Annotated in this window: 115 protein-coding genes, 1 tRNA gene and 2 pseudogenes (2 of these 118 running past the window's edge); 37 read left to right on the forward strand and 81 right to left on the reverse strand. The window is 64.3% G+C overall.

Annotated elements, in window-relative coordinates:
• The 4 genes from FJ949_RS02845 to FJ949_RS02860 form a co-directional block, all read right to left on the reverse strand.
• Positions 1-44: the 5' portion of a M81 family metallopeptidase gene (locus FJ949_RS02845; protein ID WP_140492494.1), read on the reverse strand. Its footprint begins 1,483 nt before the window's first position; 44 of the gene's 1,527 nt are visible here — the first part of the coding sequence; its start codon is at positions 42-44; its stop codon lies off the left edge, out of view.
• A gap of 78 nt (positions 45-122) precedes the next feature.
• A complete protein-coding gene (locus tag FJ949_RS02850; RefSeq protein ID WP_140492497.1) occupies positions 123-947 on the reverse strand; it encodes a carbohydrate ABC transporter permease in 825 nt (274 codons plus the stop codon).
• Positions 944-1,813: a sugar ABC transporter permease gene (locus FJ949_RS02855; RefSeq protein WP_140492500.1), complete on the reverse strand. Its 870-nt coding sequence runs from the start codon at positions 1,811-1,813 to the stop codon at positions 944-946. Before FJ949_RS02855 ends, FJ949_RS02850 begins: the two co-directional genes overlap by 4 nt.
• 126 nt (positions 1,814-1,939) lie before the next feature.
• Positions 1,940-3,172 carry a sugar ABC transporter substrate-binding protein gene (locus FJ949_RS02860; RefSeq protein ID WP_140492503.1) on the reverse strand — a complete coding sequence of 411 codons (1,233 nt, stop codon included), beginning with the start codon at positions 3,170-3,172 and terminating at the stop codon, positions 1,940-1,942.
• A 280-nt stretch (positions 3,173-3,452) separates the two neighbouring features.
• Here FJ949_RS02860 and FJ949_RS02865 point away from each other — a divergent pair, with 280 nt between their 5' ends.
• Genes FJ949_RS02865 through FJ949_RS02875 form a run of 3 tightly spaced genes read left to right on the forward strand, consistent with a single transcriptional unit; the run spans position 3,453 to position 6,199 of the window.
• Positions 3,453-4,223, forward strand: a complete 771-nt coding sequence (locus tag FJ949_RS02865; protein ID WP_140492506.1) for an SDR family oxidoreductase — start codon at positions 3,453-3,455, stop codon at positions 4,221-4,223.
• A 2-nt stretch (positions 4,224-4,225) separates the two neighbouring features.
• Entirely contained in the window at positions 4,226-5,293 is a 1,068-nt protein-coding gene (gene ugpC, locus FJ949_RS02870) for a sn-glycerol-3-phosphate ABC transporter ATP-binding protein UgpC (RefSeq protein WP_140492509.1), read from the forward strand.
• A gap of 24 nt (positions 5,294-5,317) precedes the next feature.
• Positions 5,318-6,199, forward strand: coding sequence for a MurR/RpiR family transcriptional regulator (locus FJ949_RS02875; protein ID WP_140492512.1), 882 nt, complete (start codon positions 5,318-5,320; stop codon positions 6,197-6,199).
• A gap of 3 nt (positions 6,200-6,202) precedes the next feature.
• On the opposite strand, the gene FJ949_RS02880 is transcribed toward FJ949_RS02875, so the two are convergent.
• Positions 6,203-6,520, reverse strand: a complete 318-nt coding sequence (locus FJ949_RS02880; RefSeq protein WP_140492515.1) for a DUF167 family protein — start codon at positions 6,518-6,520, stop codon at positions 6,203-6,205.
• A gap of 13 nt (positions 6,521-6,533) precedes the next feature.
• Positions 6,534-6,824: a YggT family protein gene (locus tag FJ949_RS02885; protein WP_140492518.1), complete on the reverse strand. Its 291-nt coding sequence runs from the start codon at positions 6,822-6,824 to the stop codon at positions 6,534-6,536.
• Between the two features lie 136 nt (positions 6,825-6,960).
• Between FJ949_RS02885 and FJ949_RS02890 the strand changes: the two genes are divergently transcribed.
• The 5 genes from FJ949_RS02890 (at position 6,961) to FJ949_RS02915 (ending at position 10,496) form a co-directional block, all read left to right on the forward strand.
• Positions 6,961-7,036, forward strand: a tRNA-Ala gene (locus FJ949_RS02890).
• Positions 7,037-7,361: 325 nt separating this feature from the next.
• Positions 7,362-8,108 carry a helix-turn-helix transcriptional regulator gene (locus FJ949_RS02895; protein WP_140492521.1) on the forward strand — a complete coding sequence of 249 codons (747 nt, stop codon included), beginning with the start codon at positions 7,362-7,364 and terminating at the stop codon, positions 8,106-8,108.
• A gap of 400 nt (positions 8,109-8,508) precedes the next feature.
• The gene (locus FJ949_RS02905) at positions 8,509-9,603 is read left to right on the forward strand and encodes a SagB/ThcOx family dehydrogenase (protein ID WP_224646549.1); all 1,095 of its coding nucleotides are present in this window, start codon (positions 8,509-8,511) and stop codon (positions 9,601-9,603) included.
• A gap of 69 nt (positions 9,604-9,672) precedes the next feature.
• Positions 9,673-9,924 (forward strand): hypothetical protein, encoded by a 252-nt coding sequence (locus tag FJ949_RS02910; RefSeq protein ID WP_140492525.1) that lies wholly within the window; start codon positions 9,673-9,675, stop codon positions 9,922-9,924.
• Positions 9,925-10,172: 248 nt separating this feature from the next.
• Positions 10,173-10,496, forward strand: coding sequence for a hypothetical protein (locus FJ949_RS02915; protein WP_140492528.1), 324 nt, complete (start codon positions 10,173-10,175; stop codon positions 10,494-10,496).
• A gap of 74 nt (positions 10,497-10,570) precedes the next feature.
• On the opposite strand, the gene FJ949_RS02920 is transcribed toward FJ949_RS02915, so the two are convergent.
• The 4 genes from FJ949_RS02920 to FJ949_RS02935 are packed head-to-tail and all read right to left on the reverse strand — an operon-like array spanning position 10,571 to position 13,759.
• The gene (locus FJ949_RS02920) at positions 10,571-11,515 is read right to left on the reverse strand and encodes an energy transducer TonB (protein WP_140492531.1); all 945 of its coding nucleotides are present in this window, start codon (positions 11,513-11,515) and stop codon (positions 10,571-10,573) included.
• Positions 11,512-11,979 carry a TonB system transport protein ExbD gene (gene exbD, locus FJ949_RS02925; RefSeq protein WP_140492534.1) on the reverse strand — a complete coding sequence of 156 codons (468 nt, stop codon included), beginning with the start codon at positions 11,977-11,979 and terminating at the stop codon, positions 11,512-11,514. The genes FJ949_RS02920 and exbD overlap by 4 nt, the downstream gene beginning before the upstream one ends.
• A 12-nt stretch (positions 11,980-11,991) precedes the next feature.
• Entirely contained in the window at positions 11,992-12,912 is a 921-nt protein-coding gene (gene exbB / locus FJ949_RS02930; RefSeq protein ID WP_140492536.1) for a tonB-system energizer ExbB, read from the reverse strand.
• A gap of 55 nt (positions 12,913-12,967) precedes the next feature.
• Positions 12,968-13,759: an ATP-binding cassette domain-containing protein gene (locus tag FJ949_RS02935; RefSeq protein ID WP_181172077.1), complete on the reverse strand. Its 792-nt coding sequence runs from the start codon at positions 13,757-13,759 to the stop codon at positions 12,968-12,970.
• A 219-nt stretch (positions 13,760-13,978) separates the two neighbouring features.
• Between FJ949_RS02935 and FJ949_RS02940 the strand changes: the two genes are divergently transcribed.
• Entirely contained in the window at positions 13,979-14,653 is a 675-nt protein-coding gene (locus tag FJ949_RS02940) for an isochorismatase family cysteine hydrolase (protein WP_140492542.1), read from the forward strand.
• Between the two features lie 98 nt (positions 14,654-14,751).
• Here FJ949_RS02940 and FJ949_RS02945 read toward each other — a convergent pair whose 3' ends face one another.
• Both FJ949_RS02945 and FJ949_RS02950 read right to left on the reverse strand, forming a co-directional pair.
• Entirely contained in the window at positions 14,752-15,699 is a 948-nt protein-coding gene (locus FJ949_RS02945) for an LLM class flavin-dependent oxidoreductase (RefSeq protein WP_140492544.1), read from the reverse strand.
• A 137-nt stretch (positions 15,700-15,836) separates the two neighbouring features.
• The gene (locus tag FJ949_RS02950) at positions 15,837-15,992 is read right to left on the reverse strand and encodes a hypothetical protein (RefSeq protein WP_140492547.1); all 156 of its coding nucleotides are present in this window, start codon (positions 15,990-15,992) and stop codon (positions 15,837-15,839) included.
• A 292-nt stretch (positions 15,993-16,284) separates the two neighbouring features.
• Between FJ949_RS02950 and FJ949_RS02955 the strand changes: the two genes are divergently transcribed.
• Entirely contained in the window at positions 16,285-17,052 is a 768-nt protein-coding gene (locus FJ949_RS02955) for an SDR family oxidoreductase (protein ID WP_140492551.1), read from the forward strand.
• Positions 17,053-17,128: 76 nt separating this feature from the next.
• Here the strand turns inward: FJ949_RS02955 and FJ949_RS02960 are convergent, their stop codons facing one another.
• The 8 genes and pseudogenes from FJ949_RS02960 to FJ949_RS31055 form a co-directional block, all read right to left on the reverse strand.
• On the reverse strand, positions 17,129-18,073 hold the full coding sequence (locus tag FJ949_RS02960) for an ABC transporter permease (RefSeq protein ID WP_140492554.1): 945 nt from the start codon (positions 18,071-18,073) through the stop codon (positions 17,129-17,131).
• Positions 18,070-19,125, reverse strand: coding sequence for an ABC transporter permease (locus tag FJ949_RS02965; protein ID WP_140492557.1), 1,056 nt, complete (start codon positions 19,123-19,125; stop codon positions 18,070-18,072). Before FJ949_RS02965 ends, FJ949_RS02960 begins: the two co-directional genes overlap by 4 nt.
• Entirely contained in the window at positions 19,125-20,615 is a 1,491-nt protein-coding gene (locus FJ949_RS02970; protein WP_140493482.1) for an ABC transporter ATP-binding protein, read from the reverse strand. The genes FJ949_RS02965 and FJ949_RS02970 overlap by 1 nt, the downstream gene beginning before the upstream one ends.
• Before the next feature lie 259 nt (positions 20,616-20,874).
• Complete coding sequence (locus tag FJ949_RS02980) at positions 20,875-21,906, reverse strand: BMP family protein (RefSeq protein ID WP_140492560.1); 1,032 nt, start codon at positions 21,904-21,906, stop codon at positions 20,875-20,877.
• A gap of 150 nt (positions 21,907-22,056) precedes the next feature.
• Positions 22,057-23,262, reverse strand: coding sequence for a 3-oxoadipyl-CoA thiolase (gene pcaF / locus FJ949_RS02985; protein ID WP_140492563.1), 1,206 nt, complete (start codon positions 23,260-23,262; stop codon positions 22,057-22,059).
• A gap of 199 nt (positions 23,263-23,461) precedes the next feature.
• Entirely contained in the window at positions 23,462-24,760 is a 1,299-nt protein-coding gene (locus FJ949_RS02990; RefSeq protein ID WP_181165198.1) for an FAD-binding oxidoreductase, read from the reverse strand.
• A 2-nt stretch (positions 24,761-24,762) separates the two neighbouring features.
• Positions 24,763-26,136 (reverse strand): glutamine synthetase family protein, encoded by a 1,374-nt coding sequence (locus FJ949_RS02995; RefSeq protein WP_140492566.1) that lies wholly within the window; start codon positions 26,134-26,136, stop codon positions 24,763-24,765.
• A 54-nt stretch (positions 26,137-26,190) separates the two neighbouring features.
• Positions 26,191-26,576: pseudogene (locus tag FJ949_RS31055) on the reverse strand (nucleotide disphospho-sugar-binding domain-containing protein); the annotation flags it as partial.
• 218 nt (positions 26,577-26,794) lie between these two features.
• Here FJ949_RS31055 and FJ949_RS30195 point away from each other — a divergent pair.
• Positions 26,795-26,989 carry a hypothetical protein gene (locus FJ949_RS30195; RefSeq protein WP_181172076.1) on the forward strand — a complete coding sequence of 65 codons (195 nt, stop codon included), beginning with the start codon at positions 26,795-26,797 and terminating at the stop codon, positions 26,987-26,989.
• 29 nt (positions 26,990-27,018) lie between these two features.
• Here FJ949_RS30195 and FJ949_RS03010 read toward each other — a convergent pair whose 3' ends face one another.
• From FJ949_RS03010 to FJ949_RS03035, 6 genes are all read right to left on the reverse strand, one after another.
• On the reverse strand, positions 27,019-27,723 hold the full coding sequence (locus FJ949_RS03010; protein WP_140492569.1) for a hypothetical protein: 705 nt from the start codon (positions 27,721-27,723) through the stop codon (positions 27,019-27,021).
• Positions 27,724-28,046: 323 nt separating this feature from the next.
• Entirely contained in the window at positions 28,047-28,808 is a 762-nt protein-coding gene (locus tag FJ949_RS03015) for a glucose 1-dehydrogenase (protein ID WP_140492572.1), read from the reverse strand.
• A 10-nt stretch (positions 28,809-28,818) separates the two neighbouring features.
• A complete protein-coding gene (locus tag FJ949_RS03020; RefSeq protein ID WP_140492575.1) occupies positions 28,819-29,631 on the reverse strand; it encodes an ABC transporter permease in 813 nt (270 codons plus the stop codon).
• Positions 29,631-30,488 (reverse strand): ABC transporter permease, encoded by an 858-nt coding sequence (locus FJ949_RS03025; RefSeq protein WP_140492578.1) that lies wholly within the window; start codon positions 30,486-30,488, stop codon positions 29,631-29,633. Before FJ949_RS03025 ends, FJ949_RS03020 begins: the two co-directional genes overlap by 1 nt.
• A 79-nt stretch (positions 30,489-30,567) precedes the next feature.
• Positions 30,568-31,731 (reverse strand): spermidine/putrescine ABC transporter substrate-binding protein, encoded by a 1,164-nt coding sequence (locus FJ949_RS03030; protein ID WP_140492580.1) that lies wholly within the window; start codon positions 31,729-31,731, stop codon positions 30,568-30,570.
• Entirely contained in the window at positions 31,712-32,848 is a 1,137-nt protein-coding gene (locus FJ949_RS03035; protein ID WP_140492582.1) for an ABC transporter ATP-binding protein, read from the reverse strand. Before FJ949_RS03035 ends, FJ949_RS03030 begins: the two co-directional genes overlap by 20 nt.
• A gap of 119 nt (positions 32,849-32,967) precedes the next feature.
• Here FJ949_RS03035 and FJ949_RS03040 point away from each other — a divergent pair, with 119 nt between their 5' ends.
• Positions 32,968-33,774: a LuxR C-terminal-related transcriptional regulator gene (locus FJ949_RS03040; protein ID WP_140492585.1), complete on the forward strand. Its 807-nt coding sequence runs from the start codon at positions 32,968-32,970 to the stop codon at positions 33,772-33,774.
• A gap of 27 nt (positions 33,775-33,801) precedes the next feature.
• Here FJ949_RS03040 and FJ949_RS03045 read toward each other — a convergent pair whose 3' ends face one another.
• The 5 genes from FJ949_RS03045 to FJ949_RS03065 all read right to left on the reverse strand — a co-directional run bounded on the left by FJ949_RS03045 (position 33,802) and on the right by FJ949_RS03065 (position 40,467).
• On the reverse strand, positions 33,802-35,868 hold the full coding sequence (locus FJ949_RS03045) for a 3-hydroxyacyl-CoA dehydrogenase NAD-binding domain-containing protein (RefSeq protein WP_140492588.1): 2,067 nt from the start codon (positions 35,866-35,868) through the stop codon (positions 33,802-33,804).
• A 145-nt stretch (positions 35,869-36,013) separates the two neighbouring features.
• The gene (locus FJ949_RS03050) at positions 36,014-36,961 is read right to left on the reverse strand and encodes an ABC transporter permease (RefSeq protein WP_140492591.1); all 948 of its coding nucleotides are present in this window, start codon (positions 36,959-36,961) and stop codon (positions 36,014-36,016) included.
• A 3-nt stretch (positions 36,962-36,964) separates the two neighbouring features.
• The gene (locus FJ949_RS03055; protein WP_140492594.1) at positions 36,965-37,939 is read right to left on the reverse strand and encodes an ABC transporter permease; all 975 of its coding nucleotides are present in this window, start codon (positions 37,937-37,939) and stop codon (positions 36,965-36,967) included.
• 1 nt (position 37,940) lies between these two features.
• Complete coding sequence (locus FJ949_RS03060; RefSeq protein WP_140492597.1) at positions 37,941-39,404, reverse strand: sugar ABC transporter ATP-binding protein; 1,464 nt, start codon at positions 39,402-39,404, stop codon at positions 37,941-37,943.
• Positions 39,405-39,453: 49 nt separating this feature from the next.
• Positions 39,454-40,467, reverse strand: a complete 1,014-nt coding sequence (locus FJ949_RS03065; protein ID WP_140492600.1) for an ABC transporter substrate-binding protein — start codon at positions 40,465-40,467, stop codon at positions 39,454-39,456.
• 208 nt (positions 40,468-40,675) lie between these two features.
• On the opposite strand from FJ949_RS03065, the gene FJ949_RS03070 reads away from it, so the two are divergent.
• From FJ949_RS03070 to FJ949_RS03090, 5 genes are all read left to right on the forward strand, one after another.
• Complete coding sequence (locus FJ949_RS03070; protein WP_140492603.1) at positions 40,676-43,093, forward strand: glucan 1,4-alpha-glucosidase; 2,418 nt, start codon at positions 40,676-40,678, stop codon at positions 43,091-43,093.
• Positions 43,094-43,135: 42 nt separating this feature from the next.
• On the forward strand, positions 43,136-44,152 hold the full coding sequence (gnd, locus tag FJ949_RS03075) for a phosphogluconate dehydrogenase (NAD(+)-dependent, decarboxylating) (protein ID WP_140492606.1): 1,017 nt from the start codon (positions 43,136-43,138) through the stop codon (positions 44,150-44,152).
• Between the two features lie 22 nt (positions 44,153-44,174).
• Entirely contained in the window at positions 44,175-45,551 is a 1,377-nt protein-coding gene (gene zwf, locus FJ949_RS03080; RefSeq protein WP_140492609.1) for a glucose-6-phosphate dehydrogenase, read from the forward strand.
• Between the two features lie 16 nt (positions 45,552-45,567).
• A complete protein-coding gene (locus FJ949_RS03085; RefSeq protein WP_140492612.1) occupies positions 45,568-46,272 on the forward strand; it encodes an ROK family protein in 705 nt (234 codons plus the stop codon).
• Positions 46,273-46,488: 216 nt separating this feature from the next.
• Positions 46,489-46,950 (forward strand): MucR family transcriptional regulator, encoded by a 462-nt coding sequence (locus tag FJ949_RS03090; protein ID WP_140492615.1) that lies wholly within the window; start codon positions 46,489-46,491, stop codon positions 46,948-46,950.
• A 178-nt stretch (positions 46,951-47,128) separates the two neighbouring features.
• Here FJ949_RS03090 and FJ949_RS03095 read toward each other — a convergent pair whose 3' ends face one another.
• Together FJ949_RS03095 and FJ949_RS03100 are read right to left on the reverse strand one after the other, a co-directional pair.
• A complete protein-coding gene (locus FJ949_RS03095; protein WP_140492618.1) occupies positions 47,129-47,536 on the reverse strand; it encodes a lysozyme inhibitor LprI family protein in 408 nt (135 codons plus the stop codon).
• A gap of 33 nt (positions 47,537-47,569) precedes the next feature.
• Entirely contained in the window at positions 47,570-47,995 is a 426-nt protein-coding gene (locus tag FJ949_RS03100) for a hypothetical protein (protein ID WP_140492621.1), read from the reverse strand.
• Between the two features lie 896 nt (positions 47,996-48,891).
• On the opposite strand from FJ949_RS03100, the gene FJ949_RS03105 reads away from it, so the two are divergent.
• A complete protein-coding gene (locus FJ949_RS03105; protein WP_140492624.1) occupies positions 48,892-50,130 on the forward strand; it encodes an MFS transporter in 1,239 nt (412 codons plus the stop codon).
• 85 nt (positions 50,131-50,215) lie between these two features.
• Entirely contained in the window at positions 50,216-50,446 is a 231-nt protein-coding gene (locus tag FJ949_RS03110; protein ID WP_140492627.1) for a hypothetical protein, read from the forward strand.
• A 21-nt stretch (positions 50,447-50,467) separates the two neighbouring features.
• Here FJ949_RS03110 and FJ949_RS03115 read toward each other — a convergent pair whose 3' ends face one another.
• The 6 genes from FJ949_RS03115 to hemC form a co-directional block, all read right to left on the reverse strand.
• Positions 50,468-51,196 (reverse strand): glutamine amidotransferase, encoded by a 729-nt coding sequence (locus FJ949_RS03115; RefSeq protein WP_140492630.1) that lies wholly within the window; start codon positions 51,194-51,196, stop codon positions 50,468-50,470.
• Positions 51,197-51,218: 22 nt separating this feature from the next.
• Positions 51,219-51,698 carry a TerB family tellurite resistance protein gene (locus FJ949_RS03120; protein ID WP_140492633.1) on the reverse strand — a complete coding sequence of 160 codons (480 nt, stop codon included), beginning with the start codon at positions 51,696-51,698 and terminating at the stop codon, positions 51,219-51,221.
• A gap of 36 nt (positions 51,699-51,734) precedes the next feature.
• Entirely contained in the window at positions 51,735-53,336 is a 1,602-nt protein-coding gene (locus FJ949_RS03125) for a heme biosynthesis protein HemY (RefSeq protein WP_140492636.1), read from the reverse strand.
• Positions 53,337-53,346: 10 nt separating this feature from the next.
• A complete protein-coding gene (locus tag FJ949_RS03130) occupies positions 53,347-54,828 on the reverse strand; it encodes a mitofilin family membrane protein (protein ID WP_140492639.1) in 1,482 nt (493 codons plus the stop codon).
• Positions 54,829-54,917: 89 nt separating this feature from the next.
• Positions 54,918-55,634: a uroporphyrinogen-III synthase gene (locus tag FJ949_RS03135; protein WP_140492642.1), complete on the reverse strand. Its 717-nt coding sequence runs from the start codon at positions 55,632-55,634 to the stop codon at positions 54,918-54,920.
• 2 nt (positions 55,635-55,636) lie between these two features.
• Complete coding sequence (gene hemC / locus FJ949_RS03140) at positions 55,637-56,563, reverse strand: hydroxymethylbilane synthase (protein ID WP_140492645.1); 927 nt, start codon at positions 56,561-56,563, stop codon at positions 55,637-55,639.
• 104 nt (positions 56,564-56,667) lie between these two features.
• Here hemC and tsaD point away from each other — a divergent pair, with 104 nt between their 5' ends.
• The 6 genes and pseudogenes from tsaD (at position 56,668) to FJ949_RS03170 (ending at position 60,696) form a co-directional block, all read left to right on the forward strand.
• Positions 56,668-57,753: a tRNA (adenosine(37)-N6)-threonylcarbamoyltransferase complex transferase subunit TsaD gene (tsaD, locus tag FJ949_RS03145; RefSeq protein ID WP_181172086.1), complete on the forward strand. Its 1,086-nt coding sequence runs from the start codon at positions 56,668-56,670 to the stop codon at positions 57,751-57,753.
• Positions 57,750-58,787 (forward strand): NAD(P)H-dependent glycerol-3-phosphate dehydrogenase, encoded by a 1,038-nt coding sequence (locus tag FJ949_RS03150; RefSeq protein WP_224646542.1) that lies wholly within the window; start codon positions 57,750-57,752, stop codon positions 58,785-58,787. Before tsaD ends, FJ949_RS03150 begins: the two co-directional genes overlap by 4 nt.
• Positions 58,788-58,810: 23 nt before the next feature.
• Positions 58,811-59,107 (forward strand): YciI-like protein, encoded by a 297-nt coding sequence (locus tag FJ949_RS03155; protein ID WP_140492651.1) that lies wholly within the window; start codon positions 58,811-58,813, stop codon positions 59,105-59,107.
• A 28-nt stretch (positions 59,108-59,135) separates the two neighbouring features.
• A complete protein-coding gene (locus FJ949_RS03160; RefSeq protein WP_140492656.1) occupies positions 59,136-59,561 on the forward strand; it encodes an EVE domain-containing protein in 426 nt (141 codons plus the stop codon).
• Entirely contained in the window at positions 59,516-60,229 is a 714-nt protein-coding gene (locus tag FJ949_RS03165) for a methyltransferase (RefSeq protein ID WP_181172075.1), read from the forward strand. Before FJ949_RS03160 ends, FJ949_RS03165 begins: the two co-directional genes overlap by 46 nt.
• Positions 60,230-60,280: 51 nt before the next feature.
• Positions 60,281-60,696, forward strand: a pseudogene (locus tag FJ949_RS03170) (DUF1761 domain-containing protein).
• Positions 60,697-60,705: 9 nt separating this feature from the next.
• Here FJ949_RS03170 and gcvA read toward each other — a convergent pair.
• On the reverse strand, positions 60,706-61,638 hold the full coding sequence (gene gcvA, locus FJ949_RS03175; RefSeq protein WP_140492662.1) for a transcriptional regulator GcvA: 933 nt from the start codon (positions 61,636-61,638) through the stop codon (positions 60,706-60,708).
• Positions 61,639-61,803: 165 nt separating this feature from the next.
• Between gcvA and FJ949_RS03180 the strand changes: the two genes are divergently transcribed.
• On the forward strand, positions 61,804-62,040 hold the full coding sequence (locus FJ949_RS03180; RefSeq protein WP_140492665.1) for a hypothetical protein: 237 nt from the start codon (positions 61,804-61,806) through the stop codon (positions 62,038-62,040).
• Between the two features lie 73 nt (positions 62,041-62,113).
• Here FJ949_RS03180 and FJ949_RS03185 read toward each other — a convergent pair whose 3' ends face one another.
• Positions 62,114-62,629 carry a L,D-transpeptidase gene (locus FJ949_RS03185; protein WP_224656206.1) on the reverse strand — a complete coding sequence of 172 codons (516 nt, stop codon included), beginning with the start codon at positions 62,627-62,629 and terminating at the stop codon, positions 62,114-62,116.
• Positions 62,630-62,794: 165 nt separating this feature from the next.
• Here FJ949_RS03185 and FJ949_RS03190 point away from each other — a divergent pair, with 165 nt between their 5' ends.
• Together FJ949_RS03190 and FJ949_RS03195 are read left to right on the forward strand one after the other, a co-directional pair.
• Positions 62,795-63,478 carry a response regulator transcription factor gene (locus FJ949_RS03190; protein ID WP_140492669.1) on the forward strand — a complete coding sequence of 228 codons (684 nt, stop codon included), beginning with the start codon at positions 62,795-62,797 and terminating at the stop codon, positions 63,476-63,478.
• Positions 63,479-63,599: 121 nt separating this feature from the next.
• Positions 63,600-64,055 (forward strand): cyclic nucleotide-binding domain-containing protein, encoded by a 456-nt coding sequence (locus tag FJ949_RS03195; RefSeq protein ID WP_140492671.1) that lies wholly within the window; start codon positions 63,600-63,602, stop codon positions 64,053-64,055.
• A gap of 122 nt (positions 64,056-64,177) precedes the next feature.
• On the opposite strand, the gene FJ949_RS03205 is transcribed toward FJ949_RS03195, so the two are convergent.
• From FJ949_RS03205 to tesB, 7 genes are all read right to left on the reverse strand, one after another.
• Entirely contained in the window at positions 64,178-64,984 is an 807-nt protein-coding gene (locus FJ949_RS03205; protein WP_140492674.1) for an exodeoxyribonuclease III, read from the reverse strand.
• A 130-nt stretch (positions 64,985-65,114) separates the two neighbouring features.
• Entirely contained in the window at positions 65,115-65,795 is a 681-nt protein-coding gene (locus FJ949_RS03210; RefSeq protein WP_140493491.1) for an outer membrane lipoprotein carrier protein LolA, read from the reverse strand.
• A 137-nt stretch (positions 65,796-65,932) separates the two neighbouring features.
• Positions 65,933-68,599, reverse strand: coding sequence for a DNA translocase FtsK (locus tag FJ949_RS03215; RefSeq protein ID WP_140492677.1), 2,667 nt, complete (start codon positions 68,597-68,599; stop codon positions 65,933-65,935).
• Between the two features lie 213 nt (positions 68,600-68,812).
• The gene (locus FJ949_RS03220; protein ID WP_140492681.1) at positions 68,813-69,088 is read right to left on the reverse strand and encodes a hypothetical protein; all 276 of its coding nucleotides are present in this window, start codon (positions 69,086-69,088) and stop codon (positions 68,813-68,815) included.
• 304 nt (positions 69,089-69,392) lie between these two features.
• Positions 69,393-70,745 carry an ammonium transporter gene (locus FJ949_RS03225; RefSeq protein ID WP_140492683.1) on the reverse strand — a complete coding sequence of 451 codons (1,353 nt, stop codon included), beginning with the start codon at positions 70,743-70,745 and terminating at the stop codon, positions 69,393-69,395.
• Positions 70,746-70,777: 32 nt separating this feature from the next.
• Entirely contained in the window at positions 70,778-71,116 is a 339-nt protein-coding gene (locus FJ949_RS03230; protein ID WP_013528889.1) for a P-II family nitrogen regulator, read from the reverse strand.
• Between the two features lie 249 nt (positions 71,117-71,365).
• Entirely contained in the window at positions 71,366-72,226 is an 861-nt protein-coding gene (gene tesB / locus FJ949_RS03235; RefSeq protein ID WP_140492686.1) for an acyl-CoA thioesterase II, read from the reverse strand.
• A gap of 99 nt (positions 72,227-72,325) precedes the next feature.
• Between tesB and FJ949_RS03240 the strand changes: the two genes are divergently transcribed.
• On the forward strand, positions 72,326-73,585 hold the full coding sequence (locus FJ949_RS03240) for a ubiquinone biosynthesis hydroxylase (RefSeq protein ID WP_140492688.1): 1,260 nt from the start codon (positions 72,326-72,328) through the stop codon (positions 73,583-73,585).
• A gap of 13 nt (positions 73,586-73,598) precedes the next feature.
• Here FJ949_RS03240 and FJ949_RS03245 read toward each other — a convergent pair whose 3' ends face one another.
• A complete protein-coding gene (locus tag FJ949_RS03245) occupies positions 73,599-73,955 on the reverse strand; it encodes a YciI family protein (protein WP_140492691.1) in 357 nt (118 codons plus the stop codon).
• Positions 73,952-74,179, reverse strand: a complete 228-nt coding sequence (locus FJ949_RS03250) for a hypothetical protein (RefSeq protein WP_140492694.1) — start codon at positions 74,177-74,179, stop codon at positions 73,952-73,954. The genes FJ949_RS03245 and FJ949_RS03250 overlap by 4 nt, the downstream gene beginning before the upstream one ends.
• Positions 74,180-74,392: 213 nt before the next feature.
• Between FJ949_RS03250 and FJ949_RS03255 the strand changes: the two genes are divergently transcribed.
• Positions 74,393-74,818 carry an OsmC family protein gene (locus tag FJ949_RS03255; RefSeq protein ID WP_140492697.1) on the forward strand — a complete coding sequence of 142 codons (426 nt, stop codon included), beginning with the start codon at positions 74,393-74,395 and terminating at the stop codon, positions 74,816-74,818.
• Positions 74,819-74,866: 48 nt separating this feature from the next.
• Here FJ949_RS03255 and FJ949_RS03260 read toward each other — a convergent pair whose 3' ends face one another.
• The 5 genes from FJ949_RS03260 to sdhC all read right to left on the reverse strand — a co-directional run bounded on the left by FJ949_RS03260 (position 74,867) and on the right by sdhC (position 79,075).
• Entirely contained in the window at positions 74,867-75,493 is a 627-nt protein-coding gene (locus FJ949_RS03260) for a DUF480 domain-containing protein (RefSeq protein WP_140492700.1), read from the reverse strand.
• A 105-nt stretch (positions 75,494-75,598) separates the two neighbouring features.
• The gene (locus FJ949_RS03265) at positions 75,599-76,378 is read right to left on the reverse strand and encodes a succinate dehydrogenase iron-sulfur subunit (protein ID WP_140492703.1); all 780 of its coding nucleotides are present in this window, start codon (positions 76,376-76,378) and stop codon (positions 75,599-75,601) included.
• A gap of 39 nt (positions 76,379-76,417) precedes the next feature.
• The gene (sdhA, locus tag FJ949_RS03270) at positions 76,418-78,253 is read right to left on the reverse strand and encodes a succinate dehydrogenase flavoprotein subunit (RefSeq protein WP_140492706.1); all 1,836 of its coding nucleotides are present in this window, start codon (positions 78,251-78,253) and stop codon (positions 76,418-76,420) included.
• Positions 78,254-78,257: 4 nt separating this feature from the next.
• Positions 78,258-78,653 (reverse strand): succinate dehydrogenase, hydrophobic membrane anchor protein, encoded by a 396-nt coding sequence (gene sdhD / locus FJ949_RS03275; RefSeq protein ID WP_140492709.1) that lies wholly within the window; start codon positions 78,651-78,653, stop codon positions 78,258-78,260.
• 2 nt (positions 78,654-78,655) lie between these two features.
• Positions 78,656-79,075: a succinate dehydrogenase, cytochrome b556 subunit gene (gene sdhC / locus FJ949_RS03280; RefSeq protein WP_140492712.1), complete on the reverse strand. Its 420-nt coding sequence runs from the start codon at positions 79,073-79,075 to the stop codon at positions 78,656-78,658.
• Between the two features lie 444 nt (positions 79,076-79,519).
• Here sdhC and FJ949_RS03285 point away from each other — a divergent pair, with 444 nt between their 5' ends.
• Positions 79,520-79,882 (forward strand): hypothetical protein, encoded by a 363-nt coding sequence (locus tag FJ949_RS03285; protein WP_140492715.1) that lies wholly within the window; start codon positions 79,520-79,522, stop codon positions 79,880-79,882.
• Here FJ949_RS03285 and FJ949_RS03290 read toward each other — a convergent pair.
• Both FJ949_RS03290 and FJ949_RS03295 read right to left on the reverse strand, forming a co-directional pair.
• Positions 79,866-81,068: a GGDEF domain-containing protein gene (locus FJ949_RS03290; RefSeq protein ID WP_140492718.1), complete on the reverse strand. Its 1,203-nt coding sequence runs from the start codon at positions 81,066-81,068 to the stop codon at positions 79,866-79,868. The genes FJ949_RS03285 and FJ949_RS03290 overlap by 17 nt on opposite strands.
• Before the next feature lie 188 nt (positions 81,069-81,256).
• Positions 81,257-82,453, reverse strand: a complete 1,197-nt coding sequence (locus FJ949_RS03295; protein WP_140492721.1) for a GGDEF domain-containing protein — start codon at positions 82,451-82,453, stop codon at positions 81,257-81,259.
• 160 nt (positions 82,454-82,613) lie between these two features.
• On the opposite strand from FJ949_RS03295, the gene FJ949_RS03300 reads away from it, so the two are divergent.
• Positions 82,614-82,928: a hypothetical protein gene (locus FJ949_RS03300; RefSeq protein WP_140492726.1), complete on the forward strand. Its 315-nt coding sequence runs from the start codon at positions 82,614-82,616 to the stop codon at positions 82,926-82,928.
• An 88-nt stretch (positions 82,929-83,016) separates the two neighbouring features.
• Here FJ949_RS03300 and leuC read toward each other — a convergent pair whose 3' ends face one another.
• The 7 genes from leuC to rplS all read right to left on the reverse strand — a co-directional run bounded on the left by leuC (position 83,017) and on the right by rplS (position 89,101).
• Positions 83,017-84,426 carry a 3-isopropylmalate dehydratase large subunit gene (gene leuC / locus FJ949_RS03305; RefSeq protein ID WP_140492729.1) on the reverse strand — a complete coding sequence of 470 codons (1,410 nt, stop codon included), beginning with the start codon at positions 84,424-84,426 and terminating at the stop codon, positions 83,017-83,019.
• A gap of 314 nt (positions 84,427-84,740) precedes the next feature.
• Positions 84,741-85,376, reverse strand: a complete 636-nt coding sequence (locus FJ949_RS03315) for a class I SAM-dependent methyltransferase (protein ID WP_140492735.1) — start codon at positions 85,374-85,376, stop codon at positions 84,741-84,743.
• Between the two features lie 56 nt (positions 85,377-85,432).
• A complete protein-coding gene (locus tag FJ949_RS03320; protein ID WP_140492737.1) occupies positions 85,433-86,245 on the reverse strand; it encodes an amino acid ABC transporter permease in 813 nt (270 codons plus the stop codon).
• Positions 86,246-86,505: 260 nt separating this feature from the next.
• The gene (locus tag FJ949_RS03330; protein ID WP_140492740.1) at positions 86,506-87,303 is read right to left on the reverse strand and encodes a transporter substrate-binding domain-containing protein; all 798 of its coding nucleotides are present in this window, start codon (positions 87,301-87,303) and stop codon (positions 86,506-86,508) included.
• A gap of 178 nt (positions 87,304-87,481) precedes the next feature.
• On the reverse strand, positions 87,482-87,991 hold the full coding sequence (locus FJ949_RS03335) for a MarR family transcriptional regulator (RefSeq protein ID WP_140492743.1): 510 nt from the start codon (positions 87,989-87,991) through the stop codon (positions 87,482-87,484).
• The gene (locus FJ949_RS03340) at positions 87,988-88,407 is read right to left on the reverse strand and encodes an organic hydroperoxide resistance protein (RefSeq protein ID WP_140492746.1); all 420 of its coding nucleotides are present in this window, start codon (positions 88,405-88,407) and stop codon (positions 87,988-87,990) included. Before FJ949_RS03340 ends, FJ949_RS03335 begins: the two co-directional genes overlap by 4 nt.
• Positions 88,408-88,561: 154 nt before the next feature.
• Positions 88,562-89,101 carry a 50S ribosomal protein L19 gene (gene rplS, locus FJ949_RS03345; RefSeq protein ID WP_140492749.1) on the reverse strand — a complete coding sequence of 180 codons (540 nt, stop codon included), beginning with the start codon at positions 89,099-89,101 and terminating at the stop codon, positions 88,562-88,564.
• 305 nt (positions 89,102-89,406) lie between these two features.
• On the opposite strand from rplS, the gene FJ949_RS03350 reads away from it, so the two are divergent.
• The gene (locus FJ949_RS03350) at positions 89,407-90,159 is read left to right on the forward strand and encodes a sulfite exporter TauE/SafE family protein (protein WP_140492752.1); all 753 of its coding nucleotides are present in this window, start codon (positions 89,407-89,409) and stop codon (positions 90,157-90,159) included.
• Here FJ949_RS03350 and trmD read toward each other — a convergent pair.
• Together trmD and rimM are read right to left on the reverse strand one after the other, a co-directional pair.
• Positions 90,141-90,842, reverse strand: coding sequence for a tRNA (guanosine(37)-N1)-methyltransferase TrmD (trmD, locus tag FJ949_RS03355; RefSeq protein WP_140492755.1), 702 nt, complete (start codon positions 90,840-90,842; stop codon positions 90,141-90,143). The two genes, FJ949_RS03350 and trmD, sit on opposite strands and share 19 nt — an antisense overlap.
• On the reverse strand, positions 90,839-91,438 hold the full coding sequence (gene rimM, locus FJ949_RS03360; protein ID WP_140492758.1) for a ribosome maturation factor RimM: 600 nt from the start codon (positions 91,436-91,438) through the stop codon (positions 90,839-90,841). Before rimM ends, trmD begins: the two co-directional genes overlap by 4 nt.
• 282 nt (positions 91,439-91,720) lie before the next feature.
• On the opposite strand from rimM, the gene FJ949_RS03365 reads away from it, so the two are divergent.
• Together FJ949_RS03365 and FJ949_RS03370 are read left to right on the forward strand one after the other, a co-directional pair.
• Entirely contained in the window at positions 91,721-92,659 is a 939-nt protein-coding gene (locus FJ949_RS03365; protein ID WP_140492761.1) for a tyrosine recombinase XerC, read from the forward strand.
• A gap of 174 nt (positions 92,660-92,833) precedes the next feature.
• The gene (locus FJ949_RS03370) at positions 92,834-93,901 is read left to right on the forward strand and encodes a TraB/GumN family protein (RefSeq protein ID WP_140492766.1); all 1,068 of its coding nucleotides are present in this window, start codon (positions 92,834-92,836) and stop codon (positions 93,899-93,901) included.
• A gap of 562 nt (positions 93,902-94,463) precedes the next feature.
• On the opposite strand, the gene lpdA is transcribed toward FJ949_RS03370, so the two are convergent.
• From lpdA to mdh, 12 genes are all read right to left on the reverse strand, one after another.
• Positions 94,464-95,867 (reverse strand): dihydrolipoyl dehydrogenase, encoded by a 1,404-nt coding sequence (gene lpdA, locus FJ949_RS03380; RefSeq protein WP_140492772.1) that lies wholly within the window; start codon positions 95,865-95,867, stop codon positions 94,464-94,466.
• A gap of 26 nt (positions 95,868-95,893) precedes the next feature.
• The gene (locus tag FJ949_RS03385) at positions 95,894-96,649 is read right to left on the reverse strand and encodes an SDR family oxidoreductase (RefSeq protein ID WP_140492777.1); all 756 of its coding nucleotides are present in this window, start codon (positions 96,647-96,649) and stop codon (positions 95,894-95,896) included.
• Positions 96,646-97,104, reverse strand: coding sequence for a hypothetical protein (locus FJ949_RS03390; protein WP_181172074.1), 459 nt, complete (start codon positions 97,102-97,104; stop codon positions 96,646-96,648). Before FJ949_RS03390 ends, FJ949_RS03385 begins: the two co-directional genes overlap by 4 nt.
• Positions 97,105-97,190: 86 nt before the next feature.
• Entirely contained in the window at positions 97,191-98,477 is a 1,287-nt protein-coding gene (gene odhB, locus FJ949_RS03395; RefSeq protein WP_140492783.1) for a 2-oxoglutarate dehydrogenase complex dihydrolipoyllysine-residue succinyltransferase, read from the reverse strand.
• A gap of 46 nt (positions 98,478-98,523) precedes the next feature.
• On the reverse strand, positions 98,524-101,508 hold the full coding sequence (locus tag FJ949_RS03400; RefSeq protein WP_140492786.1) for a 2-oxoglutarate dehydrogenase E1 component: 2,985 nt from the start codon (positions 101,506-101,508) through the stop codon (positions 98,524-98,526).
• Positions 101,509-101,646: 138 nt separating this feature from the next.
• Complete coding sequence (gene sucD / locus FJ949_RS03405; RefSeq protein ID WP_140492789.1) at positions 101,647-102,549, reverse strand: succinate--CoA ligase subunit alpha; 903 nt, start codon at positions 102,547-102,549, stop codon at positions 101,647-101,649.
• 26 nt (positions 102,550-102,575) lie between these two features.
• A complete protein-coding gene (locus FJ949_RS03410) occupies positions 102,576-102,992 on the reverse strand; it encodes a PIN domain-containing protein (protein ID WP_033838548.1) in 417 nt (138 codons plus the stop codon).
• A complete protein-coding gene (locus FJ949_RS03415) occupies positions 102,919-103,224 on the reverse strand; it encodes a hypothetical protein (RefSeq protein ID WP_140492797.1) in 306 nt (101 codons plus the stop codon). Before FJ949_RS03415 ends, FJ949_RS03410 begins: the two co-directional genes overlap by 74 nt.
• A gap of 84 nt (positions 103,225-103,308) precedes the next feature.
• On the reverse strand, positions 103,309-103,806 hold the full coding sequence (locus tag FJ949_RS03420) for a DUF1579 family protein (protein ID WP_140492799.1): 498 nt from the start codon (positions 103,804-103,806) through the stop codon (positions 103,309-103,311).
• A gap of 3 nt (positions 103,807-103,809) precedes the next feature.
• Positions 103,810-104,181, reverse strand: a complete 372-nt coding sequence (locus FJ949_RS03425) for a cupin domain-containing protein (protein WP_140492802.1) — start codon at positions 104,179-104,181, stop codon at positions 103,810-103,812.
• Positions 104,182-104,185: 4 nt separating this feature from the next.
• On the reverse strand, positions 104,186-105,379 hold the full coding sequence (gene sucC, locus FJ949_RS03430) for an ADP-forming succinate--CoA ligase subunit beta (protein ID WP_140492804.1): 1,194 nt from the start codon (positions 105,377-105,379) through the stop codon (positions 104,186-104,188).
• A gap of 30 nt (positions 105,380-105,409) precedes the next feature.
• Positions 105,410-106,378 carry a malate dehydrogenase gene (mdh, locus tag FJ949_RS03435; protein WP_140492808.1) on the reverse strand — a complete coding sequence of 323 codons (969 nt, stop codon included), beginning with the start codon at positions 106,376-106,378 and terminating at the stop codon, positions 105,410-105,412.
• 236 nt (positions 106,379-106,614) lie between these two features.
• Between mdh and FJ949_RS03440 the strand changes: the two genes are divergently transcribed.
• On the forward strand, positions 106,615-107,043 hold the full coding sequence (locus tag FJ949_RS03440; RefSeq protein ID WP_140492811.1) for a GNAT family N-acetyltransferase: 429 nt from the start codon (positions 106,615-106,617) through the stop codon (positions 107,041-107,043).
• Between the two features lie 21 nt (positions 107,044-107,064).
• Here FJ949_RS03440 and zapE read toward each other — a convergent pair whose 3' ends face one another.
• The 3 genes from zapE to FJ949_RS03455 form a co-directional block, all read right to left on the reverse strand.
• Positions 107,065-108,324, reverse strand: coding sequence for a cell division protein ZapE (gene zapE, locus FJ949_RS03445; protein ID WP_140492814.1), 1,260 nt, complete (start codon positions 108,322-108,324; stop codon positions 107,065-107,067).
• Between the two features lie 27 nt (positions 108,325-108,351).
• Complete coding sequence (locus tag FJ949_RS03450; RefSeq protein WP_140492818.1) at positions 108,352-108,891, reverse strand: protease inhibitor Inh/omp19 family protein; 540 nt, start codon at positions 108,889-108,891, stop codon at positions 108,352-108,354.
• A 136-nt stretch (positions 108,892-109,027) separates the two neighbouring features.
• The gene (locus FJ949_RS03455; RefSeq protein WP_140492821.1) at positions 109,028-109,471 is read right to left on the reverse strand and encodes a hypothetical protein; all 444 of its coding nucleotides are present in this window, start codon (positions 109,469-109,471) and stop codon (positions 109,028-109,030) included.
• Between the two features lie 129 nt (positions 109,472-109,600).
• Here FJ949_RS03455 and FJ949_RS03460 point away from each other — a divergent pair, with 129 nt between their 5' ends.
• Positions 109,601-110,392, forward strand: the 5' portion of a protein-coding gene (locus FJ949_RS03460; RefSeq protein WP_140492824.1) for an MBL fold metallo-hydrolase. Its footprint extends 228 nt past the window's final position; only the first 792 of its 1,020 coding nucleotides appear in the window; it begins with the start codon at positions 109,601-109,603; the stop codon falls past the right edge of the window.

Raw genomic sequence — 110,392 nt, forward strand, 5'->3', positions numbered from 1 at the left:
AAGGTGTTGGTTTCCGTCGCCAGCGAGGCGGTGAAGATGCGCATGAAAGCTCCGTGGACAGGTTACTCTTCGTTCTCGCAATTCCGGACGGAAAACCGCCACACACTTTTTCAATGGAATTGCTATTTGACGGCCCCGAGCGCCAGCCCCCGCACGAGGTAGCGCTGCAGCCAGATGAACAGGATCGCCACTGGCAACGTCGCCAGCAGCGTGGCGGCCATGACGTGATGCCATTCGATGGTGTAGCGCCCGGCGACCAGCGAGAACACCTGGATCGGCAGCGTATAGCTCTCCTGGCTGCGCAGCATGGTGAGCGCCACGACGAATTCGTTCCAGGCGTTGATGAAGGTGAAGATGGCGGTGACGGCAATGGCCGGCAGGCAGAGCGGCAGAAACACTTTGCGCAGCGTCAGCCAGCGGCCGGCGCCTTCCATCCAGGCCGCCTCCTCGAGATCGCGCGGGATGGTGTCGAAATAGCTCTGCAGCATCCACACGGTGAAGGCGACGTTGAAGGCCATGTAGATGAAGCCGAGCGCGGTCGTCGATTCGACCAGCCCCCAGGCGGCCATCAACCGGAACAGGCCGAGCACCAGCACGATCGGCGAGATCATCTGCGAGATCAGCAGGAACTGGCGGAAGGCGCTGTAGCCGGCAAAACGAAAGCGCGACATGGCATAGGCCGCCGGCACGGAGATCAGGATAGCCCCGACGGTGGCGATCACCGAGACATAGAGCGAATTGGCGAGCGCCCGGCCGAAGCCGGTCGCCACCCACATGTCGGCAAAATTCGACCAGCGGAATTCGCTCGGCCACCATGTCGGCGACAGCACCTCCTGCCGCGGCTTGACCGCGGTCAGGAACATCACCGCGAAGGGAAAGATCGTCACCACGATCAAAGGCGCCAGCAGCAGCCAGGCGATGACGGTACGCTTCAGCTTGCTCCTCATGCGCGCTGCTCCCGCATGGCGAGGCGCACATAGATCATGGTGAAGACCAGCAATATGGCGAACATCACCAGCGACACGGCGGAAGCCTCCCCCAGTTTGCCGATGCGGAAGGCGAGCTTGTAGAGGTGGGTGACCAGGATGTCGGTCGAATTGGCCGGCCCGCCCTGCGTCATTACCCAGATGATCGGGAAGGAATTGAAGACATAGATGGTGTTGAGCACGATGGCGATGTTGATGAACGGCTTCAGGAGCGGAAAGGTGATTTCGCGGAACTGCTGTGCCGGCGTCGCTCCTTCGAGCGCGGCGGCCTCGTAGAGATCGTCCGGAATCGAAGACAGGCCGCCGAGGAAGATCGTCGTGGTGAACGGCACCGTCACCAATATGCCGATCAGCACCTGCATCGGGAACGCCGTCTCGGCGCTGGCCAGCCATTGGACATTGTGATCGATCAGGCCGAGGCCGAGCAGCGCCGAATTCAGCATGCCGCTTTCGCCGCTCAGCGCCCAGCGCCAGACCACCGCCGTCATGGTCAGCGACACCGCCCAGGGCAGCATGATGATGACGCGGGCAAGGCCGCGGCCGTAAAAATCGGTGTTGAGGATGATCGCGACCGGGATCGACAGAAGCAGCGCGCCGCCAACCACCAGCACGGTCCATATCCCCGTGCGCCACAGTGCCGCGACGAAATCGGGATCGGTGGTGAGGGCGGCGAAATTGGCAAGGCCGCTGAATTCGCGCAGCTGGCCGAAGCGGTTGACGTCATGCGTGGCGATCTGGATCAGGTCCCAGACCGGCCAGAAGATCACGATTGCCGCCAGGAACAGGCTGGGCAAGGTCAGCAGATAGGGCAAGAAGCGATTTTGCATCGGCTGGCCTGCAACCTCGGCGCACGGGATCGGAAGGTTCTGCTTATGCGGATTTCGGATCGGGAGACCAAAGATGTGGCGCGCCCCGCCTGAGTGGGGCGCGCCACGGGCGCAGGGAGATACGCCCTATTTCTTCAGCACGGCGTTGGCCTTCGCCGCCGCATCCTTCAAACCCGCCTCCGGGTCGCCGCCGAGGTATATCTTCTGGATCGCATCCGACGTGATCTGGGCGATCTCCTCCCAGCCCGGAATGACCGGCGCGAAGCGCGCATCGGGCAACAGCGCGGTGAAGGCGGCGAGGTCGGCATTGTTGACGTAATAGTCCATCTTGGCCTCTTCCTTGTTCACCGGCAGGAAGCCTTCGCCTTGCGTGAACTTGGCGCGCTGTTCCGTGGTGAACAGGAAGTCGAGCAGTTTCCAGGCCTCGTCCTTGTTCTTGGAGTTCTTGAACATGATGATGGAATCGGTGACGCCATAGGTGCCGCGCGCGCCGGTCGGGCCGGCGGGTATAGCCGCCACGCCGTATTTCAGGCTCGGCGCCTCTTCCTTGATCTGGTTGGACAGGAAGGGTGCGGTGATCATCATGCCGACCTTGCCCTGCTTGAACAGGTTCTGAACGTCCTCACGGTTGTTGGAGGTGACGCCGGGCTCCGTCAGGCCCTCGTCGATCATCGACTTGTAGAGCTTGGCGGCTTCGAGCGCGCCAGGCGTGCTCAAGCCCGATGTGCCGTCCTTGTTGAGGATCTCGGTGCCGTATGACCACATCGCATAGTAATAGTAGACGTCGGTCTCGATCTCCTTGCCCTGCAGGCCGAAGCCGAATGTGCCGGACCCCAGCGCCTTGATCTTGCGGGCGTCCTCCTGCAGCTCGGTCCAATTGGCCGGAGGCTTGGCGATGCCTGCTTTCTCGAACAGCTCCTTGTTGTAATACATGGCGCGCGCCGAAGCGGCGATCGGCAGGCCGTAGGTCTTGCCGTCCATGATCGAAGGCGACAGGAACGTGTCGATGAAACGGCCCTTGAAGTCTGGCGTGATGTAGCTGTCGAGCGGCTCGGCGACGTCCTGCTGCACGAAGTCGATCAGCCAGCGCGTGCCGATGATCGAGAGATCCGCATTGGTGCCGGCGGTGATGTCGGTGGTCAGCTTCTGCAAGAGCACATCCCACGGCACCACTTCGAACTTGACCGTGATGCCGGGGTTCTTTGCCTCGAACTCCTTCTTGACCTCCTCGAAGTAGGGGCCGGTCTTGGCGCTGTATTCGGCGACGGTGACGCGCACCTCGCCGGCTTGCGCCTGTGCCGCGAAGGCCAGCATGCTCATTCCGGCCATCAAGCCGACAGTCCATTTCGCAATGCTCATCCGATCTCTCCCATTTTGTTCCGCGCTTTTGCGCTCCTCACGCCGATGTTGGCGCAGGATTATGTGACTTTCCTACATTATCGAGGATCTGGCCGCACGCAAGCAGATTATCGTGTTGCTTAATTACATTCCATTCACTAGCCTGCCGACATCTGCCTAGAGCAGTTCACCGTTTCAAGGAAACGGAGAACCACTCTAACTCTTTGTTTTGACGCAATTCCGGACGGAAAACCGTATACACTTTCCTGGAATTGCTCGAACTGCCGGAGGAGCAAGCGCCGTGGTTTCGAAAGCCGAGTTCGAAGGCCGCACTGTCGTTGTCACGGGCGCCGGCGGTGGCCTCGGCTCGGCGATCGTCGCGTTGCTGGCCGGAAGAGGCGCGCGGGTGATCGGCTGCGATCAATCGGAGGAGGCGCTGGCAAGCCCGCACCTCGCCTCGCGTCATGTCTTCAACCTTCTCGACCGGGTTTCAGTCGAGGCAGCCATCGCGGCCGTGCTCGACAAGGACGGCGTGCCCGACATCCTGATCAACAATGCCGGCTGGACGCGCGCGGAGACGCTCGGCGCATTGACGACCGACAGGATAGGGCAAGAAGTCGATCTCAACCTGACCGGCGTGATGACTTTTGCCGACCCGCTGGTCAAGGCGATGGCGGCGCGCGGTTCGGGCAGCGTCGTCTTCATTTCTTCCGTCAACGCCATCGCCCATTTCGGCAACCCCGCCTATGCCGCCGCCAAAGCCGGTATCAACGCCTATGCCAAGGCGATCGCCGTCGAGCTCGGCCGCAGCGGCGTTCGCGCCAATGTCGTCTGTCCGGGATCGATCCGTACCGCCGCCTGGGACCATCGCCTGGCCAAGAACCCGGATATTCTCGGCAAGCTCCAGCGGCTCTATCCGCTCGGCCGCATCGTCAATGCCTCGGAGGTGGCGGAAGCCGTGGCGTTTCTTGCCTCCGACCGGGCGTCCGGCGTAACGGGCGTGGTGATGCCGGTGGATGCCGGCCTGACCGCCGGCTGCCTGCCGTTCATCGACGACATATTGGGAGCGTGACCATGACCGACGTCCAGTTCCGCGACCTTTCGAAATCCTTCGGCCAGCACAGCATCCTCGAGAACATCGACCTCGACATCGAGAGCGGCGAATTCGTCGTGCTGGTCGGCCCGTCCGGGTGCGGCAAGTCGACCTTGCTGCGCATGCTGGCTGGACTGGAAACGATAAGCTCGGGCGATCTCGTCATTGGCGGCGTGCGCGCCAACGACCTGCCGCCGCAGCAGCGCAACATCGCCATGGTCTTCCAGTCGTATGCGCTGTTTCCGCATCTCAAGGCCTCCGACAATATCGGCTTCGGACCGAAAATCCGCGGCGAGAGCCGCGCCGCGGTCGAGGACAAGGTCAAGAAGGCATCCGGCGTCCTCAACCTGTTCTCCTATCTCGACCGTTACCCCCGGCAATTGTCGGGCGGTCAGCGCCAGCGCGTCGCCATGGGCCGCGCCATCGTGCGCGAACCCTCGGTCTTCCTGTTCGACGAACCGCTATCCAACCTCGACGCGCAATTGCGGGTGCAGATGCGCACCGAGATCAAGGCGCTGCACCAGAGACTGAGATCGACGGTCGTCTATGTCACCCACGATCAGATCGAGGCCATGACAATGGCCGACCGCATCGTGGTGATGGATCGCGGCCGGATCCAGCAGGTCGGGCCGCCACTGGAGCTCTATGACCGGCCGGCCAACAAGTTCGTTGCCGGCTTTCTCGGCTCGCCCTCGATGAGTTTCGTTTCCGGGTCCCTCAAGACGACGGCCACGAACAGCTGGTTCGAATCGACCGGCGGCGGAAAGCTTGCGCTTGCCGGCAAAGAGGTGCGGACAGGCGGCGCGGTGGAGGCCGGCATCCGGCCCGAACATTTTGTCATCGGCGAAGCTGCCGACGCCATGACCATCAAGGTGGACGTCGTCGAGCCGACGGGCTCCGAAACGCATGTCTACGGCGCTATCGGCAACGATACGGTGCGCGTCGTCTTCCGAGACCGGATGCAGGTGAAGCCCGGCGACCGCCTGCCGGTCTCGGTCGAGCCGCGCAACGTCCATCTTTTCGACAAGGCGACGGGCCTGCCTCTATGAAAGCACAAGCGTGAAGACACCGGCATGAAGACACCGGCCGACATCATCACCCGGTTGCAGCTGATGTCGCAGGACGGCACCAAGTCGGATCGCCGGCTGGCGGGCCTGGTCCTGTCCGATCTCGATTTCGCCTCCAAGGCGGCGATCTCGGAGATCGCCGCGCGCGTCGGCGTCAGCGAGCCGACGGTGACCCGCTTCTGCCGCAATCTCGGCTGCGAAGGCCTGCGCGACTTCAAGTTCTATCTGGCGCAGGCGATCGCCATTGGCGGCCAGTATCTGTCGCCCGAGCCGCTGAGCCGCGACGCCCGCGAGCAGCGCATCGCATCGGCCATCACCGAGGCGGCGATATCGGCCATCCAGCGCGCCAGCGAAAACCTCGACATGACGACGCTGGTCGATGTCGCCGCGCGCATTGCCACGTCAGGCAACGTGCTGTGTGTCGGCTCCGGCGGCATTTCCTCGATGATGGCGACCGAGATGCAGAACCGGCTGTTCAGGCTGGGCCTGCCGGTGCTGGCGCAGATCGACGGGCAATTGCAGCGCATGTACGCCGCCGTGGCCACGCCCGACACCACGCTGGTCGCCTTCTCGGTTTCCGGCTATGCACGGTCGGTCATCGAGGCGGTGCAGGTCGCGCAGCAATATGGCGCCACAACGGTCGCCGTCACCGCGCCGGACTCGGCATTGGCCAGGGCCGCCGACACCGTCATCCATTTGCAGCCGCTCGAGGACGGCAACATCTACAAGCCGACATCGTCGCGCTATGCGCTGCTGGCGATCGTCGACATGATCGTCACGTCGGTGGCCGAGACGCGCGGCCCGAAGGTGCTGGAGAATTTGCGCCGCATCAAGCAGAGCGTGAACACGCTGAAGGTCGACGATCCGCGTTTGCCGCTGGGCGATTGAACTTCAGGCCGAAGCACTGAGCGCCTCGATGCGCTGCATCAGCACCTGGGGTTCACCCGTCACGCGCAGCGTCTTGAGCCGTGCCGTGCCGCCGACGACAACCGAAACGGCCGAGGCCGGCACTCCAAGCGTCTTGGCGGCCAGCTTCTCCAGCGCTCGATTGGCGGCGCCGTTTTCGGGCACGGCGCGGACCCGTGCCTTCAAATGGCTTCGCCCATCAGCCGATGTCTCTATGCTTTCGAACCTGTCCATGGAAGACTTCGGTGTCAGCCGGACGAACAATTCGATGCCGTTCTCGCGGATGCGGAACGGGGCACTCATGCGAGCATCGGGTTCACAGCACCAGCGGTGCCACGGTGGTGAGCAGGAACTGCCTGAGGAAGAACAGGATCAGCAGCAGGATGATCGGCGAGATGTCGATACCGCCAAGGTCCGGCATGAAACGTCGGATCGGCCTGAGCGCCGGTTCGGTCAGCCGGTAGAGCATATTGCCGATGCTGCCGACAAACTGGTTGCGCGAGTTGACGACGTTGAAGGCATAGAGCCAGGAAAAGATCGCCGAGATGATGATGACCCACCAATAGAGGTCGAGCGCCATGACGATTGTTTGAATGAGGGCGAGCATGCCGGTCTCCAATTGTTGCCGACATGTAGCCATTGCGCGCGAAACCGGCAAGGGCAGGCTTCGGCCGCCAGGATTTCGGCAAAACGTCGCCTTGACAGAAAACTGCCGTGCCCGATAAATGCGCCATCCGCTGGACGGGGCTGTAGCTCAGCTGGGAGAGCGCGTCGTTCGCAATGACGAGGTCAGGGGTTCGATCCCCCTCAGCTCCACCAGCGGGATAGTCGTTTTCTTCTCTTCGATGCATTGCAACAGCCGAACCCACGTCGGTGGCTACGGTGCGAAATGTCACGACACCGGCGCCCTTTTCCGTCCATCATGAAGGATTGCGAGAGCCTTCCGGGGCAAACGCCTGTCAATTGGACTTATGGCGGTGATCGCTATGGAATCGCGCTATTTTTTTTGGAATCCACCCCATTAGAGTGACATTACCAAATCAGTTTTTTCTGTGTGTTGTAGCAAGGCGTTTCGGTGGGGGCGGCTGACGGCGCTATACGGATTTGGAAGTCGATATGAAGAACCCGCCCGCGGAAGCAAAACGTGTCAATTCGCGAGTATCTCGCTGCAAATCTCAGACGGCTCTGTAAGGAGCATGCCTCGGTAAGCGCGGTATGCCGGGAACTGGGCATCAATCGCACGCAGTTCGAACGCTACCTTCAGGGACAGACTGTTCCGAACAAAGCGACAGCCAAGCTGATCTGCGACTATTTCCGCATCGACGAAGCCGAATTGTACCGGGAACCGGGCGCGCCGAAGCCTGCGGTTCGCGGCCTGCCACCGATTTCCGAAAGCCTGTTCAACCAAATGATCCGGCCGCCCGCCCCGTCGATCGCGGGCGGCACCTACTTCACCTATTTTTCGATCCCGGCTCGCCCCGACCTGTTGATGCGGTCGGTGACCTTCGTGCGGCGCGACGCCGAGCTGGTGACGTTCCGAAGGGTTACCGGATGGTCGGAGCGCCGGGGAACGACATGGGCGCGGGCGCGCGGCAATCATTACGGCGTGGCGATCTCGCGCCTGAACTGGATCTACTTCAGCGGCGTCAATCGCCGCCAGACCGGTGAACCATCGCTGATCTCGGTGCAGTGGGCTCCCATCTCGGAACCGGTACTGATTGGCAAGGCCATGCTTCTAACGGAAGCCGGGCCGGCCTTCGTGTCGGTCATCATGCGGCAGGACGTATCCATCGGCCCGCGGCAGGCGATCCGCATGGCGCACGTCGTCAAGCTCGACGACCCGAGCCTCGACCACCTCGTGGTCAGCCTCGCTCGGGACGGGCTGGACTGATCGCGTCAGAATCTTCCCTTTTTACGCTAAATAAGAATAACTCTATCCGGAAATAGCGTATGCCGGCAGTCATCTACTCCGTATGTGAGTAAAATCGATTTTTTGTACTTTAGGGCTAAGAAAGATAATTTAGATTAATGCAGTTTTACTACCATTTTAACAAACCATTAACTCTTTCGATCTTACCTTCCGCCCGTGGATCCCGTTTTGGGGATTTTTTCAACAGATCCCATTTGGGGTCAGGAAGGGATGAAAATGGCGAAGAAAGTGAACACTGCTCCGAAGCTGACGATTGCCGCAGGCACCCAGACCGTCTTCTTTTCGCAGGGCATGCACTACAACAAGCGCTGAGTTGCCCGAGGCGCCGGCGACGGTTGTTCGTCGGCGCCTCGCCTTCGCAATGACATTTCTGCATTCGGCTTTCGGCATCATGAAAATGCGCTCCGCAAAAACGCTTGTCTTCTACCCCGGCGCCAACAAGGTCACGGCGTGCAATTTCCTGACCAGAAGCGTCTTCGAATGCAGTTCCGAGGTGATCGGTCTTCTCGCATCCTGGGACAAATGGGCATCCGCCGCGGAGATCGCGCGGGACCACGGATGGTCGCGATCAGAGCTGGATGCCGTCATCCCCCAATTGCTCGATTTTTCCGCACTGGTGACCGCCGGGTCGCAACTGGCCGAACAGGAGAGCCAATTCTCGGGACAATGGAACTGGGGCATTCCGACCGCGCTGATGCATTTCTGCGTCCAGGACAGCGAGTTCATGACCATCGAACAGGCGGAGGCACGGCAGATCGAACGCGCCGGTCACACCGTGCAGCCCGACCTCGTGCTCAGGAATTCCGCGGCGGCCATCCGGCTGCCGGACGCGCTGGACGACAATGAACTCATTGCCCTGATGGCGCAGCGTCGCACGAACCGAACAGCGGCGGCGCCCACCATCACCGCGAAACAGCTTTCCGACTGTCTGTTCGCGGGCATGGGCATCACCGGCGAGACCAGCAACTACGTTGGCGCCCTGCCGCTGGGCATGACCCCTTCCGGCGGCGCGAGAAACCCCTACGAAGCCTATGTGGTCGCGCCGGCGGTGGAAGGGCTGGAGCCCGGCGTCTATCACTACTCGGCTGTCGGACACGATCTTGAAAGGATTTCGGCGAACCACCTGCCGAAAGTCTCCGAGCTGGTCGGCGGACAGGAATGGGCCGACCCCATGCCCTGCCTGGTCCTGCTCTGCGCAAGGCTCGACCGCACCATGTGGAAGTATGAGGACGCCAATGCCTATCGTGTCGTGCTGATCGAAGCTGGCCATATCGGCCAGAACATGATGCTTGCAGCGACCAGGCACGGCCTGTCGGCCTGCCCGACCGCGGCGCTCAGCCACTCGGCGATCAAGCGCCTGCTCGGCCTCGACCGGCTCACCGACGCGCCCATCTACGCCTTGACACTGTCTATCCCGGAAACCGATCCGCGCCCGGCAGCGGGGTCGATCAATTAGCCGATTGATTATGTTCAGAGTGCCCGGTGAGGGGGTCCCCTGAATTCCACCACATCACAGGAGCAGCACGTGGCCAACCAATCCCTACGCCAGTCCGAGATCGACAGTCTCCAATATATCGCGTCGATGGCCAATGAGCTGGTGCAGATGGCCGAAGCAAGCCGTTTCCCCATGATCTCCTATCTGCTGGGCATGGCTTATGCCGAGGCTTTCGACGTCCTTCGCGGCGCCCGGCCGGCGAGGCATCCGCAGCTCAGCGGCAATTCGATGCACCCCAGGACGCAGGCGAAAGACAATCGCGTCCAGCCGAGGAGAGCATAGCCAGATGCGGCCATCATCTCGGTGCGCAATGGCGTGCCCCGGGACGTGCGCGGTAAGGCCTGCTGCCGTCCTTGAGGAAGGCCGCCGTCGGCTTGACCGCATCGAGATGGCCTATTGGTTTGGTTGGAACACGCGGGCGCAGAGGCAACATCATCCAAGGCCGGCCGATGTCGCCGCGATCCCTGCAATGATCGCCCGCAGCCCGCCGAACCGGCCTTTATGCACCACGACCTGAGGGGAACCCACAAATGAACATGATCGCAGCCATCAAAAGCGCCGATGCCGGTGAAAGTGTCTTCAGCCGCCTCCATGCCCTGATCGCCAGCCGGCCGGCATCGCCGGATGCGGCGCGCCTTCAAGCGCGCCAACTGGTTTCCACGGCGATAGCCGACACCTGGCACGCCGACAGTCTCTGGGGCGCGGTGGATGCCTTCCATGCCCATTTCGACTTCATGATGCAGACCATCGAGATCAACGGCGCCGGCGATCCGAACCTCAGGATCCTGCGCATGAGATGCCGCTTCTACCTCGAGCAGGTCGAGGCCCTGTGTCTGTCGATGAGCTATCGGTAGGCCGACCGTTCGACCTTGCTTTGATCCGTGGACGTCGTTTCTCCCGAACCGGGTTCAGTCTTGGGCGGCATGCGTCAATTCCGAAGGCTGAATACGAATGGCGCCGTGCGGCTGACGCGCGAACCCAGCTCCGGCGGCGGCGGCGGCACGGTGGCGCCCTGCAGCACGGCGAGCGCGGCGCGGTCGAGGTCGGGATCGCCCGAGGAGCGGACGACGCGCGCCGACGTCACCCGGCCTGAGGCGTCCACCGTGAAGGTGACGTTCGCATTGCCTTGCGAGCGTCGCGATTTCGCGGCGCTCGGATAGCGCGTATGCCGCTTGATCCATGACAGCAGCCGCGATTCCCACTTGGCCGGGCTGACGCCGGACGCCCCGGACGCCGATTTCGGCGCCGCTGTCCTGGGGGCGGGCTTTGCTTCCGCGCTCGCGGCGGTTATCGTCTTCGGCGGCGCCTTATCCTTTTTCGGCTTGGGCTTCTCGACCGGCTTTTTCACCTTGGCCTGGACGGGTTTCTTTTCCCTGGGCGTCTCGACCGGCTTCGGCTGCGGCAGCGGCACGACGACGTCAGGCGCGACCGTCTCGACCATGTCAGGGACGATCTCTTCAAGCGGGGGTTGGTCGGCCGGCTCAGCCCGCGTCGTTTCAGTCGGTTCGGTCGTGTCAGGCGGCGTTGCATCCGGCTCGGCAACGGGCTCCGCTTGCTCGGCCATTTTCTCGGGCTCGGCTTCGGCGGCCTTTTCGGTGTCCTCGACCGGCTCGGCCTGGTCGGGCACAGCGGCGTCCAACATCGCGGCTTGTTCGGGCACGGCCGGCGTCGCGACCATCGGCGCCATCTCGATGGCCAGCGCCGGCGGCGGCCCGCCATCCGCCGGGTCGACCGGAGTGAAGCTCTGTACCGCATAGGCGACCGCAACATGCGCCCCAAGCACCAGCGCGGCCGCAACCGCCCACAGGCCGAGGTCGCGCCAGCCGAGGCGCGACAGCTCCACCGTGGGCGAGGCGGCCGCTTGCCCGGTCATGGACCAGCGGCTCCGCCTGGATCCGCTGCGGGAGCACCGCCGGCGGGCGCAGCCTCCAGGCCGACCAGGGCGATCTTCAGGTAGCCGGCGCCGCGCAGCAGGTTCATCGCCTCCATAAGGTCGCCATAGGCAACCGCCTTGTCGGCGCGAAGGAAGATGCGCGCCTGCTTGTCGCCTTTGGTCCTGCCGTCAAGCGTGGCGGCGAAAACCTGGCGCGGCACGGTGTCGTTGCCGATCGCTAGCGAGAGGTCATCCTTCAACGTCAGGAACAGCGGCGTCTCCGGCCGCGGCGCCGGCGTCGCGGTCGAGCCCGGCAGGTCGACATTGACATCCACCGTCGCCAAGGGCGCTGCGACCATGAAGATGATCAGCAGCACCAGGATGACGTCGATGAAGGGCGTGACATTGATCTCGTGGCTTTCCTCGAGATCGTCGTCCATGGTCTGACGGATGCGGCTGCCCATGGTCTTGCCCCGCTACTGCGCCGCCAGCGCCGTTGCCGGCGCCACCGTGCGGAAATCGAGGTCGCGGCTGACCAGCCGCTCGACGCCAGCCGAGGCGTCGGCGAGGATCTGCCGGTAGCCGGCTATCGAGCGCGCAAAGACGTTGTAGATGACGACGGCCGGTATCGCGGCGACGAGCCCCATTGCGGTGGCGAGAAGGGCTTCGGCAATGCCCGGCGCCACCACCGCCAGATTGGTGGTCTGCGCCTGCGAAATGCCGATGAAGGCGTTCATGATGCCCCATACCGTGCCGAACAGACCGACGAAAGGCGCGGTCGAGCCGATCGTCGCCAGCAGGCCGGTGCCGCGCGACATGCGTCGCGCCGCCGCCGCCTCGATGCGTGTCAGGCGCGAGGCGACCCGTTCCTTTAGCCCGTCGCCGCCGGCATGGTCGAGCGCGCCGGCCGAAAGTGCCGCTTCTTCCTCCGCCGCCCGCACCAGCAGGGCGCCGGTGCCGCCGTTGCGGCCGAGCGCGCGGCTCGCCTGCTTCAGCGTCGCGGCATTGCCGATGGCCCGCGCGGCGCGACGGGCGCCAAGCTTGCCGGCAAGCACTTCCAGCGACTTGGCCAGCCATATCGTCCAGGTGACGAGCGAGGCGAAGGCCAGCCCGATCATCACCGCCTTGACGATGATGTCGGCAGCCATGAACATGCCCCATGGCGACAGATCGTGCGGCAAGCTCAGCGCCGGCGAGGGCTCGGCCGCCGTACCGGCCCCGGCTTGCGGCTGTGCAGGCGCTGGGGCTCCCACGGGAGCGGCGGGCGCGGCCGGCGATGGTGCTGGCGCCGTAATGGTGGCGGGCGTGCCGCTTGCCGGCTGCTCCTGCGCCGGCGCGCTGGCGGCCGCCAGCATGGCGGATGCAAACAGCGCTGCGACCAAACCGGTTCTCGACATCGTCTTCTTCCTTGTTCTCACAGCCGCCAGCCTCCCCCGCCGTGGCGCTGAAGCGTCACTGGACGTAGCCGACGGGCTGGCCTGTGACGGGGTGCGCGAACACGCCCATCTCGACCCCGAAAATGCCCTTGAGCACATCGCCTTGCATGATTTCGCCGGGCGTGCCGCGCGTCAGCAGCCTGCCGTTCTTCAGGGCAATCAGCTCGTCGCAATAGCGCGCCGCCATGTTGGGATCGTGCAGCACCACGACGACGCAAAGGTCGCGCTTGCGGCTGAGATCCCTGACCAACCCAAGCACCTCGACCTGATGGGCGATGTCGAGCGCCGAGATAGGCTCATCGAGCAGCATGACGCCGGCATTCTGCGCCACCAGCATGGCGAGCCAGGCGCGCTGGCGCTCGCCGCCCGACAGCTCGTCGACCAGCCGGTCGGCAAAGCCGGCCATGTCGGTCAGGGCCAGCGCTTCCTCGACATGCCGTCTGTCGTCCTGGCCGAAGCGGCCGAGCGCGCCATGCCACGGATAACGTCCGAGCGCCGCCAGCTCGCGCACGGTCAAGCCGGTCGCCGCCGGCGTCGTCTGCGGCAGATAGGCAAGCGCCCGCGCCAGTTCGCGCGCACCCCACTGGGCCAAAGGCCGCCTGGCGAAGGTGATGGCGCCAGAGCTTGCCGGCTGCTGGCGCGCCAAAAGCTTGACCAGCGTCGACTTGCCGGACCCGTTGTGGCCGATCAGCCCGTAGACGCGCGCACACTGCAATTCGAGCGAAACCGGACCGAGCAGCGTCCGCTCGCCCACGGCAAAGCGCACCGTGTCGATGTGGAAAGCAGTCTGGGTGTCAATTCCGGTCAAGGTCCGTCTCCAGTACGGCTGCGGGCATGTCATCAATCCGGTTTTCGGCAGCCGTGCCCGGTTGACTATGAAACATGACTTTACTAGTCAACAATGAAGTTGAGTTTTTTCGTCAACAAGACATCGTGACGCCTGATGCCGCTTCGAATTTCAGGCAAGGAAGCGTTTCCGTGAAGCGATGAACCGCTCTAAGGTCTTCGCTGAAACAGGAAACCGCGCATGATCAAGGCGACACCCTTCGATTTTCCCTATGACGGCAGGCTGGTGGCCGAGAACACCGCGCTGGTCGTGATCGACCTGCAGCAGGATTTCCTGTCGACGACGGGTTACTTCGCCAGGAAGGGATATGATCCATCGCCGTTGAGAGCGATCCTGCCCGCGGTGAGCCGGCTGATCGCCGCTGCCCGCGAGGCGGGCGTCAGCATCGTCCATACAAGGCAGGGCTACCGGGCCGACATGGCCGACATGACGCCGTACGAGAAATGGCGCCGCAGGCGGGCCGGCCTCGACGGCACCGAGATCCTGCTTCGTTCGGGTCCGGGTTTTCAGATCGTTCCGGAGATCGACGTCGCGCCGCGGGACATCATCGTCGACAAGACCTGCAACGGCGCCTTCACCTATACGGATTTCGAGCTCGTGCTGCGCGCGCGAGGCATCACGCATCTTCTGTTTTGCGGATGCACTACGGATGTCTGCGTGCACACGACGCTGCGCGAAGCCTGCGATCGCAACTTCCAGTGCTTGACGATCTCCGACGCCTGCGCCAGCGGCGACGGACGGGCGCATGAGGCGGCCCTTCACATGGTGACGGTCGAAGACGGCGTCTTCGGCGTGCTGGCGGATTCTGGTGCAGTCATTGAAGGCCTGTCACGGCTGGGTAGCAAGGCGCGTTAAAGGATTAGGTACCGCAGAGCAGCCTCGCACGTCATAGACACGGCAGGATAGCACCCTCCGGCAGGCCAGAGCGGTTGGAAAGGAAATTTCTCCGCAGTTCAGCCCGTTGCCCGTGTTTCCAGTCCCGTGCGCTGCGCGAAAGCCCCATGCTGGAACTCGCCGCTTTCACGCCGCGCCAGCGAATTGCGCAGCAGCGCGATCGTCTCGCGGCCGACTGTCGCGATCTCGCGCGGCGTGTCGACACCGACGATCATGAATTCATCGATGCCGAGAGCCGCGTAAGCAAGCAGCGACAGGGCGGCCTGGGCCGGCGGACCGGAGACATCGACCGCCTTGTGCCCTGCCGAGGAAATTCCCCGGTGGATGCGGACCGGAAGGGCGAAGCGTAGTCTGGCGGCCCGGCCATGTTCGGCGGCGGCGCCGCGCACACGCTCCATCAACTGCCTGACATCGTCGATCGAACCGGGCGCCAGTTCGAAGACGTCGGCATGCCGGCCGGCCACTTTCAGTGCCGTGCCGGACTGCCCGCCCATGCGGATGACGAGGTCGGCACCATGAGGCCCCTTGCGCGGAACATAGCCGCCCTTGATGCTGTAGAACGCGCCTTCATGGTCGAAAGGCTGCTCGTTCGACCATAGCCGCTTCAACAGAACCAGATATTCGTCGATGCGCTGCCAGAGGACACCGTGTCCGACCGGACGCGCTTCGGCATCGTCGTCGTTTAACGGCTCGCTGATCATCCTGAGCGCCAGGCGGCCGCCGCTGCGGGCGTCGATCGAGGCAAGCTGCCGCGCCGCCACGGTCGGTTCGACCACGCCGGCCCAATGGGTGAGGACCACTTCCAGCGACGAGCTGCGGTCCAGCACCTGGGCGGCAAGATCCATATTGGTCAGCAGGCCGGCCGGATCGTCGACGACGAGGTTGCGGAAACCGCCATCCTCGATCAGCGCCAGCCTGGTCGCCGTCTCGGCAAAGTCGTAGAAAAAGGAAACTGCGCTATCGGCAGGATAGGTCTTGCCGGGCACATGCGTGAATTCGATCGGCATTGCCATCTCCTCCATCTCTGGAATCACGGATGCGGTCAGATACGAATCAATGGCGCACGCGAAAGCGCACCGGGATCCGGTTCATTCAACTCCGATTGCCTGAAGGCGGTGGGTCGTCAGCCTGGCCGGACCACGGCTCAGGGAATGAGGCCCAGAACAACAGCCCCGGTGAACACGAACGCAAGGGCAAAGACGACATAGGCGAAAGCACCGGCATAGGCCGGGCGGAAGCTCTGGGCATTGGCCAGCCTCTGGCCGCTGCTGCGGGTCTCGGTGTTCTGCATATAGGACATGTCGACCTCCGTCTCGCCGGTTAATCTATAAAAGTTGTAGACTTTGTCGATTGCTATTTTTCGGCCATGCGCAGAATTTTTTTCTAACAGCGCCGTGAGAACTGGCGCTGAGTTGCTGCAGAGCGGCATCGGCGTGATCGACGGACATGGCAGCGTCGGTTTCACTTCCGGCGCTCGACGGCACTTCACTTGCCGATCCATTCGTGCATTGGCCGCCCCGCGCGGGCAGGATAGCATCGCGGCAGAGCGACAATGCGAGATCGTCCAAAGGACATTTGGGAGGAGCAAGGAAATGGGAGCAAGACTGGCCGGCAAGGTCGCCATCGTTTCGGGCGGCGCGACGGGAATGGGCGGGGCGGCCTCGGAACTGTTCGCGGCGGAAGGCGCAAAGGTGGCGATCATCGACCGCAATGGCGAAGCGGCGGCAGCCACCGCCGCGGCGATCCGGGCGCGCGGCCAAATCGCGGAGCATTTTGTCGCCGACGTTTCCGACGAGGCGCAGGTCGAGGCGGCCGTGAAGGGCGCGGCCGAGAAGTTCGGCGCGGTTACCGTCCTGTTCAATCATGCCGGCACCATCGTGATAAAGCCGTTCCTGGAGACCAGCGTGCAGGAATGGGACTGGCTGCATGCCGTCAACGTGCGCTCGATGTTCCTGATGACCCGCGCCGTGCTGCCCGGCATGATCGCGGCCGGCGGCGGCTCGATCGTCTGCACCTCGTCGATCTCGGCGGTGGCGGCGACGCCGAACGAAGTGCTCTATGACACCACCAAGGGCGCCTGTCACATGTTCGCGCGCGCCATCGCCGTGGAATTCCGCGACCGCAACATCCGCTGCAACGCCGTCTGCCCCGGCTTCATCCGCACACCGCATGGGCTGCGCGAGGTCGCCGATCTGGGCAAGCTCGGCGTCGATGTCTCCGACGCGGCGCTGGCTGCGCAGCAGGGGCGGATCGGCGAACCGGAAGAGGTGGCAAAGGCGGCGCTGTACCTCGCCAGCGACGAATCGAGCTTCGTCAACGGGGCCCATCTGTTCGTGGATAACGGCTTCACGGCGATGTGAGACGTCCCAAGGACAGCTTGGCGCCCTTCCTCTACCCCCTCCGGGGGGAGAGGAAAAGACACCGAGCCCTACTCGTCTATCGTTCTTCCCGGCGAAACGGTTTCAGCAGCGCCGACGGCGCCACCGCATTGCGCGACATCACCGCCATGGCGACGATGGTGAAGATGAAGGGCAGCATCAGGAACGCCTCGTAGGGGATATGCCCGAGGCCGCTCGCCTGCATGCGCAACTGCAAGGCATCGACAAAGGCGAACAGCAATGCGGCCCCCGCCGAGCGCCACGGGTCCCAGCGGCCGAACACGACCAGGGCGATCGCCACCCAGCCGCGCCCGGAGACGACGCCGAAGGTGAAGGCGTTGAACTGCGCCATCGACAGGAAGGCGCCGGCCAGCCCCATCAGCGCCCCGCCGAGAATGACCGCCTGGAAGCGGGTGACAATGACGCTGACGCCGGCGGAGTCGGCGGCGCGCGGGTTTTCGCCGACCATGCGCACCGACAGCCCCCATGGCGTGCGGTAGAGCACGAAGGCGGCGATAGGGATGGCCAGGATCGCCATGTAGACCAGCGCGAACTGGTTGAACACCGCCGGCCCAAGCACGGGAATGTCGGAGAGGACCGGGATCGGCAGCGTCTGAAAACCGTTGATGCTCGGCGGCACCGATTGCTGGCCGAAGATCAGCCGGTAGAGGAAATAGGCCAGACCCGACGCAAGCAGCGTCACGCCGATGCCGCAGACATGCTGGCTTAGGCCCAGCGCCACCGTGAACAGCGCATGCAGCGCCCCCATCAGCATGCCGGTCAGCACGGCCGCCAGGACGCCCAGCCACAGGTTGCCGCTGAGGCTGGCGGCGGTGAAGCCGGCCATCGCCGACAACAGCATGATGCCTTCGATCCCGAGATTGAGCACGCCGGCGCGCTCGGAGAACATTTCGCCGAGGGTGGCGAAAGCCAAGGGCGTGGCGATGCGGATGATGGCGGCCAAGAAGCCGACCTGGAAGATCTGTTCGAACACCGCGCTCATCGGGAGGCTCCGACGCGGCGGATGCGATAGGTGGTGAACAGCAGCGCCACCAGCATGGCAAGCAGTGCCGTGCCCTGGATGACATCGCTGAGGAAGGCCGGCACGCCGGTCGCGCGCGACATCGCCTCGGCGCCGGTCATCACGGCAGCCAGGAAGATCGCCGCCGGCACCACGCCGAGCGGGTTGAGCCGCGCCAGCATTGCAACGACGATGCCGGAATAGCCGTAGCCCGGCGAGATGTCGCTCATCACCTGAAAATGCACGCCGCCGACCTCGCCGACGCCGGCGAGCCCGGCTAGCGCGCCGGAGAGCAGCGCCGTCGAGAGCAGCACCCGCTGGACATTGATGCCGCCATATCTGGCCGCTTCCGGATTCTCGCCGGTCACCCGGATCCGGAAGCCGAGCGTGGTGCGCACGATCAGGAACCATATCAGCGGTGCCGCGATAAGCGCCGCGATGACGCCGAGATGCAGCCGCGTGCCCTCGATCAGCACCGGAAAATTGGCCGAATCCTCAATCGGCGGCGAGATCGGATAGCCGCTGAAACTATCCTTCCATGGCCCTTCGATCAGCGCCATCAGCGCGTAATAGATGACCGAATTGAGCAGCAGCGAACTGACGACGTCGTCGACCTTGAATTTCACCCGCAGTGTTGCCGGCACGAGCGCGACGGCTGCACCGGCCGCAGCGCCTGCCAGAGCCATCAAAAGCATGGCGAGCGGTCCCGGCATCGGGATCGCGCCGACGAAGCAGCTCGCCACCGCGCCGGCAAGCAGTTGCCCTTCGGCGCCGATGTTCCAGAATTTGGCGCGGAAGGCGACAGCCACCGCCAGCCCGGTGAAGATCATGGGCGCGGCGCGCACCAGCGTTTCGGTGATCGCATAGCTGTCGCCGAGCGAAGCCGTGAACATAACGCCGTAGGATTCGAGCACGCCGGCGCCGGCCAGCGCGATCAGGCCGCTGCACAGCACCAGCGCGGCACCGATCGCCAGCAGCGGCAATGCGAGGTTGAACCAGGCTGGCGTCGAGCTGCGGACTTCGAGGCGGAACATCAGCTATGGCCCTCCGCCCCGGTCATCAGCAGCCCCAGCCGTGCGATCGTCGCCTCGGCGCTGGGAAGCGTGCCGGCGATGCGGCCCTCATACATCACCGCGATGCGGTCGCAGAGCACGAGCAACTCTTCCAGATCCTCGCCGATGACGATGATGCCGCAGCCCTTGGCGCGCATGTCGAGGAATTTTTCATGAATGAAGCGGGCGGCTCCGATGTCGAGGCCGCGCGTCGGCTGCGAAACGACAAGCACCTTCGGATCGAAGGCGAGCTCGCGCGCCAAAAGCGCTTTTTGCAGATTGCCGCCGGACAGCGCGCCGGCGCGCGTCATCGGCCCGGGGCATCTGATATCATAGGCCTTGATCTGCGCCTCGGCGAAGGCGCGGATCGCATCCGGCTTGAGCAGGCCCTTGCTGCTGAAAGCGGCGGTGCCGATGCGCGGCAGCACCATGGAATCGGCGAGCGGCAAATTGGTAACCAGTCCCGTCGTCATGCGGTCTTCCGGGATGCGGCCAAGGCCCAGCGCCTGCACCTCGCGCGGCGAGAAGCGAGACACTTTCTGTCCCGCAATCGTCATCAGGCCGGCATCCGGGGCTCGCACGCCGGAGATCACCTCCGCCAGTGCCCGCTGGCCATTGCCGGAGACACCGGCAATGCCGAGGATCTCGCCGGCGCGCACGGATAGCGACACATCGCGCAGCGGCGTGCCCGAATGGCTCGAGGTGGAAATACCGTCGAGAGTGAGCACCGCTGCCCCCGGTGTCGACGGCCCCTTGGCCGGCGGCACGATCTCGTGGCCGCACATCAGTCGCGCCATTTCCGCCGACGTGGTGTTGGCCGGATCGTCGACGCGGCCGGCGACGCGGCCATGCCGCAGCACCGTGCAGCGATGGGTGAGCGCGCGCACCTCGTTGAGCTTGTGCGAGATGAAGATGATGCCCAGACCCTGCGCCGCCATCGACCGCAAGGCCGAAAACAGCCCGTCGACTTCGCTCGGCGCCAGCACCGCGGTCGGCTCGTCGAGAATCAGCAGTTTTGCGCCGCGAAACAGCGCCTTGACGATCTCGAGACGTTGCTGCTCTCCGACAGACAGCGCCGAGACCGGCAGGCTGGGATCGAGTGTCAGCCCGTGCTGGCGGCTGATTTCAACCAACCGCGCCAGTCCGCCGGCGCGGTCGATCCGCCCGGATTTGCCTGGTATGCCGATAAGCAGGTTTTCCAGTACCGTGAGCCGTGGCGCCAGGTGAAAATGCTGGTGCACCATGCCGATGCCGGCGGCCAGCGCATCGGCCGAACTGGTGATCCGCACCTTCCGGCCCTGGATGAGGATCTCGCCGGCGTCGGGCGCATAGGCGCCGAACAGCACGTTCATCAGCGTCGTCTTGCCGGCGCCGTTCTCGCCCAGCAAGCCGAGGATCTCGCCGGGCGCCACGCTGAGGTCGACGGCTTCGTTCGCCTTGACGGCGCCGAAGCTCTTGGTGATGCCGTGCATTTCGATGAGCGGGGCGGGCGTCGGCAAGAGTACTCCTGATCGGATGGGCTTACGATTCGGCTTGACCGATAGGGATGCGCTGCACCCCCCTCTGGCCTGCCGGCCATCTCCCCCTCAACGGGGGAGATCGGATGTCACCCCTCGGCTTTCGCCAATTCCCAATTTGACTAGCCGGCGAAGCTGCCAATCTCCCCCTTGAGGGGAAGATGGCTGGCAGGCCAGAGGGGGGCGCTTAGCACCAACTCCTAAAGACCAGAACTCAATCCGAAACCGGTGTGTTCTCGTCCACGTCGACGCGGAAATTGCCTTCGAGGATTTCGGCCTTCTTCTTCTCGACCATGTCCTTGACCTCGGCCGGCAGCGTCTTGTCGAACTTATGGTAAGGCGCCAGGTGAGAACCGCCCTTGGCCATGCGCGAGAAATCGCCATAGTCCTGCGCCGTGAAGACGCCGGCCTTGACCAGTTTTATGGCTTGTTCGACGGTGGGATACATATCCCAGACCGGGCCGGTAATGACGGTGTCGGGGCCAAGGCTCGACTGGTCGGACATATTGGAGATGGCGTAGATCTTTTTCTCCACCGCCGCTTCGATGACACCGAAGCGCTCGGCATAGATGACGTCGACGCCGGCGTCGATCTGAGCGACGGCCGCCTCCTTGGCCTTGGGAGGATCAAAGAAGGAACCGATGAAGGCGACCTTCTTCTTGATGTTCGGATTGACCTCCTTGGCGCCGGCGAAGAAGGCGTTGACCAGCCGGTTCACTTCCGGAATGCCCATCGCCGCGACGGCGCCGACCGTGCCCGACTTCGACATCTTGCCGGCGATCATGCCGGAGAGATAGGCGGGCTCGTGGATCCAATTGTCGAAGACGCCGAAATTGGGCTCCGCCGGCCCGGCGCCGGAGCCGAACAGCCAGGCAGTCTTCGGGAACTGCTTGGCGGTGCGGCGCGATTCACGCTCGGCGGCGAAGGCATCGCCCAGCACCAGTTCATAGCCGCCCTGTGCATATTCGCGCATGACGCGGCTGAAGTCGGCGGTCTGCACCTTCTCCGACCATTTATACTCGATGCCGAGTTCCTTCTCGGCCTTCTGCAAAGCGACATGGATCTGGTTGTCCCACGGCTCCTCGATGGGCGTGGCGAAGATCGCCGCTACTTTCAGCTTCTTGTCCTTGGCGAAGGCGGCGCCCGGCAGCATCGCCGCGGCCAGGCCAAGCGCGCCCAGTTCCAGCACGTTGCGCCGCGAAAGGCCTTCGCGCGTTGAATGAGATTTGTTCTTCCGGTTTTCCATTGCAGTCCCCTCTGTTCGACAGCCGTGTCGAGCCGGCCATTCTAAAAATCAGACGAGGAACTATGGAACGGGTCCGGACTTTTGTCCACATGGTCAAATTTGGCAGATCGATCATATCCACTCTCCTGGACTAGCCGGGAGAGCGGTTGTTCAGACCCGTTCGAGCGCGATGGCGATGCCTTGGCCGACGCCGATGCACATGGTCGCCAGCGCATAGCGGCCGCCGCGTTCGCGCAGCTCCAGCGCCGCCGTGCCGGAGATGCGCGCGCCCGACATGCCCAAGGGGTGGCCGAGCGCTATGGCGCCGCCATTCGGGTTGACGTGCGGCGCATCCACCGCGATGCCGAGCTGGCGCAGCACTGCGATGCCTTGCGAGGCGAAGGCTTCGTTGAGCTCGATGACATCGAACTGTTTTGGCGTCAGGCCAAGCCGCGCGCACAGTTTTTGCGTCGCCGGCGCCGGGCCGATGCCCATGATGCGCGGCGCGACGCCGACGGCGGCCCCGCCGAGGATGCGGGCGATCGGCGTCAGGCCGTATTTCCTGGCCGCCGCTTCCGAAGCGACGATCAGCGCCGCCGCCCCGTCATTGACGCCCGAGGCATTGCCGGCGGTCACCGTGCCGCCTTGCCGGAACGGCGTCGGCAGCTTGGCCAAGGCCTCTATCGTGGTGCCAGCGCGGGGGTGCTCGTCCTTCGAGACGACAACCGGATCGCCCTTGCGCTGCGGAATGGTCACCGCGGTTATTTCCTTGGCCAGCCGGCCATTGGACTGCGCGGCGACGGCCTTGTCCTGGCTGCGCACCGCGAAAGCGTCCTGGTCCGCGCGGGAAACCGAAAAATCCTCGGCGACATTTTCGCCCGTCTCCGGCATGGAATTGACGCCATACTGACTCTTCATCAGCGGGTTGACGAAGCGCCAGCCGATCGTGGTGTCGTAGATCTCGGCATTGCGTGAAAACGCCGTCTCGGCCTTGGGCATGACGAAGGGCGCCCGGCTCATCGATTCGACGCCGCCCGCGATCATCAGCTCGGCCTCGCCGGCCTTGATTGCACGGGCGGCGATGGTCAGCGCATCCATGCCCGAGCCGCACAGGCGGTTGACGGTCGAGCCGGGGATTTCCTTCGGCAGGCCGGCCAGCAGCAGCGCCATGCGCGCCACGTTGCGGTTGTCCTCGCCGGCCTGGTTGGCGCAACCGTAGACAACGTCGTCGACCGCCTGCCAGTCGACGCCGGCATTGCGCTCGATCAGTGCCTTCAGCGGAATGGCGCCGAGGTCGTCGGCGCGTACCGAGGACAGCGAGCCGCCAAAGCGGCCGATCGGCGTACGGATATAGTCGCAGATATAGGCTTCGGCCATGTCAGTCAGCTCTCCCGTTTCCCTCATGCGCCGCCTTGGTGCGACGCGTGCAGGTCGCGCAATGTCGTAGCTCGGTTCGCTTGGCGCCGACATTTCGTCAAGCGCCTGCGCGAACTTAACCACCCAGCCACAGCTCTCCTGCCCCTGCTGGCGAATCACGCTTGGATGCAGCGCCACGATCAGCGGGTTGGCCGCGAGCTCAATGCTTCATCCGATCCCTCATCGCATACCACAGCATTCCCAGCACATAGAGCGGCCCGCGCAGCGCCGTGCCTCCGGGGAAGGGCATCGGGGTCAGCGTCGAGAACAGGTCCAGCCGCGAGGCGTCGCCGGTGATGGCTTCGGCGAGCAGCTTGCCCGACAGGGTCGACAGGATGACGCCCTTGCCGGAATAGCCGTGCGCGTAATAGACCTCGCCATAGTGCCCGACATGCGGCAGTCGCGACGTCGTCACCGACACCAGCCCACCCCAGGCATGGTCGATCCGGCAGCCCTTGAGCTGCGGGAAGGTGCCTTCCATGTGCGGCCGCACGAAACCGGCAATATCGGCCGGCGGCGACGGCGTGTAGCGCTCGCCGCCGCCGAACAGCAGGCGACCGTCGGCCGACATGCGGTAATAGTTGACGACGAAGCGCGTGTCCGACACCGCGACATTGGCAGGAATGACGTTGCGGGAGCCCTCCAGCGGCTCGGTGGCGACGATGTAGTTGCCGACCGGCATGATGCGGCTGTTGACGCGCGGCTCCAGCCCATTGAGCAGCGCGTCGCCAGCCAGCACGACATGCTTTGCGCGCACCGATCCTTTTGACGTCGAGACCCGGATCGAAGGCTCGCGCTCAAGCCGCACGGCCACCGAATTCTCGTGGATGACGACGCCGGCCGCGCTTGCAGCGCGGGCAAGCCCGAGCGTGTAATTCAAGGGATGCATGTGGCCGCCGAGCGGCTCGTACATCGCGCCGTGATAGGGCGTGTCGACCTTGGCCCGGGCCTGCGCCGCCGACAGGATCTCGAGGTCGCGGAATTTCATCACGCTCTCGAGGCATTTCGCCTCTTCCTCCAAATCCCTGAGATCGGAGCCGTTGACCGCGCCGACCAGATGGCCGGTCAGCCTGAGATCGCAGTCGATCGTATGGCGCTCGATAATGTCGAGCACCAGGCTGCGCGCCTCGAAGGCGAGATCGAACAGCGCCTTTGCCCGTTCAGGCCCATAAAGCTTGACCAGGCCCTTGGCGCCCTTGCGCAGGCCGGGGATCATCTGGCCGCCATTGCGGCCCGAAGCGCCCCAGCCAATCTTGCCGCCTTCCAGCAGCACCACCTTCAAGCCGCGTTCGGCGGCGTGAAGAGCGGCCGACAGACCGGTGCAGCCGCCGCCGACGACCACCAGGTCGGCCTCGACATCGCCGATAAGTGCCGGATGGTCCGGCGCCGGATTGGCGGTGGCGACATAGTAGGACTTGCCGATGTCGAGACCGGAATTGAAACCCGTTGAAGATGCCATGATCACACCTTCAAGAGCAGGTGGTCGCGTTCCCAGCTCGTCACCACGCTCTGGAACAGGTCGAGCTCGACGCTTTTCACGCGCAGATAGGTCTGGAAGAAGTCCTCGCCGAGCAGTTTGCGCACCGGTTCACAGGCCTCGAAACGATCCAGCGCCTCCTCCATCGTTTTCGGCAGCGTGCTCTTGATCTTGTAGGCATTTCCGGATGCTTCCGCCGAGCGCGCCAGCTTCTGTTCGACGCCCAGATAGCCCGCCAGAAGCGAGCCGGCGATCGCCAGATACGGATTGCAATCGGCACCCGGCAGCCGGTTCTCCACCCGCCGCGCGGCGCGCCCGCCGGCCGGCACGCGCAGGCCGCAGGAACGGTTGTCATGCGACCATTCGATGTTGGCCGGCGCGCTGTGGTTTGGTCTAACGCGTCGGAACGAATTCACGTTGGGCGCGAACAGCGGCATGATTTCGGGAATGTATTTTTGCAGGCCGCCGATGAAATGACCGAACATCGCGGTATCGGCATCGTCGCTGCCGGCAAACAACGTGTTGCCGGCCTCGTCGATGACTGACATGTGCAGATGCATCGAGCTGCCGGCCTGTGCGGCAATCGGCTTGGCCATGAAGGTGGCGTGCATGCCGTCTTGCTGGGCGGCCTGGCGCGTCAGCCGTTTGAACAGCAGCACCTTGTCGGCCAGCGGCAGCGCGTCGCCATGCAGGAAGTTGATCTCCAACTGCCCCGGTCCCGATTCATGAATCAGCGTATCGAGCGGCAGTCCGGCCGCCTCCGCATAGTCATAGACGCGCCGGACCACCGGTTCATATTCCTCGAGCGCCGCCATGTCATAGGGATGCTGCACGGCCTCGGCGCGGCCATTGCCGCCGGTCGGCGCGGTCAGCGGCTTGTCGGGATCGGGATTGGGCGCGGTCAGGTAGAATTCGAGCTCCGGCGCCACTACCGCCCGCCAGCCGCGCTGCCGGTAGAGATCGAGCACGGCGCGCAGAACATGGCGCGGCGAGGCCATCCATGGCCGGCCGTCCATGTGGAAGGCGTCGGCGAAGACGTAGGCCTTGCCAGCGCCGGCGCCCGGCGCCAGGCAAAGCGTCGAGACATCGGGCACCATGCGCATGTCGGGGTCCGAATACGCAAAACCCTCGTCGATGGAACCGGAATAGCGCCCGTCTATGCTGACCAGGAAGGCGCTGCTCGGCAGATAAAGCGCGCGGTCTACCAGCGCCGTGAGGAATTTTGCCGTCGGCAGCGCCTTGCCGCGCAGCACGCCGTTCATGTCGGGCACCAGGCATTCGACCTCGTTGATGCCGTGCTGCGCCAACCATGCCTTGGGATCGCTGAAGGGCGCGGTATTCGTGTTCTTCTCAAGCATTTCGTTCAAGTCCGTATTAGAGAGAGTATTGCTTGCGCGGCCACGTTCTGGGTGTCAGCGCCATCTGGCTGCATTTCCCTTGAGGCGGGCGCGCATGGCGTCGTCGGCCAGCAGGCCGGGAATGGCTCTCTCCAATCCTCCTTCGGTCCAGCCGTCACGGCCGATATGATCGCCGGTGCCGGTCTCTTCGGCGCGAGGTGCATTGTCGTGGCCGTCCCGGCAATAGGGCATGATCAGCGACGCCACACAGAAGCGCCGCGCCTCGCAAAGCCGGTGTTGCCGCCGTGGTGGATGAACAAATCCAACTTCGCCACCGCCGAGGACTGCGGAAACCAGGCGCCGAGATAGACATTGTCGGGCACCGCTCGGTAAGCGTCGCGCAGGCCGCCGACATTGACGATGAAGCGCGCCGGCAGCTTGTCGGCAAAGACACCGGAAAGGCCGGGTTGGGAGATGAAGACGGGGCGGGCGCCCCGCACGGCCTGCGCGATGCCGACGCAATTCAACGCCGCGCCGAAGCCTGCTTCGGGAAACAGCGCGATGGTCGGGCTGGCTTTACGCGTCAATTATTCCTCTTCATTCCGGCCGGCTGATCATGCCGAACGGCGCGAGAGCGCCGCGGCCGGCCGCTTGCGGTCGCAGTTTGCGAGAGCCGCAGATGGACGCGAAGCAGATCGGCAGTAACCTAATACTGCCGGCTTTCGAGCTGGTCGAGTGCTTTCAGATGTTCGCGCAGCGATTGCCGCAGCCGAAAGACATTGGCGGCCACCGGCATAGATGCCGGCAGCCGCCGCAGCTTGAGGTGATCGGACGACGCATCGGCCACGAAGCGGTTGGCCGCAAACACGTGTGAGGCCGGCTGCCCCGTTGTCGCTGGCGATGCTACGGCGTTGGTTGCATGGCAGCGGCCGTCTCGTCGATCTTGCCGGCAAGGACGCCTTGGGCCCAAGCGGTGACCTCGGCGTCGACGGGCTTGTTGGCCATATCCGTCAACGCCGCGTCGAGCGCGGCCGGGTCGGTGCCGACCGCCGCGGCGTCGACCACTTCCTGCTGGGCGTCGATCTGGTCCTGCAGAGCCGATATCTGTCCAGGCAGGGCCGCCTGCTCCTCGGGGGTCATGGCGGCGATCTGGTCCGGCGTCAGCGACGTCAGTGCGTCCAGCTGTGAATTCAGGGCGTCCAGCTGGGTTTGTGCGACCTTGGCTTTTGCCGACTGCGTCACGAAGGCCTGAAGCGCAGCGAATTTCCTGCTCTTGGAATTCATATAGGCGTTGACGTTGCGCTGGAGCGAGTTCAGCCGGCCGAGCTTGGCGTGGAGGTTCTTTTCCTTGGGCAGGGACGAGACCTTTGTCTTCTTATCGACCGTGGTCATTGTGTCCGTTGTCGCCTTGGCTACCTGCCCCCGGGCCGACGAGGACTTGCCGTGCGCAGCGCCGCTGTTGCCGTGGGCGCCACCATTGCCATTGCCGTTGCCGCCGCTGTGACCACCACCATTGCTATGCCCGTTGCCGCCGGCTTCGGCGAGCGCCGGAGAAGCCAGAAGCGCCAGTGCGGCTAACGCCGCGAAAACAGTTTTCCGGTTTGTCATGATGTCTCCTCGGGAAACGCCGCCCTGCGCCCGCTGCTATGGTAAGTTCGTATGAGAAGCCGCTAATTATGCGCAGTAAACTTTGGACAAAGACTGTCTCAATAAGAGAGCTGGGCAACCTGTCGGCACAGTAACTTGTTGATGTTCAAAGGAAACCTATGTCTTTGAACGGCTGCGGTACTGAAGTCCCATGCCGGTCGGACCATGGTCCGAACTGTCGGTCAGAGTTGATTTCGGCGCTGCCGGCCGGCGACGCGGCTCTGGCCCAGAACGCGCAGGCCACGGCGCTTTTCACCAATCGGCCGAAGGCGCAGACGGCTGATTCAGCCGATGCTTTCGCCACCGTCGATCACCAACGCCTGGCCGGTCATGAAGGATGACCGATCGGACACGAGGAAGAGGATCGCCTCGGCGATCTCCTCGGCGCTGGCCCAGCGGCCCATCGGGATCTTGGTGCGGACATAGGCTTCGATTGCCTCGCGTCCGCCCATCTGGGCGATGAACGGTCCATTGAACGGCGTGTCGACCCAGCCGGGGCAGAGCGCGTTGACGCGCACATTGTGGCGGGCATAGTCGAGCGACATCTGCCTGGTCATCGCCACCACGGCATGTTTCGAGGTCGCATAGGCGATCATCTCGCGGTCGTAGAACACGCCCGAATTGGAGGCCGTGTTCAGGATGACGCCGCCGCCCTGTGCGACCATCGATGGCATGACGATCCTTGCCGCCAGGAACTGCGCCCGCACATTGACCCGCCAGGAAGCGTCCATGCCGCCGGTCTCGACCTCGGTCAGCGTGCCGCCGACCTGGATGCCGGCGTGATTGTGCAGGATGTCGATGCGCCCATGCCGGTCGAGCGTACCGGCAAGGAGCTGCTCGACCGCATTGTCGTCCGAGACGTCGGTGGCGACCGCCTCCGCCCGGCCGCCCGCGGCGCGTATATCTGAAGCCGTCGCCTCGCCGCTGGTCCGATCCCTGTCCGCGATGACGACCACCGCGCCTTCCCTGGCCATGATCATGGCGCCGGCGCGCCCGATGCCGGAACCGGCGCCTGTCACCACGGCGATGCGGTCTTCGAGGATCATGATGCGACCTTCAGTTTGACAGCTTGCGCTGGCGCAGCTGCCATTGGGCAAGCACCACGAGCAGGACGGACGCGACGAGCACGATCGTCGCGATGGCATTGATCTCCGGCGTCACCCCGCGCCGGATCGACGCAAAGACATAGATTGGCAGCGTCGTCTGCGCGCCGGCGACGAAGAAGGCGACGATGAAATCGTCGAAGGAGAAGGTGAATGCGAGCAGGAAGCCGGCGACCACCGCCGGCAAGATCTGCGGCAGGACGATGGAACGGAACGTCGTCAGCGGCGTGGCGTAGAGATCGCTGGATGCCTCGACCAAGTTGCGATCAAGGCTGCCCAGCCGCGTGCCGACGATCATCGTCACCAGCGCCATCGAAAACAGGCCGTGCGCGGCGATGATCGAACCATAGCCGAGCGACAGGCGCGGCGGCTGATCGTCCGGCCAGATCGAGGCGAGGAACGGATTGACGACGGCGAACAGCTGGACGAGTGCGACCAGTGTCGAAATGCCGATGACGACGCCGGGAACGACGATTGCGGCTCCAAGCAAGGCGTCGAAGACGGCGCGGGTCCGCACCCCGACGCGTGCCAGGCCGAGCGCGGCCGCGGTGCCGAACACCGCCGCCAGCAAGGCGCTGGTGGTGGCGATGAACAGGCTGTTCTTCAGCGCCTCGACCAGGAATGGGTTCGCCAGCGCCTTGCCGTACCATTGCACCGAAAAACCGGTGAACTCGCTGGCATGATGGCCGGCGTTGAAGGAGAACAGCACGACCAACGCGATCGGCAGATAGAGGAAGGCGAAGACGGCTACGACGAAGACGCGCATCAGATCAGATCCACCCGGCGGGCGCCCGAGACGCGGGTCGAGATGCGGTTGGCGGCAATCAGCACTACAACCGAAACCAGCACCAGCGTGATCGCGATGGCCGATCCGAACGGCCAGTTGCGCGACTGCAGGAACAGGTCGACCAGCGCATTGCCGATGAAGAACACCTTGCCGCCGCCAAGCAGCGTCGGGATCAGGTATTCGCCGAGCAGCAGGATCATCACCAGCGAGAAGCCGGTCATCACGCCGGGCAGCGACAGTTTCAAGGTCACGCCCAAGAAAGTGGAGAGCGGCGTCGCGCCGAGATCGGCGGAGGCCTCCAGCAGGCGGCGATCGAGCCGCTCGAGGCTGACATAGATCGGCAGGATCATCAGCGGCAGATAGCCATAGACGATGCCGAGCAGGACGGCGCCCGGCGTGTTGATCAGCCTGACGTCCTCGATGCCGACAAAGGCGAGCAGCGCCGGGATGCCGCGTCCACCCAAAATGTACATCCAGGCATAGGTACGCATCAAAAGGCTGGTCCAGAACGGTATGACGACCAGCGCGAGCAGGATCAACCGCCAGCGCTGCGGCGCCCGCAGGGCGAGGTAATAGGCGACGGGATAGGCCACGAGCAGACAGGCGAGCGCGCCCACCGGAGCCAGCACCATCGTGTTCCAGAACGCGGTCGCCCGCGCCGGAAGATTGGCATATTGCGCCAGCGTGAAGGCCGCCTGATAGCCGCCCTCCGGCGCCCGCTCGCCGACGCTGAAGACGGCGATGGCCATGAACGGCAGCACCAGGAACACGACGAGCCAGGCGGCCGCCGGCCCGAGCAGCATGGCCGTCAGCAGATTTTTGCGAATGCCGCGCATCGAAGGATTGCCCCGGTGCCGGCGGGTCTGGGCCCGCCGGTCAAGTTTGTCTCGAATGGGATTTGTTGCCCCGCCTGGCTCAAGCAGACTTGAAGCGCGCCATCAGCTCGGCGCGGCCCGGATCGGTCAGCGTTGCAGCAGCGCCGAATTCCAGCGGCGTCAACAGGTCGGCCGCCGGATAGAGGATCGGATTGTCCAGCACCTCCTTCGGCAGCAGCTTGTTGACGCGGGCGTCGGTGGAAGGCGCGCCGTTGGCGAGGTGCTCCTTGACCGCGACCTGCGGGTTCATCAGATAGTTGAGCAGGGCGTAGCCGGCCGGCTTGTTCGGCGCGTCCTTCGGGATGGCGTAGAAGTCGGTCCAGATCTCGCCGCCTTCCTTGCCCAGCACATAGGCGATCTCCGGAATGTCGCGATGGAGCTGCGCACCGTCATTGGTCCAGCACATCGTCATCCAGGCATCGCCCGCGCGCATGCCCGGCTGGTAGTCGGAAGACACCGCGAACAGATGCGGCTTGACCTTGAGCAGCAATTCCTCGGCCTTGGCGAGTTCGTCCTGCTTCAGCGAGTTGAAGGAGTAGCCGTAATATTTCAGCGCATTGCCGATGGTGGTCAGCTGATAGTCGTGCACCATAGTGCGGCCGTCGCCCTCGGTCATGGCGGTGTCCCAGAATTCCTTCCAGCTCGTCATCGGCTTGGTCAGCTTCTTGGTGTTGACGGCAAATCCTGTCGTGCCCCAATTCTTCGGCACGGCGTAGATCGTGCCGTCGATCGTGCCTTCCGAGGTGAAGCGCGGGTCTTCCTGCGTGCCGTCGAAATTCGGCAGCTTAGCCATGTCCAACGGCTCGATGATGCCGAGCTTCTTGTAGGTCGAGATGGTGTAATTGGTCGGCACGAACAGGCTCCAGCCCGACGCCCCGGCCTGCAATTTGGCCAGCATCTCCTCATTCGAGCCGAACACGTTGACCTCGACGGCCACGCCTGTGTCCTTCTTGAAATTCTCGAAGGTCTGCGGGTCGTGATAGTTGGGCCAGGTGGCAATCGACATGCGGTCGCCGAGGTTCTCGGCGGCAAAGGCCGGCGTCGGCATGATGCCGATCTCGCGCGCCATCACCGCCGTCGCGATGCCGAGGCCGGTGAGGCCAAGGAAGTCGCGGCGGCCGATCGAGCCGCGCTTGAGGCGCATTAGCTGGTCGACGAAATTCTCGGGGCTTATCGGCAGTCCGTCACGATATGATTTCGACATGTTTTTCTACCCTCTGGTTGGTCCCGTTGTTCTTTGGATCCGCGAACGCCAACGGCGTTCCGGCGGCAAAGCCGATGGCGACGGGTTCACCCGGCTTGAAGAGATTGCCCTGGCCGATCATGTGGTCGGCCTTGGCCAGCAGCGTTCCGATGCCCTGGACCTCGACTGCGTATTCCGCCGTGGAGCCCAGAAAGATCCGGTTGCGGACGATGCCCTTGAGCGGGCCGCTAGTCGGGCCACCGAGACTGAGCGATTCAGGACGCAGGCTGACCGAAACGGTTTCGCCCTGCCGCAAATCCACCCGCTTGCGCGCCGCGATGACGGTGCCATCGGCCAGCTTCACATCCACCAGATCGCCCGAATAACCTGCGACGGCGCCGCTCAAGAGATTGGTCTTGCCGACGAAATCGGCGACGAACAGGTCGGCCGGTTCGTCATAAATCTCGCTCGGCTGCCCAAGCTGAACGATGCGGCCGCCATTCATGACGCAGACGAAATCGCTCATCGACAGCGCTTCCTCCTGGTCGTGGGTCACCAGCACGAAGGTGATGCCGATCTCGCGTTGCAGGTTCTGCAATTCGATCTGCATGTCGGTGCGCAGCTTCTTGTCGAGCGCCGCCAGCGGCTCGTCGAGCAGCAGCACCGCCGGTTTGTTGACCAGCGCGCGGGCGAGAGCGACACGCTGCTGCTGGCCGCCGGACAGTTCGTGGACCTTGCGGCCGCCATAACCGGCGAGTCGCACCATTTCCAGCGCTTTGCCTGCCCGCAGGCCGATCTCGCGCGACGACAGCCGCGGTCGTGCCTGGCGCAACCCGTAGGCGACATTGTCGTTCACGTCCAGATGCGGGAACAGTGCATATTGCTGGAACACCATGTTGACAGGCCGCCTGTAGGGCGGCGTGTCGGCCATGTCCTGGCCGCGGATGAGCACCTTGCCCTCGCTCGGCTGTTCGAAGCCGCCGATCATGCGCAGGCAGGTCGTCTTGCCGCAGCCGGATGGTCCGAGCAGGGCGACGAAGGCGGAGGGCGGCACGGCCAGATCGATGCCGCTGACCGCGGTCACCGCGCCATAGCGCTTGGTGACGCCGCGAAACTCGATGTCGGGCACTGCGGTCAAGGCTGCGGGCTCCAGCGACAGGACGATGCGATTTCGGGACGCTACCAGAGCCAATGGCAGCTAGTATATACCTCGCAGGTGGTATATCTGACCTATTTTCTTGTTTAAGGGGGTATTGGATGTCCCGCAGCGACGACTACAGCCAGCTCGCCGCGCTGGTCGCGGCGACGCGGGAGACGAGCGGCGACGTCTTCGGCAGGGCGATGGTCGCTTGGCTGCGGCAGCACGTCGACTTCGATCATTGCGTGATCTTCGGCTACCGCGGCGCTGCCCGTCCGCCGTTGCTGTTCGAGACCTTCTCGTCGGCCGAGAGCCATGTCTTCGTCGCGCTCTATCAGGAAGGCCCATACCTGCTCGACCCGTTCCATCACGCGGCGGTCGAACGCAAGGAAGGGTTCTGGCGCATGCGCGAGCTGGCGCCCGACCGCTTCTACGCCAGCGAATATTTTCGCTCCTACTACAGCCAGACCAGGCTGGCCGAGGAGGTCGGCTTCTTCGTTCCGCTGCCGGGCAAGGACGCGCTGGTGCTGTCGCTGATGCGGCTGCGCGCTTCAGGTCCGTTCGGGACCGCCGACGCCAGACTGCTGCGCGACATGGCGCCGGCGGTGGTCGCCTTCGCCCGATTGCGCTGGCCCGCCCTTCCCGCCGACGAGCCGGCCGAGGCCAGGCAAGACGATGCATTGGCGGCGGTCAACGAGTTCGATCGCGCTCATATCTGGAAGAGCCTGTCCCTGACGCCGCGCGAAAAGCATGTCGTCGATCTAGTGCTGCAAGGGCATTCCACCGAATCAATCGCCCGGGCCATGCGCATCGTGCCGGGGACGGTGAAGGTCCATCGCCGCAACATCTATCGCAAGCTCAAGATCAAGTCGCAGGCCGGCCTTTTTGCCCGCTTTGTCGAAATCATCGACGCGCGGATAAGATAATTCCGACGGTCTTCAACCGCCTTTCGATCAAGGTCTTGCGCCAGCCTCCCAGGAGCCGGTCTCGGCCATCCGTTTCAGCAGCCGCGCCGGCTTGAAAACATCCTTGCCCGTCCGCTGGTGCCAATATTCGAGCCGCTCGACGATCCTGGGCGCGCCTTCGAGGCCGGCCCAGAACATCGGACCGCCCTTGCCGATGGGAAAGCCATAGCCGTTGACCCAGATGACATCGATGTCGGAGGCGCGGGCGGCTATCCCTTCTTCCAGAATCTTGGCCCCCTCGCTGACCATGGGATAGAGCGTGCGCTCGATGATTTCTTCCGCGCTGATTTCGCGCGACGCGATGCCCTTCTCGGCTGCCTTACCGCGGATCAGCGCATCGATCTGCGGGTCCGGGACCGGCATACGTGACCCGTTCTCGTAAAGATAATAACCTCGACCGGTTTTCTGGCCGAAACGCCCCTGTTCGCACAACGTGTCGGCGATCACGGCCGTCTGGCCTCGCGCCTTGCGGTTGCGCCAGCCAATGTCGAGGCCGGCGAGATCGCCCATCTGGAACGGCCCCATCGGCCAGCCGAAATCGGTGAAGGCCTTGTCGATCTGGCTGGGCGTCGCGCCTTCCAGCAGCAAGGCTTCCGATTCGGAGCCGCGCGCGGCCAGCATGCGGTTGCCGACGAAGCCGTGGCAGACGCCGACGACGACCGCCACCTTGCCGATCCGCCGCGCCAAGTCGACTACGGTTGCCAGCGCGTCGGGCGCGGTCTTGTCGGCGCGCACGATTTCCAACAGCTTCATGACGTTGGCCGGCGAGAAGAAGTGCAGGCCGAGCACGTCTTGCGGGCGCGAGATCGAGGCGGCGATTTCGTCGATGTCGAGATAGGAGGTGTTGGTGGCGAGTATCGCTCCCGGCTTGGCCACGGCATCGAGCTTGCCGAACACCTCTTTCTTGACCGCCATGTCCTCGAACACGGCCTCGATGATCAGATCGCAATCGGCGAGATCGGAATAATCGGTAGAGCCCTTGAATTGAGCGAGGCGTTGGCGCCTGGCATCTTCGGTCAAGGAGCCGCGCGAAACGGAGACGGCATAATTCTTGTCGATCATGCCGAGCCCGCGCTGCAAGGCTTCCTCGCTGGTCTCCAATAAGGTGACTGGAAAACCGCCATTGGCGAAGGCCATGGCGATGCCGCCGCCCATCGTGCCGGCGCCGATGACGCCGACGCGGGCGATCCTGCGCCGGACAAGGTCCTTGCCCGGGATCTTTGCGGCTTCACGCTCGGCGAAGAACAGATGCCGCTGCGCCCGCGACTGATCGCTGGCGACCAGCTTCATGAACAGCGCGCGTTCGGCAGCCAGAGCTTCCTCGAACGACATCGTGACGGTATTGCGCACCGCTTGCGCGCAAGCGATCGGCGCGTCGAGGCCGCGCGCTTTCCTGGCGAGATCCGCCGCCTCGGCATCGAAAGCGGCCAGCTCGGTTTTCTCGTCATCGCGATCGCGCACCGGCGTGAACGGCCCGCCCTTGCGGGCGATCTCCCTGGCGAAGTTCACGGCATGCGTGATCACGTTACTCTCGAACACAGCATCGACCAGTCCGATTTCATGCGCCTCATCAGCACCGATCGGCGCGCCGGAAACGATCATCCTGAGTGCTTTGATCGCGCCGACGAGGCGCGGCAGCCGCACCGTGCCGCCGCCGCCCGGCAGCAGCCCAAGCTTCACCTCGGGCAGGCCGAGCCTGGCGTCGGCATCGGCAACGCGGAAGTGACAGCCGAGCGCCAGCTCCAGCCCGCCGCCCAGCGCGGTGCCGTGGATGGCGGCGACCGTAGGTTTGGCGATGGTTTCCAGCGTCCCAATGATGGCACGCAGCTCGGGCTGTTGCACCGGCTTGCCGAATTCGGTGATGTCGGCGCCGGCGACGAAGGTCCGGCCCGCGCACGCGACGACGATGGCTCCGACCGATGCGTCGTCACGCAAGGCAGCCAGCGCCTGCATCAGTGGTTCGCGGACATGAAAGCTCAGCGCGTTGACCGGCGGGTTGTCGATGGTGACGATGGCGACGTCGCTGTCCCTGGCGACGCTGACAAAATTGGACAAGTTGACCCTCCCGACACCGGCTGCGATCCGGAGGGTTTACTAGGCCGCGCCGCGAATGGGAACCGCGTGTCGCACTGGCACAAGACTTGTCAGGACAGGCTGTAGGGCGGCACGCTGGCGAGTTGCGGTTGAAGTGAGGCGAATATCACCGCACCGCCTTCTCCCCGCCGGCCGCCGTGATGACGCCGACTATGATCAGCCCGGTCAAAAGCAGGCGCACGCCGGCGCTGACGCCGAATGTGTTGAGCATGGTCAAAAGCAGCACCAGGAACAGCGCCGCGCCCCAGACGCCGGGCACATTGGCCTTGCCGCCGGCCACCGAGGTGCCGCCGATGACCACCACGGCGATCGAAGCCAGCAAATACTCGTTGCCGATATCGACATTGGCGCCGCGGAAATAACCGGCGAGCAGCGCGCCGTCGATGCCGCCGAGCGCGCCCGACAGCGTGTAGGTGAGGAAACGGACGCGGCCGACATTGACGCCGGCGAGCCAGGCGGCGCGGATGTTCTGGCCTATCGCCAGCACCGAGCGGCCATAGATCATGCGCTGCAAGGCGATGGCCGCACCGATGGTAAACAGCACGGTGAGAACCGCCAGCACCGGAATGCCGAGAACCTGCCGGTTGGCGAAATCGGCAAAGCCCGGCGGCGGCTTGATCTGCAATCCGCGCCCATAGCTGATGTCGACCGACTGGATGATGAAGCTCGCCGACAAAGTGGCGATGATCGGCGGTATTCGCAGCGCCCAGATCAGCAGATAGTTGACGGCACCGATCGCGGCACCACAGGCAAGCGCAGCCAGCAGCCCGACCACAATCATGGCATCGCTGCCGCCCATCACCTTCATGGCCACCGCGCTGGCGAGCCCGATATTGGCCGGTAGCGACAGGTCGACATTGCCCGGCCCAAGCGTGATGACGAACATCTGGCCGACGCCAGCGATGACGGTGAACACGGCCAGCGACAGCGCGGCGGTGACCATGCCGCCGGCGCCATAGCCGCCGGTGAAAGCGATGGTCGCCAGCCACACCACAAGCGCGCCGACGAACGACCAGATCCAGGGTTTGGCAACCAGCGATCTAACCAGCGCCATCGCTTACCTCTCCTTACGGCTGATCAGCACCCGCGCCGCCAGCACGATGATCAGGATGGCGCCGTTGGCCGCCACCTGCCAGTCGGGCGGGATGTGCATGAAGGTAAGCAGCGGCGATGCCGCCAGCGCCAGCGTCAGCGCGCCGATTACCGCTCCGATCGGCGACACGCGGCCGCCGACGAATTCACCGCCGCCGAGGATGACGCCGGCGATCGAAAGCAGCGTGTAGCCATTGCCGATATTGGCATCGGCCGAAGTGGTGATGCCGATCAGCGCCATGCCGGACAGCACGCCGAACAGACCCGTCAGCGCGAACAACACGACCTTGGTCTTGAGCAGCGACCAGCCGGCGCGTTTGAGCGCAGCCGGGTTGCCGCCCGAGCCGCGCAGAATCACGCCATAGGAGGTGCGCATCAGGCCGAAATGGACGATGAGGCCAATCAGCAGCGCCGCGATGATCGGGAAGGGCACAAAGGGCGGCTTGAACGCCATGATCGCCAGCAGCCAGTCCGGCGCCTTGCCGCCGGGCTTGGGCAGCACCAGGATGGCCAGCCCCTGCCAGACGAAACTCATGCCCAGCGTCACCACGATCGATGGCAAATTGCGCAGATGGATCAGCGCGCCGAGCAGCGCATAGACGCCGATCGATCCGAGCAGGACGAGGACGCCGATGAGCGGTGCGTCCTTCAACCAGGTCGCGGTGACGCAGCCGACGAAACCGACAAAGGTGCCGATCGACAGGTCGAGCTCGTTGCCCGATATGACGAACATCTGCGCGATCGTCGCCAGCGCGATCGGGATCGCCAGGTTCAGCATCAGGCCGAAGCCGAAATAGCTGATGGCGCGCGGATTGAGCCAGGCGATGGCGAGCAGCACCAGCGCCAGCGACAGCGCCGGCAGCAGCCCGCGCAGCAGGCGGGCGCGCGCCGCTCCGCTTCCAAAAGTCTTCGAACCGTTTTGAACAGACAGGGCTGTCATCTTAGGCGGCGTCGCCGAAGGAGGACTGGATGATCTTTTCTTCCGTCAGCTCGTCGCGCGTCAGATTGGCGACGATGCGGCCGTTCTTGAAGACATAGACATGGTCGCAATTGTCGAGTTCTTCCGTTTCCGTGGTGTACCAGAGGAAGGTGCGGCCCTTGCCGGCCTCCTCGCGCACGAGATCGTAAACCTCGAGCTTGGTGCCGATGTCGACGCCGCGCATCGGGTCGTCCATCAGCACGATCCCGGCATCGGAGCCGAGAGCCCGGGCGAACAAGGCCTTCTGCTGGTTGCCGCCCGACAGCGAAAAGATGTTGTTGTTCATATCCGGCGTGCGGATGCCGATCTTCTTTTGCCAAAAGCCGGCCAGTTCGGCCTCGCGCCGCGACGAGATCAGCAGCCCGTTGCGCAGCCGAGCCAGCGAGCGGATGCCGATATTTTCAGCGATCGACCACTGCGGAAAGATGCCGTCCGCCTGGCGGTCGCCAGCCACAAGCGCCACCGGCGCGGTGACCTCGATGCCGGCCTTGGCGCGGGACGCGGCCGCGAAGATCGCCAGCAGCAGGTCGGTCTGGCCATGGCCGGCCAGGCCGGCAAGTCCGATAATCTCGCCGGCGCGGGCCACCAGCTCCTTGCCGTCCCGTTGCCGCGCCGGCCGTGCGCGCACGCGCAACGGGCCGGCCTCGGCTTTCCGGATTTCGGTGGGGGTCCTCCGATGTGCTTCGGCACCGCCCATGGTGGCGACCAGCCTATCGCGGTCGAAGGCGTTCGCCGCGTCGGCGGCGACAACCTTGCCGTCGCGCATCACGACGATGCGATCGGCGTTCTGCAGCACTTCGCCCAGCACATGCGAGATCAGGATGCAGCTGCCGCCCGACGCGACGAAGCGGCGCACGAAGGCAAGCAGCTGACCCGCCGTGTGCGCGTCGAGCGAGGACGTCGGCTCGTCGAGGATAACCAGGTGCAGCGGCTCGCGGGTCAGCGTGAACGCGCGCGCCACCTCCACCATCTGTCGCCGTCCGATGGAAAGGTCACCGGCGATGTCGGCCGCCGAGATGCCATGGTCGGGAAAGATTTCGTCCAGCTTGGCCGTGATCAGCTCGGCCGCCTTGCGCCGCCAGCCGAAGCCGGTGAGCGAGGCGTGGTTGATGCGCGTGTTCTCGGCGACGCTGAGATTGGGGCACAGCGACAATTCCTGGAACACGCAGCGTATGCCGAGCTGCTGTGCCCGCGACACCGAGTAGTTCTCCTCGGCCTCACCATGCACGCCGATCGTTCCGCTGTCGGGTGTCAGCGTGCCCGCCACCATGTGCATGAGCGTCGATTTGCCGGCGCCGTTGTGGCCGACGAGGCCGACGCACTCGCCGGGCCCGACAGTGAAGTCGACGCCGCCAAGCGCGCGAACGGCGCCGAAGTGTTTTTCGGCGCCGCTCAGTCTGATGATGTCCGCGTTCCCTTCAGGCATGCTCAACGATATCCGGTCGGCGATGTGCACGGCAACGCGTGTGCGACATTCACTTGATATTGGCTTTGATGGCCGCGATGGCATCTTCCTGTGTGTATTCGTGCGTGGCGACACCGCCCTCCTTGATCTTCGGCAGAGCGGCCTCGAAATCGTCCTGAGTGAAGGCGAGATACGGCACCAGCAGGTCGTGCGGAATGTCCTTGCGGCCATCGAGCACTTGCTGCGCCACCCAGAAGGCGAGCGTCGAGACACCGGGCGCGATCGAGGCCGACCAGGTCTGGTAGCCGTCCTTTTCCTTCTGTTCCTTCCACCATTTCAGCTCGTCCTGGCGGTTGCCCATGATGATGGTCGGGCGCGGCTTGCCGGCGGCGGCGAAGGCTTGCGCGGCGCCATAGCCGTCACCGCCCTGGTCGACGATGCCGACGATTTCGGGCAGCGAGGGCAGGATGGTCGCCACCGCCTTCTGCGCCGTCGTCTGGTCCCAGTCGCCGGTCACCGAGCCGACGATCTTGAACTCGGGATGGGCGGCCACGCCTTCGAGGATGCCGGCATGGATGGCGTCGTCGATCGAGGTGCCGGCGAGGCCACGGATCTCGAGCAGGTTGCCGCCCTTGGGCTGGAACTTGGCCATATGCTCGACTTCCTGCTTGCCCATGTCCTTATAGTCGACGACGACGCGGTAGGCGCAGGGTTCGGTGACGATGCCGTCGAAGGAAACGACCACGATGCCGGCGTCGCAGGCCTGCTTGATGGCACCGTTCAGCGCGTCGGGCGAGGCGGCGTTGATGACGATGGCGTCATAGCCCTGTAGAATCAGGTTTTGCACCTGGGCTGCCTGGGTCGGCACTTCCTTGTCGGCCGTCGTGAAGACATCGGCGGCCCCGACCACCTTGTCGGCCACCGCCTTCTTGGTGACGGCGTTGTAGCTGTCGAGCATCGCCTGCCGCCACGAATTGCCGGCGTAATTATTGGAGAAAGCGATCTTCTTGCCGCTGGTGTCGGCAAACGCCGTACCGGCTGCGAGCACCGCTGCAAGGGTGCCCAGGACGAACAGTTTCTTCATGTCATACTCCTCCCGAGTTGCTGGTCTTGATGGCTGCTGGTGACTATCGCGCTTGCGCACCTGTTTTTTATCTATTGTCAGACAAAAGTGCAGAAGGCCGGCGAGCTGTCAACTGCAATCCATAAGATGCCGCTGATCACATTGCGGTGCGACGATTGAAAAGGCTTCGGTGGATGGGCTAGGCATGCGGGCAGGAGGCCGCAGACGCATGGCAGTGACGCCGATCGTTCCCCCGGGGGCTCCGGGAATTCCGGCGCGCTGGACGTCAAGCGCCAAAAGCGGCGTCGGCGCGGCGCTTTCGCCGTCGAGCCGCGTCTGGTTCACGCTCAGCCATGGCATCCTGAACGAGATCTACTATCCCGGTGTCGACAGTGCCTGCACCCGCGACCTCGGCCTGATTGTCACCGGCCCGAACGGATATTTCTCGGAAGAAAAACGTGATGCCGCGCATGGCATCGAACCGTTCGAAGAAGGCGTGCCAGCCTACAGGCTGGTCAACACCGCTGATGACGGCGCCTACCGGATCGAGAAGCGTATCCTGGCCGACCCTGCAAGACCCACCTTGCTGCAGGAGATCACCTTCACGCCGCTCAAGGGCGCGCCGGGCGACTACTGCGTCCACGCCTTGCTGGCGCCGCATCTGGTCAATGCCGGCATGGGCAACACCGCCTGGGTCGGCGACCATGAGGGAGAGCCTGTGCTGTTCGCCTCGGGCCGCGGCACTTGCCTTGCGCTGGCCTCATCGCTGCCCTGGCGGAACGGCTCGGCCGGATATGTCGGCGTCTCCGACGGCTGGCAGCAACTGCGCAACACCGGTCGGCTCGATCCAGCCTTTCAGCAAGCCGAGGACGGCAATGTCGCGCTGACCGGCGAAATCGGGTTTTCCGCCAACGACGCCAAAGCCGTGCTGGCGCTGGGCTTCGGAGCGACGCCCGAAGAGGCCGCTCGAAATGCCTTCGCCAGCCTCAGGCAGGGTTTCGCGGCGGCGGCGACGTCCTACGTCGAACAGTGGCGCGAATGGCAGGCGGGCCTGCTGCGACTGGACCGCCATGACGCGTCCGGAGTGAACAGCTACAGGATCTCCACCGCCGTCCTGGCGACGCACCGGTCATCGCTCATGCCGGGCGCGGCGGTCGCCAGCCTGTCGATCCCATGGGGCTTCGACAAGGGCGACGACGATCTCGGCGGCTACCATCTGGTCTGGCCGCGCGATCTGGTCGAGACGGCGGGCGGCTTTCTCGCCGCCGGCGATGCCGCCTCGGCCCTGCAAACCCTCGACTATCTCTGCTCCATCCAGCAGCCGGACGGCCATTGGCCGCAGAACGCCTGGCTCGATGGGACAGCTTATTGGCCGGGCATCCAGATGGACGAATGCGCCTTTCCGCTGCTGCTGGCGGATGCGCTGCGGCGCCAGGGCCATTTGCCGCGCGCCAGGCTTTTGGCCTTCCTGCCAATGATCGAGCGCGCCGCAGCCTATGTCGTGCGCAATGGACCCGTCACCGGCGAGGACCGTTGGGAGGAGGATTCCGGTTACAGCCCGTTCACGCTCGCCGTTGAGATCGCGGCGCTGCTTGCCGCCGCGGATATGCTGGAGGCCTGCGGCAAGCAGGACGCAGCAAGCTATCTGCGCGAGACCGCCGACGGCTGGAACGACCAGGTCGAGCGCTGGACCTATGTCACCGGCACGGCAAGCTGCGAGGCGACCGGCGTCGCGGGTTACTATGTCCGCATCGCACCGCCCGACAGCGCCGAGGCCGGTTCGCCGAAGGACGGCTATGTGCCGATCAAAAACCGCCCGCCTGGCGATGCCGACCGGCCGGCGCAGGAAATCGTCAGCCCGGACGCATTTGCCCTGGTGCGCTTTGGCCTCAGGGCAGCCGACGATCCGCGCATCGTCGACACGGTCAAGGTCATCGACGCGCAGCTGCGCCGGCAACTGCCGCAGGGGCCGCTCTGGTATCGCTACACCGGCGACGGCTATGGCGAGCACGAGGACGGCGCGCCATTCGACGGCACCGGCCAGGGCCGCCCCTGGCCGCTGCTCGCCGGCGAACGGGCCCATTACGAGCTGGCGGCCGGACGCAAGGACAAGGCGACCTCGCTGCTGGCGGCGATGGAGGGCTCGTCCGGACCGGGCGGCCTGTTGCCGGAGCAGATCTGGGACGGCGCCGACCTCCCCGAGCGCGAACTGCTGCATGGCAAGCCCTCGGGCAGCGCCATGCCGCTGGTCTGGGCGCATTCCGAACATATCAAGCTGCTGCGCTCGCTGCGCGACGGCGTGGTGTTCGACATGCCGCCGCAAGGCGTCGAACGCTACATCGACAAAAAGATCGTCTCGATGTTCAGGACATGGCGCTTCAACAACAAAATCCGTTCCATGCCGGCCGGCAAGACAATGCGCCTCGAGCTTTTGGCGAAGGCGACCGTCCATTGGAGCGTCGACAATTGGGCGGCCGTGCATGACAGCGCGACCAGCGAGAATGCTTTCGGCATCCACCTCGCTGATCTGCCGGTCGCCGGCCTGCCCGAGGGGAGCACGCTGATCTTCACTTTTTTCTGGCCCGGCAGCGGCGATTGGGAGAATGTCGACTTCTCCGTCATCATTGGTGAACAGGACAGACTGTAGATCCTTCCCGACAGATCCTCTTCAAGACACAAGGATGAGACCATGCAGATCGGAATGATGGGACTGGGCCGAATGGGCGCCAACATGGTCCGGCGCCTGATGCGTGACGGCCACGAATGCGTCGTCTACGACATCAACCCGGCAAGCGTCGCGGCCCTGGTCGGCGACGGCGCCTCGGGGGCTGCATCGATGGCGGAATTCGTCGGCAAGCTCGCCAAGCCGCGCTGCGTGTGGCTGATGCTGCCTGCGGCCATCACCGGCAAGATCGTCGATCAGGTGGCGGCGCTGATGGAACCCGGCGACATCATCATCGACGGCGGCAATTCCTACTATCACGACGACGTCGACCGGGCCGCCAAGCTCGCCGCCAAGGGCCTCAACTATGTCGATGTCGGCACCAGCGGCGGCGTCTGGGGCCTGGATCGCGGCTACTGCCTGATGATCGGCGGGCCCGATGACGCGGTCCGGCATCTCGATTCGGTCTTCGCCACGCTGGCGCCCGGCGCGGATGCCGGTGCGCCCGCTCCCGACAAGACGGCCGGCACGGCGCCCTTCGGCTATCTGCATTGTGGCCCGAGCGGCGCCGGCCACTTCGTCAAGATGGTCCATAACGGCATCGAGTACGGCGTCATGGCCGCCTATGCCGAAGGCATGAATATTCTCAAGGCCGGCAATGCCGGCAAGGTCAAGCGCGAGGCCGATGCCGAGACCAGCCCGTTGCAGAACCCCGAATACTACCAGTTTGACATCGACCTTGCCGAAGTGGCCGAGGTCTGGCGGCATGGCAGCGTCATCGGCTCGTGGCTGCTTGATCTCACCGCCGGCGCGTTGAAGAGCGATCCCGGCCTGACCCAGTTTGGCGGCCGGGTGTCCGATTCCGGCGAAGGCCGCTGGACCCTGAAAGCGGCCATCGACACCGGCGTGCCGGCGCCGGTGCTGTCCTCGGCCCTCTTCGACCGCTTCTCCTCGCAAGGCGAATCCGAATTCGCCGACAAGCTCTTGTCGGCCATGCGCTATGCATTCGGCGGCCATGTCGAAAAACCGAAGGCCGGCAAGTGACGGCGGCAGGGGAGACGCGCTCATGAGCCCGGAACGGTCCGATACGCTGGTGCTCTTCGGGGCGACCGGCGACCTCGCCCACAAGAAGATATTTCCTTCCCTCTATGCCATGGTCGCCAAGGGAACGCTTACCGAACCGGTGATCGGCGTCGCCTTCGACGCCTGGGATTTGAGGAAATTGCAGGACCGCGCGCGCGACGGCATCGTCAATACGCTCGGCAAGATCGACGAGAAGGTGTTCGCCAAGCTCGCTTCGCTGCTGCGCTATGTCAGCGGCGACTATCGCGACCCGGCCACGTTCGAGAAACTGAAGAGCGCGCTGGGCACCGCTCAGCGGCCGCTGCACTACATGGCGGTGCCGCCGACCATGTTCGAGACGGTGGTCCAGGGCCTGGAGCAATCGGGCACGGCGCGCGGCGCGCGGCTGATGGTGGAAAAGCCCTTCGGCCATGACCTGCAATCGGCGCGCTGGCTGAACCGAGTGCTGCATCTGGTGTTCGACGAACAGTCGATCTTCCGCATCGATCACTATCTCGGCAAGGAGGCGATCCAGAACCTGCTCTATTTCCGCTTCGCCAATTCCTTCCTGGAACCGATCTGGAACCGCAATTTCGTCGAGAGCGTGCAGATCACCATGGCCGAGGATTTCGGCATCGATGGGCGCGGCCGCTTCTATGACGAGGTCGGCTGCGTCAGGGACGTCATCGAGAACCATCTGCTCAACATCCTCCTGCTGCTGGCGATGGAACCGCCGGTCGGCCGTTCCGCCGACGACCTGATCGACGAGAAGGTGCAGGTGCTGCGCGCGATCCGCACCCTGACCAAGGACGATATCGTGCGTGGCCAATTCGACGGCTATCTCGCCGAGCCCGGCGTGGCGCCCAACTCGCCGGTCGAAACCTTCGCGGCGGTGCGCTTCCTCGTCGACACCTGGCGCTGGCGGGACGTGCCGTTCTTCATCCGCGCCGGCAAGAACATGCCGGTGCATGCCACGGAGGTGATCGTGCGGCTGAAGCGGCCGCCGCTCGATGTCTTCGACCCGATCAAGCCGAACGACGCCAACTATGTGCGCTTCCGCATCGACCCGCAGGTGGCGATCTCGATCGGCGCCCAGCGCAAGGCAGCGGGCGACGACATGGTCGGCGAACAGGTCGAACTGACGGCGCTCGACGACAGCAAGGGCGATATGCCGCCCTATGAACGGCTGATCGGCGATGCCATGAACGGCAATGGCCAGCTTTTTACCCGCCAGGACGCCAGCGAACTTGCCTGGCGCATCGTCGGGCCGGTCCTCGGCGACACCACGCCGCCGCATCTTTATGAACCGAAGACCTGGGGGCCGGCAGCCGCCATGAACGGCTTCGGGCCGCCGAACGGCTGGATCAATCCATCGAAATAGGCTGGGAGAGGGCAGCATGGCCAGGACGGCAAGGCCGAAAGCGGCGAGCGGCGATCCGATCGTGCTGTCGATCGACATAGGCGGCTCGCACGTCAAGATCCTCACCAGCTCAGGCGGTGCTGAGCGCCGCGCCGATTCCGGGCCGGACCTGAGGCCCCAGCAGATGATCGATGCGGTGAAGGCGCTGGCCGACGGACTGTCCTACGACGTCATCTCGATGGGCTATCCCGGCCCGGTGCATCACAACAGGCCCTTGTTCGATCCCGCCAATCTCGGCAAGGGCTGGGCCGGCTTCGACTTCGCCGCGCAGTTCGGCAAACCGGTCAAGGTGGTCAACGACGCGCTGATGCAGGCCATCGGCAGCTATGAAGGCGGTCGCATGCTGTTCCTGGGGTTGGGAACCGGCCTGGGTGCGGCGATGATCGTCGACAACGTCGCCCAACCGATGGAACTCGCCCATCTTCCCTATAAGAAGGGCAAGAGCTTCGAGGACTATGTCGGTGAGCGCGGCCTGATAAAACGCGGCAAGAAGAAATGGCGAAAATCCGTTTTCGACGTCGTCGACCGGCTGCGCGCCGCCATGCAGCCCGATTATGTCGTCATCGGCGGCGGCAATGTCGACAAGCTCGGCGATTTGCCCGCCGACAGCAGGCGCGGCGACAACACACGCGCCTTCGAAGGCGGATTTCGTCTGTGGCGAGACAAGGCCCTGATCGTCTGATAGTATTACAGTTCAGTATAGTTATTCAAAATAATGTGTGACGCGGGGCCAAGTCGTTGCATTGCGCAGATTTGCCGACTAGGAATTCCGGCGCACTACATCGCGACGAACCGCGAGGGACGTGCAAAGACGCCGCCGCACTTTAACTTTGCGCATCATCCCATCCGAAACTGTGCCGATTTCGGGCCCCATACGCCATAGACGGAGGAAAATAGATTGACCGACGACAGCAACGACGCTCGCAAGGATATCGACCTTCTCGAGCTGACCGCCCATATCGTGTCGGCTTACGTCGAGAAGAACCGCCTGCCCGCCTCCGGCCTGGCCGACCTCATCGCCAGCGTCAGCGCTTCGATCAGCGGGCTCGGCCAGCCGGCCGTACCCGTGGCGGCGCCGCTCGTGCCGGCGGTCAATCCCAAGAAGTCGGTGACGCCGGATTTCATCATCTGCCTGGAGGACGGCAAGAAGTTCAAATCGCTGAAGCGTCATCTGGGCGTGCATTTCGGCCTGACGCCGGACGCCTACCGCGCCAAATGGGGCTTGCCGTCGGACTATCCGATGGTCGCTCCCAATTACGCGGCCTCGCGTTCGGAACTGGCTAAGTCGATCGGTCTCGGCCGCAAGGCCGTCGCCCCGAAAGCGCCGGCCAGGGGCAGGAAAGCCAAGGTCTCGGCCTGAGCGCGCATTCCGGCGCTGAGCCAATGGTTTGATTGAGGCCTGCCGGCGGTCCGTCTTGGCAGGCTGCCCGATCTTACGCTCTTCCATGGCGAGCGCGCAATTGCAGGGCGGGCTCGATGCCATCTCCGGCGCGCTGAGGGAATGATTTTCCACCCCGTCTGCAGACTGGCAGGAAACCTCAGTTCGCTGCCGGAACGGAACAGCTCAGATCGCCTTCCTTGCAATTCAGGTAACCCTCGAAATCCTTGACCCGGGATTGCGTCAGGCCATCCATGCACATCGAGAGGAGCATGGGGACCACGCTGCCTCCGGCCGCTCCCGCGATCTGGAAATTGCACTCGGCGTCGCGGAACTTGATCCAATTCTGCTGCGCTTGGACAAGAAGCTTCTTGGTATCCGCGTCGTCCTTCAGGCGGGTTTCGATCTGCTTGTAAAGTTCGTTGAGCTTCTTGTCGGATTTCCTGAACGAAGCATCGGCGCACTGGTTCATGGTGGCCTGATCCTTGGCGTCGGCACACTTGTCCTTGGCAAAAGCGAAAGCCGGCATGGCCAGAACCACGGCGGTGGTCAGAATTGCGGTTTTCATTGGTCTCGTCCTCTTTGCAGGTGAGCGGCATCGTCATTCCGTAACGGTTTCGGCGAAGCACCTGGCCAGCTTTTCCGGTGCTCCAAGCTTCTTCGCCCAGGATACCAGTCCAGGCTTTTCCGATGGATCGGCATAGCCGCCCCATACGTCACGAAACTGCTTCTTTCCGTCGACGGTCTGGAAGAACATCACGCCGTCATCGCTCACAGGCGTGGAGACATAAGCGGCGCTCCAGTTGCCGCTTTCCAAGATGGTGATGAACTTGGCGCGGGCGGGCTTGAACTTATTGTCCATCGCCGAAGCGACGAGCGGTGCATATTCCTGTTTGCGCGCCTTCGTCACTTCGACCTCGACGCCGTCGCAGGCATCGTTCGCGAAAGCAGATGTCGGTATCAATCCCGCCAGCCCGATCATGACGGTTTTGGCGTGCCGTCGAACCAAGTCGCCGAATTCAGACATAGGTGGTTTTCCTCTTCCTTTGCGGAGTGTGGCTGTCAGTCGGAATCGTCGTCATCGGACGAATTGTCATCGTCAGGCGCATCGACCTGGCAGCCGATGCCATTGCACCCCTGATAGTTGCCCTGCGTATCGAAGCTTGGATTGCCGGGCTGTGGCCCATGCATTCGACGACTTTGCGGCCGGCCGTCGCAATTCCTCAAGTCGAGGGGAGCGCTCCCAGCGGGAGCCGCCTTGGCGAATGTCCATTTCCCTCTTCATGCCTAGCGCCCATCCGCCCAAGCATGCCAGCGATCCGCCGGCGCGGTTGATGTATCCATAGGTTGTAGCCGATGTCGCCGGCTAGCAAGGGAAAATTGCCAGATCTTGAGTTCTGTTTTGAGAATGCTTAATAATCCAGTAAGCGCCCTGCTTGATTTAGCAAGTACTTAAATATAATTGACAGAAAGGCTCCAGCAAAAAGATTGCTGGGTTACGCCTACGCTTTTCGACTATTCCAACATAAAATGGTCTATTATTCCAATTCACAAGGGACGACGATATATAAGGGTGAAGTTACGCTCGACATTATCGCCAGAACCCCAATGTATTGGTAGGTTTCGGCCAGGCCAGTGGGCAGGCCAAAAGAATGCTGCTCACGGATCGGCTTTCAAGGTTATCGCGTGCACGATGGGGGAGACATGCGGTCTTCGAGACACCCGATAGGCTTTCCTGTCCCGCCGGGTCTTGGCGGGTGAGTTTCGTGTGCGTTCGATGGAACACGTCAGAAAATCCTTGATCCAGAACCTGTTTTTTGCGCGCGTCATACGTCGAACTGGGCTAAAGGGTTCCCCGGCCGGACCAGCGTCCATCGTGGAAGTGCCCCGCCGGCCTCCATCCTTCTAACGGGGCCTCGTTCCATGACCTCCGAACAGATATCACCGGACCAGCGCTATGCCGCGTTCCGCCATCGCTCCTTCCTGAGCTATTGGGCGGCGCGCTTCCTCACCACATTCGCCACCATGATCGTGTCCGTCGCGGTCGGCTGGCAGATGTACGATCTGACCCGCGACCCGCTCGATCTCGGGCTTGTCGGCATCGTCCAGTTCCTGCCTGCGCTGCTCCTGGTGCTGGTCACGGGGGTCGTTGCCGACCGTTTCGGCCGCCGGCTGATCATGGCGCTGGCGGTGCTGCTCGAGGCGATCTGCGCGCTCGCGCTGCTCATCCTGACCCTGCGCGGCATCAGCGGCCCGCTGCCAATCTTCATCGTGCTCGCCATGTTCGGCATTGCCCGCGCCTTCTTCGGACCGGCCTCGTCGTCGCTGTTCGCCAATCTGGTGCCGCCCCGGGATTTCGCCAACGCCATCGCCTGGAACTCGTCGGCCTGGCAGACGGCGACCATCGTCGGGCCGGTCGCCGGCGGCCTGCTCTACGGCGTATCGGCCGAGGTGGCCTATGGCACGGCCACGGCGCTGATGCTCGTCGCCGGGCTGCTGATCTTCACCATACCGAGGCCGGCGCAGCGCAGCGAGACCGACAAGCCGACCATGCAGACCCTGTTCGCCGGCTTCGGTTACATCTGGGGCGAGAAGATCGTGCTTGGCGCCATCTCGCTCGATCTCTTCGCCGTGCTGCTGTCCGGCGCCTCGGCGCTGCTGCCGATCTATGCCCGCGACATATTGCAACTCGGCCCTTGGGGGCTTGGTTTGCTGCGCTCGGCGCCAGGGGTGGGTGCCATCTGTGTCGCCATCTGGCTCGCTGGTCATCCTATCCGCAACCACGCGGGCCTGATCATGCTCGGCTTCGTGGCCGCGTTCGGCGCCTTTACGGTGCTGTTCGGCCTGTCGACCTTCACCTGGCTGTCGATCCTGGCATTGGCCTTCCTCGGCGCCACCGACATGTTCAGCGTCTACATCAGGGAAACGTTGATCCAGCTCTGGACCCCCGATCATGTCCGCGGCCGCGTCAACGCCGTCAATCAGGTCTTCGTCGGCGCCTCCAACGAGCTCGGCGAATTCCGCGCCGGCACCATGGCGGCGCTGATCGGCACGGTGCCTGCCGTCGTCATCGGCGGCGTCGGCGCCATTGCCGTTGCCGGCCTGTGGGCCTACCTGTTCCCGGCGCTCCGAAGGGTGCGGCACCTCAATGGACGAAACTGACGGGGCATCGAATTCAGGTCCACCGGTATCGGCGGGCTGCGAATCTGTGCTAAGCCGCCGCCCGACCAACCAAAGGACGATACCTGTGAGCGAACCGACCGTGGCTGAGGCAACCGAGAGTATCTATGTGTCGCTGCGGGCCGACAATGCCGATCTCGACGCCCATATCGCGACGCTTAAGGCAGCGCTGGCACGAGAGGGGATGAAGCAGGCGGTGTTCGATCCCACCAAACTGGCGCAGAACAACCGCTCGGGCCGCAAATTGATGCAGGCTTATTTTCGTCAGCGCGGCGTGAGCGTGACGTTTTCGAACTAGCAGGCGTTAAACGACCCGCCATCAGGGGATGGTTGTGCCGCGACCGCGCCGTCGGCCGCCGAAAATCAGCACCAGGAACTCGTCCAGCCAGCGCTTGAGGTGCATGTCCCAGATCAGCCTGCCGCCGAGATGGTCGCGGCCGGGCTGGGCGCCCGGCAATTCGAAGCGGTGCGCGCCGCGCACCACCCAGCGCTGCATCATCAGCCTGGTCAATTCGCCGTGGAACTGGATGCCCCAGGCATTGTCGCGGTAGCGGAAAGCCTGGTTGGGATAGGTCTCGGCGGTCGCCAGCAAGGTCGCGTCGCTGGGCAGCGAAAAACCTTCGCGGTGGAACTGATAGACCATTTCCGGCCAGCGCATCAGTTTCTGGCCCGCTTCCGTCGCCTTCAACGGATACCAGCCGATCTCGACAAGCCCTTCGCCATGCCCCTCGACCTTGCCGCCCAAATGGTTGACCAGCATCTGCGCGCCAAGGCAGATGCCCAGCAGCGGCCGGTTCTCGCGCAGCGGAACCTCAAGCCACTCGGTCTCGCGGCGGACGAACTCGTCCTCGTCATTGGCGCTCATCGGCCCGCCGAACACCACGGCCCCGGCATGGCCGTCGAGCGTCTCTGGCAAGGGATCGCCAAGCGGCGGGCGGCGGATGTCGAGATCGAAGCCCTCTTCGAGAAGCATGTGGCCGACGCGCCCGGGGCTCGAATTCTCCTGATGCAGCACGATCAGGATTCTCGGCTTCGAACGCGGCGGCATCGGCGGCATCGGCGGATGGATCCTATTCGTCGCTCGACGTTCCACGGGCCCCCGGCGCCGCGGCCGCCGCCTTGCGGCGCGCCTCGATGCGATCCTGGCGTTCGACGCCGATCAGCTCGGCAACGCGCCAGACCGTGTTGTCTTCCAACTCGTGCAGCTCGCCATCGGCATAGACGATCTCCCACATCAGGCCGATGAAAGCCTTGCGGCCTTCGGCATCGAGGTGGCGCTTCAGCACGCTGGTGAAGGCATAGAGGTCGATCGCCTCGTTGTCGGCGCGCTCGCCGGCGGCGGCCAGCGCGTCGAGCTCGTTGCCGCTGACCGAATAGGCCTGCGCCAGCACTGCCTTGAACCGTTCCCACTCGACGTCCTGGCGCACGCCGTCGGCGCTCATCACGTGGTAGAGCAGCGCCGAGGCTGCCACGCGCGGATCATCGGCGCTGGCGCGGGCGCCGGTGCCGGTCGGCAAATCCCTCAGAAACGACAAAACGCGTTCGAACATCGATCCATTCCCAAACGGCCGGGCCACCCAGCCAACTCAAAACAACCGGAACCGGCGCGGCGACTTTTCCGCCGCATCGTCCGGATCGACGCCGGGATCGTCCGGCAGGCGTGCCAGTTCCTGCGCCGGTTCGACGGCCTCGGCATCGGCGGGCACCGCGGCGAAAGCCTGCGCCGTCACCGGCCTGACGTGGTCCTGATCGTTCTCGGCCTGCTTGCCGGCCGTCTCGCCGCCCGGGCCAGCGTGATCGATCACCTCGACCGACTCTTCCTGCGCCGGCCTGCCCGGCGCCTCGATCGCCACCGCCGGGGCGTCCGGCGCATCGTCACGGCTGTCGATCAGCTGGCCGAGACGCTCCATCGGGGCGCGCCACTCGAAGGCGTCAAGCCGGCCGGTGACCGGCGATACCGGCGCCCAGCGCTCCGAGACGACGCCGTCGGCGACCCAGGCCGGGTCGCGCGGCGCCCGCACCGCCTTGGACAAGAGCTGTCGCACCTTGCCTTGGTCGCCCGTCTCGGCTTCTTCGATGTCGGCCAAAAGCAGATAGGCGCCCTCGCGGCGGTCCATCCGGATCGCCGCCTCGGCTTCGCGGCGGGCAGTCGCAAAATCCTGTGCATCGAGCGCGGCGCGCGCCACCGTCATCGAGGATTCGGCGTGGTTCTTCTTCATCTCCTGCAATTTCCTCGCCCGGTTGAGGCGATCGAGCACGGCGTCACCCGGCCTGGCATGGGTATAGAGCTCCGCTATCTCCGGATGCGGTTCGGCCCTCCAGGCTGTCTCGAGGATCTTCGAGCCCTTGCGCACGTCGTTCTGGCGAAACAGCAGCGTCGCAGCCGCGACCGCGGCCGGCGCGAACTCCGGCTGCAGCCGATTGGCCTCTATCGCCGCCGTGCGGGCAGCTGCGGGATCGCTGTCGGCGAGTGACTGCGCCTTGGCGGTCAACAGAACTGCGCGTCGGCGGTTGGCGGCGTCACGTTCGATCTGGCGGGTCGCCTTCTGCGCCTCGACCAGCTTCAGCGCGCCGTCCCAGTCGCCGCGCCCGGTCAGCTCTTCAAGCGTCGATTCGGCCGCCCAGGCCAGTTGCGGCGCCATGCAGGCGGCGCGCCCAGCATAGTGCCTGGCGGCATTGCGGTCCCCCAGGCGCTCGGCTTCGAGATAAAGCCCGCGCAGGCCGAGCAGCCGCATTTCGGGATCGTCGAGCATGCTCTCGAATTTCTGGCGCGCGCCTTCGTGGTCGCCTTCGAGCAGCGAAGCCTGGGCCTCGAGCAGATGGATCAATGGCTCCTGGTCGGAGCGGATCAGCTTGGCCGCTTCCTTGGTCTTCTTGCGGGCCAGCGCGCCGTCGCCGGCGCCGGCGGCGATCATGCCGGTCGACAGCGCCTGATAGCCGCGGTCGCGGCGCCGCACCCGGAAATAGCGCGAAATGGTGTAGGGGCTGTTCCAGACCGACTTGATCAGCCACCACAGGATCATCACCGCCGCGACGACAGCGACCACCGCCACCGCCGCCACCATCAGGCTGACCTGATACTGGTAGCCGTTGAAGGTGATGACCATGTCGCCCGGCCGGTCCGCCAGCCAGGCAAAGCCTAGGCCCAGCGCGAAGACGACGGCGAGGAAGAGCAGGATTCGGATCATCGCCAGTTCCTCACGCCTTCATCGCGCCTGATATCAGCGCATCGATCAGCGTCTCGACCTCGATGCGTGCCTTCAGCTTGCCGGCAAAATCGGCGCCGGCCGCCTTTGCAGGCGCGGGCAGCGTCTCATATTCTGTGAGCGCCTTGGCATAGTCGCCCTGATTGACCGCCACCTCCATGCGCGCAATGGTTTCCGGCGCGCCGGCGCCCTGGACAGCGCCGATCGGCCGGACCTTGACCAGCGATTCGGCGCTCGACAGAAGGTTCTGCAGCAGCCCGGCATTTTCGTCGACCGGCGTGGCCGCCGCGACCATGGCGTTGGCGGCGGCATCCATCTGCGATGCGATCTCGGTGCGGGTCTGGACGCCCTTTTGGGCGTAGGCGCGCAGAGCCGCAAGCTGCGGCGCGTCCGGCGCGATCGCGGCGAAGGTCTCGAGTTCGGCACCAAACGGCGCGCCACGGTCGAGCGCCGCCTTCAGTGCCGAAGCGGCGATGGCGAGCGCGACCTTCGGCTGTCCGGCCTGCGCCTCGACCTTGCCGGAAAGCTGCGCCACCGACTGCTCCAGCGCGGTGAGCCGGCCGTCCTGCTTCGCCGCCGCCTCGCCGGCCGATTTGACCAGCGCATCGAGGCCAGCCAGCCTTTCATTGAGCGGGCCGAGATCGACTGGAGCCGGGTTGCCGGCCTTGCCTAGCGCCGCAACCGCCGTCTCGATCTGCCTGACCTTGTCGCCAAGCGCGGCCAGCCCGGCATTGTCGCCCGCTCCGCCTTGCTCGACCGCCGATTTGAGCGCTGCGACATCCGTCCTGACCTGATCCAACGCCGCGGACAACCCGTCGACCTTGGCCGACGCACCGCCGTCGCCGGCTTGCCTCAGATCCGCGATCTCGGTTCTGAGCGCGCCGATTTCGCCGTTGACGCCTTCGAGCGAGACGCTGGGAGCGGACCCCGGCGCGCCGAGCAGGCCGGCGAACTGCAATCCGCCGGCGCCGACCAGTGCGATGACACCGCCGATGATGCCGGCCGCGATGCCGTTGACCCGCTTCGGCGGTGGCGGTGCGGATGCGGTTTTCCCGTTCCCCGCCGAGGCGCCGGTCACCCGCCCGGCCGGTTCAGGTTCGGCGCGCTTCGCCGAAGCGTCCTCGAAACTGTAGTCGAAGGCGCCGGCCTTGCCAGCGGCGTCCTCCGGGGAACCGGGGTAGGCTGCCGCCGGTTCGTCCGCCTTGGCGGCGCTTTCCGCGGATCGTTCCGATCGGGGCGCTGTCGCCTCGGCGTGCTCCCAGGGTTCTAGATCGGTGTGGTCGGCGTGCACAGGCTCTTCGGGCGCCTCCGGCTGCGAGGCGTTCGCGGCTTCCTCCGCCTTGGCCTCATCGGTTTGCGCCCCGGCCCTTGCGGCATTCTCGTCGGCGATGCGGGAAACGGCGCCGGGCTCAAGTTCGATGGTCACCGGCTCGCGGCGGCTTTTCGAATGTCGCATCTTCGGCGTCTTCACCATGCTTGGGCTCCGCAAATTCGCTTGGGGATGGTTCAAAGAGGGTCTAGCACATCACCAAGCGGTGAAAAGGGGCGGTGTGATGACGCGGCTCAGGACCCGGGCCGCAAAAGCGAAAGCAGCGCACCCTCGTCGGGCCGCGCGGCTATGTGGATGCGGTCGCCAGCGACGTCGCCAAGGACGGCGGCGATGCGATGCGACAGGGCAAAAACCCGCGTCTTGTCAAAGGCTTCATGCAGCGCAGGCCGCCTGACCAGGGCCTGCAGCGCGGTAGCCGCCCTGGCGGAATAGAGCAGCACCGCATCCGCGGTTTGCCCCGACAGACGGGCAAGCACGGCCTCGTCCGAATAGGTCACGGCGAGCGTGTCGTATGTCTCGACGGGGCGGACCCCGACGTCGGCAGCTTGCAGCCGCTGCTCGAATGCCGGGAAGCGCACGCGTCCGCAGAGATAGACAATGGTCTTGCCCTGGAATTCGCCGGCAAGACTGCCAGCAAGACCTTCGGCATTGCCGGGACCTTCGCTGACGGACAAAAATCCTGCTTCACGCGCGGCTTGCGCGGTCCTCTTGCCGACGGCATGGCAAGGCAAGTCCGAAAGCCGGGCGACGACCTCCTTAGGCGCAAAGCGCACGCCATTGGCGCTGGTCACCGCAACGGCCACGGCATTGCCGATGACGAGGTCCGTATCGATCGGCAAGGCCACCGTCTCGGTCAGCGGCAAAAGCAGCGGTAGAAACCCCATGTCCTTGAGCATTCGCGCGGTGCGGGAGGCGCCCGGTTGAGGCCGCGTCACCAGAACGCGCTGCACCGTCAGGCCCAGCCGTCGAAGAATGTCTCGCCGGCCCTGGCCCGCACCGTCCTTGCCGCCTCTTCACCGATGCGGGCGGCATCCAGCGCCAGGCCTTTCATCTCGACCATGTGCGACTGCGTGCCATCAGGCGAGATGATCAATCCCGCGAAAGAAAGGTCCGCGCCGTCTATCACGGCATGACCGGCAATCGGCGTGCGGCAGGAGCCGTCGAGGGCCGCCAGGAAAGCGCGCTCGCAAGCCAGCGCCTGTCCGGTCGGCAGGTCGTGGATGGCCGCCAGCATCTGTTCGACGTCGCCATCGCCTATGCGGGTTTCGATGCCGATCGCGCCTTGGCCCGGCGCCGGCGGAAAGATGTCGAGCGGGATCAGATCGGTGGCCACGTGGCCGAGCCCGAGCCGCTTCAGCCCGGCATGGGCGAGGATGGTGCCGGCGGCAACGCCTTCATCGAGCTTGCGCAGCCGCGTCTGCACATTGCCACGAAACATCACCACGTCGAGATCCGGCCGCATGCGGCGGATCAGCGCCTGCCGCCTGAGCGACGACGAGCCGACTTTGGCGCCACGCGGCAGGTCTGCAATCGTCTTAGCCGCCCTGCCGACAAAGGCGTCGCGTGCGTCCTCACGCGGCAAAAAGGCTGAGAGCTCCAGGCCGTCGGGCAACTGCGTCGGCATGTCCTTCGAGGAATGCACGGCAATGTCGATCGCGCGGGCGAGCAGCGCCTCCTCGATCTCCTTGGTGAACAGGCCCTTGCCGCCAGCTTCCGACAGCGGCCGGTCCTGGATGCGGTCGCCGCTGGTCGAGATGACGACGATTTCGAACGCTTCTTGCGGCAAACCATGCGCCGCCATAAGCCGCGCCTGGGTTTCCTGCGCCTGCGCCAGCGCCAGCGGGCTGCCGCGTGTTCCGATCTTCAAGATTGTTTGCATGGCGCGCGGTCCGTGATAACCCCCGGCAGGCGAAGTCGCCTTTTCCGGGCGTCTCCTACCGGGGAATGCCCCGATACACAATCCTTGGGGACAGCGACCAATTGATCCGCGTTCTGGGCATTGAAACGAGTTGTGACGAGACCGCCGCCAGCGTCGTGGCGCTGGAAGGCAATGCCGCGCCCAAAATCCTGTCCAATATCGTGCTGTCGCAGATCGAGGAGCATGCCGCCTTCGGCGGGGTTGTGCCGGAGATCGCCGCGCGCGCCCATGTCGAGGCGCTGGACGGCATTGTCGAGGCAGCCCTTGCCGATTCGGGCGTGGCGCTGGCCGACATCGATGCCATCGCCGCGACCGCAGGTCCGGGCCTCGTCGGCGGCCTCATCGTCGGGTTGATGACGGCCAAGGCGATCGCGGCCGCAACCGGCAAGCCGCTGATCGCCGTCAACCATCTCGAAGGCCATGCCTTGACGGCGCGGCTGACCGATGGGCTCGACTTTCCCTATCTCCTGCTGCTGGTCTCCGGCGGCCACACACAGATCCTGGCCGTGCGCGGCGTCGGCGACTACCAGCGCTGGGCGACGACCATCGACGACGCGCTCGGCGAAGCATTCGACAAGACGGCCAAGATGCTTGGCCTACCCTATCCCGGCGGTCCCAATGTCGAGAAGGCGGCGGCATCGGGCGATGCGGGTCGTTTTGCCTTCCCGCGTCCGATGAAGGGATCGGCGCAGCCCGATTTTTCGTTCTCCGGCCTGAAGACCGCTGTGCGCCAGGCGGCGAGCGCGATCGAGCCCTTGAGCGACCGGGACGTCGCCGATATCTGCGCGTCCTTCCAGGCGGCGGTGGCCGACGCGCTGGGCGACCGTGTCTCGCGCGCGCTCGCCCGGTTCCGCCGGGAATTCCCCGACACGGCCGCGCCGGCGCTGGTCGTCGCCGGCGGCGTCGCCGCCAACCATACGATCAAGGCGACGCTGGAACGGCTGTGCGCCGAGGCGCGCTTCGCCTTCGTCGCGCCACCGCTGAAACTTTGCACCGACAATGCGGCAATGATCGCCTGGGCCGGCATCGAGCGGATACGCGAAGGCCTGGCGCAAGAAAACGGTTTCGATTTCGTGCCGCGCTCGCGCTGGCCGCTGGACAGCATCTCCGCGCCGATGATCGGCTCGGGCCGGCGCGGGGCCAAGGCATGAACAAGGAGGGCATGAGCGAGGAAGGCATGAGCGGCATCGCGACCGCGCCAACCGGCTGGCGCGTTGCCGTGCTCGGTGGCGGGGCCTGGGGTACCGCTTTGGCGCTGGCCATGCTGCGCGCCGGCCATTTCGTCCGCCTTTATGCGCGCGACCCGGAGACCGTCGCCGCAATCGACCACGGCGAAAATCGACGCTATCTGCCTGGCATCGCGCTCCAGGCCGGCATCGTGGCGACGAGCAACATCCAAGCCGCGCTCGACGGTGCCGATTGCGTGCTGGCGGTGACGCCGGCGCAATCGTTGCGGGCGATGCTTGCTCACGCCAACGGCCATATGCCGGCCGGCGTCCCGCTGGTGCTATGCGCCAAGGGCATCGAGCGCGATACCGGCGCCTTGCTGTCGGCGATCGTCGGGGAAATCCTGCCGCGAAACCCGGTCGCCGCTCTATCCGGCCCGAGCTTCGCCACGGATGTCGCCCGGGGCTTGCCCACGGCGGTAGTGGTTGCCGCCCGTGACGAGGCGCTGGCGGCCAAGCTTGCCGCGCGCTTCTCGGCGGAAAATCTGCGTTGCTATTCGAATGATGATTTGATCGGCGTCGAGATCGGCGGCGCCTTGAAGAACGTTTTCGCCATCGCCGCGGGTGCCGTCACCGGCGCCGGGCTCGGCGCCAGTGCCCAGGCCGCCATGGTGACGCGCGGCTTCGTCGAACTGCGCCGCATCGGTGCCGCCTTCGGCGCCAGACCCGAGACGTTGATGGGGCTTTCCGGCCTTGGCGACCTGCTGCTCACCTGCTCGTCCACGCAATCGCGCAACTTTGCCTACGGACTGGCGCTCGGCCAGGGCAAGCCGCTTGGCGGGCTGCCGCTGGCGGAAGGCGTGCCGACGGCGGCGATCGCCGCCCGCATCGCCACCGAGCGCGGCATCGACGCGCCTATCATCGCCGCAGTCGCCGCCATACTGGACGGCACCATCACCATCCGGCAGGCTGTGGCGGCCTTGATGACCCGGCCGCTGAAGACCGAAACCGACGATTGATTCCAGCATCAGGAGACAGAGACATGTTGTTCGCGTTGATTTGCAAGGACAAGCCCGGAAGCACGCAAGTGCGCATCGATACGCGGCCGGAGCACCTCGCTTTTCTCGAAGGGCTGAACAGCGACAAGAAGCTGGCCTTCGCCGGTCCGTTCCTCGACGCCGACGGCAAGTCCAACGGCAGCCTCGTCGTCGTCGAAGCGCCTGACATGGCAGGCGCGCAGGCGCTGTCGGCAGCCGATCCCTATGCCAAGGCGGGACTGTTCGAAAGCGTCGAGGTCCGCCAGTGGAACTGGACCTTCAACAAGCCGGCGGCTAATTAATCGGCACAAGGCTGGAGGAGCAATACGAATGAACTACTGGTTGTTCAAATCCGAACCCTCGGTCTTCTCGTTCGAGGCGTTGAAGGCCAAGGGCAAGGCAGGCACGCAATGGGACGGCGTGCGCAACTATGCGGCGCGCAACAACATGAAGGCCATGCAGATTGGTGATCTCGGCTTCTTCTACCACTCCAACGAGGGGCTGAACGTGGTCGGCATCGCCGAAGTGTGCGCACTGGCTCATCCCGACACCACATCGGACGATCCGCGCTGGGAATGCGTCGACATCCGCGCCTTCAAGGATGTGCCGAACCCGCCGACGCTGGAGCAGGTCAAGGCCAATCCCAAGCTCGCCGACATGGCGCTGGTGCGGCTCGGACGGCTTTCCGTGCAGCCGGTGACGCCGGCCGAATGGAAGGAAGTCTGCCGCATGGGTGGCCTGACGCCGGCTCCGTGATGGTTCTCACGAGCCATAGCGCGGAACGCTTCATCCTCGACAATACGGCGCTGATGGCGCCGCCGCATGTGCCGGAGATTGCGCTGTATCTTGCCGACGAGGCGCATGATCTGTGGCAGCGGACGGAGGACGAGCTGGTCGAGATCGGGCTGCCGCCGCCTTTCTGGGCCTTTGCCTGGGCCGGCGGCCAGGGGCTTGCCCGCCATATCATCGACAACCCGGCCATGGTGCGGGGCAAGCGCGTGCTCGACTTCGCCTCCGGCTCCGGTCTCGTCGCCATCGCCGCGGCCAAAGCCGGCGCGGCAGGGGTGACCGCCGCCGACATCGACCCGTTCTGCGCCACGGCGGTCCGCCTCAATGCGCAAGCCAATGGCGTCGCCGTCGAATTCGTCCAGGATGACTGCGTCGGAACGGATGCGGACTGGGACGTGGTTCTTGCCGGCGATGTCTTCTACGACAAGCCGTTCGCAGACCGGCTGACGCCCTGGTTCGCGGCTCTGAAGCGGCGCGGCGCCGATATCCTGATCGGCGATCCCGGCCGCTCCTATCTGCCGCGGTCGGGGCTGGAACCGCTTGGCGTCTACCAGGTGCCGGTGACGCGGGCGCTCGAGGATGCCGAAATAAAACGCACCACCGTCTGGCGGTGGAGCACCGAGCGCCCGGCTTGACGCCGCCACTGAACAGGCGTTTCCATGAGCTCCGTATCAGAGGGGGATATCATGGATTTTTCAGCGGTTAACTGGCTGGCGGTGATCGTCGCCGCAATCCTGGCGTGGCTGTTCGGCGCCGGCTGGTACACCGGTTTGAGTAAGCCATGGCTGAAGGCTGCAAACTCGATCCGGCGACCATGAAGAAATCGTTGCTGCCGTTTCTCATCTCTTTCATCGCCGAGTTGGTCATGGCGCTTGTGCTGGCCCTGGTCGTCGGCGCGGTGACTGGCGGCGAGCCGACATTGCTGGCGGGACTGGTCTTCGGTTTCGTGCTTTGGCTCGGCTTCGTCGCAACCACGCTGTCGGTCAATCATCGCTACGAGAATTTCGGCTGGGACCTGACCGTCATCGACGGCGGCCACTGGCTTGGCGTGCTGTTGATCGTCGGCGCCGTGGTCGGCTGGTTCGGCGCCGCAGCGAGTTGAAGGCCTCCGCTACACCCGGTCCGCGGTTTGGGATTTTGCCATTTCCTCCAGAATCCACGTGCGAAAGGCAACGATGCGCGGATCGTTCACCAATTCCTTGGGATAGACCAGGAAATAGGCGAATTCCGGCGCGACCTTGATGCCGAGTTCGAAAGGCCGCACCAACCTACCTTCGGAAAGGTCGTTGGCCACCATGGCGAAATCGGCGAGCGCCACGGCGCTGCCCTCCATCGCCGCCTGGACCGCGTCGGCCGAGGTGCCGAAAACGATGGTGCGGCTGTCGTCGAAATCGTCGACGCCGGCTGCCGCCATCCACATGCGCCAGTTCGGCCAGGTCACGCCCTGACGCGCCCATTCGATATGGGCAAGCGTGTGATGGAAGAGATCGCGCGGTTCGCGCAGCGGCGGACCTGACGCCAGCAGGCTCGGGCTGCATACCGGGATGATGACGTTGTCGAACAGCCGATGCGCGCAAAGTCCCGGATATCTGCCGGCGCCGAAGCGGATGCCGACATCGACATCGTCAAGGTCGAAATCCCGCAATCCGTAGGCGATGTCGAACCTGAGTTCGATGCCTTCATGTTTTTTTCGAAAATCCTCGACCCGCCGCATCAGCCATTTCGTCGCGAATTGGGCGTCGAGCGTCACTTTCAGCAGCGTCGTGCCGCGCGTCATCTTCTGTGCCCGCGAGACGGCCTTGCCAAGCAGGTCGAGCGCATCGGCAGAGGCCTCGAACAGCACCGTTCCGGCCTCCGTCAGCCGGATGCTGCGGCTGGAGCGCGTGAACAGGACGATGCCGAGCTGGTCTTCGATCTCCTTGATCTGGTGGCTGACGGCGGCTGGTGTCAGGCCGAGTTCGTCGGCGGCCCGGGTGAAATTGAGATGCCGGGCCGCTGCCTCCAGCGTCCTCAGCGCCCGGGTTCCCGGCACCAGGCGGGCCATCAGCGTGGCCCCAGAACAGACGCGGTCATGGCGTCCTGATCCTCAAAGAAAACTTGATAATCCGGAAAGAACTACTCGTTTCTCTCCAATCTTTCAATCGGGCATGATGCGACCATCGAACCAATATCAAACCGGATTTTATGTCCGGATGGAAGGAACCGCATCATGTCTCACATAGCTTTGAGAGCTCCCGCGAGCCGGCTGAACTGGCTGACCGCCGCGTTCGACTGGCTCCGCCAGGCCAAGGTCGCGGCAAGCCTGCCGCAGGACGACATCGAGGACCTGTCGGATCGCCAGTTGCGCGATGTTGGCGCCACGCGCAAAGACGTCTCCCGTGCCATGGACCGCGAACGCGGCCGGCTGGGCCTGCTCGACATCGGTTGGCAGCAGCCACGGAGGTAAGGAGGTAGGCAGTAGGGATTAGAGATTAGGAAGAGCCCGACTGCCTATTTCCCTACTCCCTACTCCCTACTCCCTACCTTACCACCCTCACCACCGTCCGGTCCGACAGCAGCGGCAAAAGGCGCGCCATCGTGCGTGCGGTCACCGCGACGCAGCCTTGCGTGGGCGTGAAGCCCGGGCGCGCCAGGTGGAAGAAGATGGCGCTGCCGCGTCCGCGGCGGCGCGGCGTTATATTCCAGTCGAGCACAAGGCAGGCATCATAGAGCCTGTCGTCGCGCCGCATGCGTTCGTGGCTGGCGCCGTAGGGGATCTTGACTGGCCTGTTATAGTTTCGGTCGTCGGGCACTTCGCACCAGCCGAGATCAGGCCCGATCGGCGTCATCGCCAGCCGGGTGATGCGGCCGCTGGAGAAGTGGTCTCCCCGGAAATAACCCGACAGGATCCGCATTTGGCCAAGCGGCGTGGCGCCGTCGCCTTCGCGCTTGCCCGCCGAGATGCCGCCACGCCCCAGCGCGCAGGCAAACACCGTTCTGCCCGCCTGCAGCAGCCCCTGGCTGGGACGGCCGGGCCTCGCCCGCACGGTCAGCACCCGCAGTCCTTTTCGCAAAATTGCGCCGGCTGCATTGCGATCGTGTTTTTTCTTGTATGATCGTGCCACGGAACAAATCACTGTGATCGGCTGTTGTGCCGGTCAGCTTCCGCATAAACAGGCAGCGGTCAACTGAATTTTCTTTTCAAAACAACGGATTGATCCATGACTTCACGAACCATCCTGATCGTCGACGACGATGACGACCTGCGCGGCACGTTGGTCGAGCAATTGTCCCTTTATGAGGAATTCGACGTGCTGCAGGAGTCCACTGCGGCAAAAGGCGTCGCCGCGGCGCGTGGCGGCCTCATCGACCTGCTGATCATGGATGTCGGCCTGCCCGACATGGACGGCCGCGAAGCGGTGAAGATCCTGCGCAAGGGCGGCTACAAGGCGCCCATCATCATGCTGACCGGCCACGACACCGATTCGGACACGATCCTCGGCCTCGAAGCCGGCGCCAACGACTACGTGACGAAGCCGTTCCGCTTCGCGGTGCTTTTGGCGCGCATCCGCGCGCAGCTGCGCCAGCACGAGCAAAGCGAGGACGCCACCTTCTCGGTCGGCCCCTACACCTTCAAGCCAAGCCAGAAGCTGCTGATCGACTCGCGCGGCGCAAAGGTGCGGCTGACGGAGAAGGAGGCCTCGATCATCAAATATCTCTACCGCGCCGACCAGAAGGTGGTGACGCGCGACGTGCTGCTCGAGGAGGTGTGGGGCTACAATTCCGGCGTTACCACGCACACGCTGGAAACCCATGTGTATCGCCTGCGCCAGAAGATCGAGCGCGATCCTTCCAATGCGGAAATTCTTGTGACAGAAAGCGGTGGCTACAAGCTGGTTCCTTAAACATTTTATTATCCAATAAGCGGTCTGGGCGGGGCTGCTTTTGGGTGCGATCCTGTTGGAGCGGGATTCTGGATCGCACCGCAGAGGAGGGATTGGACTGACCGTTCGGGGACACAGCTAGATGGCGCTGGATGACGACATCCGCATCCTGTCAGCCGTGAGGCTTTTCGAGGGCTTCACGCAGGAACAATTGCGCCTGCTCGCCTTCGGCGCCGAGACCATGCTGCTGCAGGCAGACCACAAGCTCTATCGCGAGGACGATATGGCTGATTCGGCCTATATCGTGGTCAGCGGAGAGATCGTGCTCTACCGCGAGCAGACAGGCGAACGCATCCCTATCGGCACGGCCGGCCCCGGCACCATGCTGAGCGAACTGGCGCTGATCGCCGACACCAACCGGCTGACCAGTGCATCGGCCGCGGTCGATTCGGAGGTGATCCGGCTCAGCCGAAAGATGTTCCGCCGCATCCTGGAGGAATATCCGGATTTGGCGGCACAGCTCCACCAGCGCATCCTGGAAGACTTTCAGGCAATGATCCACCGCATCGAGAAGCTGGCGCCGCGCTTTTCCGAGTGAACGGGAGAGACAGGTGGAGTTCCGGCTGGTTCGCGCCACCGAAAATGACCTGCCCTTCATCATGGCGACCGAGCGGCTTGACGCAATTGTCGCCGGAGTGGGAAAAGCGCCGGCCCGGCTGATCAGTCCAGGTTGAACCGCGCGATGACCGGAACATGGTCCGAGGGACGTTCCCAGCCACGCGCCGCCCGCAGGATTTCGTAGCCGGTGAAATCAGGCACCAGGTTCGGTGACGACCAGACATGGTCAAGCCGCCGGCCGCGGTTGGATGCCTCCCAGTCCTGCGCGCGGTAGCTCCACCAGGTGTAGAGCTTCTGTTCTGATGGCACGTTGAGCCGCATCAGGTCGACCCAGTCGCCGGCCAGCCGCATGGCCTCGAAACTCTCCGTCTCGACCGGCGTATGGCTGACCACGTTGAGCAGTTGCTTATGCGACCAGACATCGTGTTCGAGCGGCGCGATGTTGAGGTCGCCGACCAGGACCGAGGCGGACACTTCGCTGTGTTCGGCGCGGATTGCGTTCATCTCGGCGACGAAATCGAGCTTGTGCCTGAATTTGCGGTTGACTTCCGGGTCCGGTTCGTCACCGCCCGCCGGAACGTAGAAATTGTGCAGCAGGATCGTCTTGCCGCCGGCCCGCACGGTCACCGACAAATGCCGGCTGTCGTCGATGTCGCAGAAGCGGCGCTTCTCGACCACCGCGATCGGCCGGCGCGCGACCGTCGCCACGCCGTGATAGCCCTTCTGACCGTGAAAGGCGATGTGCCCGTAGCCGAGCCTGCGGAAGGCCTTTTCGGGGAACAGCTCGTCGGGAACTTTTGTTTCCTGCAGGCAAAGCACATCGGGCGCGTATTCATCGAGCAGGCGCTCGATGATCGGCATGCGCAGGCGAACGGAATTTATGTTCCAGGTGGCGATGGAAAAGGGCATTTGGCGGGTCCGGCGAAAGATCGCCGAACTACTGCCAGCCCCGCGCCATAAAGACAAGCATTGCAGCAGTTGCGGAGGTCGGCGCCGCGCCGCCGAAACTGCACGAAAGGCTTCGCCAGCGCGAGGAAAGCTATCTGGTTTTCGTATTCAGCTCGCGATTGGCCGTATAGTCGATGGCAAACGTGTCGGGAGCGAAGCTGACGCCTTCCTTGGTGTTGAAGATCATCACCGTGGTGTCCTTGCCCTGCGCATCGGTGATCGTCCACTGGCGCAGATCATAGGTCTTCGGATCGAACATCATGGTGATCCGCGCATTGCCGAACACCGACTTGTCCGAGAGCTGGATGGTGGTGAGGTCGTCCTCTTCCTTGACGCTCTTGACGCGGTTTCCGGAGAGATCGATCCGGTCGTCGAGCAACAGTTTCAGCGGCGTCTTCGACAAGGGATAAAGATCGGACGTGTTCAGTTTCTTGTTGAGGATGACCACCGACTTGCCGTCCGAAATCACCCGGAAATTCGAGGATCCGTCATAATTGAAACGGATCTTGCCCGGTCTTTCCAGGAAGAACTTGCCGCCGGTCTGTTCGCCCTTGGGGCCGAACTGCACGAATTCGCCGCTCATCGACTTAACCGAGGAAAAATGATCGGCGATCTTCTGCGCGGCCGCCGGCACGGCCGCCTGCGCGGATGCCAGCAGCTCGAATCCGGGCACCACGTTGAGGGCGGCAGCGCCCGCGAGCACCAGGCCGAGGCCAAGCAACTGACGGCGCGTCGGGGCAAGATTGCCGAGCGCGGAAAGATCGTTTTTCATGTCGGTCACTCTCATCTTGAAATCCTGATTTGTTGCTGTCCTGAACCCCCAGTTGGGCTGAAGTTTGACGGCGCGAACACTGCTTGACCGCTTGAACGCGCCAGAAGGTTCAAAGTTGCCGCCGGTATTTGTCGCGATCAGAATTTGTCCTCTTCGGTCGGCACCAGGATCTCGCGTTTTCCGGCATGGTTGGCGGGGCCGACAATGCCTTCTTTTTCCATCTTCTCGATGATCGAAGCGGCGCGGTTGTAGCCGATGCCCAGACGCCGCTGGATGTAGCTGGTCGAGGCCTTGCCGTCGCGCAACACCACGGACACCGCCTGGTCGTAAGGATCGTCGGAATCCTCGAAATTGCCGCCGCCGCCGCCCGAGCCGCCCTTGCCGGAGGGCTCGTCCTCGTCCTCATCATCGTCCTCGGTGATGGCGTCGAGATATTCCGGCACGCCCTGCAGTTTCAGATGCGCGACGATCTTCTCGACCTCGTCGTCGGAGACGAACGGGCCGTGCACGCGCTGGATGCGGCCGCCGCCGGCCATGTAGAGCATGTCGCCCATGCCGAGCAGCTGCTCGGCGCCTTGCTCGCCCAAGATGGTGCGGCTGTCGATCTTCGACGTCACCTGGAAGGAGATGCGGGTGGGGAAGTTGGCCTTGATGGTACCGGTGATCACGTCGACAGACGGACGTTGCGTCGCCATGATGACATGGATGCCGGCGGCGCGCGCCATCTGCGCCAGGCGCTGGACGGCACCCTCGATGTCCTTGCCGGCAACCATCATCAGATCGGCCATTTCGTCGATGATGACGACGATGTAGGGCATCGGCTCGAGGTCGAGATTCTCGGTCTCGTAGATCGCCTCGCCGGTCTGGCGGTCGAAGCCGGTCTGCACCGTGCGCGAGATCTTTTCGCCCTTCTTCTCCGCCTGTTGGACGCGTGCGTTGAAACCGTCGATATTGCGCACGCCGACCTTCGACATCTTGCGGTAGCGGTCTTCCATCTCCCGCACGGTCCATTTCAGCGCAACCACCGCCTTCTTCGGGTCGGTGACGACAGGCGTCAAAAGGTGCGGGATGCCGTCATAGACCGAGAGCTCCAGCATCTTGGGATCGATCATGATCAGCCGGCATTCCTGCGGCGTCAGCCGGTAGAGCAGCGACAGGATCATGGTGTTGATGGCGACCGACTTGCCCGAGCCGGTGGTGCCGGCGACCAAGACGTGCGGCATCTTGGCGATATCGACGATGACCGCCTCGCCGTTGATGGTCTTGCCCAGCGCCAGCGCCAGCTTGGCCTTGGTGGTCTCGAAATCGCGGCTGGCCATGATTTCCCTGAGATACACCGTCTCGCGCTTGGCGTTCGGCAATTCGATGCCGATGGCGTTGCGGCCCGGCACCACGGCGACGCGGCAGGCGATGGCGCTCATCGAGCGGGCGATGTCGTCGGAGAGGCCGATGACGCGCGATGATTTGATGCCTGGCGCAGGCTCCAGCTCATAGAGCGTGACGACGGGGCCGGGGCGGACATGGATGATCTCGCCCTTGACGCCGAAATCCTCCAGCACGCCTTCGAGCAGGCGGGCGTTCTGTTCCAGCGCGTCTTTCGAGAGGCTCGGGTCGCGCGCGACGTTCTTCGGTTCGGACAGGAAATGCAGCGACGGCATCTCGAATTTTTCCGAGCCGATCAACGAGGCCTGCGCCTCGCGCTGGACGCGCGCACCCGGAGCCGGGCGCGGCGCCGGCGCTTCAACGCGCGTGGCGGCATCCGAGCGGAACGGCTGGACCTTTGCGGTGGAAGCCGCGCGACGCTGGACGAGGGGTTCATCGTCGAAATCGACATCGTCATCGCCGGTGTCGAAGCGATCGTCGAAGACGTCATCGTCCGGATCGACGGAAACGCTGCGGTCGTTGACCATGGCGGCGAAGAATTCCGGTTCGACGCGGGCACGGCCATCCGGGCTCATCCGCTGCTCGGCGAACTCGGCCGATTCGACCCGTTCGGCGGCACGCCGCCAGGCGCTGGCGCGCGGCTCCATTCCCGGCTCGAATTCGTCCCGCCGCTGCCTGCGGCGCACGGCGCGGCGGTGCATCCACGCGCGGAACGAAAGCCACCAATGGGTCATTGCGCCGAGCGCCAGCATGCCTTCGTCGCCTTCATCCTCGTCATTGTCGAACAGCAGCTCATCCTCACGCGGATCGGCGGCGGCCGGTTCCTCCATGACGGCGAAACCGTTCTTGCGTGCGATCAGCGCCGAACCGTAGGCGAACAGCCATAGCGCCGGACCGGCCATCAGAATGGCGAGCACGCTGGCCACCAGCCCGGTCGGATAGCCACCGATGACGACGCCCGGAATCTTCAGTACCATGTCGCCGAACACGCCGCCGAGCCCGGTCGGCAGCGGCCAGGTCTTGGGCGGCACCACGCAGCCGGCGATCGCAGCGGCCAGCAGGGCAAAGCCGAACCAGAACAGACCGCGCCTGGGCAGCCTGTCGACGCCACGCGCCGAAAACAGGAGATATCCCCAGATCACGGCCGGAACCAGCGCCGCCACGGCGGCAAGGCCGAAGAACTGCATGGCGATGTCGGAGAAGACAGCACCCGCATAGCCCATGGCATTGGTGACGGTGTTGGCTGTGGCGTGCGAGAAGCTCGGGTCAGCGACATTCCAGGTGGCCAGGCTGGCGACGCCGAAAGCGGTGAACGCGAACATGCCGGCGCCGACAAGCCGGCCGACCTGGCGTCGCGCGAATGCCTGGATGCCGTGCCCCGTATCGGTCAGCGCGAGCGGTGCTGAAGCCCCTGAACGCATGCTCTTCCCCGTCAGTGATTGCCTGGCCCGAGCGCGTGACGCACTTCGGCAGATTTGGCTGCCAGACTATGCGTGGGAAGGTTAAGGCCGCATTAACCATGGCAAGGGCCCCACCCGCCTGCCGCAAATAACAATGGCGAGCCTCACGGCCCGCCATTTCTGCATCGGCAACGGCAGGGTGATCAGGCTCGGTGGGCCTGATCCGCTGCGGTCTCAGTTGGCTCCGCCGAGCGCCTGGACGTTGGCGCAGAACTCGGCGTGCGGCTTGCTCATCGCCGCGTCCTGGCATTCCTTCTTCATCGTATCCTGTTTTTCCATTGGCATGGCCATGAAAGCGGTCTTGAATTCCGCCATCGGCTTCATGGTTTTCATGCTGGAATCGGTGAAGAACGGGGCCATATTGTCGGGTTCGTCGAGAGCCCCGGCAAATGCCATGCCGCTGACCATGGAAAGAGCGAGCGCGCCGAGACAGATATTCTTGACGTTCATTGGATAGTTTCCTTCCCTATTGTTTGCAACGACCGCCGAACAGTGGTCGTGCCCGGGAGTTCGATGCCAAGACGTCCGATGTTTCCTCGAAAATCTCAATCACGCGAACGTGATTGCGCTCGTTCAATCAAACGGGCTCCAAAAAAGAGGCCCGGAGCGATCCGGGCCTCAAGGCGTGAGCACCTTGCGGAGCGTCACGACGGGATTTCAAGTTCCAGAAGACGTGCAGCGGTTTTCCGTACGCGATTACAGAAAGAGATGGGACCGGCGGGAGGAGGTCCGCCGGTCCCATGGCAAAGAGGCCTTACGGCACCACTTCGCCGTGCTGGCTGATGTCGAGACCCTCGACCTCTTCCTGGGTCGATGGACGCAGGCCGACGAGCGCCTTGACGATGTAGAGGATGACGAAGGTGGCGATTGCCGTCCACAGGATGGTGAAGACGATGCCGTAGAGCTGCTTGCCGATCGACGCGCCCGAGGACAGGCTGTTGATTGCCGGGTCGGCGAGCACGCCGGTCAGCAATGCGCCGACCACGCCGCCGACGCCATGGACGCCGAAGGCATCGAGCGAGTCGTCATAGCCGAACATGTGCTTTACCTTGACCGCCGAGATGTAGCAGACGACGCCGGCGACGATGCCGACGATGAAGGCGCCCGTCGGGTTGACGAAGCCGGAAGCCGGCGTCACCGCGACAAGGCCGGCGACGGCGCCGGAGATGATGCCGAGCACCGAGGGCTTCTTGGCGACGATCCATTCGGCGAACATCCAGGCCAGCGCCGCTGCCGCGGTGGCAACCTGGGTGTTGAGCATCGCGGCACCGGCGAGGCCGTCGGCGGCGAGTTCCGAACCGGCGTTGAAGCCGAACCAGCCGACCCACAGCAGCGAAGCGCCGATCACGGAATAGACCAGGTTATGCGGCGCCATGTTGGTGGTGCCGTAGCCTTCGCGCTTGCCAAGGACCAGGGCGCAGACGAGACCCGCGACACCGGCATTGATATGGACGACCGTGCCGCCGGCGAAGTCGAGCACGCCGGCAGCGCCGAGGAAGCCGCCGCCCCAGACCCAATGCGCGATCGGCGCATAGACGACCAGCAGCCACAGCGCCATGAAGATCAGCAGGGCCGAGAACTTCATGCGCTCGGCAAAGGCGCCGGCGATCAGGGCCGGGGTGATGATGGCGAAGGTCATCTGGAACATCGAAAAGACGAATTCAGGAATGTTGGCCACGCCCGGCGCCCACAGCGTCGAGGTGGTGATGCCGTGATGGAAGAACTTCGAGAAGCCCCCGAGATAGGCATTCATGCCGCCGCCGTCGGAAAAGGCCAGCGAATAGCCGAACATGAACCACAGCACCGTCACCAGGCAGGTGATGGCGAAGCTCTGCATGACGGTGGCAAGCACGTTCTTCTTGCGCACCATGCCGCCGTAGAACAGTGCCAGGCCGGGGATGGTCATCATCAGCACCAGCGCCGTCGAAGTCAGCATCCAGGCGGTGTTGCCGGTGTCGAGCACCGGGGTGGGAGCGGCCGGGGCGGCGGCAGCCGCGGCCGGAGCCGCTTCCTGCGCGAGGGCGGCGACGCTGCCCAACGCTGCGAGAGCGAGCGAGCCAAAAAGGGCGGCGCGTCCCGTCTTCTTCAAGGTGGAAGGAATATTCATTGAACTCTCCATTGGAATACGTGTTCGCCGCTTCAGAGCGCGTCGGTGTCTGTTTCGCCGGTGCGGATGCGCACCGCCTGGTCGATGCCGAAAACGAAGATCTTGCCGTCGCCGATCTGACCGGTCTTGGCGGCTGCGGTGATGGCCTCCACGGCCTTGTCGACCATGTCGGCGCTGACCGCGACCTCGATCTTGATCTTCGGCAGGAAACTGACCGCGTATTCCGCCCCGCGATAGATTTCCGTGTGCCCCTTCTGACGCCCGTAGCCTTTGACTTCGGTGACGGTCAGGCCCTGGATGCCGACGGCGGTAAGCGCTTCGCGTACCTCGTCGAGCTTGAACGGCTTGATGATTGCCATCACGATTTTCATAAGGTTTCACCCTTTTGCTGTTGCGGTCCCCCGCGTTTGCACACCTTCACCGATCCCGAGGAGCCGGAGAGTGCCGACGAGGATTCAAGCTCCGTGCCAATTGCCGAAGCAGCGTGTTAACCTGTTGTAAATAAAGGAATTGACGCGCCCGCAACCGCACCGTGCCGATGGGCGCGGCACAGCTTCTGCTCAATAATTAAGCAATTTTCTGAAAACGCCTATTTGGAAGGCTTTGGGCGAAAGGACTACTCAACGCTTGAGCCGGATCAAGCCTTCCTGGGCCATCGAGGCGATCAGCGTGCCGTCGCGGGCATAGAGCGTGCCGCGGCTGAATCCGCGTGATCCCGAGCTCGAGGGGCTGTCCTGCGCGTAGAGCAGCCAGCCGTCAAGCGAATGCGGGCGGTGGAACCACATCGAATGGTCGAGGCTGGCCGCCTGGATGTCGGGATCGAACAGCCCGCGCCCATGCGCGAAGGTCGAGGTGTCGAGCAGCGTCATGTCGGAGAGATAGGCGAGCAGCACCGATTGCAGCGCGCGGTCGTCTGGGACGGGGCCGGCGAGGCGGATCCAGACATTCTGCCGGGGCGGCAGCTTGTCGCGGCTTTCATAGTGCTGGAGATTGACCGGCCTGAGCTCCAGCGGTCGCTCGCGCGCCCAGAAGCGTCGCACCGCTTCCGGCACCCGGTCGGCCTTTTCGAGCAATTGGCGTTGCGTCTTCAGCTCTTCCGGCGGCGGCACGTCGTCAGGCAAAGCGAACTGGTGCTCCAGCCCCTTCTCATCGACCTGGAACGAGGCTTCCAGCGAGAAGATCGCCTGCCCGTGCTGGATCGCCAGTACCCGGCGGGTGGTGAAGGAGCCGCCGTCGCGGATGCGGTCGACTTCGTAGATGATCGGCACCTTGATGTCGCCCGGCCGCATGAAATAGCCGTGCAGCGAATGCACGTAGCGGTCGGGCTCGACGGTCCGCTGCGCCGCCACCAGCGCCTGGGCGATGGTCTGGCCGCCGAAGACGCGCTGCCACTCCACCTGGGGGCTGCGACCACGATACAGATTGTGTTCCAGCCTCTCGAGGTCGAGAATGCGCAGAAGCTCGTCCATGGCCGCCGTCATGTGTCGTGACCTCGCCTCAAGATTTCCTCGGCGGGTTTCCGACAGGAAGGACGGGCCGTCAAGGGCGGATGGCAGGCTGGCTTGCAAGGAGCGAAGACCATGGAAGGCAAGGCAGAGGCGAAAACCAGGTCCGGGCTCGATGTTCTGGTCGCCGGCGCCGGCTATGTCGGCCTGGCTGCCGCCGTGTCGCTGAAACAGGCGCAACCGGAGCTTGCCGTGGCCCTGGTCGATGCCGCACCCGCCGGCTCCTGGCAAAGGGACGGGCGCGCCTCGGCCATTGCGGCGGCCGCCTGCCGCATGCTCGAGCGGCTCGGCGTCTGGGCCGAGATCGCGCCGGAAGCGCAGGCAATCACCGAGATGATCATCACCGATTCGCGTGCCGCCGATCCTGTGCGCCCGGTCTTCCTCACTTTCGACGGCGAGGTGGCGTCGGGCGAGCCCTTCGCACATATGGTGGCCAACCGGGTGCTGAACGGCGCCTTGCGCCGCAGCGCCGAAAAGCTCGGCGTCGACATCATCGAAGGCGTTGCCGTGCAAGGGTTCGAAACCAATGGTGCAGGCATCACCGTGCATTTGGCCGACGGCGCGACGCTGAAGGCGCGGCTGCTGGTCGCCGCCGACGGCGTCAATTCGAAGCTGCGTGACATGGCCGGCATCAAGACGGTGAAGTGGGAATACGGCCAGTCCGGCATCGTCTGCACCGTGGCACATGAACGGCCCCACAACGGCCGTGCCGAAGAGCATTTCCTGCCCGCCGGACCCTTCGCCACGCTGCCGCTGAAGCCGGGCGCGGACGGCTCCAACCGCTCGTCGATCGTCTGGGTCGAGCGGTCGGAAGATGCTCAGACGATGGTCGCCGGCGACGACCTCCTCTTCGAGCACGAACTGGAACAGCGTTTCGGCCTCAAGCTTGGCGAGATCCGCGTCGCCGACAAGCCGCGCGCCTGGCCGCTGGGTCTTACCATCGCGCGCGCCTTCGTCGCGCCGCGCGTGGCGCTTGCCGGCGATGCCGCCCACGGCATCCACCCGATCGCCGGCCAGGGCCTCAATCTCGGCTTCAAGGATGTCGCCGCCCTGGCCGAGGTGATCGTCGAAGCCGACCGGCTGGGCCAGGATATCGGCGCGCTCGACGTGCTCGAGCGTTACCAGCAATGGCGCCGTTTCGACACGGTGCAGATGGGCGTCACGACAGATGTGCTGAACCGGCTGTTTTCCAACGATATCGGCCCGCTGCGCGCGGTGCGCGACATCGGCCTCGGCCTGGTCGAACGCATGCCGCGGCTGAAGGAATTCTTCATCCGCCAGGCGTCGGGGCTTTCGGCCGGCACGCCGCGCCTTTTGAAGGGCGAGGCGATCTGACCCGCCGCGCCATCTATGACCCGGGCACGTCATAGATCGCCCGGACCTCGATCGTGCCGAGTTCGGCCAGCGGAATGCCGCCAGCGATGTCCAGCGCCTCCTGGAGGTCCTTCGCCTCGATCATGACGAAGCCGAGCAACTGCTCTTTGGTTTCGGCGAACGGGCCGTCGGTGACCAGCCGCTTGCCCTTGCGACGGCGCACGGTCTTCGAGGTCTTCACCGATTGCAGCGCCTGCGCGACGATGAGCTTGCCTTGTTGGTCCAAGGACCGGTCATAGGCCAGCGAATCGGCGTCGAGCTTGGCCGATCCTTCCGGAGTGAGCGCGTAGAGGTCTTTCTCCTCACCATAGACCAGGCAGACATATTTCATTTCGCGCTCCCTTGCTGCGATGAATCATAGGATGCGGCGACGAGCGTGTCAGCCTTGCCTTCGACCGCTGCCGCATGGTCGAGAAGGCATGCCGCGACCGCGACGATGGCGACAGCCGCCAGCAGCCTGCGGACACCGGACGGCGGCGGCTCCAGCCAGAAGTCCTGTCGTCGTTGAGCCTTGCGGCCCGGGGTCTTCCATATTGCGAAAAACAGATTGTCCATGTGAACCTCCATCCGGCCACAATCCCGTGGTCGCCCGCAGGACGGCCGGGCCGAATGGAAGCCGACATTTTTGCACGCGGTTTTTTTTCGAAAGGAATGAACCGTCATCACGCCGTGGTCCAAACAGCGCAGTGGTCTTCGCGCATGCCCGCGTTATAGTTGGCCGGACGCTGGGCTCACCTGGACAAGTTCACGACAACCAAGGAGGAATTCATGGACCGCACCGCAACCGCCGTCTGGAAGGGCAATCTGAAGGACGGCAAAGGCACGCTCGACAGCCAGAGCGGGACCCTGAACGGCACGCCCTATTCGTTCAAGGCACGCTTCGAGGACGAGAGCGGCAAATCCGGCACCAATCCGGAAGAGCTGATCGCGGCCGCGCACGCCGGCTGCTACGCCATGCAGCTGTCGCATTTCCTGGCCGAGAACGGCACCCCGGCGGCCGAACTCGACGCCAAGGCCGTGGTGACGCTGGTTCCCGGCACCGGCATCACGGGCAGCGCGATCACCCTTGTCGGCAAGGTGCCCGGCATCGACGCGGCGAAGTTCAAGGAATTGGCCGAGAAGGCCAAGGCCGAATGCCCTGTTTCCAAAGCGCTGGGCGCCATCAACGTATCGCTCGACGCCAGGCTCGGCTGAGACCACGGCATCCCGGCGCGCATGGTCGCGCCGGGCACGCCCGACCGCTCAGGCGCCCAGCGCGTCGAGCCGGGCGCGAAGGGCTGCGACTTCCTGCTCCAGCGCCTCCACTCTCGCTTCGAGGTCGGAAGCGGGTAGGGCCGATGCAGTGCGCTGCGCCGACAGGGCGGCAACGTCAACCGGCCCGGCGAGGAGATGCACATAGCGGTCCTCGCGTTGGCCTGGACCGCGCGGGATTTCCTGAACGAGCGGCGGTCGACGGCCGATCAGCATATCGAGTTCACCGCGCAAATCCTCGATCGATGAAAACCTTGCCATGCGCTCGCTGCGTGCCAACAATTCATGCGCCGTCTGCGGCCCGCGCAGCAAAAGCAGACCGACCAAGGCGGTCTGAGGCGTGGTCAGCGAGAAGCGCTGCGCCATCTGGTGCTCGTAGCGCTCGACGCGGGAGCCGAACATCTGCCGCACCAGCCCCTTCTGCTCGAGCAGCTTTAGCGCCCGGTGCACCTCTGTCTGCTCCAGCGCCATGACGGGCTCGCGCGCCGTCTTCTGGTTGGCGGCGGCAAGCGCTGCGTTGAGGGTCAACGGATAGACGTCCGGCGTCAGCTCCTTCTTCTCGATGAGGCAGCCGAGCACACGCGCTTCGGGAGGAGACAGGATGGGGAGGTCCGTCATTGGATTGCAATCCTTTTTGAAGCTGGCAAGACAGCGCCCCTTTTGTCCTGCCGGAGAAAGGGGGCGCGAAGGATCGCTGCGTTCAAGATTGCCGCGAGCGAGCGCCTAAACCCTTCTCTCCACCATCATCTTCTTGATTTCCGCGATCGCCTTGGCCGGATTCAAGCCCTTGGGGCAGGTCTGCGCGCAGTTCATGATGGTGTGGCAGCGATAGAGCCGGAAGGGGTCCTCGAGATTGTCGAGCCGCTCGCCCGTGGCCTCGTCGCGGCTGTCGATCAGCCAGCGATACGCCTGCAGCAGGGTTGCCGGGCCGAGATAACGGTCGCCGTTCCACCAATAGCTCGGGCAAGAGGTCGAGCAGCAGGCGCACAATATGCATTCGTAGAGCCCGTCGAGCTTCTCACGCTCCTCATGGCTCTGCAGCCATTCCTTGGCGGGCTGCGGCGAGACCGTCTTCAGCCACGGTTCGATCGAGGCGTGCTGGGCGTAGAAATTGGTGAGGTCGGGCACCAGGTCCTTGATGACGGGCATATGCGGCAGCGGGTAGATCTTGACGGCGCCCGATATGTCGTCGCAGCCCTTGGTGCAGGCGAGCGTGTTGGAGCCGTCGATATTCATGGCGCAGGAGCCGCAGATGCCTTCCCGGCAGGAGCGGCGCAAGGTCAGCGTCGGGTCGATCTTGTTCTTGATCCAGAGCAGCGCATCCAGCACCATCGGCCCGCAATCGTCCATGTCGACGAAATACGTGTCCATGCGCGGGTTCTCGTCATCATCCGGCGACCAGCGGTAGATGCGGTATTCCCTGAGATTGGTCGCGCCTTCCGGCTTCGGCCAGGTCTTGCCCTGCTGGATATTCGAGTTCTTGGGGAGCGTGAGTTCGACCATTACCTCAGGTCCTTTCGGATGACGCGGCTGGACGTCATTTCAATACACCCTGGCCTTGGGCGCGATCTTGGCGAGACTGATGCCGCCGTCCTTTTCGGCCAGCAGCGGTTCGGTGTGCACCGGACGGTAGGAGAGCGTCACCTCACCGGTCTCGCTCAGATGGGCGAGCGTGTGCTTGCGCCAGTTGGCGTCGTCGCGGGCCGAGAAATCCTCCCGCGCGTGCGCGCCACGGCTCTCCTTGCGGGCCTCGGCGCCGTAGACCGTGGTGATGGCGTTGGCCATCAGGTTTTCCAGCTCCAGCGTCTCCACCAGGTCGGAGTTCCAGATCATCGAGCGATCGAAAACCATTATGTCCTTGAGCTCGCCCCAGATCTGCGAAATGCGCTTGCAACCGTTCTCCAGCGATTCCTGCGTGCGGAACACCGCCGCGTCTTCCTGCATGGCACGCTGCATCTTTTCGCGCAGAACCGCCGTCGGCGTCGAGCCGTTGGCGTGGCGCAGCCGGTCGAAGCGATCCATGATCTTGTCGACCGAGGCCTGGTTGGGCGACGGGATCGCCGACTTGCGATCGATGACCTGGCCAGCGCGGATCGCCGCCGCGCGTCCGAACACGACCAGGTCGATCAGCGAGTTCGATCCCAGCCGGTTGGCGCCGTGCACCGAGGCGCAGCCGGCCTCGCCTACCGCCATCAGGCCGGGCGAGACCCGATCGGGATTAAGGATCGTCGGGTTGAGCACCTCGCCCCAGTAATTGGTCGGCACGCCGCCCATATTGTAGTGCACCGTCGGCAGCACCGGAATCGGCTCCTTGGTGAGGTCGACGCCGGCGAAGATCTTTGCCGATTCCGAGATGCCGGGCAGCCGCTCGTGCAGCACCGCCGGATCGAGATGATCGAGGTGCAGGAAGATATGGTCCTTGTTCTTGCCGACGCCGCGGCCCTCCCGGATTTCCAGCGTCATGCAGCGCGAGACGACATCGCGCGAGGCAAGGTCCTTGGCCGACGGCGCGTAGCGCTCCATGAACCGCTCGCCCTCGGAATTGACGAGATAGCCGCCCTCGCCGCGCGCGCCTTCGGTGATCAGGCAGCCGGCCCCGTAGATGCCGGTCGGGTGGAACTGCACGAACTCCATGTCCTGTAAAGGGAACCCCGCCCGCGCGGCCATGCCGCCGCCGTCGCCGGTGCAGGTGTGGGCCGACGTCGCCGAGAAATAAGCGCGGCCATAGCCGCCTGTCGCCAGCACAACCATCTTGGCCGAGAAACGGTGGATGGTGCCGTCGTCGAGATTCCAGGCGACGACGCCGGTGCATGTGCCGTCCGGCTCCATGATCAGGTCGAGCGCGAAATACTCGATGAAGAACTGCGCGTTGTTCTTCAGCGACTGGCCGTAGAGCGTGTGCAGGATGGCGTGGCCGGTGCGGTCGGCCGCGGCACAGGTGCGTTGCACGGGCGGGCCATCGCCGTAATTCATCATGTGGCCGCCGAACGGCCGCTGGTAGATCTTGCCCTCTTCCGTGCGCGAGAACGGCACGCCGTAATGCTCGAGTTCGTAGACGGCGGCCGGCGCTTCACGCACCAGATATTCCATGGCGTCGACATCGCCCAGCCAGTCCGAACCCTTGACGGTGTCGTACATGTGCCACTGCCAGGAGTCCGGGCCCATGTTGGAAAGCGAAGCGGCAATGCCGCCCTGCGCCGCCACCGTGTGCGAGCGGGTCGGGAAAACCTTGGTGATGCAGGCGGTGCGCAGGCCCTGTTCGGCCATGCCCAGCGTAGCGCGCAGTCCCGCGCCCCCGGCACCGACGACCACGACGTCGAATTTGTGGTCGACATAGGTATAGCCTGCCGTATTGGCTTCTTTCGCGTTCTTGGCCAAAACGTCAGCCTCCGAATGCCAGTTTGAGCAGGGCGAAGAGCGAAGCCACGCCGACCGCTACGGTGAAGAAAGTGTTGAGGGCGATCAGCGCCAGCTTCATGCCTTCGCCATGCACGTAATCCTCGATGATCACCTGCATGCCGATCCGCATGTGATAAAGCGGCGAGATGAGCACAAGGGCCATCATCAGCGCCACGAACGGGTTGGCGAGCGCTGCCCGCACCTCCGCATAACCGGCGCCGTTGAGCGCGACCAGGAACCCGGTGAAGAACAGGATCAGCGGGATGTTGGCGATTGCCGTGAGGCGCTGGCGCCAGAAATGCCCGGTGCCTTCGCGGGCCGAGCCCAGGCCGCGGACTTTCGCCAGCGGCGTGCGCATGTCGGTCTTTCCAGTGCTCATGGTCAGGCTCCTCGCGCCATATAGCCGGCGATCCAGATCAGCAGCGTGAGCAGGACCGAGCCGGCCAGGGTCGCCCAGGCGATCTTGGAGGCGGTATGCTTTTCGAGACCGGCGCCGGTATCCCAGATCAGGTGGCGCACGCCGCCCAGCATGTGGTGCATGAGCGCCCAGGTGTAGCCGAACAGGATCAGCCGTCCGAGCCAGGTTCCGAAGGCCCAGCTCACCCAATCGAAAGTGGCTTGCGAGCTCGCCGCCGCCATCAGCCATATCGCGGCCAGGAGCGTGCCGAAATAGAGCGCGCCACCGGTGATGCGATGGATGATCGACATCGTCATGGTGATCGGCGGCCGGTACACGCTGAGGTGCGGCGAAAGCGGCCGTTCACGTCTGGCGAATTCGCGGGTGGCTGGTGATTTGCTCATGGCTCCCCCAGTTCGGCGTTCCTGGAGCCTCAGGTGGAAATGCGGCATTGCCGCTTCCGGTTGCGACTTCGGACAGCCGGTTTCTAATGCTCTTTTTGCACCGCGTCAAAGCCAGAAAACCGTTTCGAAAACGTAATTTAGTCTGATTAAAAGGCAGGTCCGGGCTTCAATCGATTAGGCGTCGACGATGCCAAGCCGGCCCGTTCTCGCTGCGGTGCAGCATATATGTGGCGGGCGCGGGCTTCGGCTCAGCGGGTGCAGGTCAGTGGCGCCGAGCCCGCTTTCATCACCAGCGCCTCGCGACCGTCGATCACGATCGCGTCATGTGCCTCGTTAACCATGTTTATCAAGACATGGGTGAGAACCGCGCCAGCTTCTTAACAAAGGTTAAGAAAAGGTTAATTTCCGATTCGAGGAGGCTTTGTCTCCAACATGGAGGACGGCATGCGTTCGAATTCGGGCAGATCGCGCCTTGCGGCGCTCACAGTGGCGGTATTGGCCGTCGGCTTCGCCGCGCCGGCGCTGGCGGACGGACGCCACCAGGATCGGGTCTACGCCGATTCCTTCGGCAATCTCGTCATCGACAGTGCCGCCGGCTACAAGCGCATCCTCGTCGGTGAAGGCAAGCTCGCCAAGCAACTGTCCGACTATACCAGCGCCGGCCAGCCCAAGGTGATCTACGAGAACGGGGCTGACGTGATGTCGGGCTATGGCGACTGCTATCGGCCGCCGGTGTTCGTGAAGGGGCGCAGTTATATGTATGGCCTCTCCGACGGCGAGATGCCCGAGCTCAGCCCCTGCCGCTGAACAGCGCCACGGCCTCTGGCCTGGCTGGCCCGGCGGAAACGCGTACGCAGTCGCGCCCGGCATCCTTCGCCTGATAGAGCGCTTCATCGGCACGTCGCATCAGGTCGGAAAAATGCTCGCCGGCATGAAGTTCGGCGACGCCGAAGCTCGCCGTGCAGCGATTGTCGGCGGGGAGCCCGTCGATGGGCAGCGTCCCGAAGGCGCTGCGCGCGCCTTCGGCGAACAGCCGCGCGGCGGCAAGGTGGGTGCCTGGCAGGATGATGGCGAACTCCTCGCCGCCTATACGACCGGCGACATGGTGGTCGGCCGCGGCCTCGCGCAGGAAGCGGGCAAAGGCCTCGATGACCCGGTCGCCCGAGGCATGGCCGTAATTGTCGTTGATGGACTTGAAGTGGTCGAGATCGGCGATGACCAGCGCGACTGGGACGCCGCGGCGCGCCGCTTCCCCCAGCGCCCTCTCGGCGTGATGCTCGAAGCCGCCGCGGTTGAGGAGCCGCGACAGCGTGTCCGTTTCCGATTTCGACGTCGCCTCGGCGAGCACGTCGCGCACCAGTATGGCCAGCGCCAGCAAGGCCAGCGCCACGCCGAACACGGTGCCGAGCGATTGCGATACCAGGGCATAGCTGGTCTGCAGATAGGATTGTGGGGCGGCGCCGCGGCCGCCAAGCGCATCGGCGATGAATGGCTTGCTGGCGAACTGCATGGCGCTGGCCGCCAGCACCGCCATCAGCATCCGATCGAGCCGGTCACGCCTTTGCCTGGACGACCAGACAATGCCGAACCCGGTAAGCTGCATGACGGCGTAGGGCAGTTGGTAGGCCATCTTGCTGACTAGGGACTGGCGCGGCAGATCCTGGGCGAAATAGACCGCGACAGACGCAACGGCCAGGATCAGGAGCATCGCCGACCAGGGCGGCGTCACGCCATATCTATGCGCAAGCCCGCCGTTGAAGGCGATGGTGGCGCCAAGGAAAACGGCAAAGGCTGCGACGACCACCAGCCGCGCATTGTCGAAGGCGGGGATGCTGAATTCCACGACGAAATAGGCCATGCCCAGCACATAGCCGAACGCCAGCCAGCGTGCCGAGACGCGTCCGATGCCATAGACGGCAATCGCCATGAAGGCCGCCGCCAGCAGCCCGGCAACGAATAGATTGATGACAAGGATGAAGTCCGCGCCGCCCATGATTTCCCAAGCCCCTGACGGCAGCAAACCATCGACGGGCGAAAAAGAAGTTAACGTCAGGTCATATCGAGGCTCGCGCACGCCTCGGACATTGGCCGAAGGATGGTTGCCATCGCCTTTCAGGGCGAAGCAAGGAACGAAGCGGTGCGGCGCGGTCCTGGATGGTGAAGACGTCAGGCCGATCGCCTTCAGCCGGCTTTGAGCGGCTCCGGCACGAACAGCGTTTCCGGCCGCTCATAGGACAGGCGCACGCTGTCGCGGCCGTTCTTCTTGGCCTTGTAGAGGGCCTCGTCGGCGCGGCGCATCAACGGCTCCAGCGCTTCGTCGCCGCTGCGCGCCGCCACGCCGAAACTGGCGGTGACCTTGGTGCCGGGCGGAAGTCCGTCGACGCCGCCGGCCGAGTAGGCCACGCGCACGGTCTCTGCGAGCAGCCGCGCGGCGGCAAGGTCGGTCAAGGGCAGGAGCACCGCGAATTCCTCGCCGCCGATACGTCCGGCCTCACCGCGCGCACCGGCGGCGGCGCGAAGCTTGGCGGCGAAGTCGGCGATCACCCGGTCGCCCGCGGCATGCCCATGCAGGTCGTTGAGCGCCTTGAAGTGGTCGAGATCGGCCAGCACAAGGGCCACCGGCAATTTCGCCGCCGCGCAGCGTTGCAAGAGCAGTGCCGCCCGTTGCTCGAAGCCGCGCCGGTTGAGGAGGCGAGACAGCGGATCTGTGTAGGTTTCGACCTTCAACGCCTTCATCACGTCGAGCGCGGCGGCGGAGAACAGGCAAAGCGCGATCAGCAGCGACAGCAGCGCGTGCGACAGCAACGCCGTCGTCCAATAGGAGGATGTATAGAGCTCGTCATAAGTCGCGAAAGGCCCGTGCGCGACGATGACGGCAAGCGTGCGCACGAAGAAATTCAGCCCCGCGAGCAACGCCAGGACGAACAGGATCTTTTCCGTCGGGCCATTGCCACGCACCTTGCGCAATTCGGCGGCTGCCACCAGGCTGATGCCGCCGAGCGCGAAATTGATGACGAGGACCCGCCATGTCAGGTCCGGCTGGACGAACAGGAACCAGCAAAAGGCGGCCATGCCGCCGCTCGCCAAGACGCAAAGCCCGGCATAGGGCACTCGCCGGCCATGCCGCGCCACGATCGCGCCGGCCAGGCAGGATCCGGCAACGCAGAAGCATAGGTTGGAGAGCAGCTTCGACGGTGCCAGGCCAACGGGCAGCGTGAAATGCTGGAATAGGAACCCGGCCGCCGCAAGCGAATAGCTTACCGCCAGCACGGCCAGATAGGGACGGTGGCGCTGATAGAACCAAAGCACGAGGAACGCCGCGCCGAGGGCCAGCGCGATCGTCGGGTTTAGCAACGCTATCAGCAGGCCGGTGTCCAAAGGACCGTGACTTCCCCTCGCTTGACGTCGGGAAAGACCTTAGGCTGCAAGCCCAAACAAGCGGTTAAGCGAAAGCGAATATGCGTCACGCTGGTGCGGAGCGTGACGTGGAACCGGCGCGCCGGACCTGCGTTTGTCCAGCGCAGAAGAGGAACCGATAATGGCCGATACAATCACCCTGACCGATCACGAGGCAATCCGTTCATGGGCCGCGTCACGCGCCGGCTTTCCGGCCATTGTCGACGTGTCGCCCGAAGCCGGCACGCAGGCGATGCTGCGGCTGGTATTCGGCCAGCACGCCTATGAGGACGAAGACCAGCCGGAGCGCCCGATCAATGCCGGAGGTTATGAGCTGGTCGAGTGGGACGAATGGTTCAAACTCTTCGATGAACGCGGGCTGGCCCTGGTGGTCGCCGCCGAAGAACCGGGGCGCCGCGAGCAGTTCCACGAGATCATCCGCCGCGACGACCGGTGAAGCTCCAAACATGCTCTGAACGCTCAAGCAGAAGGCCCGAATCGCATCGCGATCCGGGCCCTTGCGTTTCGATCGAACCAGCCGCGATTTACTTCCAGTCGCGAATATCGACGAAGTGGCCGGCGATCGCCGCCGCCGCAGCCATGGCCGGCGACACCAGATGGGTGCGCCCCTTGAAGCCCTGCCGGCCCTCGAAATTGCGGTTCGAGGTCGAGGCGCAGCGCTCATGCGGCTTCAGCCGGTCGTCGTTCATGGCAAGGCACATCGAGCAGCCCGGCTCGCGCCAGTCGAAGCCGGCGGCGAGGAAGATCTTGTCTAGCCCTTCGGCCTCGGCCTGTTCCTTGACCAGGCCGGAGCCCGGCACGATCATGGCGTTGACGCGCGGATTGACTTTTCTGCCCTCGACCACCTTGGCGGCGGCCCGCAGATCCTCGATGCGACCGTTGGTGCAGGAGCCGATGAAGACACGGTCGAGGGCGATGTCGGTGATCTTCGTTCCCGGCGTCAGGCCCATATAGTCGAGCGCACGCTGCTTTGAGGTGCGCTTGTTTTCGTCGGTGATGTCTTCCGGGTTCGGCACCATGCCTTGCACCGAAACCACGTCCTCCGGGGAGGAGCCCCAGGAGACGATCGGCGGCAGTTTGGCCGCATCGAGCACGATCACCTTGTCGAAATGCGCGCCTTCGTCGGATTGCAGCGTCTTCCAGTAGGCGAGCGCGGCGTCCCAGGCGGCGCCCTTGGGCGCGCGCGGCTTGTCCTTGACATAGGCGAAGGTCGTCTCGTCGGGTGCGATCAGGCCGGCGCGCGCGCCGCCCTCGATCGACATGTTGCAGATCGTCATGCGGCCTTCCATCGACAGCGCGCGGATCGCCTCGCCCGCATATTCGATGACATAGCCGGTGCCGCCGGCGGTGCCGATCTCGCCGATGATGGCGAGGATGATGTCCTTGGCAGTGACGCCTTCCGGTAACTGGCCGTCGACGCGCACCAGCATGTTCTTGGCCTTGCGCTGGATCAGCGTCTGCGTCGCCAGCACGTGCTCGACCTCCGACGTGCCGATGCCGTGCGCCAGCGCGCCGAAGGCGCCGTGGGTGGAGGTGTGGCTGTCGCCGCAGACGATGGTCATGCCGGGCAAGGTGAAACCCTGTTCCGGCCCGATGATGTGGACGATGCCCTGGCGGATGTCATTCTCGGAATAGTATTCGACGCCGAAATCCTTGGCGTTCTTGGCCAGAGCCTCGACCTGGATGCGGCTTTCCTCGTTCTTGATGCCGAACTTGCGCTCGGGCGAGGTCGAGACGTTGTGGTCGACCACGGCCAGCGTCTTTTCGGGATGACGGACTTTGCGGCCACTCATGCGCAGGCCCTCGAAGGCCTGCGGGCTGGTCACCTCATGGACGAGGTGGCGGTCGATATAGAGCAGGCAGGTGCCGTCGTCCTGGCGGTCGACGACGTGGTCGTCGAAAATCTTGTCATAGAGGGTGCGCGGTGCGCTCATGTGCGTAAATCCGTCGATATGAGAAAGGGAAGGGCAGACGCCGAGATGTCAGGCGAAACGAGTTGATCAGTCGGCCCGCGTAAGTCGGCTGGTCGGCGCGCCACAGACGCGCGCGGAGAAGCGCGACGGCAGGCGTTTTCTGTCCTGCAGCACGAACCCCTTGTAGGCCGGATCGCCAAAAAGCTCTTCCATGGCGGGGTAGATAGCAATGTTTTGGCTTTTCGGCAATTGGCGGTGGCTGCGCGGGACCTGGGTTCCTCGTCCTCGCGTCCACGCCTCCGGGGGATGCGCACCAAGCTTGGCGGACCCGCGGTTCAAAGCACCTCGAAGACAAACGTCTTCACCAGCGCATCCGGCTCGGCAATCGCATAGCAGCGGAACCACGGGCTTTGCTCCATCAGCCGCCATTTTCCCGTCCGTTCCAGCTCGTCGAAGACGGCCTGGAAACCACCGTTCTCGAACACCTGGTCGCGCACGGTGAAGATGGCGTGGCCGCCTTTCTTCGTGATGCGCACCAGTTCGTGCAGGCCGGAAGCCGGCGCATGGCTGATGGTGAACACGCCGGTCGAGAAGAAGGCGCGGAAATGGCCGTCGGGCCAGGGCAGCGGGCCGCCCAGCATTGCCTGCTTCAGCTCGCCATAGGCGTTGCGGCTGCCGGCGATCTTCAGCATGTCGTCCGACAGGTCGAGCCCGGCGATATCGCCGTAGCCCAGCGCCTTCAGCGACGGCCCGGACAGGCCGGTGCCGCAGCCGGCGTCGAGCAGCGGCCCTTCGCCCGCAGGCACGTGGCGCGCCACCCAGGCGGTGATGAGGAACGGCAGGAGATAACCGAGCGAGGCGGTCTCGCTGTCATAAGTCGCGGCCCATGCGGCATAGGCCTGCGCCAGGGTTTCGGGCGTATCGGCCGTATAGACCGAATCCAGCGCAGCATTGGCCTTGTCGACGTTCATGGGCATGCTCCTCCTCCAGTGCGCAACCGGAGCGTAACGCCGTCCTTGCCGAAACACTATTCCTGATGCTGGCGGCGCAACCGCCGTTCCAGCGCCCGGAGCGCCAAAGACAAGCCGACGGTCAGGATGAGATAGATGTAGGCTGTTATCGAATAGGTCTCGAAGAAGCGGAAGGAACCGGCGGCATAGACCTTGCCCATCTGCGTGATGTCGGCGACACCGAGCACCGAGACCAGCGAGGAATCCTTGACCAGGGCGACGAAGTCATTGCCGAGCGGCGGCAGGATGGTACGGATCGCCTGCGGGAAGACGATGAGCCGGAAACGTTGCGCCCGCGTGAGCCCGAGCGCCTTGGCCGCTTCGATCTGGCCCTTCTCGACCGCCTGGATGCCGGCCCGGAACACTTCGGAGATGAAGGCGGAATAGCCGATGGTCAGCGCCATGACGGCGCGCCACAAGAGCGAGACGTCGCGCACCTGCAACTCGCCGAGATAGCCGGTGCTCTGCAGCGGCGCGGTCAGCGCGTTCCAGGCTGCGACGAAAGCCGGTGCGCCGGCAAACGCGATCCAGAACAAAAGCACCAGGATCGGTACGCCACGGATGATCTCGACATAGAAACGCGCGATCTGCCGCAGCCACTGCGAACCCGACAATCCCATCAGCGCGATGCCGAGGCCGATGATCGAGGCCAGCGCGAAGGCGACAATGGTGACGAAGACGGTGACGCCGATGCCCTTGGCGACAGTGGCGAAGACCTGGGCATAAAGATCGCTGGCGGCGATGGCGAGCGCGGCGGCCAAGGCAAGGACAAGGGCGGCGGCCAGCCACCAGGGGAATTCAGGTTTGACGGAGGATGGTGGGGGGGCCATCAGGCGTGGCCGGCGAGGTGCATAGTGCGCAAGGCAGGCGCCAAGGCGCCCCCCTCTGTCCTGCCGGACATCTCCCCCTCAAGGGGGGAGATCAGATGTCTCATCGACCTTCGCCAATCTTCATCGATGCTGCATGTGGGACGAAGGCCAAGCTGCCAATCTCCCCCCTTGAGGGGGAGATGCCCGGCAGGGCAGAGGGGGGCGTTCAAGCGCAAACTCAGCGCGAGTTCCCGCACGCGCACCGCCCGCATCAAGACGAACTACTGCCCCATCTTGTAATCAAGAAACCATTTCTTGTTCAGCGCATCGAACGTGCCGTCGGCCTTGAGCGCGGCGATCGCGGCGTTGACAGGCTTCACCAGGTCGGAGCCCTTGGGAAAGATGAAGCCGAAATCCTCGGTGCCGAGCGGGCCGCCGATCAGCTTCAGCTTGCCCTCGGAAGCGTCGACATAGCCCTTGCCCGCAGTGCCGTCCGTGAGCACCACATCGACGTCGCCAGTCTTCAGCGCCTGCACGGTGGCACCGAACGTCTCGAACAGCTTTATGCGCGGGTTCTGCTCATTGCCGTCCAGCACGCTGTAGACAGCGGTGTAGAAGGGCGTCGTGCCGGCCTGCGCGCCGATCAGCCCGTCCTTGAAGGCGCCGAAGGTCTTGGCGTCGGTGAAGCGGCTCTCGTCGCCGCGCACCAACATGAACTGTTCCGAGCGCATATAGGGGTCAGAGAAATCCACCTTCTGCTTGCGGTCGTCCTTGATGGTGATGCCGGTCATGCCGATGTTGTACTGGTTGTCGGAAACCGCCTGGATCATCGCGTCCCAGGACGTGTTCTGGTACTCGACGGTGAAATTCAGCCGCTTGGCGATCTCGTTCATCGCGTCATATTCCCAGCCGATCTGTTTTCCGGTCTTGGCATCGATGAACTGTAGCGGCGGATAGGCGTTTTCCGTCACCACCACCACTTTCTTGCCGCCGAGATCGGGCAGCGCCTGGGCGAAGGCGGCAACGGGCGCAAGCATGACGGCAAGCAGGCCGGCCAGCAGCAGTTTCGATTTTGTCATGACACACTCCCCGGAAGTGAAAGCGCCCGGACACGGGCCGGGCTTGCAAAGGAAATCCGGCGCCGACTTTAGCTCTCCGCAAGCGCCATGCAAGACGCTCCGCTGCGCCACGGCCGGCGAAAAACGCAAATAGATACTTTCGGCCGGGATTTTGGGGAACGGTCCTTGCCGTGGCCGATCAGCCGCGCTGCGGCGCTCCGGCATCGGCCTCGCGCAGCCCGGCGACGAAGCGGGTCAGCGTGCCGTGCAGCGACTTCAACTCGGCTGGGTCGAGCGGCAGGCTGCAGAGCATGGCGGCGGGGATGTCCCTGGCGCGCTCGCGCAAGGCTTGGCCCTTGGCTGTCGGCTCGACCAGCACGCGGCGCTCGTCGGCAGGATCGCGCCGGCGCGTAACCAGGCCGCCGGCCTCGAGCCGCTTGAGCAGCGGCGTCAGCGTCGCCGAATCGAGGCCCAGCGCCTCGCCGAGCTCGCCCACCGTGCTCGGCGCGCGCTCCCACAGCGCCAGCATGGCCAGATATTGCGGATAGGTCAGGCCAAGCGGATCGAGCAACGGCCGGTAGAGCTTCGTCATCAATCCGCTCGCCGAATAGAGCGCGAAGCAGAGCTGGTCGCTGAGCCTTGGGACCGCGCTTGTCCCGGCGTCACCCGCCGGGACCTGGTTGGCCGTGTCTTTGGTTTTCGCCGTCATGTCGCCTTTGCCGAAATCGCCACCTCGATATTGCCCCTGGTTGCGTTGGAGTAGGGGCAGATCTGGTGCGCTGCCGATACAAGCGCTTCGGCGGCCGCCTGATCAAGACCTTTCGTCTCGGCCGCCAGGGAAACGCCGAGCAGGAAACCGCCCTGACCGTTGGGATGGAGGCTGACAGTGGCCGTCACCGAGGCATCGCGCAGCGGCAGTTTCTGCTTGCCGGCGAGAAACCGCATGGCGCTTTCGAAGCAAGCGGCATAGCCGGCGGCGAAAAGCTGTTCGGGATTGGTGGCGCCACCCTTGCCGCCAAGCTCCTTCGGCATTGCGAGATCGAGGCTGAGCAGGCCGTCATCGGTCTGGACGTGGCCGGCGCGGCCGCCGACGGCACGAGCCTGGGTCGAATAGAGTGCGGTCATATCAAGTCTCCGAAAATTAGATTGTACACGATTATTTAGTCTACCGTATTATAGAAATCAATCCCGCTTTGGAAGCCCGCATTTGGCAAAAGGCGGGCTCCGAAACGAAAAAAGGCGGCCGAAGCCGCCTTTTTTAAGAATATCTGTCTAAACCTTATTCGGCGGCGGCGGCTTCCGCAGCCTTCGCGGCCTCGTCGGCGGCCTTCTTCTCGGCGGCTTCCTTGGCGGCTGTCTCGGCGGCCAGCGCCTGCGCGGCGGCAACCTTCTCGGCCTCGATGCGCGCCTTCTCGGCGTTCAGCGCATCGCGCTCCTCATCATTGAGCTTGCGGGCGCGCACGCCGGTGTTCTCCGAAATACGGGCCGACTTGCCGCGACGGTCGCGCAGGTAATAGAGCTTGGCACGACGCACCTTGCCGCGACGCACGATCTCGACGCCTTCGACCATTGGCGAAAACACCGGGAAGACGCGCTCGACGCCTTCGCCGTAGGAGATCTTGCGGACAGTGAAATTTTCCTGGAAGCCCGAACCGGCGCGGGCGATGACGACGCCTTCATAGGCCTGGACGCGGGTGCGGGTGCCTTCGGTCACGCGGACCTGGACGCGCACGGTGTCGCCGGGCTGGAATTCGGGAAGCTTGCGCTTGGCTTCGATCTTGGCGGCCTGTTCGGCCTCGAGCTGACGGATGAGATCCATCTCAATAATCCACTTCTTGTTCTTCCGACAGTCAGAGCGCCCGGCGCTCGCCTTGCAGTTCCAATGACCGCTCGGCTATGCCCTTTGTTCGAAAACATCGGGCAGGGGCGACTACACCGCCATTGTTGACGGGTCCGGCAGATTTCTCCCGGTTCGGCGGGCACATACAGCTATTTCGACGCTTTGTCACGTCTTGGCCGCGTCTTTTTTGCTCGCGTGCACCATCGTATCTGTCCACTGCCGGGTTGCAAGGGCCCTTCAAGCTGCCTAAGGCGAGGCAACCATAGTTCTCGGGCGGCATCCTCATGTCCTTTTTCGACGCGGTCCTGCTATTCATGGCGGGTTTTCTTTCCGGCGCCGCCAATGCGGTCGCGGGCGGCGGCACCTTCATCACGTTCGGTGCCATGACCTTGGTCGGCCTGCCGCCGATCGTCGCCAACGCGACCTCCTCGGTGACGCAATTTCCCGGCTACATCACCTCGACGCTGGCCTACCGGGACGACATCCGCCATTTCTGGCGTGGCGCCCTGCTGCTCTGCCTGATATCGGCGCTCGGCGCACTGGCCGGCGCGCTTATCCTGCTGGCGCTGGACAATCCGTCATTTCGCGTCCTGGTGCCGTGGCTGCTGCTGGCCGCGACGGCGCTGTTCGCCGCCGGGCCGTGGCTGAAGCCCGCACCCAAGCCGGGGCATGAGGCTTCTGTGGGCTCGTTGGCCGGCTCGCTGGCGCAGTTCGTCACCGCCATCTATGGCGGCTTCTTCGGGGCCGGCATGGGCGTGATGATGCTGGCGACGCTCGGCCTGACCCAGGCCGGCGACTACCACCGCCTGAACGCGCTGAAAAACATGCTGGCCATGGTCATCGCAGCGGTCGCCATCATCGTCTTCGTCTCGGGTGGCGTCGTCGCCTGGCCGCAAGCGATCGTCATGATCCCCGGCGGCGCGTTGGGCGGCTATGCCGGCGTGTGGATCGCCAAGCGCGTGCCGCAGAACGTGGTGCGTGGCTTCGTCGTCGCGGTCGGGCTGTTCCTGGCTTTCTACTATTTCGCCAAGGGCTGAGGAGAGCCGAGCAAGTCCGGCCGCCGTTCTCGAGTCAGCTTCTCCGACTGTGCCCGCCGCCACGCCGCGATCTTGCCGTGGTTGCCCGAGGTCAGCACCTCGGGAATGGGCCGGCCCTCGAAATCCTGCGGCCGCGTGTAATGCGGGTGTTCGAGCAGGCCGTTTTCAAAGCTCTCTTCTTCACCCGACACGGCATTGCCCATGACGCCGGGCAGCAGCCGCACGACCGCGTCGAGCAGCACAAGCGCCGCCGGCTCGCCACCGGACAGAATGAAGTCTCCGACCGAGACTTCCTCCAATCCTCGCGCGTCGATCACCCGCTGGTCGATGCCTTCGAAGCGGCCGCACAGGATGACGGCGCCCGGCCCGGCGGCCAGTTCGCGCACGCGCGCCTGCGTCAGCGGCTTTCCACGCGGGCTCATCAGCAGCCGTGGCCGCAAATCGCCTTCGGGCGAGGCATGGTCGATCGCCCTGGCCAAGACATCGGCGCGCATCACCATGCCGGCGCCGCCGCCGGCCGGCGTGTCGTCGACAGTGCGGTGGCGGTCGGTTGCAAAGTCGCGGATCTGGATCGCCTGCAGCGACCATGTACCCGCCTCCAGCGCCCGCCCGGCCAGCGACAGGCCAAGCAGACCCGGAAACATTTCCGGGTAGAGCGTAAGCACGGAGGCGGAGAAGCTCACCGGTTGCCCCCGGCGTCCCTCGGGCCGCGCGGCCTGCCCTTCGGGTCGAAGCCTTCCTCGCGCGGCGCTTCGCCGTCCTCGTCCTCGACCAGTCCGGCCGCCGCCTGGTTGACGCGCACAAAACCCTCGGCGATGGACACTTCGGGCACAGCGGCCTGCGTGAACGGGATCAACACGCCCTTGCGTCCGGCCAGCGTCACATCGAGGATGTCGCCGCCGCCGAAATTGTGCACGGCGACGACCTTACCAAGGACGGCTCCCGTATCGTCCCGAACCTCCAGACCGATCAGGTCGGCATGATAGAATTCGTCCTCCTCGCCGTCATCGGGCAGCATGGAGCGATCGACGAACAGCTCCGTGCCGGCCAGCGCCTCGGCCGCGTTGCGGTCACTGACACCCTTGAAGCGCACCACGACCACGGTGTTGGCGGGCCTTATGTCGATGATCTGGAAGGCGCGGCCGTCCCTTGCGTAAAGCGGCCCGTAATCGGCGAGCGCCAGCGGATCGCCGGTAAAGGTTTTGACGCGCAATTCGCCCTTGATGCCGTGAGCGGCGCCGATCACGGCCATCTGGACAGGGTTCTGGGGCTTGCTCATGGCGCGCTTTTACCTTCGTCATCCACGGGCGGAGCAGGCGCGAAGCGACTGCGCAGACCCGAGGACCCATTCGTTACGGTGATCAAACCCACGGCAGTTCAGAAAGGCTCACGGGTCTCGTCCCTGCAACTCTCTATTTGCGGATACCCCGTTTGGCCAATCACCACGGTTTTGACTTGCCGCCGGTCGACTCCTAGCCCCACCGGATTGTCATTTCAATGACGCCTCTTCACCGCTTCCTAACCCGGCTGCCGGAAAATGACGGCGAACCGGAACGACGCCATGCAGGAATTCCTTATCCCGGCAAAGCCCGACCTCCAGGCGGCGCGCGAAAGCTGGCTCAAGATGCTCGCGCGAGAACGTCGGCTGTCGCCCGAGACGGTGGAAGCCTACGAGCGCGACACCAGGCAGTTCCTGCATTTCCTGACGGGTCATAATGGCGGCCCGCCCGGCATAGCCGACATCGCCGATCTGCGCCCGGCCGACCTGCGCGGCTTTCTCGCCGCCCGCCGCAATGAAGGCGCAGGCGCCCGCACGCTCGGCCGGGGGCTGGCCGGCATTCGCTCACTCTTGCGCTTTCTGGAACGGCGTGGTCTCGCCAACGCAGCGGGCGCGGCGGCCCTGCGCGCGCCTCGCCAACCAAAGTCACTGCCGAAACCGCTGACGGCCAGTGACGCAAAACATGTCGTTTCCGTCGAGGGTCAATTGGCGGAGGAACCCTGGATCGCCGCCCGCAACGCCGCCGTGCTGACGCTGCTCTACGGCTCGGGCCTGCGCATTTCCGAGGCGCTCGGCCTTGCCGGCGCCGAACTGGCGTCGGAGGCCGACACGGTGCTGCGCGTCACCGGCAAGGGCGGCAAGACGCGGCTGGTGCCGGTGCTGCCGGTGGCGCTCAGGGCGGTTGCCGAATACCGCCGGCTGTGCCCCTACCATCTCGACCCCAAGGGCCGGTTGTTTCGCGGCGCGCGCGGCGGCCCGCTCAACCCGGCCATCGTCCAGCGCGAGATGGCCAAGCTGCGCTCGGCGCTCAACCTGCCGGACACCGCAACGCCGCACGCCTTGCGCCATTCCTTCGCCACGCATCTGCTCGGCCGCGGCGGCGACCTGCGCACCATCCAGGAACTGCTCGGCCATGCCAGCCTGTCGACCACGCAGATCTACACCGGCGTCGATACGTCGAGGCTGTTGGAGATCTATGAATCGGCTCACCCGAGGGCGTGAAGTATTGGGGTTGCGCGAGGCTTCCGGACTTCGCCACGGGATGATGAGGGGTGGGCGGCTCAACCAACCGCAAGCCGTTCAGTAATTCGAGCGATAGTCAAAACTGATTGAACCGAAGACAATTTCGTTCTCCGGGTTAACCGTTTTGCCGTTTTTCCAGCTTAGGAAAGGACCATGAAACGGGTCATCGTCATCGCCGACCGCGCTGCGCTCTTCTCGCTGAAGCTGCTCCTGGCGTTCCATGTGCTGTTCTTCCTGTCTCTGCTCGCCGTCCTGTTGTTCGCGGCGGGCAAGGCGCATGCCGAAATCCCGTCCTGCACCGGTGCCGACATGCTGTCGGCGTTGCAGAAAAGTGACCCGTCCACCTACCGCAAGATCGAGGCGGAAGCCGCCGCAACGCCGAACGGCAAGGGCCTGCTGTGGAAGCTGGAGAAGACGGGCGAACAGCCGTCCTTCCTGTTCGGCACCATGCATATGACCGACCCGCGCGTCACAGCGCTGCCGCCGGCGGCGCAGAAGGCCTATGACGGCGCCGGCACCATCGTCATCGAGACCACCGAAGTGCTCGACCAGCAGAAGATGATGGCGGCCCTGCTCAAGCAGCCGGAGCTGATGATGTTCACCGACAGCACCACGCTGTCGTCGCTGCTGTCGCCCGACGACGCCGCGGCGGTCGACAAGGCGCTCGACGAACGCGGCATCCCGCCGGCAACCGTCGCCAAGATGAAGCCGTGGATGCTGTCGGCCATGGTGGCGCTTCCAGCCTGCGAGCTCGCCCGCAAGGCGGGCGGCGCGCCGGTGCTCGACGTCAAGCTTGCCGAGGATGCCAAGGCCTCCGGCAAATCCGTCGAAGGGCTGGAAACCGTCGTCGACCAGCTGCGCGCCATGGCTTCGCTGCCGATGGCGTTCCACATGAAGGGACTGGTCGACACGCTGAAGCTCGGCGACAAGATGAACGACGTCAACGAAACCATGATCGTGCTCTACCAGCGCGGCGAGACCGGCATGTTCTGGCCGCTGTTTCGCGCCGTGCTGCCCGGCGAGACGGGCGACGCGACAGGCTACGCGGCGTTCGAGCAGACCATGATCACCAGCCGCAACAAGGCGATGGTCGATCATGCCGGACCATTCCTCGCCAAAGGCAGTGCCTTCATCGCCGTCGGCGCGCTGCATCTGCCCGGTCCCGAGGGCCTGGTCGAGGATTTCCGCAAAGCCGGCTATACTGTCACCGCTGTCGATTGAGTCGCGTGGGCAGCGGAGGAACCGTGCGCCGCGTTTTCGGCGCTTTCCTTCCCTAGCGTGAAACCCCATCAACGGTTGCGCGTTGATGGCTGTTGATTGATCATTTTCATCCACGGAGGACACTTTTATGGCGAATCCATCAAACGACACGCCCAGATCAGGTGGCGGCGGCAGCCCTTGGCTGATTGCATTGGTCGTCGTTATTCTGGCGATTGTCGCGTATTATGTTTTCGGAAGAAGTGGTGAGCATCCGGCGACCGAACCGCCCGCCGCGAGCACACCGGCCCCGGCGCCAGCGCCCACGGAGCCGATGAAGCCCGCCGAACCGGCTCCTGCCCCTGCCCCTGCCCCAGCACCCGCGCCGGCCCCTGCACCGGCGACACCGGCTCCTGCGCCGGCCCCAGCTCCCGCACCGGCCCAGTAATCGGGCCACGGCTTTCAACGAAGAACGGCCCGCCTTCCGGTGGGCCGTTCTGTTTGGGGCAGGCAAGGAGGCAATTCCCTCAAGGGAAGCGTTACGCGCTTGCCCGGGAAAACCGTTTCATGATTTTCCTGGATCGTTCTAAATATGGATCGGCTTGAAGAACGTCGCCAATGCCGCTTCCTTCACTGCTTCCGACATGGTCGGATGGGCATGACAGGTGCGGGCGAGATCTTCCGACGAGCCGCCGAATTCCATCAGCACCGCCGCCTCGTGGATCATCTCGCCGGCGCCGAAGCCGACGATGTGAACGCCGAGCACGCGGTCGGTGGCCTTGTCGGCCAGGATCTTGACGAAGCCGTCGGTGTGCAGCATGGCGCGCGCCCGGCCATTGGCGGTGAACGGGAATTTCCCGACCTTGTAGTCGATGCCGGCCTTCTTCAATTCCTCCTCGGTCTTGCCGACCGAAGCGATCTCCGGGCTGGTGTAGACGACGCTCGGAATGACGTCGTAGTTCACATGGCCGGCCTGGCCGGCAATCGTCTCGGCGACCGCCACGCCCTCATCCTCGGCCTTGTGCGCCAGCATCGGCCCGGCGATGACATCGCCGATGGCATAGATGCCTGGTACGTTGGTCCTCAGGTGCGCGTCGGTCTTGACCCGGCCGCGCTCATCGACCTCGACGCCCGCTTCCTTCAGGCCCAGGCTGTCGGCGAAAGCGCGGCGGCCGGTGGCGATCAGCACCATGTCGGCCTCGATCGTCTCGGCCGCGCCGCCTTTCACAGGCTCGAAAGTGACGCTGGCGCCCTTCTTGGCCTTGGCGACGCCGGTGACCTTGGCGCCGAGCCTGAATTCGAAGCCCTGCTTGGAGAGCAGCCGCTGGAATTGCTTGGAGACCTCACCGTCCATACCGCCGAGGATGGTGTCGAGGAATTCGACCACGGTGACCTTGGCGCCGAGCCGCGCCCAGACCGAGCCGAGCTCGAGCCCGATGACGCCGCCGCCGACCACGACGAGATGGCCGGGCACCTTGTCCAGCGACAGCGCGCCGGTCGAGGACACGATGACTTTTTCGTCGAAGTCGACCGTGACGGCAGGAATGCCGGCGACATCCGAGCCGGTGGCGATGACGATGTTCTTCGTCTCGATTTCCTCGACCTTGCCGTCCTCGCTCGTCACCGACACCTTGCCCGCCGCGACCACCGTGCCGATGCCGCGAAAACTATCGATCTTGTTCTTCTTGAACAGGAAGGCGACGCCGTTGACGTTCGCCGTCACCGTGGCGTCCTTGTGCGCCATCATCTTCTTCAAATTGAGCTTCGGTGTCACTTCGACACCCAGTGTGTCGAAGGAGTGGCCGGCTTCGGCGAACATCTCGGAGGCATGCAGCAACGCCTTGGACGGAATGCAGCCGATGTTGAGGCAGGTGCCGCCGAAGGTCGGGTTCTTCTCGACCACCGCGATCTTCAGCCCGAGCTGCGCCGCCTTGATGGCGCAGACATAGCCGCCCGGTCCCGAGCCGATGATTACGACGTCATAAGCCATGTTTGTTTCCCTTTTTCTTGGGGCGCTCAGCGGCCGCCGCTGACATTCAGGATCGCGCCGGTCGTATAGGACGCGGCATCGGACAACAGGTAGAGAACCGCGCCCGCGACTTCATCCGCGGTGCCGGCTCTTTTCATCGGCAGAAGATCGCGGAACCGTTCTATCCGGTCCGGCTGTCCACCCGAGGCATGGATTTCGGTATCGATGATGCCCGGCCGCACCGCATTGACGCGGATGCCTTCCAGCGCCACCTCGCGGGCGAGCCCCATGGTGAAGGTGTCGATCGCGCCCTTGGACGCGGCGTAGTCGACATATTCGCCCGGCGAGCCCAGAACTGCCGCAGCCGACGAGATGTTGACGATGGATCCACCCGACCCACCGTGACGGCTCGACATCCGCTTCACCGCTTCGCGGGCGCAGAGGAACGACCCCACGACATTGATGCGCATCATGCGCTCCAGCCGTGAAACATCCATCTGATCGACCCGCGCCTTGACGTCGACGATGCCGGCATTGTTGACGAAAGCATCGAGCCGGCCATAGCCGCGGTCGACGGCTTCAAACATGGCAACGATATCGGATTCGACGCCGACATCGCCCCTGACCGCAAAGGCCTCGCCGCCTGCGGCCTTGATTTCGCCGACCAGTGCCTCGGCGGCGGTCTGGTTGGAGGTGTAGTTGACCGCTACGCGATAGCCAGCCTTCGACCCGAGCCGGCAGATCGCGGCGCCGATGCCGCGGCTGCCACCGGTGACCAGCAGCACCTTTTGCGTCCCGCTCATTCCTGGCATCCCTTCAAGGCAAACACGTCCGACGGCACTTTCGAAAACCCGGCGCCGCCATAGGCGGTGGATTGATGCAACACCGGACCGAGATCGGCCAGGATCAGCGTCTTCGGTGCTTCGACGCCTTCGGCCGGCAACAGGCCGATGCTGCCCTTTTCATCCGACGTATAGATGACGCCGTTCCACAAGGTGCAGGCGGCAAGCTCGGTGCCGGTAACGTCGCCTCCCGGGCATTTGTACATCAGCGCCCCGTTCGGCCGCGAAACACCTTCGTTCCATTGGACGATGCCGTTCAGCACCACATCGTTGTCGAGGATCAAGCGGAACGTGTTGGTGACGGTCGCCGACGTGCCGGTCGGCGTAAAATTGATCTCACTGCCGCTCTGGGCATCGCCGTAGACGGCGAGTTCGGCCGGGCATGCGGCATTAGCGTGGACAGCGGCGAATGCCATACCGGCCGCCAGCGCTATCGGTCTGGCAGGCCCAGGGAACAGGGCCATTATTGGCTACTCCGACCGCGAGCCGCCATCCGACCGCCTCACAGATCAAGCACCAGCCGTTCCGGATCCTCCAGGCTTTCCTTGACGCGCACCAGGAAGGTCACCGCTTCCTTGCCGTCGACGATGCGGTGATCGTAGCTCAGCGCCAGATACATCATCGGCCGGATCACGATCTGGCCGCCGACCACCACGGGCCGGTCCTGGATCTTGTGCATGCCCAGAATACCCGACTGCGGCGCGTTGAGGATCGGCGTGGACATCAGCGACCCGTAGACGCCGCCATTGGAAATCGTGAACGTGCCGCCCTGCATGTCGGCGACCGACAGCTTGCCGTCGCGCGCGGCGATGCCGAGCCGGCCGATCTCCTTCTCGATCTCGGCGATAGACATCTGGTCGGCATCGCGCACCACCGGAACGACCAGACCCTTCTCGGTGCCGACGGCGACGCCGATATGGGCGTAGTTCTTGAAGATGATATCGGTGGCGTCGATCTCGGCGTTGACCGAGGGGATTTCCTTCAAGGCATGGGTGACGGCCTTGGTGAAGAAGCCCATGAAGCCGAGCTTCACGCCGTGCTTCTTCTCGAACACGTCCTTGTACTTGGTCCTGAGCGCCATCACCGCTGACATGTCCACCTCGTTGAAGGTGGTGAGCATGGCGGCGGTCGACTGCGCTTCCTTGAGCCGGCGCGCGATGGTCTGGCGCAACTTGGTCATGCGCACGCGCTCCTCGCGCGCCGCATCGTCGCCTGAGGACGGCGCACGGGCAGAGACAGGCGCCGCCGAGACCGGAGCCGCCTTCGGCGTTTCGGCCGGCTGCGACGGCGCACCCTTGGAGATGGCGTCGAGCACGTCGCCCTTCAGCACCTGGCCGCGCTTGCCGGAGCCGGAAAGCTGGTCGACCGACAGATTGTTCTCGGCGATCAGTTTCGCCGCTGCCGGCGCCGGCGGCATGCTGCGCGGCTCGACCGGACCGGCGTCGCCGGCGACCTTGGCGGTCTCGGCGGCAGCCTGCTTGGTGGTCTGCGCCGCGTCGGGGCTGGATGCCTGCGCCACGGCTTGCGGCTTGGTGACCGGTGCGGCGGCGGCGCCGGCCGAAATCGAGCCCAGAAGCGCGCCGACCCCGACCGTCTCGCCTTCCTTGGCCGCGATCTCGCCCAAGGTTCCAGCGCCCGGCGAGGGAACCTCGACCGTCACCTTGTCGGTTTCGAGCTCGACCAGCGGCTCGTCGGCGGCAATGGCATCGCCCACCTTCTTGAACCATTTGCCGATGGTCGCCTCGGTGACGGATTCGCCGAGAGTGGGAACGCGGATTTCGGTAGCCATTGTGCCTGTCCGTTTCTATCTGTCTGTTCTATTCGCTCAACTCTGCCTACTCGCCGAGCGCATCTTCGAGCAAGGCGGCGAGCTGGGCGAGATGCTTGGACATAAGCCCGGTCGCCGGCGAGGCGGCTGCCGGCCGGCCGGTGTAGCGCACCCGCTGGTGCTTGGCGTCGATATGCGCCAGCACCCATTCCAGATACGGGTCGATGAACGACCATGCGCCCATGTTCTTGGGCTCCTCCTGGCACCACACCATTTCGGCATTGCGGAAGCGCGACAATTCGGTGATCAGCGCCTTGGCCGGGAACGGGTAGAGTTGTTCGACACGCAGCAGATAGATGTCGTTGATGCCGCGTTTCTCGCGCTCCTCGTAGAGGTCGTAATAGACCTTGCCCGAGCACAGCACGACACGGCGGATCTTGGAATCCTTGGTCAGCTTGATGGCCTGGTTGGGCAAGAGCTGGGCATCGTCCCACAGCAGCCGGTGGAACGAGCTTTCGCCCGACATTTCCGGCAGCGTCGACACCGCCCGCTTGTGGCGCAACAGTGACTTCGGCGTCATCAGGATCAGCGGCTTGCGGAAGTCGCGCTTCAACTGCCGACGCAATATGTGGAAGTAGTTGGCCGGCGTCGTGCAGTTGGCCACTTGCATGTTGTCTTCGGCGCAGAGCTGGAGGAAACGCTCAAGCCGGGCAGACGAATGTTCCGGTCCCTGGCCCTCATAGCCATGCGGCAGCAGGCAGACGAGGCCCGACATTCTCAGCCACTTGCGCTCTCCGCTGGATATGAACTGGTCGAACACCACCTGGGCGCCATTGGCGAAGTCGCCGAACTGCGCTTCCCACAGCGTCAGCGCCTTCGGCTCGGCCAGGCTGTAGCCATATTCGAAGCCGAGCACGGCTTCTTCGGACAGCATCGAGTTGATGACCTCATAGCCGGCCTGCGCCGCCGACAGATTGTTGAGCGGGATGTAGCGGGTCTCGTCGCGCTGGTCGTAGAGCACGGAATGGCGCTGCGAGAAGGTACCGCGCTCCGAATCCTGCCCGGAGAGGCGGATCGGGTTGCCGTCGAGCAGGATGGCGCCAAAAGCCAGCGCCTCGGCCGTCGACCAGTCGATGCCTTCGCCGGATTCGATGGCCTGGCGGCGGTTTTCGAGAAAGCGGATGATCGTCTTGTGCGCCTCGAAATCTTTCGGCACTTCGGTCAGCTTCTTGCCGATCTCCTTCAGTGTCTTGGCCGGCACCGCGGTCTTGCCGCGCCGCTGTTCGTCCTGGTTGTCGGCCGTGCGCAGGCCCGACCAGGCGCCGTCCAGCCAGTCGGCCTTGTTGGGCTTGTAGTGCTGGCCGACTTCCCACTCGGATTCCAGATGCTCCCGCCAGTCGGCCTTGAGCTTGTCGAACTCGGCCTGCGTCATGTGCCCTTCGGCGATCAGCCGGTCTGCATAGATCTGCACCGTCGTCTTGTGGGTGCGGATGTTGCGATACATGATCGGCTGCGTGAAGGCCGGCTCGTCGCCCTCATTGTGGCCGAAGCGGCGGTAGCAGAACATGTCGACCACGACAGGCTTGTGGAACTTCATGCGGAATTCGATCGCCACCTTGGCGGCGTGCACCACGGCCTCCGGATCGTCGCCGTTGACGTGGAAGATCGGCGCCTCGATCATCTTGGCGACGTCGGACGGGTAGGGCGACGAGCGCGAGAAGCGCGGATTGGTGGTGAAGCCGATCTGGTTGTTGATGATGAAATGCAGCGTGCCGGCAACGCGGTGGCCGCGCAGGCCGGACAGGCCGAGGATTTCGGCAATGACGCCCTGGCCGGCAAAGGCAGCGTCGCCATGCAGCAAAAGCGGCAACACCTTGGCCCGCTCTTCCAGCGGCACGATCTCCTCGCGGCCACGGCCGAACAGATAATCCTGCTTGGCGCGCGCCTTGCCCATCACCACAGGGTCGACGATTTCCAGATGCGAGGGATTGGCGGTCAGCGACAGATGCACCTTGTTGCCGTCGAACTCGCGGTCCGACGAGGCGCCAAGATGGTATTTGACATCGCCCGAGCCCTCGACCTCGTCGGGTGCGGCCGAGCCGCCCTTGAATTCGTGGAAGATGGCGCGATGCGGCTTGGCCATCACCTGGGAGAGCACGTTGAGGCGGCCGCGATGCGCCATGCCGAGCACGATCTCCTTCAGCCCGAGCTGGCCGCCGCGCTTGACAATCTGTTCCAGTGCCGGGATCAGCGCTTCGCCGCCGTCGAGGCCGAAGCGCTTGGTGCCCTTGAACTTGACGTCGGCGAACTGCTCGAAGCCCTCGGCCTCGATCAGCTTCTGCAGGATCGCCTTCTTGCCGGTCGCGGTGAAGGAGATCTCCTTGTCGGCGCCCTCGATGCGCGCCTGGATCCACGCTTTCTCTTCCGGATCGGAGATATGCATGAACTCGACGCCCAGCGTCGAGCAATAGGTGCGGGTCAGGATGTCGAGCATCTGGCGGATGGTGCCGAATTCGAGCCCGAGCACATTGTCGAGGAAGATCGGCCGGTCGTAGTCGGCTTCGGTGAAGCCGTAATTCTCCGGCGACAGCTCGTTGTAATCCTCGAGCGTGGCGATGCCGAGCGGGTCGAGATTGGCGTGCAGATGGCCGCGCATGCGATAGGCGCGGATCATCATGATGGCGCGCACGGAATCGCGCGTCGCCTGGTGCACGTCGGCGTCGGAAGGGGCGGCACCGTTGGCGGCAGCCTTCTCCTTGACCTTCTTTTCGATGTGCTTTTCGACCAGGCCCCAATTGCCGTCGAGCGCCGACACCAGCTCGCCATTGGCCTGCAGAGGCCAGGAGGGCTTGGCCCACGAGGCGCCCTTGGCGTTCTTGCGGACATCCCCGGCATCGTCCTTCAGGCCGGCGAAGAACTCCTGCCATTCGGGATTGACCGAGGCTGGATCGTCCTCATACGCCGCATAGAGCGCGTCGATATAATCGGCATTGCCGCCATAGAGGAAAGAGGTGAGCGAAAATTGGTCGTTGGCCTGATCTTGTCGTGCCATTTTGTCTGCGGAGCCTGGCTCCGTCTCCTTTCGAGGGGAATAGTGAGTAGTCAGTAAGGAGTAGGAAAAATGAAGACTTTCCCGTTCAGCTGCTACTCACCCGTTCTTCCCTTTTCACTACTCACTATTGACTACTCACTAGCCCTTAATTGCCTCGACCAGCGTCGTGCCCAGCCGGGCCGGCGATGGCGAAACTTTTATCCCGGCCGATTCCATTGCCGCGATCTTGTCTTCGGCGCCGCCCTTGCCGCCCGAGATGACCGCGCCCGCATGGCCCATGGTGCGGCCGGCCGGCGCCGTGCGTCCGGCGATGAAGCCCGCCATCGGCTTGCGGCGGCCGCGTTTGGCCTCGTCCTTGAGAAACTGCGCGGCGTCTTCCTCGGCCGAGCCGCCGATCTCGCCGATCATGATGATCGACTTGGTCTCGTCGTCGGCGAGGAACATTTCGAGCACGTCGATGAATTCGGTGCCTTTGACGGGATCGCCACCGATGCCGACGGCGGTGGTCTGGCCGAGGCCGACATTGGTGGTCTGGAACACGGCTTCATAGGTAAGCGTTCCCGAGCGCGAAACAACACCGACCGAACCCTTGCGGAAGATGTTCCCGGGCATGATGCCGATCTTGCATTCGTCGGGGGTGAGCACGCCGGGACAGTTCGGGCCGATCAGCCGCGACGTCGAACGGTCGAGCCGCGCCTTGACCTTGATCATGTCCATGACGGGAATGCCTTCGGTGATGCAGACGATGAGCGGGATTTCGGCCTCGATGGCCTCGATGATGGCTTCGGCAGCACCCGCCGGCGGCACATAGACGACGGAAGCGTTGGCGCCGGTCCTGGCCTTGCCCTCGGCGACGGTGGCGAAGATCGGCAGGTTCTCGCCCTTGGCGCCGGTCCAGGTCTCGCCGCCCTTCTTGGGATGGATGCCGCCGACCATCTTGGTCCCGTGATAGGCCAGCGCCTGTTCGGTGTGGAAGGTGCCGGTCTTGCCGGTCAGGCCCTGCACGAGCACCTTTGTGTTCTTGTCGACGAGAATGGACATGGTGAGAACGCCTCTGAATTCAGCGATTACAAGAAAGGATTGACGGCTCGCACCGAGCCATAAACCTGGTTGTGGTTGAGATCTTCGGTGTAGAAAATCGGCGCGCCGAGATATCCGGCTGCGGCAAGAAGCGCGGCGTCGTAGTAGTGAATTCCGTAGCGGCGTGCGAGGTCCAGTCCTGCGCGAACATAGCTTTCGTCGACAGGCACCAGCGGACAAGTGCCGAGGAGGACCAGCCATTGGTCGAGCAGATCATCCCCCAGAAGGGATTTTCCTCGCGCCACCGCTGTGAATTCGGCCAAGGTTTGCCCCGACACGCCAAAGACAGTGCTCGATACCAGGTCTTCTGCGATTGGCGCGCGACGTGGGTCACGATTCTTCTCCGAAGCCGCGTAGATCAGGACGTTCGTGTCGAGAAAGCAGTCGATCTTCCCGGTCGGCATAGGCGTCCCTTCGATCCCACTTGTAGGGGGTGTCGGCGCTGTCGCTCCGTTTCGCAGCCTCGTCCATAAGCCGCTTCATTCCCGCCTTGGCCCAGGCAATCCGATCTTCCTGCTCGACTTCATGCGCAAGCAGTGAACGAATGAGGGCGTTGAGCGTCGTCTTGCGACGTCCGGCAAGGCCTCGCGCTTTCTCAAGCAGTGCCTCGTCCATGGCCAGGGTGACGTTCTTCATCGCTCGTCTCCACATAAACACACAGCCAATATATGTGTGATTATGTGTCTTTCTTCAACCGCTTTGCCCAGGATTTCCATCCGCTCAGCCATCCCCCAAAACGGAAGGCGGGACGCGCCGGTAAAGGCCGCTCATCATGTCTTGCCAGCCGTCGCTGCCGACGGGCTGGAATTGCAGTCGCATGCGATAGCTGTCGCTGCCGTCGAAAGCGTAGGTCACGCGTGCGGCCCCGCGCGGCGACGAGCGCAACAGCGTCAGTGTGTTGCCCTCCCACGTGCCGGAGGCCGGCGAGGCCGGCACAAAGCCCATCGAATCGAACTGATGCATGGTGACAAGGCTGTTTTGCCGGTCGAAGCCGAACACGCTGTGCGCGCCGAACGAAATCGTCCCGTCGCGGCGCTGGCGATAGCGTTGCACTACGAACAGGCCGCCGAACTGTGCCTCTGCCAGTACTTCCGAAGTCGCTGAGCCCCCATCGGCCCATTGTGTGTCCGCGACCTCTTCCTCGCCACGCCACGCGCCGACCAGCGCCTGCAGGCGCTGGTGATCGGGCGAGAGCGAGGAGAAGGAGGCCGCGTTCATGGTTCAGAGCCGCTTCAGGTCGGTGACGGTGAGATCGCTCTTGGCGTTGCCGGTGTTGAGCGTCGTCGCCGGCTCGAACATCAGCACCACCGGTTCCGGTGTCAGCGAACGCGGCCGGTGCTCGACGCCGCGCGGCACGACGATGAAGTCGCCTTCGCCGAGCTCGACCGGACCGTCGCGGAAATCGATGGCGATGCGGCCGCGCAGCACGAGGAAGGCTTCGTCTTCGTTGTCATGGGCGTGCCAGTCGAAAACCGCGCCGAACTTGGCGACCTTCGCCTGGCTGTCATTGACATCGCCGGCGATATGCGGATCGAAGACATCCGCGATCTTCGCATCCGCAGCCTCGACGAGGTTTATCTTGCGTGGAGGCACTTGATCAGCCCTTCACCGCCGCCACGATCTTCTTGGCCGCGTCGTCAAGATCGTCGGCTGACACGACGTTGAGGCCGCTGTCGTTGATGATCTTCTTGCCGAGTTCGGCATTGGTGCCTTCCAGGCGCACGACCAGCGGCACTTTCAGGCCGACTTCCTTGACCGCGGCGATGACGCCCTCGGCGATGATGTCGCATTTCATGATGCCGCCGAAGATGTTGATCAGGATGCCCTTGACCGCCGGATCCCTGGTGATGATCTTGAAGGCCGCCGTCACCTTTTCCTTCGACGCGCCGCCGCCGACATCGAGAAAGTTGGCCGGCTCGGCGCCGTAGAGCTTGATGATGTCCATCGTCGCCATGGCGAGGCCGGCGCCATTGACCATGCAGCCGATATTGCCGTCGAGCGCGACATAAGCGAGGTCGTATTTCGACGCCTCGATCTCCTTCTCGTCCTCTTCGGTGGTGTCGCGCAGCTCGAGCACATCCGGATGGCGAAACAGCGCGTTGTTGTCGAACGACACCTTGGCGTCGAGGACGCGCAGCCGGCCGTTTTTCATGACGATCAGGGGATTGACCTCGAGCAGGCTCATGTCCTTCTCGACGAAGGCCTTGTAGAGGATCGGGAACAGCGTGCCGCCGTCCCTGGCAGCATCGCCGTCGAGCTTCAGCGCGCCATTGAGTTTCTTCACGTCATCCGCGGTAACGCCCTTTTCCGGATCGATGGCGACGGTGATAATCTTTTCCGGCGTGTCGTGGGCGACCGCCTCGATGTCCATGCCGCCTTCGGTCGAGACGACGAAGGCGATGCGGCCGACCGAACGGTCGACCAGAACAGACAGATAGAGCTCGCGCTCGATGTCGGCGCCATCCTCGATATAGAGCCGGTTGACCTGCTTGCCGGCCGGGCCGGTTTGCTTGGTCACCAGCGTGTGGCCGAGCATCTCGTTGGCGTTGGCGACGACGTCGGCGACCGACTTGGCCAGCCGCACGCCGCCCTTGGCGTCAGGCCCGAGCTCCTTGAACTTGCCCTTGCCGCGGCCGCCGGCATGGATCTGGCTCTTCACCACATAGAGCGGGCCGGGCAGCGCCTTGGCGGCGGCTTCCGCCTCATCCGCCTTGAACACCGGCACGCCTTGGGCCACCGGCGCGCCAAAGCCCTTCAGCAGCGCCTTGCCCTGATATTCATGGATGTTCATCTGGATCGTCTCCGGATCAGCTGCTGGGGTTCACTTCGAGGCGAGTTGCGGCGCGATCTTGACGCAGGCCTCGGTCAGGCCTTGCACCGCCGCCACCGAGCTATCGAACATCTTCTGCTCTGGCTTGGAAAGCTCGATCTCGATGACGCGCTCGACGCCACCGGCGCCGATCACCACGGGAACGCCGACATAGGTGTTCTTCACGCCATACTGGCCGGAAAGATGGGCCGCGCAAGGCAGCACACGCTTCTTGTCCTTGAGATAGGCTTCGGCCATCGAGATCGCCGATGCGGCCGGCGCATAATAGGCCGAGCCGGTCTTCAACAGGCCGACGATTTCGGCGCCGCCATCGCGGGTGCGCTGCACGATCTGGTCGAGCTTCTCCTTCGAGGTCCAGCCCATCTTGACGAGATCGGGCAGAGGAATGCCTGCAACCGTCGAATAGCGGATCATCGGCACCATGGAATCGCCATGGCCCCCGAGCACGAAGGCGGTAACGTCCTCGACCGAGACCTTGAACTCCTCGGCCAGGAAATAGCGGAAGCGAGCGCTGTCGAGCACGCCGGCCATGCCCACGACATGGGTGTTGGGCAGGCCGGAAAACTTCTGCAGCGCCCAGACCATCGCATCCAGCGGATTGGTGATGCAGATGACGAAGGCCTTCGGCGCGTACTTCTTCAGGCCGGCGCCGACCTGTTCCATGACCTTGAGGTTGATGCCGAGCAGATCGTCGCGGCTCATGCCCGGCTTGCGCGGCACGCCGGCGGTGACGATGCAGACGTCCGCCCCTTCGATCCCGGCATAGTCGTTGACGCCGGTCAGCCTGGAATCGAACCCGTCGACCGGCGACGATTGCGCAATATCGAGCCCCTTGCCCTGCGGGATGCCTTCGGCAATATCGAACAGAACCACGTCGCCGAGGTCCTTGAGGCCGATCATGTGAGCGAGCGTGCCGCCGATCATGCCAGAGCCGATAAGCGCTATCTTGTTGCGTGCCATGTCAGGATAGTTTCCCTTTGTTCGTGATGTCGCTCAAATCGCTGACGATCTGATGACGGCGTCGAGGAAGAGACCGGAATGCTGCGGGGATCCCGCGAGATTTCGCCGCACCCAATAGCCCCGGCGCCGCGTAAATTCAAACGATTATTTTGGAGCGAGCGTTTTCAATCGGTTAGAGTGACCGGGAATTACGTAAACGTAAAAGTTTGAAAACTCGACTGGGGAAAATCTACACGATGAAGATGGAGATCGTAAGACTTGATGCCGGCAATGACGCCCTTGTGATGCGGGTCGCCGAGGATGTGTTCGACGAACCGGTCAGGCCAGATCGATTGGCAGTCTATCTCAGGGAACCCGGCCACTTCATGGTCGTGGCGCTCGCCGACGGCGTGACCGTCGGTCAATGCGCCGCCATCATTCACCGTCATCCCGACAAGGCGACGGAGCTCTACATCGACGAGGTCGGCGTATCGCCGGCCTTCCAGCGCCAGGGCATCGCGCGAAAGATGCTCGACGCGATGTTTGCGATCGGCAGGGAGAATGGCTGCGAAGAAGCCTGGGTCGGCACCGAGCCGGACAACCGTGCCGCCCGCGCGCTTTACGAGTCGCGCGAGGAGACGCACGAGTCAGCAGAGAGCTTCCTCATGTATGTTTATCAACTGTAGCGAGGCTGACAGGAGTTCGGCCTATCTTCGTCCTAGGGTGCGCGCTTCGCTTTGCGTCGCTCCGCCCTGGGACGAAGGCGGCGTAGCCGGCGCCTGCCGCGCCTCCGGCGTCGTCTTCGCCTTCCGCCGCTCCGCCCAATCCTCCAGCCAGTCGCGGCTCTGCATCTCAATCAGCCGCGAAGCCGTGCGTTCGAACTCGAACACCTCGACGCCGCGCTTGGCCACATAGAGTTGCTGCGGCGGCGCTTCCGCGCTTACCACCAGCCTGATGTGATGGTCGTAGAGCGTGTCGACCAGCAGGATGAAGCGCTTGGCCTCGTTGCGCCGGCCTTCACCCAGCACCGGAATGTGGTCGATAAAGATGGTCGAGAAGCGGTCGGCAAGGGCCAGATAGTCGCGCGCGCCGAGCGGCTTCTCGCACAGATCGGCGAAGGAAAAACGCGCCGCGTCGCCGGCGGCGCGCGGAACGGCCAGCTGCCGGCCCTTGACGGCAAGCAACGTCTCGGCCGTCGGCGCGCCGCGCGTCATCGTTTGCCAAGCCGCGTCCATCGCCTCATCGGCCGCCGCATCGGCGGGCGTGACATAGACCGGCGTACGGGCAAGCTTTTCCAGCCGATAGTCCTTGTCGGCATCGAGCGAGAGCACCTGCGCGTGCCGTTCCAATATGCCGATGAAGGGCAGGAAAAGCTGACGGTTCAGCCCGTCGCGATAGAGATTTTCCGGTGCCACGTTCGACGTCGCCACCAGCACCACGCCGCTGGCGAACAGCGCCGAAAACAGCCGGGACAGGATCATCGCATCGGCGATGTCGGTGACCGAGAACTCGTCGAAACACAGTACCCAGGCCTGTTCGGCAAGCGCCCGCGCCACCGGCGGAATCGGATCGTCTTCCCTCACCGTGCCGTCCTTGCGCTCCTGCCGGTGCTTCTGGATGCGGTCCTGCACCTCGGCCATGAAGTCGTTGAAATGCACGCGGCGCTTGCGCCGCACCGGCAGCAGCTCGAAGAACAAGTCCATCAACATGGTCTTGCCGCGGCCGACGCCGCCATGGATGTAGAGGCCCTTGACCGCCTCGTGCGTCTCGCGCCTTCGGGCGAAGAGCCAGCCAAGCGCGCTCGATTTGTGCGCCAGCCGCTTCACCGAAATCTCTGATATCAGCCGGTCGAGAGCGGTGACGATCCGCTCCTGCGCCGGATCGCGCTCGATGGCACCGGTGTCGACCAGATGGTCGTAACGCTGCCTGACGGTCACATGGGTCTGGAGGCCGTCACGCAGATGCATAGGTCACGTCGTTGTCGAGGGATTGGCTTACCTTGTAAGCGAGATCGGCAGGCCATTGGAAGTCTGGCCGTCGAATTTCGAGCCGCCCGAGGAATAGAGCCGTGCCAGCGTGCCGCCATTCTCATCGTAAAGCGTCAACTGCTTGCCGGCGACGTTCCATGACTTGATGCCGTCGATCGGCGCCGGGCAATGCAGCGGTCCGGCGCGGAAACCGGCGCCGAATTTGGTCTGCGGCGTCGCCACCTTGCAGCTCTGGCCGGAAACGCTGGCGTTCCATACGCCGGCGACACTGGCCGCGGTCAGGTCCGGCGCACCCGCCGGCGCCGAACCGTCCGGCGGCAAGGAGGCGACCTGGCTGTTCTGCGGGGCGGTCGGGAATTGCGAAGGATCCGTGGTGCCGGGGGAGGCCGGGGGCGGCAACTGGTTGGCCGTCACCTGACCGGACGGCGCCGGCTGCAGCGGCGCCGGCTGCTGGTCGTCCATCGAGGAAAACCGTGAGGTTGAGCAGCCGCTCGCAACGAGCGCCGCCAGCGATACGGCCACCAGGGCTGTTTTCGAAAAAGTCATTTCAACCTCCGTCGGATCCGGCGGGGCTGCCGTCCGCACAATGTCGCCCTCCACCAAGATGGAGAAGGTGGCGAAATTTCAACCCGATATGGTTAAAATAGGGTTTGCGCCAAGAATTGTTGCAAATTTGTCGCTATCATCCGGCCAGCGGAGCGCTCGGCACGAATATATAGCCGTCCGGTCCGACGACATAGCTCTCGCGCAGGCCGTGCGGCTTGTCGATCGCTCCGGCCAGCACGATGTGGCCGTGATCGCGCGCGGCGGCCTCGACCGCATCCGGATTGGCGCCGTAAAGGCGCAGTTCGATGCCGGCGCCGCGTGTCTCGGCGCCGGCGATCGTCCCTGTCATGGCATTGTCGAGATAGGAATGGTCGGCGTGCAGCATGAACACCGAGCCCAGCAGCTCGATCGCCGCGAAATCCTCGTCGGCATAGATGATATCGGCGCCGAGCACGTCGCGGCAGAAGGCTTCCATGGCCGCCATGTCGCTCACCAGCAGGTTGACGCCGATGCCGCGCGCCAGCGAGCGGCCGAAATCCCCGGCCTTCATCCATGGTGTCCTGGTCCGCTTCATCGCCATGGCATCGTCCTCCCCAATCCGATCCTACTCAAGCCGGCCGCCCGGGCCGTTGGCATTCGGCCGGCAAACGCTTGCGCCAGCCGGCACAAGGGCTATGTCTATCAAGACGAAATTCGCTGGAGCCGCAAATTGGCTGCGAGACCGAAAGCCGCCAATCGCTACTATAACGGCCCGCCCAGCGATCATTTCGACGGAATCTTGTTCTTCAATCCCGGCGGCCAGCCGCCGGCGCGTTTCGCCGATCTGCTGAAATGGCAGTTCAATGGCCAACGCTCGAAATGGCCGGCCACCAATCCGAGCCCCTTTCCGCAGGCAAAGCCGCCTGCACGTGTCGAGGGCGCCGGCCTGACCGTGACCATGGTCGGTCATTCCACGCTGCTGGTCCAGACCGCGGGCCTGAACATCCTCACCGATCCGGTATGGTCGCTGCGGGCCTCGCCGTTCTCCTTCGTCGGGCCGAAACGCGTCAACGCGCCGGGCATCGCCCTGGCCGACCTGCCGCCGATCGATCTCGTGCTGATCAGTCACAATCACTACGACCATCTCGACATCGCGACGCTGAAGCAGCTCAAGGCCAGGCACGACCCGCTGGTGGTGACCCCGTTCGGCAATGACGTCCTGATTGGCGGGGCGGTTCCCGGCATGCGGCTCTCGGCGCATGACTGGGGCGACAGGGTCGACATCGGGGATGGCGTGGCCGTCCATGTCGAGCCGGCGCATCACTGGTCGGCGCGCGGCACACGCGACCGGCGCATGGCGCTGTGGGCCGGCTTCGTCATCGAGACGCGGGCCGGCCGGATCTATTTCGCGGGCGATACCGGCTTCCATGATGGCATCAACTACCGGCTCATAGCTCACAAGCACGGCGGCTTCCGCTTCGCCATCCTGCCGATCGGCGCCTATGAGCCGCGCTGGTTCATG

The sequence above is a fragment of the Mesorhizobium sp. B2-4-1 genome (assembly GCF_006442185.1).
Classification (GTDB): domain Bacteria; phylum Pseudomonadota; class Alphaproteobacteria; order Rhizobiales; family Rhizobiaceae; genus Mesorhizobium.

Bases quoted from the DNA above. Each gene is read 5' to 3' on its own strand.
- FJ949_RS02850 (WP_140492497.1), bottom strand. From the start codon at position 947: ATGAGGAGCAAGCTGAAGCGTACCGTCATCGCCTGGCTGCTGCTGGCG.
- FJ949_RS02855 (WP_140492500.1), bottom strand. From the start codon at position 1,813: ATGCAAAATCGCTTCTTGCCCTATCTGCTGACCTTGCCCAGCCTGTTC.
- FJ949_RS02860 (WP_140492503.1), bottom strand. From the start codon at position 3,172: ATGAGCATTGCGAAATGGACTGTCGGCTTGATGGCCGGAATGAGCATG.
- ugpC (WP_140492509.1), top strand. From the start codon at position 4,226: ATGACCGACGTCCAGTTCCGCGACCTTTCGAAATCCTTCGGCCAGCAC.
- FJ949_RS02875 (WP_140492512.1), top strand. From the start codon at position 5,318: ATGAAGACACCGGCCGACATCATCACCCGGTTGCAGCTGATGTCGCAG.
- FJ949_RS02880 (WP_140492515.1), bottom strand. From the start codon at position 6,520: ATGAGTGCCCCGTTCCGCATCCGCGAGAACGGCATCGAATTGTTCGTC.
- FJ949_RS02885 (WP_140492518.1), bottom strand. From the start codon at position 6,824: ATGCTCGCCCTCATTCAAACAATCGTCATGGCGCTCGACCTCTATTGG.
- FJ949_RS02905 (WP_224646549.1), top strand. From the start codon at position 8,509: ATGACATTTCTGCATTCGGCTTTCGGCATCATGAAAATGCGCTCCGCA.
- FJ949_RS02915 (WP_140492528.1), top strand. From the start codon at position 10,173: ATGAACATGATCGCAGCCATCAAAAGCGCCGATGCCGGTGAAAGTGTC.
- FJ949_RS02920 (WP_140492531.1), bottom strand. From the start codon at position 11,515: ATGACCGGGCAAGCGGCCGCCTCGCCCACGGTGGAGCTGTCGCGCCTC.
- exbD (WP_140492534.1), bottom strand. From the start codon at position 11,979: ATGGGCAGCCGCATCCGTCAGACCATGGACGACGATCTCGAGGAAAGC.
- exbB (WP_140492536.1), bottom strand. From the start codon at position 12,912: ATGTCGAGAACCGGTTTGGTCGCAGCGCTGTTTGCATCCGCCATGCTG.
- FJ949_RS02940 (WP_140492542.1), top strand. From the start codon at position 13,979: ATGATCAAGGCGACACCCTTCGATTTTCCCTATGACGGCAGGCTGGTG.
- FJ949_RS02945 (WP_140492544.1), bottom strand. From the start codon at position 15,699: ATGCCGATCGAATTCACGCATGTGCCCGGCAAGACCTATCCTGCCGAT.
- FJ949_RS02950 (WP_140492547.1), bottom strand. From the start codon at position 15,992: ATGTCCTATATGCAGAACACCGAGACCCGCAGCAGCGGCCAGAGGCTG.
- FJ949_RS02955 (WP_140492551.1), top strand. From the start codon at position 16,285: ATGGGAGCAAGACTGGCCGGCAAGGTCGCCATCGTTTCGGGCGGCGCG.
- FJ949_RS02960 (WP_140492554.1), bottom strand. From the start codon at position 18,073: ATGAGCGCGGTGTTCGAACAGATCTTCCAGGTCGGCTTCTTGGCCGCC.
- FJ949_RS02965 (WP_140492557.1), bottom strand. From the start codon at position 19,125: ATGTTCCGCCTCGAAGTCCGCAGCTCGACGCCAGCCTGGTTCAACCTC.
- FJ949_RS02970 (WP_140493482.1), bottom strand. From the start codon at position 20,615: ATGCACGGCATCACCAAGAGCTTCGGCGCCGTCAAGGCGAACGAAGCC.
- FJ949_RS02980 (WP_140492560.1), bottom strand. From the start codon at position 21,906: ATGGAAAACCGGAAGAACAAATCTCATTCAACGCGCGAAGGCCTTTCG.
- pcaF (WP_140492563.1), bottom strand. From the start codon at position 23,262: ATGGCCGAAGCCTATATCTGCGACTATATCCGTACGCCGATCGGCCGC.
- FJ949_RS02990 (WP_181165198.1), bottom strand. From the start codon at position 24,760: ATGGCATCTTCAACGGGTTTCAATTCCGGTCTCGACATCGGCAAGTCC.
- FJ949_RS02995 (WP_140492566.1), bottom strand. From the start codon at position 26,136: ATGCTTGAGAAGAACACGAATACCGCGCCCTTCAGCGATCCCAAGGCA.
- FJ949_RS30195 (WP_181172076.1), top strand. From the start codon at position 26,795: ATGGACGCGAAGCAGATCGGCAGTAACCTAATACTGCCGGCTTTCGAG.
- FJ949_RS03010 (WP_140492569.1), bottom strand. From the start codon at position 27,723: ATGACAAACCGGAAAACTGTTTTCGCGGCGTTAGCCGCACTGGCGCTT.
- FJ949_RS03015 (WP_140492572.1), bottom strand. From the start codon at position 28,808: ATGATCCTCGAAGACCGCATCGCCGTGGTGACAGGCGCCGGTTCCGGC.
- FJ949_RS03020 (WP_140492575.1), bottom strand. From the start codon at position 29,631: ATGCGCGTCTTCGTCGTAGCCGTCTTCGCCTTCCTCTATCTGCCGATC.
- FJ949_RS03025 (WP_140492578.1), bottom strand. From the start codon at position 30,488: ATGCGCGGCATTCGCAAAAATCTGCTGACGGCCATGCTGCTCGGGCCG.
- FJ949_RS03030 (WP_140492580.1), bottom strand. From the start codon at position 31,731: ATGTCGAAATCATATCGTGACGGACTGCCGATAAGCCCCGAGAATTTC.
- FJ949_RS03040 (WP_140492585.1), top strand. From the start codon at position 32,968: ATGTCCCGCAGCGACGACTACAGCCAGCTCGCCGCGCTGGTCGCGGCG.
- FJ949_RS03050 (WP_140492591.1), bottom strand. From the start codon at position 36,961: ATGGCGCTGGTTAGATCGCTGGTTGCCAAACCCTGGATCTGGTCGTTC.
- FJ949_RS03055 (WP_140492594.1), bottom strand. From the start codon at position 37,939: ATGACAGCCCTGTCTGTTCAAAACGGTTCGAAGACTTTTGGAAGCGGA.
- FJ949_RS03060 (WP_140492597.1), bottom strand. From the start codon at position 39,404: ATGCCTGAAGGGAACGCGGACATCATCAGACTGAGCGGCGCCGAAAAA.
- FJ949_RS03065 (WP_140492600.1), bottom strand. From the start codon at position 40,467: ATGAAGAAACTGTTCGTCCTGGGCACCCTTGCAGCGGTGCTCGCAGCC.
- FJ949_RS03070 (WP_140492603.1), top strand. From the start codon at position 40,676: ATGGCAGTGACGCCGATCGTTCCCCCGGGGGCTCCGGGAATTCCGGCG.
- gnd (WP_140492606.1), top strand. From the start codon at position 43,136: ATGCAGATCGGAATGATGGGACTGGGCCGAATGGGCGCCAACATGGTC.
- zwf (WP_140492609.1), top strand. From the start codon at position 44,175: ATGAGCCCGGAACGGTCCGATACGCTGGTGCTCTTCGGGGCGACCGGC.
- FJ949_RS03085 (WP_140492612.1), top strand. From the start codon at position 45,568: ATGGCCAGGACGGCAAGGCCGAAAGCGGCGAGCGGCGATCCGATCGTG.
- FJ949_RS03095 (WP_140492618.1), bottom strand. From the start codon at position 47,536: ATGAAAACCGCAATTCTGACCACCGCCGTGGTTCTGGCCATGCCGGCT.
- FJ949_RS03100 (WP_140492621.1), bottom strand. From the start codon at position 47,995: ATGTCTGAATTCGGCGACTTGGTTCGACGGCACGCCAAAACCGTCATG.
- FJ949_RS03105 (WP_140492624.1), top strand. From the start codon at position 48,892: ATGACCTCCGAACAGATATCACCGGACCAGCGCTATGCCGCGTTCCGC.
- FJ949_RS03115 (WP_140492630.1), bottom strand. From the start codon at position 51,196: ATGCCGCCGCGTTCGAAGCCGAGAATCCTGATCGTGCTGCATCAGGAG.
- FJ949_RS03120 (WP_140492633.1), bottom strand. From the start codon at position 51,698: ATGTTCGAACGCGTTTTGTCGTTTCTGAGGGATTTGCCGACCGGCACC.
- FJ949_RS03125 (WP_140492636.1), bottom strand. From the start codon at position 53,336: ATGATCCGAATCCTGCTCTTCCTCGCCGTCGTCTTCGCGCTGGGCCTA.
- FJ949_RS03130 (WP_140492639.1), bottom strand. From the start codon at position 54,828: ATGGTGAAGACGCCGAAGATGCGACATTCGAAAAGCCGCCGCGAGCCG.
- hemC (WP_140492645.1), bottom strand. From the start codon at position 56,563: ATGCAAACAATCTTGAAGATCGGAACACGCGGCAGCCCGCTGGCGCTG.
- FJ949_RS03150 (WP_224646542.1), top strand. From the start codon at position 57,750: ATGAACAAGGAGGGCATGAGCGAGGAAGGCATGAGCGGCATCGCGACC.
- FJ949_RS03155 (WP_140492651.1), top strand. From the start codon at position 58,811: ATGTTGTTCGCGTTGATTTGCAAGGACAAGCCCGGAAGCACGCAAGTG.
- FJ949_RS03160 (WP_140492656.1), top strand. From the start codon at position 59,136: ATGAACTACTGGTTGTTCAAATCCGAACCCTCGGTCTTCTCGTTCGAG.
- FJ949_RS03165 (WP_181172075.1), top strand. From the start codon at position 59,516: ATGGAAGGAAGTCTGCCGCATGGGTGGCCTGACGCCGGCTCCGTGATG.
- gcvA (WP_140492662.1), bottom strand. From the start codon at position 61,638: ATGGCCCGCCTGGTGCCGGGAACCCGGGCGCTGAGGACGCTGGAGGCA.
- FJ949_RS03180 (WP_140492665.1), top strand. From the start codon at position 61,804: ATGTCTCACATAGCTTTGAGAGCTCCCGCGAGCCGGCTGAACTGGCTG.
- FJ949_RS03190 (WP_140492669.1), top strand. From the start codon at position 62,795: ATGACTTCACGAACCATCCTGATCGTCGACGACGATGACGACCTGCGC.
- FJ949_RS03195 (WP_140492671.1), top strand. From the start codon at position 63,600: ATGGCGCTGGATGACGACATCCGCATCCTGTCAGCCGTGAGGCTTTTC.
- FJ949_RS03205 (WP_140492674.1), bottom strand. From the start codon at position 64,984: ATGCCCTTTTCCATCGCCACCTGGAACATAAATTCCGTTCGCCTGCGC.
- FJ949_RS03210 (WP_140493491.1), bottom strand. From the start codon at position 65,795: ATGAAAAACGATCTTTCCGCGCTCGGCAATCTTGCCCCGACGCGCCGT.
- FJ949_RS03215 (WP_140492677.1), bottom strand. From the start codon at position 68,599: ATGCGTTCAGGGGCTTCAGCACCGCTCGCGCTGACCGATACGGGGCAC.
- FJ949_RS03220 (WP_140492681.1), bottom strand. From the start codon at position 69,088: ATGAACGTCAAGAATATCTGTCTCGGCGCGCTCGCTCTTTCCATGGTC.
- FJ949_RS03225 (WP_140492683.1), bottom strand. From the start codon at position 70,745: ATGAATATTCCTTCCACCTTGAAGAAGACGGGACGCGCCGCCCTTTTT.
- FJ949_RS03230 (WP_013528889.1), bottom strand. From the start codon at position 71,116: ATGAAAATCGTGATGGCAATCATCAAGCCGTTCAAGCTCGACGAGGTA.
- tesB (WP_140492686.1), bottom strand. From the start codon at position 72,226: ATGACGGCGGCCATGGACGAGCTTCTGCGCATTCTCGACCTCGAGAGG.
- FJ949_RS03240 (WP_140492688.1), top strand. From the start codon at position 72,326: ATGGAAGGCAAGGCAGAGGCGAAAACCAGGTCCGGGCTCGATGTTCTG.
- FJ949_RS03245 (WP_140492691.1), bottom strand. From the start codon at position 73,955: ATGAAATATGTCTGCCTGGTCTATGGTGAGGAGAAAGACCTCTACGCG.
- FJ949_RS03250 (WP_140492694.1), bottom strand. From the start codon at position 74,179: ATGGACAATCTGTTTTTCGCAATATGGAAGACCCCGGGCCGCAAGGCT.
- FJ949_RS03255 (WP_140492697.1), top strand. From the start codon at position 74,393: ATGGACCGCACCGCAACCGCCGTCTGGAAGGGCAATCTGAAGGACGGC.
- FJ949_RS03260 (WP_140492700.1), bottom strand. From the start codon at position 75,493: ATGACGGACCTCCCCATCCTGTCTCCTCCCGAAGCGCGTGTGCTCGGC.
- FJ949_RS03265 (WP_140492703.1), bottom strand. From the start codon at position 76,378: ATGGTCGAACTCACGCTCCCCAAGAACTCGAATATCCAGCAGGGCAAG.
- sdhD (WP_140492709.1), bottom strand. From the start codon at position 78,653: ATGAGCACTGGAAAGACCGACATGCGCACGCCGCTGGCGAAAGTCCGC.
- sdhC (WP_140492712.1), bottom strand. From the start codon at position 79,075: ATGAGCAAATCACCAGCCACCCGCGAATTCGCCAGACGTGAACGGCCG.
- FJ949_RS03285 (WP_140492715.1), top strand. From the start codon at position 79,520: ATGCGTTCGAATTCGGGCAGATCGCGCCTTGCGGCGCTCACAGTGGCG.
- FJ949_RS03290 (WP_140492718.1), bottom strand. From the start codon at position 81,068: ATGGGCGGCGCGGACTTCATCCTTGTCATCAATCTATTCGTTGCCGGG.
- FJ949_RS03300 (WP_140492726.1), top strand. From the start codon at position 82,614: ATGGCCGATACAATCACCCTGACCGATCACGAGGCAATCCGTTCATGG.
- leuC (WP_140492729.1), bottom strand. From the start codon at position 84,426: ATGAGCGCACCGCGCACCCTCTATGACAAGATTTTCGACGACCACGTC.
- FJ949_RS03315 (WP_140492735.1), bottom strand. From the start codon at position 85,376: ATGAACGTCGACAAGGCCAATGCTGCGCTGGATTCGGTCTATACGGCC.
- FJ949_RS03320 (WP_140492737.1), bottom strand. From the start codon at position 86,245: ATGGCCCCCCCACCATCCTCCGTCAAACCTGAATTCCCCTGGTGGCTG.
- FJ949_RS03330 (WP_140492740.1), bottom strand. From the start codon at position 87,303: ATGACAAAATCGAAACTGCTGCTGGCCGGCCTGCTTGCCGTCATGCTT.
- FJ949_RS03335 (WP_140492743.1), bottom strand. From the start codon at position 87,991: ATGACGGCGAAAACCAAAGACACGGCCAACCAGGTCCCGGCGGGTGAC.
- FJ949_RS03340 (WP_140492746.1), bottom strand. From the start codon at position 88,407: ATGACCGCACTCTATTCGACCCAGGCTCGTGCCGTCGGCGGCCGCGCC.
- rplS (WP_140492749.1), bottom strand. From the start codon at position 89,101: ATGGATCTCATCCGTCAGCTCGAGGCCGAACAGGCCGCCAAGATCGAA.
- FJ949_RS03350 (WP_140492752.1), top strand. From the start codon at position 89,407: ATGTCCTTTTTCGACGCGGTCCTGCTATTCATGGCGGGTTTTCTTTCC.
- rimM (WP_140492758.1), bottom strand. From the start codon at position 91,438: ATGAGCAAGCCCCAGAACCCTGTCCAGATGGCCGTGATCGGCGCCGCT.
- FJ949_RS03365 (WP_140492761.1), top strand. From the start codon at position 91,721: ATGCAGGAATTCCTTATCCCGGCAAAGCCCGACCTCCAGGCGGCGCGC.
- FJ949_RS03370 (WP_140492766.1), top strand. From the start codon at position 92,834: ATGAAACGGGTCATCGTCATCGCCGACCGCGCTGCGCTCTTCTCGCTG.
- lpdA (WP_140492772.1), bottom strand. From the start codon at position 95,867: ATGGCTTATGACGTCGTAATCATCGGCTCGGGACCGGGCGGCTATGTC.
- FJ949_RS03385 (WP_140492777.1), bottom strand. From the start codon at position 96,649: ATGAGCGGGACGCAAAAGGTGCTGCTGGTCACCGGTGGCAGCCGCGGC.
- FJ949_RS03390 (WP_181172074.1), bottom strand. From the start codon at position 97,104: ATGGCATTCGCCGCTGTCCACGCTAATGCCGCATGCCCGGCCGAACTC.
- odhB (WP_140492783.1), bottom strand. From the start codon at position 98,477: ATGGCTACCGAAATCCGCGTTCCCACTCTCGGCGAATCCGTCACCGAG.
- FJ949_RS03400 (WP_140492786.1), bottom strand. From the start codon at position 101,508: ATGGCACGACAAGATCAGGCCAACGACCAATTTTCGCTCACCTCTTTC.
- sucD (WP_140492789.1), bottom strand. From the start codon at position 102,549: ATGTCCATTCTCGTCGACAAGAACACAAAGGTGCTCGTGCAGGGCCTG.
- FJ949_RS03410 (WP_033838548.1), bottom strand. From the start codon at position 102,992: ATGCCGACCGGGAAGATCGACTGCTTTCTCGACACGAACGTCCTGATC.
- FJ949_RS03415 (WP_140492797.1), bottom strand. From the start codon at position 103,224: ATGAAGAACGTCACCCTGGCCATGGACGAGGCACTGCTTGAGAAAGCG.
- FJ949_RS03420 (WP_140492799.1), bottom strand. From the start codon at position 103,806: ATGAACGCGGCCTCCTTCTCCTCGCTCTCGCCCGATCACCAGCGCCTG.
- sucC (WP_140492804.1), bottom strand. From the start codon at position 105,379: ATGAACATCCATGAATATCAGGGCAAGGCGCTGCTGAAGGGCTTTGGC.
- mdh (WP_140492808.1), bottom strand. From the start codon at position 106,378: ATGGCACGCAACAAGATAGCGCTTATCGGCTCTGGCATGATCGGCGGC.
- FJ949_RS03440 (WP_140492811.1), top strand. From the start codon at position 106,615: ATGAAGATGGAGATCGTAAGACTTGATGCCGGCAATGACGCCCTTGTG.
- zapE (WP_140492814.1), bottom strand. From the start codon at position 108,324: ATGCATCTGCGTGACGGCCTCCAGACCCATGTGACCGTCAGGCAGCGT.
- FJ949_RS03450 (WP_140492818.1), bottom strand. From the start codon at position 108,891: ATGACTTTTTCGAAAACAGCCCTGGTGGCCGTATCGCTGGCGGCGCTC.
- FJ949_RS03455 (WP_140492821.1), bottom strand. From the start codon at position 109,471: ATGGCGATGAAGCGGACCAGGACACCATGGATGAAGGCCGGGGATTTC.